General features: G+C 66.5%; 70 protein-coding genes, 1 other RNA gene and 1 pseudogene. 23 read left to right on the top strand and 49 right to left on the bottom strand.

Going from position 1 to position 95,926, the window contains the following annotated elements; all coding sequences use genetic code 11:
- Positions 1 to 202: 202 nt before the first annotated feature.
- The 3 genes from KF791_13280 to ssrA form a co-directional block, all read right to left on the bottom strand.
- On the bottom strand, positions 203 to 979 hold the full coding sequence (locus KF791_13280; GenBank protein ID MBX3733555.1) for a MarR family transcriptional regulator: 777 nt from the start codon (positions 977 to 979) through the stop codon (positions 203 to 205).
- A 617-nt stretch (positions 980 to 1,596) separates the two neighbouring features.
- Positions 1,597 to 2,877: a tyrosine-type recombinase/integrase gene (locus KF791_13275; protein MBX3733554.1), complete on the bottom strand. Its 1,281-nt coding sequence runs from the start codon at positions 2,875 to 2,877 to the stop codon at positions 1,597 to 1,599.
- A gap of 76 nt (positions 2,878 to 2,953) precedes the next feature.
- Positions 2,954 to 3,310, bottom strand: a transfer-messenger RNA (tmRNA) gene (ssrA, locus tag KF791_13270).
- A 1,156-nt stretch (positions 3,311 to 4,466) separates the two neighbouring features.
- On the opposite strand from ssrA, the gene KF791_13265 reads away from it, so the two are divergent.
- Genes KF791_13265 through KF791_13255 form a run of 3 tightly spaced genes read left to right on the top strand, consistent with a single transcriptional unit; the run spans position 4,467 to position 8,710 of the window.
- Entirely contained in the window at positions 4,467 to 5,489 is a 1,023-nt protein-coding gene (locus KF791_13265; GenBank protein ID MBX3733553.1) for a DUF4912 domain-containing protein, read from the top strand.
- Positions 5,489 to 7,087, top strand: coding sequence for a DUF1957 domain-containing protein (locus tag KF791_13260; GenBank protein ID MBX3733552.1), 1,599 nt, complete (start codon positions 5,489 to 5,491; stop codon positions 7,085 to 7,087). The genes KF791_13265 and KF791_13260 overlap by 1 nt, the downstream gene beginning before the upstream one ends.
- 42 nt (positions 7,088 to 7,129) lie before the next feature.
- Positions 7,130 to 8,710 (top strand): IMP dehydrogenase, encoded by a 1,581-nt coding sequence (locus KF791_13255; protein ID MBX3733551.1) that lies wholly within the window; start codon positions 7,130 to 7,132, stop codon positions 8,708 to 8,710.
- A 19-nt stretch (positions 8,711 to 8,729) separates the two neighbouring features.
- Here KF791_13255 and KF791_13250 read toward each other — a convergent pair whose 3' ends face one another.
- From KF791_13250 to KF791_13195, 12 genes are all read right to left on the bottom strand, one after another.
- Positions 8,730 to 9,362: a phosphoribosylglycinamide formyltransferase gene (locus KF791_13250; protein ID MBX3733550.1), complete on the bottom strand. Its 633-nt coding sequence runs from the start codon at positions 9,360 to 9,362 to the stop codon at positions 8,730 to 8,732.
- A 150-nt stretch (positions 9,363 to 9,512) separates the two neighbouring features.
- Positions 9,513 to 11,057: a beta-lactamase family protein gene (locus tag KF791_13245; protein ID MBX3733549.1), complete on the bottom strand. Its 1,545-nt coding sequence runs from the start codon at positions 11,055 to 11,057 to the stop codon at positions 9,513 to 9,515.
- Between the two features lie 194 nt (positions 11,058 to 11,251).
- Positions 11,252 to 12,082: a prepilin-type N-terminal cleavage/methylation domain-containing protein gene (locus tag KF791_13240; protein MBX3733548.1), complete on the bottom strand. Its 831-nt coding sequence runs from the start codon at positions 12,080 to 12,082 to the stop codon at positions 11,252 to 11,254.
- Positions 12,079 to 13,107 (bottom strand): zinc-binding alcohol dehydrogenase family protein, encoded by a 1,029-nt coding sequence (locus KF791_13235; GenBank protein ID MBX3733547.1) that lies wholly within the window; start codon positions 13,105 to 13,107, stop codon positions 12,079 to 12,081. The genes KF791_13240 and KF791_13235 overlap by 4 nt, the downstream gene beginning before the upstream one ends.
- A 24-nt stretch (positions 13,108 to 13,131) precedes the next feature.
- Complete coding sequence (locus KF791_13230) at positions 13,132 to 14,421, bottom strand: glutamate-5-semialdehyde dehydrogenase (GenBank protein ID MBX3733546.1); 1,290 nt, start codon at positions 14,419 to 14,421, stop codon at positions 13,132 to 13,134.
- Positions 14,422 to 14,646: 225 nt separating this feature from the next.
- Positions 14,647 to 16,098, bottom strand: a complete 1,452-nt coding sequence (locus tag KF791_13225; GenBank protein MBX3733545.1) for a DUF1501 domain-containing protein — start codon at positions 16,096 to 16,098, stop codon at positions 14,647 to 14,649.
- Positions 16,088 to 18,367, bottom strand: coding sequence for a PSD1 domain-containing protein (locus tag KF791_13220; protein ID MBX3733544.1), 2,280 nt, complete (start codon positions 18,365 to 18,367; stop codon positions 16,088 to 16,090). The genes KF791_13225 and KF791_13220 overlap by 11 nt, the downstream gene beginning before the upstream one ends.
- A gap of 671 nt (positions 18,368 to 19,038) precedes the next feature.
- Complete coding sequence (locus KF791_13215) at positions 19,039 to 20,241, bottom strand: M23 family metallopeptidase (GenBank protein ID MBX3733543.1); 1,203 nt, start codon at positions 20,239 to 20,241, stop codon at positions 19,039 to 19,041.
- A gap of 157 nt (positions 20,242 to 20,398) precedes the next feature.
- Positions 20,399 to 21,979, bottom strand: coding sequence for a DUF4173 domain-containing protein (locus KF791_13210; GenBank protein MBX3733542.1), 1,581 nt, complete (start codon positions 21,977 to 21,979; stop codon positions 20,399 to 20,401).
- Positions 21,976 to 22,881 (bottom strand): 4-hydroxy-3-methylbut-2-enyl diphosphate reductase, encoded by a 906-nt coding sequence (gene ispH / locus KF791_13205; protein MBX3733541.1) that lies wholly within the window; start codon positions 22,879 to 22,881, stop codon positions 21,976 to 21,978. Before ispH ends, KF791_13210 begins: the two co-directional genes overlap by 4 nt.
- 64 nt (positions 22,882 to 22,945) lie before the next feature.
- Positions 22,946 to 23,260: a transcriptional regulator gene (locus tag KF791_13200; protein ID MBX3733540.1), complete on the bottom strand. Its 315-nt coding sequence runs from the start codon at positions 23,258 to 23,260 to the stop codon at positions 22,946 to 22,948.
- A complete protein-coding gene (locus tag KF791_13195; GenBank protein ID MBX3733539.1) occupies positions 23,257 to 23,892 on the bottom strand; it encodes a hypothetical protein in 636 nt (211 codons plus the stop codon). Before KF791_13195 ends, KF791_13200 begins: the two co-directional genes overlap by 4 nt.
- Before the next feature lie 267 nt (positions 23,893 to 24,159).
- Here KF791_13195 and KF791_13190 point away from each other — a divergent pair, with 267 nt between their 5' ends.
- The gene (locus KF791_13190; protein MBX3733538.1) at positions 24,160 to 28,608 is read left to right on the top strand and encodes a HEAT repeat domain-containing protein; all 4,449 of its coding nucleotides are present in this window, start codon (positions 24,160 to 24,162) and stop codon (positions 28,606 to 28,608) included.
- Between the two features lie 6 nt (positions 28,609 to 28,614).
- Here KF791_13190 and lepB read toward each other — a convergent pair whose 3' ends face one another.
- The 6 genes from lepB to KF791_13160 form a co-directional block, all read right to left on the bottom strand.
- Positions 28,615 to 29,832, bottom strand: a complete 1,218-nt coding sequence (lepB, locus tag KF791_13185) for a signal peptidase I (GenBank protein MBX3733537.1) — start codon at positions 29,830 to 29,832, stop codon at positions 28,615 to 28,617.
- A gap of 63 nt (positions 29,833 to 29,895) precedes the next feature.
- Complete coding sequence (lepA, locus tag KF791_13180) at positions 29,896 to 31,689, bottom strand: translation elongation factor 4 (protein ID MBX3733536.1); 1,794 nt, start codon at positions 31,687 to 31,689, stop codon at positions 29,896 to 29,898.
- A 96-nt stretch (positions 31,690 to 31,785) separates the two neighbouring features.
- The gene (locus tag KF791_13175) at positions 31,786 to 32,229 is read right to left on the bottom strand and encodes a hypothetical protein (protein MBX3733535.1); all 444 of its coding nucleotides are present in this window, start codon (positions 32,227 to 32,229) and stop codon (positions 31,786 to 31,788) included.
- Positions 32,230 to 32,485: 256 nt separating this feature from the next.
- Positions 32,486 to 32,956, bottom strand: coding sequence for a DUF393 domain-containing protein (locus tag KF791_13170; protein MBX3733534.1), 471 nt, complete (start codon positions 32,954 to 32,956; stop codon positions 32,486 to 32,488).
- Positions 32,953 to 33,516, bottom strand: coding sequence for a GbsR/MarR family transcriptional regulator (locus KF791_13165; protein ID MBX3733533.1), 564 nt, complete (start codon positions 33,514 to 33,516; stop codon positions 32,953 to 32,955). The genes KF791_13170 and KF791_13165 overlap by 4 nt, the downstream gene beginning before the upstream one ends.
- Positions 33,517 to 33,910: 394 nt before the next feature.
- Entirely contained in the window at positions 33,911 to 34,882 is a 972-nt protein-coding gene (locus KF791_13160) for a transposase (GenBank protein ID MBX3733532.1), read from the bottom strand.
- A 180-nt stretch (positions 34,883 to 35,062) separates the two neighbouring features.
- Here KF791_13160 and KF791_13155 point away from each other — a divergent pair, with 180 nt between their 5' ends.
- Positions 35,063 to 37,573, top strand: coding sequence for a glycogen/starch/alpha-glucan phosphorylase (locus tag KF791_13155; protein ID MBX3733531.1), 2,511 nt, complete (start codon positions 35,063 to 35,065; stop codon positions 37,571 to 37,573).
- 166 nt (positions 37,574 to 37,739) lie between these two features.
- On the opposite strand, the gene KF791_13150 is transcribed toward KF791_13155, so the two are convergent.
- Positions 37,740 to 38,996, bottom strand: a complete 1,257-nt coding sequence (locus KF791_13150) for a PQQ-like beta-propeller repeat protein (protein ID MBX3733530.1) — start codon at positions 38,994 to 38,996, stop codon at positions 37,740 to 37,742.
- 141 nt (positions 38,997 to 39,137) lie between these two features.
- Here KF791_13150 and KF791_13145 point away from each other — a divergent pair, with 141 nt between their 5' ends.
- Complete coding sequence (locus tag KF791_13145; protein MBX3733529.1) at positions 39,138 to 40,415, top strand: DUF2088 domain-containing protein; 1,278 nt, start codon at positions 39,138 to 39,140, stop codon at positions 40,413 to 40,415.
- Positions 40,416 to 40,442: 27 nt separating this feature from the next.
- Here KF791_13145 and KF791_13140 read toward each other — a convergent pair whose 3' ends face one another.
- The 3 genes from KF791_13140 to KF791_13130 all read right to left on the bottom strand — a co-directional run bounded on the left by KF791_13140 (position 40,443) and on the right by KF791_13130 (position 45,909).
- Entirely contained in the window at positions 40,443 to 41,894 is a 1,452-nt protein-coding gene (locus KF791_13140) for a DUF1501 domain-containing protein (GenBank protein MBX3733528.1), read from the bottom strand.
- A 244-nt stretch (positions 41,895 to 42,138) separates the two neighbouring features.
- Entirely contained in the window at positions 42,139 to 44,637 is a 2,499-nt protein-coding gene (locus tag KF791_13135; protein MBX3733527.1) for a PSD1 domain-containing protein, read from the bottom strand.
- A gap of 177 nt (positions 44,638 to 44,814) precedes the next feature.
- Positions 44,815 to 45,909: a DNA replication/repair protein RecF gene (locus tag KF791_13130; GenBank protein MBX3733526.1), complete on the bottom strand. Its 1,095-nt coding sequence runs from the start codon at positions 45,907 to 45,909 to the stop codon at positions 44,815 to 44,817.
- Between the two features lie 93 nt (positions 45,910 to 46,002).
- Here KF791_13130 and KF791_13125 point away from each other — a divergent pair, with 93 nt between their 5' ends.
- A complete protein-coding gene (locus tag KF791_13125; protein MBX3733525.1) occupies positions 46,003 to 48,285 on the top strand; it encodes a S8 family serine peptidase in 2,283 nt (760 codons plus the stop codon).
- A gap of 23 nt (positions 48,286 to 48,308) precedes the next feature.
- On the opposite strand, the gene KF791_13120 is transcribed toward KF791_13125, so the two are convergent.
- Genes KF791_13120 through KF791_13110 form a run of 3 tightly spaced genes read right to left on the bottom strand, consistent with a single transcriptional unit; the run spans position 48,309 to position 52,278 of the window.
- Positions 48,309 to 49,940, bottom strand: a complete 1,632-nt coding sequence (locus tag KF791_13120) for an L-lactate permease (GenBank protein MBX3733524.1) — start codon at positions 49,938 to 49,940, stop codon at positions 48,309 to 48,311.
- The gene (locus KF791_13115) at positions 49,937 to 51,202 is read right to left on the bottom strand and encodes a 4Fe-4S dicluster domain-containing protein (GenBank protein ID MBX3733523.1); all 1,266 of its coding nucleotides are present in this window, start codon (positions 51,200 to 51,202) and stop codon (positions 49,937 to 49,939) included. Before KF791_13115 ends, KF791_13120 begins: the two co-directional genes overlap by 4 nt.
- Entirely contained in the window at positions 51,202 to 52,278 is a 1,077-nt protein-coding gene (locus tag KF791_13110; GenBank protein ID MBX3733522.1) for an FAD-binding protein, read from the bottom strand. The genes KF791_13115 and KF791_13110 overlap by 1 nt, the downstream gene beginning before the upstream one ends.
- Positions 52,279 to 52,742: 464 nt before the next feature.
- Between KF791_13110 and trpA the strand changes: the two genes are divergently transcribed.
- Both trpA and KF791_13100 read left to right on the top strand, forming a co-directional pair.
- Entirely contained in the window at positions 52,743 to 53,540 is a 798-nt protein-coding gene (gene trpA / locus KF791_13105) for a tryptophan synthase subunit alpha (protein MBX3733521.1), read from the top strand.
- A complete protein-coding gene (locus tag KF791_13100) occupies positions 53,537 to 54,733 on the top strand; it encodes a mannose-1-phosphate guanylyltransferase (GenBank protein ID MBX3733520.1) in 1,197 nt (398 codons plus the stop codon). Before trpA ends, KF791_13100 begins: the two co-directional genes overlap by 4 nt.
- Positions 54,734 to 54,794: 61 nt before the next feature.
- Here KF791_13100 and KF791_13095 read toward each other — a convergent pair whose 3' ends face one another.
- The 3 genes from KF791_13095 to KF791_13085 all read right to left on the bottom strand — a co-directional run bounded on the left by KF791_13095 (position 54,795) and on the right by KF791_13085 (position 56,369).
- Complete coding sequence (locus KF791_13095; protein ID MBX3733519.1) at positions 54,795 to 55,724, bottom strand: DUF4097 family beta strand repeat protein; 930 nt, start codon at positions 55,722 to 55,724, stop codon at positions 54,795 to 54,797.
- 214 nt (positions 55,725 to 55,938) lie between these two features.
- Complete coding sequence (locus tag KF791_13090) at positions 55,939 to 56,166, bottom strand: hypothetical protein (GenBank protein MBX3733518.1); 228 nt, start codon at positions 56,164 to 56,166, stop codon at positions 55,939 to 55,941.
- Complete coding sequence (locus KF791_13085; GenBank protein ID MBX3733517.1) at positions 56,166 to 56,369, bottom strand: hypothetical protein; 204 nt, start codon at positions 56,367 to 56,369, stop codon at positions 56,166 to 56,168. The genes KF791_13090 and KF791_13085 overlap by 1 nt, the downstream gene beginning before the upstream one ends.
- Before the next feature lie 225 nt (positions 56,370 to 56,594).
- On the opposite strand from KF791_13085, the gene KF791_13080 reads away from it, so the two are divergent.
- The 3 genes from KF791_13080 to KF791_13070 all read left to right on the top strand — a co-directional run bounded on the left by KF791_13080 (position 56,595) and on the right by KF791_13070 (position 58,126).
- Complete coding sequence (locus KF791_13080; GenBank protein MBX3733516.1) at positions 56,595 to 57,080, top strand: hypothetical protein; 486 nt, start codon at positions 56,595 to 56,597, stop codon at positions 57,078 to 57,080.
- A 380-nt stretch (positions 57,081 to 57,460) separates the two neighbouring features.
- Positions 57,461 to 57,802 carry a hypothetical protein gene (locus tag KF791_13075; GenBank protein MBX3733515.1) on the top strand — a complete coding sequence of 114 codons (342 nt, stop codon included), beginning with the start codon at positions 57,461 to 57,463 and terminating at the stop codon, positions 57,800 to 57,802.
- A gap of 54 nt (positions 57,803 to 57,856) precedes the next feature.
- Positions 57,857 to 58,126: a hypothetical protein gene (locus tag KF791_13070; GenBank protein ID MBX3733514.1), complete on the top strand. Its 270-nt coding sequence runs from the start codon at positions 57,857 to 57,859 to the stop codon at positions 58,124 to 58,126.
- Positions 58,127 to 58,161: 35 nt separating this feature from the next.
- On the opposite strand, the gene KF791_13065 is transcribed toward KF791_13070, so the two are convergent.
- The 3 genes from KF791_13065 to KF791_13055 all read right to left on the bottom strand — a co-directional run bounded on the left by KF791_13065 (position 58,162) and on the right by KF791_13055 (position 60,800).
- A complete protein-coding gene (locus KF791_13065; protein MBX3733513.1) occupies positions 58,162 to 58,707 on the bottom strand; it encodes a hypothetical protein in 546 nt (181 codons plus the stop codon).
- A 212-nt stretch (positions 58,708 to 58,919) separates the two neighbouring features.
- Positions 58,920 to 59,501 (bottom strand): TIGR00730 family Rossman fold protein, encoded by a 582-nt coding sequence (locus tag KF791_13060; GenBank protein MBX3733512.1) that lies wholly within the window; start codon positions 59,499 to 59,501, stop codon positions 58,920 to 58,922.
- 18 nt (positions 59,502 to 59,519) lie between these two features.
- On the bottom strand, positions 59,520 to 60,800 hold the full coding sequence (locus KF791_13055; protein ID MBX3733511.1) for a PQQ-binding-like beta-propeller repeat protein: 1,281 nt from the start codon (positions 60,798 to 60,800) through the stop codon (positions 59,520 to 59,522).
- Between the two features lie 325 nt (positions 60,801 to 61,125).
- On the opposite strand from KF791_13055, the gene KF791_13050 reads away from it, so the two are divergent.
- The gene (locus KF791_13050; GenBank protein ID MBX3733510.1) at positions 61,126 to 62,751 is read left to right on the top strand and encodes an alkaline phosphatase family protein; all 1,626 of its coding nucleotides are present in this window, start codon (positions 61,126 to 61,128) and stop codon (positions 62,749 to 62,751) included.
- The gene (locus tag KF791_13045) at positions 62,727 to 62,864 is read left to right on the top strand and encodes a hypothetical protein (GenBank protein MBX3733509.1); all 138 of its coding nucleotides are present in this window, start codon (positions 62,727 to 62,729) and stop codon (positions 62,862 to 62,864) included. The genes KF791_13050 and KF791_13045 overlap by 25 nt, the downstream gene beginning before the upstream one ends.
- Before the next feature lie 45 nt (positions 62,865 to 62,909).
- Here the strand turns inward: KF791_13045 and KF791_13040 are convergent, their stop codons facing one another.
- The 4 genes from KF791_13040 to KF791_13025 all read right to left on the bottom strand — a co-directional run bounded on the left by KF791_13040 (position 62,910) and on the right by KF791_13025 (position 69,311).
- On the bottom strand, positions 62,910 to 64,160 hold the full coding sequence (locus KF791_13040; GenBank protein ID MBX3733508.1) for a hypothetical protein: 1,251 nt from the start codon (positions 64,158 to 64,160) through the stop codon (positions 62,910 to 62,912).
- A gap of 246 nt (positions 64,161 to 64,406) precedes the next feature.
- Positions 64,407 to 66,476, bottom strand: coding sequence for a S9 family peptidase (locus KF791_13035; protein MBX3733507.1), 2,070 nt, complete (start codon positions 66,474 to 66,476; stop codon positions 64,407 to 64,409).
- 184 nt (positions 66,477 to 66,660) lie between these two features.
- Positions 66,661 to 67,575, bottom strand: coding sequence for a dihydrodipicolinate synthase family protein (locus KF791_13030; protein ID MBX3733506.1), 915 nt, complete (start codon positions 67,573 to 67,575; stop codon positions 66,661 to 66,663).
- A gap of 5 nt (positions 67,576 to 67,580) precedes the next feature.
- Positions 67,581 to 69,311 carry a dihydroxy-acid dehydratase gene (locus KF791_13025; protein ID MBX3733505.1) on the bottom strand — a complete coding sequence of 577 codons (1,731 nt, stop codon included), beginning with the start codon at positions 69,309 to 69,311 and terminating at the stop codon, positions 67,581 to 67,583.
- Between the two features lie 204 nt (positions 69,312 to 69,515).
- Between KF791_13025 and KF791_13020 the strand changes: the two genes are divergently transcribed.
- Positions 69,516 to 71,165 (top strand): GntP family permease, encoded by a 1,650-nt coding sequence (locus tag KF791_13020; GenBank protein ID MBX3733504.1) that lies wholly within the window; start codon positions 69,516 to 69,518, stop codon positions 71,163 to 71,165.
- 92 nt (positions 71,166 to 71,257) lie between these two features.
- Positions 71,258 to 73,984 (top strand): adenylate/guanylate cyclase domain-containing protein, encoded by a 2,727-nt coding sequence (locus KF791_13015; protein MBX3733503.1) that lies wholly within the window; start codon positions 71,258 to 71,260, stop codon positions 73,982 to 73,984.
- 280 nt (positions 73,985 to 74,264) lie between these two features.
- Here KF791_13015 and KF791_13010 read toward each other — a convergent pair whose 3' ends face one another.
- Positions 74,265 to 75,026 carry a hypothetical protein gene (locus tag KF791_13010; protein MBX3733502.1) on the bottom strand — a complete coding sequence of 254 codons (762 nt, stop codon included), beginning with the start codon at positions 75,024 to 75,026 and terminating at the stop codon, positions 74,265 to 74,267.
- A gap of 163 nt (positions 75,027 to 75,189) precedes the next feature.
- On the opposite strand from KF791_13010, the gene KF791_13005 reads away from it, so the two are divergent.
- Positions 75,190 to 75,486, top strand: a complete 297-nt coding sequence (locus tag KF791_13005) for a DUF4372 domain-containing protein (GenBank protein MBX3733501.1) — start codon at positions 75,190 to 75,192, stop codon at positions 75,484 to 75,486.
- 331 nt (positions 75,487 to 75,817) lie between these two features.
- A complete protein-coding gene (locus KF791_13000) occupies positions 75,818 to 76,084 on the top strand; it encodes a hypothetical protein (protein MBX3733500.1) in 267 nt (88 codons plus the stop codon).
- A gap of 456 nt (positions 76,085 to 76,540) precedes the next feature.
- Here the strand turns inward: KF791_13000 and KF791_12995 are convergent, their stop codons facing one another.
- From KF791_12995 to KF791_12980, 4 genes are read right to left on the bottom strand one after another with little or no spacing between them, the layout of a single operon-like run.
- The gene (locus KF791_12995; GenBank protein ID MBX3733499.1) at positions 76,541 to 78,838 is read right to left on the bottom strand and encodes a hypothetical protein; all 2,298 of its coding nucleotides are present in this window, start codon (positions 78,836 to 78,838) and stop codon (positions 76,541 to 76,543) included.
- Positions 78,835 to 80,097 (bottom strand): hypothetical protein, encoded by a 1,263-nt coding sequence (locus KF791_12990; protein ID MBX3733498.1) that lies wholly within the window; start codon positions 80,095 to 80,097, stop codon positions 78,835 to 78,837. The genes KF791_12995 and KF791_12990 overlap by 4 nt, the downstream gene beginning before the upstream one ends.
- 26 nt (positions 80,098 to 80,123) lie before the next feature.
- A complete protein-coding gene (locus tag KF791_12985) occupies positions 80,124 to 80,570 on the bottom strand; it encodes an HRDC domain-containing protein (protein MBX3733497.1) in 447 nt (148 codons plus the stop codon).
- A gap of 48 nt (positions 80,571 to 80,618) precedes the next feature.
- Entirely contained in the window at positions 80,619 to 81,251 is a 633-nt protein-coding gene (locus tag KF791_12980; GenBank protein ID MBX3733496.1) for a formylglycine-generating enzyme family protein, read from the bottom strand.
- Positions 81,252 to 81,534: 283 nt separating this feature from the next.
- Here KF791_12980 and KF791_12975 point away from each other — a divergent pair, with 283 nt between their 5' ends.
- Positions 81,535 to 82,290: a DUF1573 domain-containing protein gene (locus tag KF791_12975; protein MBX3733495.1), complete on the top strand. Its 756-nt coding sequence runs from the start codon at positions 81,535 to 81,537 to the stop codon at positions 82,288 to 82,290.
- A gap of 199 nt (positions 82,291 to 82,489) precedes the next feature.
- On the opposite strand, the gene KF791_12970 is transcribed toward KF791_12975, so the two are convergent.
- A complete protein-coding gene (locus KF791_12970; GenBank protein MBX3733494.1) occupies positions 82,490 to 83,545 on the bottom strand; it encodes a galactose mutarotase in 1,056 nt (351 codons plus the stop codon).
- Between the two features lie 487 nt (positions 83,546 to 84,032).
- Between KF791_12970 and rpsA the strand changes: the two genes are divergently transcribed.
- The 3 genes from rpsA (at position 84,033) to KF791_12955 (ending at position 87,455) form a co-directional block, all read left to right on the top strand.
- Positions 84,033 to 85,712 carry a 30S ribosomal protein S1 gene (rpsA, locus tag KF791_12965; protein MBX3733493.1) on the top strand — a complete coding sequence of 560 codons (1,680 nt, stop codon included), beginning with the start codon at positions 84,033 to 84,035 and terminating at the stop codon, positions 85,710 to 85,712.
- A 143-nt stretch (positions 85,713 to 85,855) separates the two neighbouring features.
- Positions 85,856 to 86,491: a peptide-methionine (S)-S-oxide reductase MsrA gene (gene msrA, locus KF791_12960; GenBank protein MBX3733492.1), complete on the top strand. Its 636-nt coding sequence runs from the start codon at positions 85,856 to 85,858 to the stop codon at positions 86,489 to 86,491.
- 28 nt (positions 86,492 to 86,519) lie between these two features.
- Positions 86,520 to 87,455, top strand: coding sequence for an endonuclease/exonuclease/phosphatase family protein (locus KF791_12955; GenBank protein ID MBX3733491.1), 936 nt, complete (start codon positions 86,520 to 86,522; stop codon positions 87,453 to 87,455).
- Positions 87,456 to 87,470: 15 nt separating this feature from the next.
- Here KF791_12955 and KF791_12950 read toward each other — a convergent pair whose 3' ends face one another.
- The 4 genes from KF791_12950 to KF791_12935 form a co-directional block, all read right to left on the bottom strand.
- On the bottom strand, positions 87,471 to 90,773 hold the full coding sequence (locus KF791_12950) for an efflux RND transporter permease subunit (GenBank protein ID MBX3733490.1): 3,303 nt from the start codon (positions 90,771 to 90,773) through the stop codon (positions 87,471 to 87,473).
- Complete coding sequence (locus KF791_12945) at positions 90,770 to 92,488, bottom strand: efflux RND transporter periplasmic adaptor subunit (protein MBX3733489.1); 1,719 nt, start codon at positions 92,486 to 92,488, stop codon at positions 90,770 to 90,772. The genes KF791_12950 and KF791_12945 overlap by 4 nt, the downstream gene beginning before the upstream one ends.
- 14 nt (positions 92,489 to 92,502) lie before the next feature.
- On the bottom strand, positions 92,503 to 93,930 hold the full coding sequence (locus KF791_12940; protein ID MBX3733488.1) for a TolC family protein: 1,428 nt from the start codon (positions 93,928 to 93,930) through the stop codon (positions 92,503 to 92,505).
- 140 nt (positions 93,931 to 94,070) lie between these two features.
- Positions 94,071 to 94,457, bottom strand: coding sequence for a hypothetical protein (locus KF791_12935; GenBank protein ID MBX3733487.1), 387 nt, complete (start codon positions 94,455 to 94,457; stop codon positions 94,071 to 94,073).
- Positions 94,458 to 94,659: 202 nt separating this feature from the next.
- On the opposite strand from KF791_12935, the gene KF791_12930 reads away from it, so the two are divergent.
- On the top strand, positions 94,660 to 95,529 hold the full coding sequence (locus KF791_12930; GenBank protein MBX3733486.1) for an SMI1/KNR4 family protein: 870 nt from the start codon (positions 94,660 to 94,662) through the stop codon (positions 95,527 to 95,529).
- A 289-nt stretch (positions 95,530 to 95,818) separates the two neighbouring features.
- On the opposite strand, the pseudogene KF791_12925 reads toward KF791_12930, so the two are convergent.
- A pseudogene (locus KF791_12925) lies at positions 95,819 to 95,926 on the bottom strand (tyrosine-type recombinase/integrase).

Here is a 95,926-nt window from a genome sequence, read left to right as displayed (position 1 = left end):
CTGTTCACCCGTTATCGTGAACGTTTTGATAGCTTTCTTTTGACGGCGTGGGGCAACCTCGTGGTTGAACCTCCAGGGTGGCCCGCAATTGAACGCATTGCCGTCTCCACTGCGTTTTGATTCGACCAGAGTCAAGCATAGCGGACCATAAAACAAGATGCCTTGCAGGACGCATTCTGCGCGATCCAAGTTTTAGCAGGTTTCATCCTATTGCTTGTTCCAGCATCCATTGCCCATGCTCCGGCGTTCCCCACTTGGGCTCCTTTTTTGCCGCGGGTGCAGGCGTTGCCTCGTCCTCCCATCGGCGGCCGTTGAGGTAGGTCGCCGGGTACGGGATAAATGCGCCGCCGTCTTTGGTCCATTGCGGGTCGTTTTCGAGTCGGTGCGCGATGTTTGCGATGATCCTCGCCAGTTCGCACGGTTTGATTTTCTTGAATGCCCTCCTGGCGGCAACCTTTGCGGTTTTCTTGGGGTACACTGCCCAGAATTCTTCAAACCCATCGTCCTCCACGACGTCAGGCGTCTCCGCAGGGTCAGCAGGAATCGAAATGGGGGTGGGGGGTCTTTTGTCTTGGAATGACTTATTCTGGAATACCTTATTCTGGAATACCTTTGTACCCCTTATTTCCGGGTGGGTGGGAACCCCTCCGTTTCCGCCACCTCTGGAGGGCAATGAGGGGTGCCCCTCATTTTCAGGCACCCCTCCGTTTCCGGTGGGTTCAGAGGTCCAGATGTCTGGATCTGCAACTGTGAAGACTGTTGTGCTCCCCTGGCGCCTCGTGCGATTTATCATCCGGCGAGCCTCCAGGACGCGTAGGGCGCGCCAGACTGTGTCTTTGTGCATCTGGCATACTTGTGAAATGGTTAAAACGCTTGCCAGGCATTTGTCGCGCCGCAGGATGTGGCAAAGCACGCGGAATTGGCCGGGATTTAGTCCCGCTTCATCCAGCCGAGAGTGAATGAATCCCACGTTGTTCATGGAAATAAAAAGGGCAGCACGGCACGGGGTTAGCGGTGCTTAGGCGTCGCACGGCGAAGGTGCTCCAAGACGTCCCCAGGAGAATAACGGATCAAGTGCCCCAGCCGGATGTGCGGCACGGCCCCCTCGGTCCTGCGGGTCACCAATGTTCTCCGGGAGATTCCCAAGAGTTCGGCCATGCACTCTTCGTCCAGCAATCGAAGGGCAGTTTCTTCTGATGTCGGGTTTGTTTTCATAAGCGTTGTGCGAACCCATTTAGCGGCTCGGCTGCAATCTACTGTGAAACTGTTGATATTAAATGCAAGCTCAGGCGCTGATATAATTTGAATTCTGTTACATTAATCAAGTTGCGGGCGGGCGCGTCGTCCGCAGAATCTGCCGGCGTGGCATTTTTGAATGTGAACGCAAGTGGCTTGTAGGCAGGCGGTAACGCGCCACACTCCCCGCCCGCATACCGACCCTGGCGGATGATTTGAATGCGCCGCCCGGGCCGGAGAATTTTCTTACCGAAAAGCGGGACTTTACCAGGGGGCCGACGGTTTTTTATGGGGCGCCCGTGAGGAAATGCCGGGTGAGTCCGCATCCTCATGCCTGCCCACCGGCCCAGCGCGGCACGCCTACTTTGGAGCCTCAGGGGGGGCGGCTGAAAACGGCCGGATGTCGAACCAGGCCTCGCCGTCTGCTTGACTCACAAGTGCTTTGTAGTGCCGGTGGACCATGTTGGGGGAGTTCCCTGCCTCCGCGGCAACCCGGGCGGCGTCGGCACAAACCGCTAGGCGGTAGCTGATCGCCGAATGGCGTAGCGCGTTGTGCCGCCACTTGACCCCAACCTTGGCGGCGGTCCGCGCGAACCGGTGATTCATCGCGCGATCATTTGGTGATGGACTCACCGGCCCGGAGTCCCGAACCAAGGGGGTCAGCCATTCGACCAGGTTGTCCGGCATCGGGACAATGCGGCGGGAGGCGGTCTTGGCCCGGTCGGCACCGACCACAATGACCCGCTCCGCCAGCTTCACGGCGTCCCATGTGATTCGCGCCAGTTCCGCGGTCCTGATCCCTGTGAACGCAGCAATGGCCAACGCGGGGCGTATGTCATCTGGCGCAGCTTCCAGGATGCGCCGCATTTCCTCGACGGAGAAGATTCCGGTCTTGGAAGGCTCGGGTTTGGGGGCATCCAACTCAGCCAGTTCATCGGCCTGGTCCCGGGTGATGTACCGTTGGCGCCGGGCGAAGTGGAACAGGCTGACGATCATTCGCTGGAAGTTGAACTTCGAACGGTTGGTCATCGGCTTACCGTCTTCCCTGGTGAGGCTTCGGATCCAATCCCGGAGCATCGCGGGCGTGATGCTGGCGATTGGGCATTGGAAGTCGGCAGCGAACCGTCTCAACCGCCGGCGAAGGTCTCGAAGGTGCTCGGCGCTCAACCGCCGGGCGTCAGCATCAGCGATCATTTCCTGCACCACCTCGTCCACCTGCTTCTTCGCCATCCCGGATGGGTGCCGGCGGAGGAAGTCGTCCACCGCTTCCAGAATCCCGATGCCAGCGGGCAGCCTGTGTGTCGCGGCAGCAAAGGTCTTGGCGGCCTCGAACAACGACGCGTTCAGACCGTCCAGGGCGGAAACCGCAGCCTGGTGCTCTCGCACCTCGTCGGAACTCAGGCTTAGGGCGTCGCCCCGGTTCAGGCGCCATGCCTCAGAAACTTGCCGCCATTTCTCAATGGCAGTCTGCCGCTCAGCGAAGTCGCGGACACGACGACGCCCGCCGGGCTCCGTGTACACCAGCCGGAAGATACCGTACTGCCGCCCGCCCACCGACTTCTTCGCCTGGTAGAGCTTGCCGGAGAATGATCCTGACTTGAGGACTTCGGGGCCTGTCTTCGAGTTCTTCGTGGCACTCATCGGGCCCCTACTGTAGCAAAACCGTGGGAAGGAACCGACCCCCTGTCTGTCAACAGTTGCAAATCAACGGTTTAGCTGGTGGAGGCGGGGGGAGTTGAACCCCCGTCCCTGATGTTCCAACTCGAAACGAACTACATGCTTAGTCGGCCAGGGATTTTCTACGGAACCGTAACGGGCCGACAGCGACCGGTTCCGCCTAGCTCGCATGAGGTTTCTCGGCCGACAGCGCGCGAACTCCGCCGCCAACCATGCCTGCTGATGGCGTCCGTTCCCCGTAGCAGGTGTTCGGAGACGAACGTCACGGCTTAATTAGGCCGCGAGAGCCAACTCTTCGTTAGCAGTTGATGTTTGACCCGATGATTTACGAGGCCAACGGATCGTCCTCGGCATGCCGTCGCGAGCGGGCTCGCCAGGTCGAAACCAGTACGCCCCCTCTGTCCAGCGCGCGCACCGTCGGGGAGGGGGTGAACGGAGTCAAGCACCCCAACGAACAACGGCCCTTCCGAAGACGATCACCCCGGCTTCCTCGCGAACGGGAACCCGTGACTTGCGCCATCGTTCGAAACCCCTGCGCAAAACCATTGCACCGCACGGTCCGGCAGACCAAATTTGGGTGAGCCGGGTTCCCCTTCCGGCGGTCCCTCCCCTCCGACGTGATGAAATCCACGAAGCGTCCGACCAACAAGGTTGTCCGCCCCAAGACCGCTGCCGTCGCACCCAGGCCACCCAAATCGTCGCCCCCCGCCGCACCGGTGACCTCTCCGACCGCCATCGGCGGACCGGGGAAAACGCGCGCAGAACAGCAACGCGGCAACGTCCCCACGCCGTCGGCCGCCACAAAGCCAGTCTCGACGGGTAGGAGTCCCAAGACACCGCGAACGTCCCAGCTCCAAACCCGTCCGGGAGCCAGCCCAAAACTTGCGACCGGAAAATCCGACACGGCCTTGCCCTCGACGGGCCGGAAGATCCCAACGCCGACGGTCTCGATCGCCGTGGATCTCCACCCAACCGCCGGCCGCCCGAAGCGCAGGACCGCTTCGAGGCGCTCCACCGGTGACGCGAACGCCACGTCGTCGAGTACGTCCACAGCCGGCAAGACCCACGCCTCATCTGCCCCATCCGCCTCAAAGGCCGTCGCACCTCGCAGGCGTCAGCGCAAGGTCGCAGCCGGGTCGGGAGCCAAGCCGCGATCTCCCGACTCCAATACCGAACGAGCAGCTGCCCCCGGCGCAATCCCCCCGCCTTCGCGGGAGGTGAAGGCGCGACAGCGAGGTACACGACCCTCTTCGCAATCGCGTCAGGCATCCTTGACGGACCGCACACGTGGCCGTCGGGGCTCCGACGCGCGGAAGTCTCAGCCCCCCCCGACCGGCGTCCCGATCGCCGCCCGCCCCCCGGCGTCCCCCTCGTTGCCATCAGCCGAGGCCGCCTTCCCGCGGATGACACCGTTCGTCCCACCTTTCGTTCATCGGGACGCACCCGCCCGTCCCCTGCCCCCGATTCCGCCCATCCTTCTCGCCGGGGATTATCCTCCGGAAAGCCTGTGGACCGTTTCGGATGCGACCACCAGGCCGGCCGTGCCGCAGGGGGTGAAACCTCCGATGGTGGAAGCGCCGTTTCCGCGGCCGGTGCCGCTCTGGATGCGGGCACGGGATCCCCTTTGCGTCGTGGTCTTCTGGCAGACGGATCCGGAAGCGCTCGACCTGTACCTCGACGCCAACACCGGCGGTTCCTGGCGGCTCCGGCTCGCGGCCGACCATCCGGGAACTCCGCTGCTGCATGACGCGGTCCTGCCCTTGGACCGCGACCACGAGTTTGTCGTCGTCGCGAACGCCGGTGAGACCTACGTCGCCGAAATCGGATTTCTCGACATCCGCGGATCTTGGAGGCCCCTGGCGCGTGCGACGGCCGTCACCACCCCTTCGGAGAAGCCGCCTCAACCCGGGACATTCCTTCCAACGCCGGCCCGTTCCCAGGAAGTGCGCCGCCCCCAATTGCCGCCGGCGCCGTCCCCCACCGATCCGCACCCGATCGCGAAGCAGGAGCAGGAGTCCGCTTCAATTCCAGCGATCGCCCGCCGGCCCTTCACGGACGCCACCGGCCCTGCAAAGGCCGTACCGGAAGTTCTGTGGTCCCTGATCCGGGAACCGGATGTGACGCACACGGGCCCCAGCTCGGAGACGGTCACGGAATGGACCGCCCGCGCGGTCGGTGTCCCGGTCCCAAAGGCACACGCGACGATCCCCTCCAGCACCGACGTGCTGCGGGGCGATCTCGCGGCACCGTCCAGCGCCGAACTCCCCACCGCGTCGGAACGCGACTTCTGGTTCGAGGTGAATGCCGAGCTGATCCTCTACGGGCGCACCCGCCCCGATGCCCGGGTCACCTTGGACGGACAGCCGGTCGTGCTGCGACGGGATGGTTCATTCCGCTTCCAGTTTTCGCTGCCGGACGGCCGGTATGCCCTCCCGGTGGTGGCGGTGAGCGCAGCCGGGGACGATTCACGCGCGGCGCATCTGGAGTTTTCCCGCGCCACCTGCCTGCAGGGTCCCGTGGGCCAGCATCCGCAGGATCCGATGCTGCATCCGCCAGGCGCCGCCCCGGTGCGCTGATGAAGCCCCCCGGGCTCATCCTGTTGCTGCACGCGCACCTCCCGTTTGTCCGGCATCCGGGGTTTTCGGTCTTCCACGAGGAGTCCTGGTTTTTCGAGGCGGTGCTGGAATGCTACCTGCCGCTCCTGGAGGTGCTCAACGGATGGGAACGCGACGGGGTTCCCGGCGCCCTGACCCTCAGCGTCTCTCCCACGCTCGCTGCGATGTGGGAGGATCCGCTGCTCCGGCGCCGGCTGCGGGCCCATCTGGACAACGTGCTCTCGCTGGCGCGCAAGGAGGAGATCCGCGCGCACCTGCTGCCCGAACGGCGCGCGGTGGCCCGCTGGCTTTTGGAACGACTGGAGCGGCGCGCCAGCGACCTCGACGGACCCGGAGCAGCACTGGCCCGGGCCTTCGGCCACCATGCGGCCGCCGGACGTCTCGAACTGATCACCTGCCCGGCGACGCATCCCACGCTGCCATTGCTCGTGGACGAACCGGGTTCGATCCGGCTCCAACTCCGGACGGCCCTCGACGCACACAACCGCCTGTTTGGATCTCCGCCCGCGGGCCTCTGGCTCCCGGAATGCGCGTGGTGTCCGGAAATCGAGCGACCGCTGCTTGCGGCGGGAATTCGCTGGACGGTCCTGGAAACCCACGGGTTGGGGCAGGCCACGCCACCGCCCCGGCGGGGAATCTTTGCCCCGGTGCTGACGGGCGGCGGGCTCGCAGTCTTTGGACGTGACCCCTGCAGTGCACGGCAGGTCTGGAGCCGCCACGGAGGCTATCCCGGGGATCCCCGGTACCGGGAGTTTCATCGGGACGTGGGGCACGAAGCAGATCGGGAGTATCTGGAACCGCATCGTCACGGCGCGCTCGAGCCCGGGTTTACCGGCCTGAAATTCCACCGCATCACCGGACCCGGACCCGTCAAGGCCCTTTACGACCGCCCGGCCGCCCTGGACGCGGTGCGGACCCATGCGGCGCACTTCATCGGACAGCGGGCGCGGATGCTGCAGGAAGCGGCCCGGCACCTGGATCGCCCGCCGGTGCTGATGGCTCCGTACGATGCCGAATTGTTCGGGCATTGGTGGTTTGAGGGCCCGGAATTCCTGGATGCCGTCGCACGATGTGCGTACCATCCGGAATCAGGGCTCCGGTTGACCACGCCGTCGCAGGTCCTCAAGGCCGGCGACCCGATGGAATGTGTGACACCTGCGGCATCCACATGGGGTGATGGTGGTCACTTCCGGGTATGGCTTCATCCGGAAAATGCCTGGATGGAGGTGCCCGTGCGGAACCTCGGACGCCGGCTGGTGGCGCTGGCCTCCCGCCGATCCGGAATGCCGGAAACCGCGCTGGGTGGGCGCCGGCTCCGGCAGGCGGCGCGCGAACTGATGCTGGCCCAGGCCAGCGACTGGCCCTTCCTCCTGGCCATGGGCACGGCGGGGGACTATCCCGCACGCCGATTTCGCGACCACGTCGCGGCCGCCGGCGCCCTGGCGGAGGCGGTGGAGGCGGATGCTCCCGACGACGGCCGCGACGGGCTGTCCGCACGCGAGACGCAGTACAACCTTTTCCCCGGGGTGCAGTGGCGTCACCTGGCTGCCCGCGGTTGATTCCCGCTTGCCAGAGATGCGGTGCGATCCTGATGCTCCGCCATGGAACCTTTGCCGCAGCCTGCGGCTGCAGACGCCGACTTTTACCTTCCCGCCGAACGCTTCTTCACGTCGCACGCCGCCGTCGCCCTGACCTACGACGACGTGACCCTGGCCACCCTCTACTCCGACATCCTCCCGCGCGACGCCCAGCTCGACACCCGGCTCGCCGACGGACTGGAACTGCACGTGCCGGTGGTTTCAGCGGACATGGACACCGTGACGGAATCCCGCATGGCCATCGCCATGGCGCTCAACGGCGGACTGGGTCTGATCCATTACAACATGACCGAGCGGGACCAGTTGTCGGAGGTCAGCCGGGTCAAAAACCATGTGCACGGCCTCATCCAGGAACCGATCAAGGTGCAGGCCGACCAGCTCATCGGAGACGTGCTGGCATTGATCGAGAAGAAGAAGTTCTCGTTCAGCACCTTCCCGGTCGTGGACGCCGGGAACCGGCTGCTGGGCCTGCTGCCGGGCCATGTGGTGCGTCCGCGCTACGCGCGTCGCCGGGTATCCGAGGCGCTGACGCCGCGTTCCGAAGTCCGGACCATCCAGGAACAGGAGCTGGGCGGGGACCCGATCGGGCGGGCTGACCGCTTCTTCACCGAAAATCCGGGCATTCACAAACTGCTGGTGGTGGATGCCTCGGACCGCCTGCGCGGCCTCTTCACCATGAGCGATGTGGAGCGCATCACGCAGGAGCGCAGCGCGCTGCTGAAGCCGGCGCGGGACGCCCAGTTCCGGCTCCTGTGCGGGGCCGCGGTGGCCACGCATCGCCGCGACGACGGCGGCCTCGATCGCGACCGGATCGTGGCCCATATCAGCGCCCTGGTGGAGCGCGGCGTGGATGTCGTGGCCGTCTCGACGGCGCATGGTCACAGCCGGGGCGTTGGGGACAGTGTGCGCCTGATCCGGGAGGCCTTCTCGCAGCTTCCAATCATCGCCGGAAACGTGACCAGCGGGGCGGGAGTCGAATATCTCGCATCCTGCGGGGCCAATATCATCAAGGTGGGCCAGGGGCCCGGATCCATCTGCACCACGCGGATTGTTGCCGGCGTGGGCGTCCCGCAATTGACCGCCCTCTATCTGGCCGCCCGCGCCGCCCGGCGCACCGGCGTCACCGTGCTGGCCGATGGCGGCATCACGAAGTCCGGAGACATGGTCAAGGCCCTGACCCTGGCCGATGCCGTGGTGTGCGGGGGCCTTTTTGCCGGCTGTCCGGAAGCTCCCGGACAGATCATCGAAATCAACGGCAAGCTGTACAAGCAGTACCGGGGCATGGGCAGCCTGGCGGCGATGAAGTCGGGCTCCGCAGCGCGATATGGACACCGTGCGGCGGACACCTCCCGGAAGGCCGCCGCTGAGGGCATCGAGGCCCTCAAGGAAGCGTCCCCGCCCGTGGACCAGGTGCTGGCCAATGCCGTGGGCGGGCTGCAATCCGGGCTGGGCTACCTGGGAGCCGCAGACCTCCGGCAGCTTCGGGACCGCGCCCGATTCATCCGGGTCACCGCGGCCGGCATGCGGGAGGCGAGCCCGCACGACGTCATCGAGGTCAAGACCCCCACCAGCGCCGCGCCGTGAGCGCTGCGACGGATCGTCGTCAGCGCCGAAAGCCCGCCGTCTGACGTCCACGCACCCGGATCTCGCCCCGGGCGATGGAGGCGACGACCGCAGGGTACAAGACCCGTTCGGCCTCCTGAATCCGGGCATGCAGCAACTCCACGCTGTCCCCATCCAGGACCGGGACGGCCTGCTGGGCGATGATGGCGCCCGTGTCCACCCCCTGATCCACAAAATGCACCGTGCACCCCGTCACCTTCACCCCGTAATCCAGCGCCTGCTTCCACGCCGCAAGGCCGGGAAACGAGGGCAGCAGGGAGGGATGGATGTTGATCACACGCCCCTCGAAGGCCCGGAGGAATTCCCCCTTCAGGATCCGCATGAAGCCCGCGAGCACGATCCAGTCCGCCCCGGAATCCCGGAGTGCGGCGATGTACTGCGCCTCCGCGGATTCGTCCAGCTTGGTGCGGAACGGTCCGGGCGGCAGGTGCCTGGAAGGAATGCCGCGCGCCGCGGCCTGATCCAGGATGCCCGCACCGGCGACGTCGCTGAGAACCAGTGCGACGACCGCGGGCAACTGGCCCGACCCGATGGCATCGGCGATGGCGGCAAAGTTGGTTCCCCGGCCGGATCCCAGAACGGCAAGGCGGCACGGCGGAGGGCTGGAGGCCACGGAGCGATCCTACGGTCCCACCCCGCGCCTGGCGAGCCTTGCCCACGGTCTGCTGCCGGCGGTGCAATGGATTGGCCCCGCATGAATCAGGGCCCGCCTTCCGCGCCCCTCGGCGCCGTCCCCTGAATCTCCGACCGATTCGCCTCACGCTCACGGCGGGCCGGCAAGAAACTCGAGCGTCACCTCCTGGATCCGGGGCGGCAACTCCGGCATGAGGGTGAACCGCACTCCGACCCGCCCGCGTTCCCCCACCAGCTCGAAGCGTCCACGAAGCTGGTTCTCGGGCTCCAGCGGTGACACCGAGCGTACCGGACCACACCGCGCCAACAGCGCCTCAACCTCCACCCTCCGGTCGGCCTCGGCGCGATCCTGAAACAGGTTCGGCGACACCGCCTCTGCCACCAACGCCGGGTCCCAGGACTGCAACAAGGCCGCCAGTTGCGCCGCCCGCTTGACCAGAATCGGAGGGGCCACCGGGCGCCGCGCCGGCAGCGCCGCGGCAACGATCAGAAGCTCCATCGCCCCGGCATTCACCGCGGTCATGGGCGCATAAGTGCGGTTCGCAAACGAAATCAGCCCGACGCCATGCGCCGGCAGAAACCGGTGCTCGCTTCCGTACCCCGGAAGGCCGCCACCGTGGCGCAGCCACGTCACACCGCGGGCATCCCGGTTCCAGCTCAGCCCGTACGAATAGCCGGCCACCCGGGGATTGTCCGAGCCGTCCAGCGTCGGGTTGTTGGTGATCACCGAAAGCACCTCGGCCGGGCGATGCATCTCCCGCAAGGTTGCCCTGCGGACCGGTCCGGCGTCCGGTCCATCCCGGGCAGGCCATGCCTCCAGGTGCAGCGACAGGTACTTTGCAAAGTCCTCAAGCGTGGTGATCAAGCCACCCATCGCCCCGAAGGCGCCGTCGTGCAGCAACGGTTCCGGGATCCACCGGCCATGCTCCCACCGATAGCCCAGCGCCATGCGGTCCGGCGGGACCTCCGTGAACTCCCAAACGGTCTGGCTCATGCCCAGCGGCCGCAGAATTTCCCGGGTGATGTATTCCTGGTACGGCCGGCGGGACGCCCGCGTCACGACCTGCCCCAACAGCGCGTATCCCAGATTGCTGTACTCCCAGGTCACTCCCGGCGGGTTGGAAAACGCCAGCCCCCCCGCGACCAGCGCCTCCAAGGCGCGAACCGGGTCGTCCAGCCGCCGGTCGCCCCAAGGATCATCCTGGGGAAACCCCGCCGTCATTTTCATCAGGTGCCGGATCGTGATCGTGGGTGAGTCTTGCGCAGGCGCCTGCACCCGCCGGAATTCCGGAATGTATCGCGACACCGGATCCTCCAGGGAAAGCTGGCCGGCGTCGCGCAGCTTGAGAATCGCCAGTGCCGTGAAGCTCTTGGTCATGGAGGCGATCCGAAACCGCGTATCGAGGGTCATCGGTCGGGAAGGCTCGAGCGCCGATTCCCCCCAGGCGAGCGAATGGATCAGACGGCCATCCAGCACGACCCCGTACACGAACCCTGGAACGTGATTGCTGACCGCATGCTGCACGTACAGCTGGTCCAGTTGTGGCAGGAGCTGCTCAATGCGTGCGCGGCGGTCGGGATCGTCGAATCGGTCGGGGGTGAATTCCAGGTCTGCGGCCCGAAGGACCAGGGCTGCTGACAGCAGAAACAAACGGGCGAGGGAGCGGACCATCATGGGGAAACCGTGACCCGGTGGCCTGCCAAGGCCAGCGAATTGAACCGGATGGGGAACCCTGGAAAGCGAGCGACGCAGACGAGTTCTGTCGCGTACCCGGGCGGGTGGTGGAGGGGTCTTGAAGCGAGCCCTGTCGGACGCAAATGGGTCCATTGCCCCGAGAACCGGACCATTCGGCCTCGTCCAGCAGGCGTTTACGGCCGCTGCACGCCGGAACGGTCCCGCAGCCAGTCCCAATCGGCGGTGTTGCGCACCGCAAAGATGCCTCCGGCGCCACCCTTCACGTTGGGCCGCACGGTTGCGTCGTCTCCGCCCGCGACCACCCATCGGCGCAGCTCCCCGTGTCCGTCTGCAAACACCAGGTTGCCGGCGCCGCCGTGAAACGAGGCCGGCAGATTGCCCCAGCGCGGTGGTTCCGAGAGCCGGTTCATGAAGAATCCGTCGTTGATGGTGTCGGGATGCTCATCCAGGAACACGAAAACCGAGGCGGGTGCAACGACCTCCGGCTCCCGAAAAAACTGCATCCACAGGGGGTTGAATTGGTTGGTCAGCTCGCCGGGATCGCCCACGAGTGAATTCATCGAGAAACTTCGGGTGCGCGGGCCAACCAGCGAACGGGTCCGGTCCCCCGGGCAACGGAATACCGCCACGCTCCCCCCGAGGTACGGACCCAGGCGCCCCCCGGTGACGTACAGCAGGTTGGTGTTCTCTTCGGAGTCCTCCCAGTTCAGCACGTGATTCACCCAGTTGTCGCGACGGCTCCGCGTCTCCCCAACCCCGTGGTTGTTGACCAGCCGGCCGCCGTGGTCGTCGGCATACATGTGCCAGCCCAGGTGCAACTGCCGGGCATTGGACTGGCAGGACGCCGCGAGTCCGCGCGCCCGCGCCCGGCCCAGGGCCGGAAGGAGCAATCCCGCCAGCACGGCAATGATGGCGATCACCACCAGCAACTCGATCAGCGAGAACCCGGTCGCGGATCCGCCCATCCCGCCCCGCGGCGCCCGCAATGACCGCGACGGATTCACTCGAGGGAGATCATGGCCTTGATGACTCCCGCCTCGGGCTTCAACCATTCTGGAAACCGTGCCGGCACGTCGGCAAACGCGGCGCGGTGGGTGATCCAGGGATCCGTCCGGATCCGCCCGTCGCCAATCAGACCAATGATGCGCGTGAATTCTCCGGGAAGTGCGTTGCGGCTCGCCAGGATCGTGAGCTCCCGCCGGTGCAGCACCGGCGCATGGGGAAAGGTCAGCGCCGCCTGCGTGATGCCGACGTACACCAGCCGCCCGCCAAAAGCGCAGAACTCAAGGGCATGGCTCATCGAACGGTTCGAGCCTGTGGCATCCACCACCACATGGGCCCCTTCCCCGTCCGTCGCCCGAAACACCGCCCCGGTGTCGGACGCCCCCCCGGTGGCCACCAGCGTGTCCGGAACTCCCAGGACCTCGCGCACAAATCCAAGACGGTGCGGATTCATGTCCATCACCAGGGTCCGCGCGCCGCTGAGCTTCGCAAACTCAATCACCGACAGACCAATCGGTCCGGCGCCGACCACCAGCACCGTCTCCGTTGCCCGTGGCGCCCCACGCTCGATGGCGTGGCAGCCAATCGCCAGCGTCTCCACCAGGGCCGCCTGTTCCCACGACAGCGCCGGGGCCGGATGCAGCTTGCGCTCCGGCAACAGCATCCGGTCGCACAGGCCGCCGTCACACATCACCCCCAAGGTCTGGTTCTGCTCGCAGCAGTTGGTGTGACCGCGACGGCAGGCGGAACAGCGCTGGCAATTGATGTAGGGTTCGACCGCACACCGGTCGCCCGGACGGACCCGTGTCACTCCCGGCCCCACGGCCTCCACTTCCACTCCGAGCTCGTGCCCCGGGATCCTCGGGTAGCTGAAAAAGGGCATCTTGCCCTGGTAGCCGGAATAGTCGGTCCCGCAGACCCCGACGCGATGAATGCGCACCCGCACCGCGCCGGGGCCGGGCGCCGGCGGTTCGGGAATGTCCACGGTCCGGAAGCTGCCAGGCTCGAGCAGTTGAAGGGCTTTCATCGAAGGAGTGTAGGATCGCGCGACTCAGCGGCGCACCTGTCCGGTCCCGGTCCCCAGCCACTTGTAGCTGCACAGCTCCTCCAGTCCCATGGGACCGCGCGCCCCGACCTTGTCCGTGCTGATCCCGATCTCCGCCCCCATGCCGAACTCCGCCCCGTCGGTGAACCGGGTGCTCGCATTCCAGTACACGGCCGCCGAATCCACCTCGTCGAGGAATCGCTGCGCCGTGACGGCATTGGCGGTCACGATGGCATCGCTGTGGGCCGAGCCATGGCGGTTGATGTGCTCGATGGCCGCGGCGACGCCGTCCACGACCCGCACATTGATGATCAGGTCGTTGTACTCGGTGTCATAATCGCCCGCCGCCACCGGACGCACCACCGACGGACGGTTGCCGACGCCGAATTTCACGAAGGGCAGCGAGGTTTCGTCGGCGTGAAACTCGACGCCCTTCGCCGCCAACCGCGAACTGACGCACGGCAGGAACCGGGGGGCCACCTCGCGGTCCACCAGCAGGGTCTCGGCGGCGTTGCAGGCCGACGGACGCTGGCACTTGGCGTTGAACACGATCTGCTCGGCCATGTCGAGGTCCGCATCCCGGTCCACGTACACATGGCACACCCCCTTGTAATGCTTGATCACCGGCACCTTCGAACAGTCGGTCACTGCGCGAATGAGCCCCTCACCACCCCGCGGCATGCACAGGTCCACGTACTGCGGCAGCGACAACAGAATCGGAATGGCCTCGCGATCGGGCACCGGCACCACCTGGATCGCCGCCGCCGGGAACCGGCTGCCCAGCGCCTCCTGTCCCGCCGCCACCAGGGTGCGCGCGATGAGCCGGTTCGAATTCAACGCCTCACGGCCCCCGCGCAGGATGGTGGCGTTGCCCGTCTTGAAACAAAGGCTCGCGGCGTCGGCGGTCACATTGGGACGCGACTCATAGATGATGACCACCACCCCGATGGGCACGCTCACCTTGCGGAGCACCAGCCCGTTCGGACGCACCCGTTCGTCCAGGACCCGGCCGACCGGATCCGGGAGCGCCGCCACTTCGCGCACTCCGGCCGCCATGGCACGAACGCGCTCCGGGGTCAGCGTCAGCCGGTCCATCATCGCTTCGCTCAGCCCGAGTTCCCGCCCGACCGTGAGGTCCCGCTGGTTGGCCGTCTCCAGATCCGGGGCGGCGGCTTCGAGGGCATCCGCCATGGCATTGAGCGCCCGGCTGCGCTCGTCGGTCGTCAGCCGGCCCAACGCGCGGGAGGCCGCCCTGGCGTCCCGCGCCAGCGCCGTGATCTGCTCGCTCAAGGTCACGGCGCAAGGCTAGAACGCCGCGCGCATCGGAACAGGAAAAACCCGGCGGACGGGTCGCCATCGAGCCGTCGTGGCGGGACCACCGGTTGAGGCCCGCAAGAATTCCGGCGCACCACGCGTGCCGCTGCGAAACCGGCAATCCACCGCAGGTTTCTCATGGGCTGGGTGCGGCTCCGTCGGGCCGGACTCCGCCTGCACTCCGGGGGCGCCTGAGCGCCGCCTGTTTCAGGCCAGCGCCTGGCGGATCAAGGTGCCCCCATTCTCCGTCAGGCGGTAATCGCGTCCGTTGAAGTAATGGGTGAGGCGGCGGTCATCCAGCCCCATGAGGTGAAGGATCGTCGCGTGGAGGTCCCGCAGGTGATACGGCGACTCCACCGCCCGATACCCGAGGGAATCCGTCGCGCCCACCACGGTCCCGGCCCGGATCCCTGCCCCAGCGAGCCACGCCGTCTGGGCTCCCGGGTTGTGGTCGCGCCCGGTGCCGCCCTGGGAGATCGGCATCCGGCCGAACTCGCTCACCCCCACCACCAGGGTCTGTTCGAGCAATCCCCGCTGCTTGAGGTCCTCGATCAGGGCGGCGATCGGGCGGTCAATCCATTTCGCGCACCTGCGGTGCCCGTCTTTCAGGCCGCTGTGCGCGTCCCAAGCGCCCCCGCATTGGGAAGAACCGCTGTAGACTTGCACCACCCGCACCCCCCGTTCCACCAACCGGCGCGCCAGCAGGCATTTCCGTCCGGTGTCCTCCGTGTCAGGATCCTCCAATCCGTAGAGCCGACGGGTGGCCTCAGTCTCCCGGGACAGATCCACCGCCTCCGGCATGCGCGCCTGCATGCGCATCGCCAGGTCGTAACTGGCCATGCGCGCCGACAGGGTCGAATCCTCCTCGCGGCCGCGCTCATGTTCGCGGTTCAGGGTGCGCAGCAGCGCGAGGCTGCCCAACTGGGCCGCCGGGGGGAAATCGTCCGGGGCTTCCAGGTGCAGGATGGGCGTGGTGCCACTGCGCAGGTACGTGCCCTGATAGGTCGCTCCAAGGAATCCGGCCCCCCAGTTCGACGGCCCCCCGTTGACCAGGGCATTCTTTTGAACCATCACGCAGAAGCCCGGCAGGTCCGGACTCCCGCTGCCCAGACCGTGCAGCAACCACGAACCCAGGGACGGAAACCCCTGCTGGATCGTGCCGGTGTTCAACTGGAACAGCGCCGGGGTGTGGCTGTTGCTGTCGCACGTCAGCGAGCGCACGAAACAGAGATCGTCCACCCGCGTCGCGATCTGCGGGAACAGCTCCGAAACATCCATGCCGCTCTGCCCATGCTTTGCAAACCGGTACGGACTGCGCATGAGCGGCGAGGCATCCTTGCCGCCGAAAAAGGTCCGCACCTCACCCACTCCCGGCAGAATCTCCGGCGTCAGCAGCTTCCCGTCGCAGCGGTCCAGCTCCGGCTTGGGGTCAAAGGTGTCCATTTGACTCATGCCGCCCTGGGTGACGATCAGGATCAGGGAGGTCGCCCGAGGAGCGTGCATTGGCGCCCTGGGCGCCAGCAGACGGTGAGGCTCCGCCCCCAGCGAAGGCCGGTACCACGGGAGCAGCGTCGCCGCCGCGGCGCCCGCGGCGACGAAACGCCGGCGCGACACCGTCGCCAGAGCCGGTCCGGAAGGGTTGAGAGGTTCAGTCCACATAAATGAGTTCATTGGCATTCCACAGCACGTGGCAAAAATCGGTCAGGGCCGCGGACGCCGGATCCGGCGCGCCGTGGCGCACCACCGACTGCTCCCGCAGAAACGCCAGCGCCGCCGCACGCTCGGAAGCCGAGGGCACCCGTTGGAATGCGAGGCGAAAGGCGAGCGGGATCTGGTCGCCGGGATCGCCACCGGCTTCCCGGAGCAATCGCCGGGCAAATTCGGCCGCAGTGGACCGGGCGAACTCCCCGTTGAACAACGCCAGTGCTTGCGGCGCAACCGTCGTCCGGGCACGAACCGCACACGACTGGTTCATCGGCGCGGCATCAAAAACGTCCATCAGCGGATAGGTGAGCGAGCGGCGCTGAAACAGGTACAGGCTGCGACGATGGTCATCCGCCGCGCTCGAATCCCCCCAGCTCAGTTCCTTGTCGTTGTTGGGAAACGCGACATTGACCCCCTGAGGCAGCCGGGCGTACACGCCGGGGCCTTCCATCGCCCGGTCCAGAGTGCCGCTGACCGACAGCAGGGTGTCACGCACCGCTTCGGCCTCCAGCCGACGACGGTCCATCCGCCACCACCATCGGTTCACCGGATCCAGCGCCATTGCGGCGGGGGTTGCCGCGCCGCTGCGACGGTAGGTGGCGGACGTCATCAGCAGCCGGTGCATGTCCTTGACGCGGTACCCCCGGCCGACCAACTCCCGGGCCAGCCAGTCCAGCAGTTCCGGATGACTGGGCTGCCCTCCGTTTCGTCCAAAGTCCGACGGCGTCCCCACCAGGCCGCGTCCGAAATGATGCTGCCACAACCGGTTCACCAGCACGCGGGCTGTGAGTGGATGCTCCGGATGGGTCAGCCATCGGGCAAGTGCGGTCCGGCCGGAACGTTCGAATTCGATGCCCAGCGCTCCGATCGCTTCGGGGAACCCGGGAGCGACGATCTCGCCCGGACGCGACAGCTCGCCGCCCCGCAGCAGCGGAACGCCTCTTGCCCCGTCTCCCCGCGCCACGACCTCGGCCACCGGCGCCACCAGCCGCAACCGGGCCTCTTCCGACTGGATGGCCTGCTGCAATTGATCCAGCCGCCCGGGATGAAGTTGTTCCACGCGCCTTCGGACCGCGTCGTCCTCCACCGGGGAGGCGCACGTCTCGGTCTCGAGGACCGCGCGGACCTCGCGCAGGGGCCTCTCACGCCCGGCATTCAGTCCCTCCAGTGAGGCTGAGCCGGATTGATGACTTCCCGCAACAGCCGGCGATTCCCGAAACCGGTCAAGGACCGGCAGATCGCGTTGCTCACGGCTCACCCCGGCGAAGAACGCCTGTACCCGGAAATAGTCCTGCTGGCGGATATCGTCATACTTGTGGTCATGACACCGCGCGCACCCCAGGGTGACCCCGAGCATTGCGGACCCGACCGCATCCGTGGCATCGTTGAGGAAGTCCTGCCGCCGCACCTCGGGCTCCTTGGACATCCCGTCCCAAGCCCCCAGCCGGGCGAACCCGGTGGCAATCCAGGCATCGGCATCCTCCGGCCACAGCTCATCCCCTGCGACCTGTTCCTCAACAAACCGATCGAAGGGCTTCCCCGCATTGAGGGAGCGGACGACGTAGTCGCGATACCGCCACGCGTGCGGACGCACTTTATCGTCCTCGTACCCATCGCTTTCGCCGTACCGGACCAGGTCCAGCCAGTGGCGCCCCCAACGTTCGCCGTAGCGGGGATCCGCCAGCAGGCGGTCCACAAGCCGGTCGAAGGCATCCGGAGAGCGGTCGGCGAGAAAGTGGGCGGCCTCCTCCGGACTCGGAGGCATACCGATCAAGTCGGCGAACGCGCGGCGTAGAAGAGTTCTGGGATCCGCCTCCGGATTCGGGGAAATACCCTCCGCCTCGAGTCGGGACAGCACGAAACGATCCACCGGATTCCGCGCAGCCTCAGTGGTGCCAATCCCGGGGGGCGCCGTGGCAACCGGCGGCTGGAACGCCCAATACGCATCCCGCTCCGGCCAGGGTGCCCCGGATTCAATCCACTGTCGCAGCTTTGCGACGGAACCGGCATCCATCGGCGCACTGCCCTCGTCTTGGGGAGGCATGCGGTATTCAGGATCCTCGGAAATTACGCGCCGGAACAGTTCACTGTCCTCCGCCAACCCGGCGATGAAGGCAGGCTTGCCGGATCGGCCGCCCCGCTGCGCGGCGGACAATTCATCCAGCCGGAGCCCCCCCTGATGCGTCTCGCCCGAGTGACAGCGAAAGCAGTGCACGGCCAACATCGGGCGAATGTCATCGTGAAAACGAACCGCGGGGGCGTCAGCCCGCGCCACGCAAGTCGTCGCCAGCAACCAGGCAACAGCCGAAACCCAGATGCGACCGCCGCGGGGATGGCTCGGTCGTTTGCAGGAGTCCTGCAGGCAGGCCCTGAAAGCAGCCACCGTCGCGAAACGGAGGCCGGGGGGGGTACGAGGTTTCACCGAGCTGTCCGCGTCCCGTCGAATCCACGCGCGCGCAATGAGGACTCGCCCGCACACCAATCGAAATGCATCCCGCACGGCCAACAGGTGGACAAGCGCCCGACCGCAGTATGGCAGAGCCCGCGTGTCATCGCGTGCAGAATGGTAGGCCAAGGTCGCCACAGTACTGCCGGGATCAGACCGGACCAAGCCCCGGCAATTCAAAGGGAACCATGCCCGCGATTCTCAGCCGCGGACCAGCGCGAATCCCACCAGAAGGACAGGTCCTTGGTGGCACCTACCGGCGCAGAGGCGCATGGACTCCCAAGCCTCAAGCCCGGTCGTCTGGCAGGGACCGGGCTGGGTTCCATCAGGAAGGCGCACGTCCATCCAGCCGTCCAAGGGCATCCGAATCCTCATCCGCCCGCCACACAGGTCGTCGGCCAGGAATCCTCACCCGGAATTGCCGGGCCGCCACGCGGGCCGGACGCGTCTCATTGTCCGAAACGAATGATCGCCCGGTCCATCGGCAGGCACCTGAACAGCTCGTGCGGCGGCTCCACGGGCAGGATGGCCAGCGGCGTGCCCCGCTCCTCCGCCTGATCGAACGCCTCGGTGCTGACTGCGTGGCCGGCGACCCAAAAGCGGTCAATCGCATAGGGCAGTCCGTTGGAGTCCAACGGCAGGGGCCCGTCCATGACATGAAAGTGCAGGTGCGGCGCCACCGAATTGCCGCTGTTGCCGACCCGGCCCAGCACCTGCCCGCGCCGCACGTCCTCTCCGCTGCGCACTTGGATGCTGCCCGGTTGCAGGTGCGCATACAGCGCGAAGCGTCCACCGCCAAGATCCAGCACCACGGAGTTGCCATCGGCCTGGTCGAGCGGGATGTCCTCCGGGTAGCGACCCGGGGTCTGCTCGGGCAGCCCGTCCGTCACGGACACCACTCGTGCATCAGCCACCGCCAGCGCCGGTTGACCAAAGATGGTGTAGCTGTGCAGATCCTCCCGCAGCCCGTTGTAGATGCGCCCCCCGGCGTCCAACTGTTCCCAGTCCACAGCGAAACGCTGCGCCACCCGGATGCGCCCGTTCACCGGCAGGGCCGCGCGGGTGTGGCGCACCGCGTCGCAGCACGAGTCGGCGGCGATGAAGCGGTCGCCGTCCAGCGGCGGCCCGATCACGACGACCTCGCGCAGGTCCACCTCCACGTCGCCGCCCACATGCCGGATCTCCTCGCGCCCTGGCGGCGCTGCGAGCACCCGGCCGCTGATGCGGTGGGTCAACCGGCGCGGCACGGCGTCGTCCGACGGGAGATTCAGATGCACCGCCGCAAAGTGCATGGTGCCCCCGCCCAGAGTGGCCCCGCGACTGGCGTCGCCACCGGGATGAATCCGGCCGGCAAGGACGTCGCCTTCCAAGGTCAGAAGCACCCGATCCGCATCCAGCACCTCGATCTTCCGAACCACCGCATCGGCGCTGGAGAAATTGTGGATCCAGAGCTCATACACCAGATGCCTGTTGCCGTCGGAGCCCAGGAACGGGACGGGCGCCGGCCACGCGGAGAGCAGCAGCGGCGTCAACTGCTCCTTCCCCCGTTCGGCCGCCCCAACGGTCGGTGCCGGCAAGGCGCCGCAGATCCGCAGCATCAGCGCAAGGGTCACCCCGCACAGCGACAGGGTCGGGAACCTCGGATGGGTCATGATCAACGAAACGCAGGAGCGCCAGATGGATCGGGGGATTTTGGCGATGCCGGCGACGGTACCGAATCCCGACCCGCAACGCGCCTCGGCCAGACCGAGTCTGTGCCCATTCGGGCAATCGGAACAGGATGATCCCTTCTTCAGGTTGCCGGCGACATCACGGCGTCCCGGGCATCAACGCGACCGCCGCCCGCGCTCGGGCCCGGGCGAGGTTCCACTGCCTCCAGTCCGGGGCCGGATGGCCCCAAAGTTGGACCAGCGACTCGCGGACCCGATCGCGGTCGGTTTCGGGGAGGGCCGACAATCCGCGGAGGAGGATGGGCGCGGCGCCGGGGCCGAGCCGGAGCAGGTGATCCACATCGCTCCGGAGTCCCTTCCTCGCCCGTTCGAGGTTGCTCCGCGCGATGAAGGCGTCCGGGTCCAACAACTGCAGGCCGCCGAGCACGACCAACCCCGCAATCACCGCGCCCACGGCAAAGCGTGGACGGCGGCCGGGCAGCACGGTCGCAATGAACCAGAGGATGACGAGGGCGACCCAGACCAGGAGCGCGGCGGCGTAAAGACGTGATTCGGTGAGACCATAGGCGCCGGCGTATAGCGAGAGGCGCTTCCACGCCGAGACCATGATGATGCCGAGCAATGCGATGAGCGCGACGGCGAGCCCCTGGAACCCCCGCCGATTCCGGGCAGCGCCCAGCAGCCAGTCGCATCCCAGGAGCAGCGGCAGCAGCAGGAGCGCCACCGCCAGGAGCTCGAAGAAGCCGCGACGGGCATACTCGGCGTAGGTCATCCCGATCGTGGCCTGGATCAGCGCATCGCTGCCAAACAGGTAGCGGAGTTGCACCACAACAAACGCCAGGAACAAAACGGCCAGGAGCCCCAACCCGATCATCACTTCAATGACGGGCGCGCGGACCGGCGGCGGGGGCGCGAGACTCCCCGCGGGAGCCTCGCCGCCGAGCAGGAACCGCCGGCCGTAGCCGGCGCAGATCCAGCCCCAAAACCCGATCAGGAGCGTGTGCCTGGCGAACGCCGCAAAATCGAGGTTCACGATCTGTTGAATCCCGTGTGCAAACACGGGATCGGCCGCGGCGAACAGGGCACCAAACAGGATCAGGACCGGAAGCGCCGCAACGACGCCACCAGCCGCCCGCACCCACGGCCGGGCCCTCCGCTCGTCCACCATGGCGCCGCGCCTCCGAGCGGCCGCCACGATCCAGGCAAATCCCCCCAGGACCGCGTGCAGGGCGGTCAGGATTCCCTGGACTACGAAATCCGTCGGGGCGGCCGCGAAGGGCGAACCGCCCCGGGCGGTCCATGCCGCCAGCGCAAGACACCCCGCTCCGGCAACAAGGGTCAACAAGGACAACGCGGGAGCGTCCCGGATCGCGACGAGCAGGGCGCAAAGCCACGCGAGAGCCATCCATCCGGGCGCGGCGCGAGGGATCACGACCGCCGGACGGTGGGGCAAACGTCCCCCGGATCCGTCCGCGCAGGGGGTCCCCGCAGGCCGTACGTCCGGCAACGCCCGCGGTTCGGCCGGAGCCTCACCCCGCCACGGAACCCCCCGGTCCCTCTCCCTGAGGGCCAGAACCACCATGCCGGCAATTCCGGCGGAGGCCCAGATGACCAGGTTCACGCCCCAGGGCACCGATCGCAGCAGCACGTCGCCGAGGATTCCCTGCATCAGCGCCAGACCGAGCAGGCCCCGTTCGAGACGGACACTCGACGCATTCATGGGACCTCCGCGGATTGGAGCTCCCGACGGTCAACATCGGCCGCGACGGACACGGGCCCCGCGCTCGCGTCCGCCCAGAGGCGCAACTGGTCCTCCACCGCACAAATCAGGGCATCCGGTGTGGACGTGCCGGCGGTCAGCCCAACCTGATCGTCCGGGCCAAACCATCCCGGCTCCAGGTCGGCGACGGTCTGGACGTGGTGGACGCGGGCGCAATGGAGCCGGCAGGTGGCGACCAATTCCAGGGTGTTGTTGCTGGCCGGGCCTCCAACGACCACCACCACGTCGCTGCCGACGGCCAGAGCCACGGCCGCCTCCTGACGCTGGCGGGTCGGCAGGCATACCGTGTCGGCCACGCGAACTTCGGCATCCGGAAAACGCTCGCGCAGCCGGCGGACGAGCCGCTGGACCCGCACGACCGGTTGTGTCGTCTGGGAGGCGACCCCGAAACGCGCCCGGGGAGCGAGCCGGTCCACATCGGCATCGTCCAAAATGACGTCGAACGCCTCCAGGTCACCGGTCAGTCCGCGAACCTCCACGTGGTCCCGAAGTCCAACAATGACCGGATGGAAGCCGTCGCGGACGAGCGCCCCAATGCGCTCGTGGGCAAAGCGTACCAGCGGGCAGGTGGCCTCAACGAGCCGGTGTCCGCGGGCGCGAACTTCGTCCTTGCTCCGCTCCGACGCGCCATGGGCGGTGATGAGCACGGTGTGCGTGCGAACCGTATCGAGGTGACGTTCCAGGCGGACACCGCGGCGGCGGAGTTCCTCGAGGACGGATGCGTTGTGGACGAGATCGCCGAGGATGGTAATGGGCCGGGAATCGGCCTCCTGGCGGGCAAGGGTGATGGCGTCGCGGACGCCGAAGCACATGCCGAGATGAGCGGCGCGATGGATGTTCATGACATTAACTTTGCATTACAAAGTTTGAGACCACCAAAGGAAGGGGATGTTCGACCGGGACGATTCAGGCATCGGGCGGGCGGGTCTGGGCGACGATCTGCCCGAGCAGATCCACGTAGTGGGCGAAGGCGCGGCGACCGGTGGCGGTGAGGGCGTAGGTGGTGGAAGCGCGTCCGCCTTCGAGCGATTTGGTGACCGAGATGTAGCCCGCCTCGAGCAGCGTCCGCAGGTGCGCCGTGGCGTTCCCGTCCGTCATGCGCAACGTGTCGCGCACTTCGGTGAACAGGAGGCTCGGGGAGGCCGCGAGCAGGGACATGATCGCCAGGCGTCCCTTCTCATGGATCACGCGATCCAGCTGGAGAAAGGGTTCCGGGTTCACGCGGGCGGGACGCTGCGCTCGGTGGCGGCCAGATAGACGCCATAGGCCAGGTGCAGTCCCCCGAAGGCCGCGCCCATGACGACATGGGCGAAGCGGAGCGCCGGCAGGTCGCCCGCGGACAGGCGGGCGTTGACGTACAGCAGCACCAGGGCCCCGGATGCGATGAACACGGCCGCGAAAACCCGGATCCCGCGGTGGAGGAAAAATCCGGCGGCGTGCGTCGCGCAGCCGTACAGCACCATCCAGACGCCTGGCAGCCACCAGGCTGCACGGGAATTCGACGCGCCCGGAAGCAGGACCATCAAACCGGCGAGCAGTCCGACGACGAGTGCCGGCATCATCGCCTGGGCGATTCTGCGGGCGGGTGGCGACCAGAATGGCTCGTCCGCCTGGAGGGCCTGTCGGCGCACAATGAACAGGGAGGCGGCCAGCGTGGCGGCGCCAACCGCCAGCCAGAAACTGGTGAAACTGCGGGCCGCGTCGAGACCGGCAAACCAACCGGATGCGGCAGCAATCCCACCGAGGACGCCGGCGGTGATGGAGATCGGCGCCAGCGCGCGCCGGTAAAGCGCCGCCCGCTCCATGATGGTGCGGATGACCTGGAGATGCTCCGCAGCCTGAGGATCGTCCATGCGCTTACTTTGCCATGCAAAGTATGGATGTCAATGCGCCGACCGGCCGCGGGTGCCGGAGCCTTCCCGGGTCTGGGGACCCTTCGGTGTAAGGTCCTCCGGCACCGCTCCTTTCCCCACACCAGGCCGCGCTCCTTCGTCAACAAGGGACACACACCGCGCACGTTCCGCCTTTTGGAAGGTCGGGATGCGCGCCACACAGCGGACGCTCATGATCGGCGAATGGCACGTTGCCGGTCGGTCAGTGCGCCGGTATCGTCCCAAAAAATGCGACGCTGTCCTCTGACCCTGCCCCCGCTCCTCGTCCTCATCGCCAGCCTGCTTCCCGCGTGCGTTGGCGGTCACGCCGCGCCCCCGGAGCGCCTGGAACTCAAGCCGGGCGACCCCATTGCACTGATCGGCAACGCCCTGGCGGACCGCATGCAGCACAGCGGCCACTTCGAGACCCTTGTGGTGGCCGGAGCGCCGGAGCGGGAGCTGGTGTTCCGAAATCTGGCCGTTGCGGGGGACGAAGTGGTCACGCGTCATCGCTCGGAGAATTTCGGCTCACCCGACGAGTGGCTTGCACGGGTCAAGGCCGACGTGGTCCTCGCGTTTTTTGGATTCAACGAGTCGTTCAAGGGACCGGAAGGCCTGCCCGGCTTCCGGAGGGACCTGGAGGCCTTCATCCGGCACACCCGGGCGCAAAACTACAGCGGGCGCGGCGCCCCGCGCCTCGTGCTGGTCTCGCCCATCGCCGCTGAAAAAGTCCCGGACCCGGACATCCAGGATCCGGCACCAATCAACGCCAATCTCCGCCTCTACACCGATGCCATGGCCGCTGTGGCCCGAGACAACGACGTTCAGTTCGTCAACCTGTTCGACCCGTCCCTGGCCCTGTATGCGGAGGCGGCGTCCGGGAATCAGGCGCTGACCTTCAACGGATTCCTTTTGACGGATGCGGGGGATCGGGCGATGGCGCCAGTGCTGTACCGGGCCCTGTTTGGGGTCGAACCTCCGGGTGGCGACCGGGAACGCCTCCGGGCGGCCATCAACGAGAAGAACGCCCAGTGGCACGCCCGGTACCGCACCGTGGACGGCTACAACGTCTACGGCGGCCGCTCGGCACTGGCGTACCAGCCTGACAAGGGTCCCTTCATCTCGGACCGCAATCCACCGCCCCCGTACATCTCCAACTACCAGGTCATGCAGGAGGAGATGACCGTTCGCGACACCCTCACCGCCAACCGCGACCGCTGGATCTGGGCGGTGGCGCGCGGCGAGAACCCCGAGATTGACGACAGCAACCTGCCCCCGGTCACCAAAGTCCCCACCAACAAGCGCGGCACCAATCCCGACGGCTCGTTCACCTTCCTCGGCGCCGAGGAGGCCATCAGCAGGATGACCGTCCATGACGGGATGAAGGTCAACCTGTTTGCCAGCGAGGAGCAGTTCCCCGAACTGAGAAATCCCGTGCAGATGGCCTGGGACACCCGGGGCCGCCTGTGGGTGGCGGTCTGGCCCAACTACCCCGAGCGCACCCCCGACAGCACCGAGGGGGACAGCCTGCTGATCTTCGAGGACACCACCGGGGACGGCCGGGCCGACCGGATGACCCGCTTTATCGGCGACCTGAACTGCCCGACCGGCTTCCAGTTCTACAAGGATGGCGTGCTGCTCATGCAGGCGCCCGACCTGTGGTTCATCCGCGACGTGGATGGCGACGGGCGGGCTGACTGGAAGGAGCGCGTGCTCATGGGCATGGATTCCGCCGATTCGCACCACACGGCGAATGCCCTCTGCCTCGACCCGGGCGGGTCGGTCTACCTCAGCGACGGCGTCTTCCACCGCACGCAGGTGGAGACGGCCCGCGGACCCGTGCGCAATGACGACGGCGCCATCTACCGGTTCGAGCCGCGGACGGGACGGTTCGAGACCTACGTGGCCTACGGGTTCGCCAATCCGCACGGACGGGTGTTCGACTACTGGGGCAACGACCTCATCACCGATGCCACCGGCAACAACACCTATTTCGGGCCCGCCTTCAGCGGCCACATAGACTACCCGGCCAAACACTCGGGGATGCGCGAATTCTGGGACCGTCCGTCGCGGCCGTGTCCCGACACCGGGATCCTGAGCAGCCGCCACTTCCCCGACGAATTTCAGGGGAACTTCCTGAACCTGAATGTCATCAGCTTCCTCGGCATTTTCCGGGTGCAGGTCAACGAGGAGGGCTCGGGATTGAAGGGCGAGACCCTGCCCCACCTGATTTCCTCAACCGATCCCAATTTCCGCCCGATCGCCATCAGCATCGGACCCGACGGGGCGATCTATTTCTCTGATTGGCACAAGCCGCTGATCGGCCACATGCAGCATCACCTCCGGGACCCCAACCGGGATTCCATTCATGGCCGCATCTACCGGATCACATACGAGGAACGGCCGCTGCTGACACCGCCCAAGATCCACGGCCAGCCGGTGCCGCATCTGCTGGACCTGCTCAAAGAACCGGAGAACGGCACCCGGCAACTGGCCAAGGTGGAGCTGGGCGCCCGCCCGACGCCCGAGGTGATCGCCGCGCTTCGCAGCTGGGTGGAGACCCTCGACCCGAAGGATCCCGCCCATGAGCACCACATGATGGAGGCCCTCTGGGTTCACCAGTGGCACAACGTGGTGGACCGCGACCTCCTGCAGCGGATGCTGAACTCCGAGGAACCACGTGCCCGCGCGGCGGCGGCCCGGGTGCTTTGCTACTGGCGTGACCGCGTGCCTGACGCCCTCGCGCTGTTCCGCAAGCTCGCCGAGGATCCGGAGCCGCGCGTCCGTCTGGAGGCCGTCCGCGCCGCCAGCTTCTACCGGGACCCCGAGGCGGTGGATGTGGCCCTCGCCATCCGGAAGCAGCCGACGGATTACTATCTGAACTACACGCTCGGCGAGACGATGCGCCAGCTCGAGCCGGTCTGGCGGGCCGCAATTGCCTCGGGCGCTCCCATCGCCCGGGACAACCCGGTCGGCTTTGCCTACCTGATTGACCGGTTGAGCACGGCCGAGTTGCTCAAGGCTCCGAGAACTCCGGAGGTGTTGGAGGCCCTGGTGTTTCGCGCGGACCTCAACGAGGCCGACCGCAGCGTGGCCCTCGACCGGCTTGCGCGGCTGCGACGCACCAACCGGCTCACCGAACTGCTGGCGGCTGTGGACGCCGCCGCGGGGACGAACTCCCCGGCGGCAGGCCCGCTCGCGCGGCTGCTGCCGCTGCAAAATGCACCGGATCTCCGGGAGGTCTCTGGACGGCTCGCCGCCCTGGCCTCCGGCTCCCCAAGCCCGGAAGTCCGCCAGGCCGCCTGGGCGGCACGCGCCCTGGCCGATGGCGGCTTCGACCGCGTGTGGGCCGAAGCGGCCGGTTCGCCGGCAGCGCTGACCGATCTGGTGAACGGCATCCCAATCCTGACCGATGCCGATTTCCGGGCCCTTGCCCTGCGCCGGGTGCTCCCGCTGCTGGGCGACCTGCCTCCGGACCTGGCGTCGGCCCTCCGCGATCATCCGGGGACCGACGCGCGATTCGTCCGCATCGAACTCCCCCGCCGCGGAACCCTCACGCTGGCCGAGGTGCAGGTGCTGAGCGGCGGCAACAACATCGCCACCCGAGGACAGGCCCGGCAGTCGAGCGTCTCCAACGGCGGCGTGGCCTCGCGGGCCATTGATGGGCGCACAGACGGCTCCTTTGGCAGCGGCACCCAGACCCATACCGTGGAGAACGAGGATCAGCCGTGGTGGGAGGTGGATCTGGGCGGGTCGCATCCGGTGGATGCCGTCGTCGTCTGGAACCGCAACGAGGGAAACCTGGGCCGGCGGCTGGACGGCTTCACGCTCACGGTGCTGGATCCACAGCGGCGCGAGGTGTTCCAGGCAAAGGGCATTGCGGCACCCACGGAGAGCGTGAGCGTCCCGGTGGGTGGCGATCCCCTGGCCGCGCTGCGCCGCGCGGCAATCCGGGCGAGTGTCAGCATGAACAGCGAGCCGGAGGCCATCTTTGCGTCGCTCACCGGCCTGATCGGGCGTGGGGAACAGGTCCCGGAGGCCACCCGTGCGCTGCGCACCCTGCCGCGGGCCACATGGCCGAAGGATCAGGCGGCCGCAGCGGCCCGTGGACTGGGGGCGTGGGCGCGGGCGGTTCCCGCGTCCGACCGGTCGTCGCAGGACTTCGTGGAGACCGTCCAGGCCGCCGGAGATCTCGCCGGCTTCCTGCCCTCACCCGAGGCCGCCGCGCTGCGCCGCGAACTGCGCGAACTCGGCGTCTCGGTTTTCGTCCTGCGCACCGTCCGCGAACAGATGCGCTACGACACCCCGCGGCTGGTGGTGGAGACCGGCAAGCCCTTCGAGGTGATCCTCGAGAACGACGACTTCATGCCGCACAACCTGGTGTTTGTGCCGCCCGGCATGCGGGAGCGGGCCGCGGTGGCTTCAGAGAACATGCGCCCCGACGAGCTCGACTCCGAGGGCCGCGCGTACATTCCTGCCGGGGTTCCGGTGCTCGCCGCGACCCGCATGCTGGATGCCGGCCGCCGCGAAACCCTCAAACTGACCGCCCCGGCGACTCCGGGCGACTATGAGTACGTCTGCACGTTCCCCGGCCACTGGACCCTGATGTGGGGCACCCTGGTCGTCACGGATGATGTGGACGCCTATCTCGCGGCACACCCGCAGGTGACCGTTTCCGGGGCGCCTCAGGCCGAATGACCCACCCTACCGGGCGCCCCATCCGGCATTCCAGCGCCCCTCGCGCACGAACGGCCAGAACACCATCCATCGCTTGCCGATGACCTGCTCCTGCGGGAAGTCGGGCACCGGCCAGGACCGGGAGTCTGCGCTGTTCATGGTGTTGTCGCCGAAGGTCACGTAATGGTTGGGGCGGATCCGGACCTCGGCGGCGCCGTTGGGGAAGTTCCGGGTCGGCCCCGAATTCCCGGCGACGGCCTGCCAGACGGTTCCGTTCACATGCCCTGAATACACGTTGGGCCGGGGCGGCGTCGCGGGATTGAAGGAGTACACCCGCTCAAATCCGGGATCGGCCGCGGTCAATTCCCGGCCGTTGATGTAGGCGTGGCGGTCGTTCCCGATCCGGATGGTCTCGCCGCCGAGGCCCACGAGCCGCTTGATGTAGTGCGTGTCGGGGGTCATGCCGGGATGATGCTCGGACCGGAAAACTATGGTCTCGCCACGTTGCGGGCGGCGGAAGTTGTAGGTCATGCGCTCCACGAACAAATGGTCGCCGGTGACCACCCGGGCAAAGACCAGGTCCTCTCCCTTGCGAAACCGCAGCTGCTTCGGCCGGCCGGAGGCGTCCAGCAGGCCCAGATGCTGCGCAAATCCTTCCGGCGGAAACCAGACCGGAATGGGTCCCGCACTGGTCAGGATTTCCTGGCGCTTCACGAACGGCACGATGGTCCTGGGCTGTTCCTGGAAGCCGCGAAGCTCCAGGTCGGCCGGTGCCGTGATATGGTAGTAACTCACACCGCCCATCACCTTTTCCCACAGGCGGACGGGCAGCGACGGGATGCGTCCGCCAGGCACCTCGCGCAGGTCCTGGGAAGTGACCCCCCACAGGGTGGGCTGGGCCGAACCGGTCGGGATCACCATCGGTTGGATGAGAAAGGCGCGGCTGCCCACGATGAGCACGGCGATCTCGAGGAGCATCACCAGGTTTTCACGCAGCGAATGCCTCGGGTAGGTCTGGAGCCACTGCCCGGCCACCTGTTCGAGGGACTTCATCTGCGCCTCGATCTCGCGGGACGACGCGCCGTCCCGCACCGCCGCCTTGAAGGTGCGCAGCGAGTCCTCGACGGCCCCGACCGCGTTGGGCGGCAGCACGTCGCGCTGGTGGTTGAGCACTTTCCGTACGGCGTCCTCGAGCTCGCCCGCCTTGCGGACGGTCCGGGAGGTCAACCAGCGAAGGAGATGCATGACAAGGTTGGGGAGAGGGACAGCGTCGGCGTGCCGGGGTTCAAGGATGGAGGCCGCGACGGGTCAACTGGTCTTCAGCACTTCGATGAACGCCTCCTGGGGAATGTCCACCGATCCCAGCGATTTCATCCGCTTCTTGCCCTCCCGCTGCTTCTCCAGGAGCTTGCGCTTTCGGGAGATGTCGCCGCCGTAGCACTTGGCCGTAACGTCCTTCCGCAGGGCGCTGACGGTCTCCCGGGCGATGATCTTCCCGCCAATGGCCGCCTGGATCGCCACCTGGAACTGCTGCCTCGGGATCACGTCCCGGAGCTTGGCGGCCAGCAGGCGGCCCCGGTGCTCCGCCTTGCTGCGGTGCACCAGGCTGGAGAAGGCCTCCATGACCTCGCCATTGACCATCATGTCGAGCTTCACCATCTCGCTGGCCTCATAACCGTCGGGCTCGTAGTCCATCGAGCCGTACCCGCGGGTGATGGATTTGATGCGGTCGTGGAAATCAATGAGGATCTCGTTCATCGGGATCCGGCATGTCATCATCACGCGCCGGGCGTCCAGCGTCTCGGTCTGGGCGATCACCCCGCGTTTCTCGGAGATCAGCCCCATCAGATCCCCGATGTTTTCGCCCGGGCAGATCACGAACGTCTTCACCATGGGCTCGAAGATGGTGTCAATATACGTCACGTCCGGCAGGAGCGCCGGATTGTCCACCTCCCGTTCCGTGCCGTCCGTCATCCGGACCCGGTACACCACGCTGGGGTACGTGGCGATGATGTCCATGTCGAACTCCCGCCGGAGCCGCTCCTGCACGATCTCCATGTGCAGCAGCCCCAGGAACCCGCACCGGAGTCCAAACCCCAGCGCCACCGAACTCTCGGTCTGAAACGTGAGCGCGGAGTCGTTGAGCTGCAGCTTGGCCATGCTCTGCTTCAGAGACTCGTAGTCCGCCGTGTTGATGGGGTAGATGCCGCTGAAAACCATCGGGTGGATCTCCTGGAATCCGGGCAGCTCGGCGGCCGGATTGCGCGAGTCGAGGATGGTGTCGCCCACTTTCACCTCCCGCGGCGACTTGATGTTGGCGGTCATGAACCCCGTCTCGCCGGTCTCCAGCCGTTCACGGGTGTAAGGCTTTGGGTTGAATGAACCGACCTCCTTGACTTCAACCGTTCTTCCCGAATGCGGCAGCCGCACCATCATGCCGGCACGCAGCTCCCCGTTGAACACCCGCACCAGGATGACCACGCCCTTGTAGGTGTCGAAGTACGAGTCGAAAATCAGGGCCTGCAGCGCCTTCCCGCCGGTGGGTTTCGGGGCCGGGATCCGGTGGACAATCGCCTCCAGGATCTCCTCGATGCCGATCCCCTCCTTCGCGCTGGCCAAGACCGCCTCCTCGGCCGGGATGGCGAGGATGTCCTCCAGTTGCTGCCGGGCCTGCGGAATGTCGGCATGCGGCAGGTCAATCTTGTTGATGACCGGGATGATGTGGAGGTTCGCCTTCATCGCCAGATGGACGTTCGCAACCGTCTGCGCCTCCACACCCTGGGCGGCGTCCACAATCAGCAGCGCGCCCTCGCAGGCGCTCAGCGATCTGGAGACCTCGTACGCGAAATCCACGTGTCCCGGGGTGTCAATCAGGTTGAGCTCGTATTCCTCCCCGTTGAGGGCGCGGTACAGCATGGTCACCGGATGCGCCTTGATGGTGATTCCCCGCTCTCGCTCCAGGTCCATCGCGTCGAGCAACTGGTCCTCCATGTCCCGGGTGGCCACGGTGCCGGTGCGGTGCAACAGCCGGTCAGAAAGGGTCGTCTTCCCGTGGTCAATGTGCGCGATGATGCTGAAATTGCGGATGTGTGCGGCGTCCATGGAGTCCGTGGCGGCGGCGGGTCCTGCGCCCCGGCGCCGCGGCAAGGCGCGCAAGATACTGTCGGAACGCGGTCTGGGAAGTGGAAATCCGGGGCGTCACCGCCGCCGGGCGGTCGCCGGGCGCGGTGTGGTGGCCGCAATTACGGCCAGGGCCTGACGGGCCCGGACATCGCCGGCATCCGCAAGGGCCTGAAGCGCGGGCGGCACGCCGGCCGGGGCCACAGTCCGCGGCCCGGTGGTGGCCACGAGCACCGGACCACCGGCTGCTCCCGGGGCCACGGGAGCCACGATGCCCTGGAGGCCTCCGGCGGCGAAGAACGAGGCCCCGGCCCGGATGGACACCGCGGGTGATCCCGGACGGGTCACATGACTGATGCCACCGATCGCGCCCGCACCGGCCGCACCCCCTGCCCCGCCCGCACCACCGGCCTGAACGGGCGCCGCCTCCACCCGAACGAGGTTCACAACGGGCGGAGCCGCCTGCTGAGCCTTGGACACGGACGTCAACATCATCAATGCGAGGAGCAGCCAAGGCTTCATTCCCCATTGCGTACCGCCAGACGCCCCATTCTGCAAGAAGTCTGGCACTCCGACGGAGGTTGAACCTCACCCGATGGGACCTCCGACGAGCCGTCCGCGTGGGGACTCGCCACAGATCCAACCTGCGGCTGGCCGTTCGGTTCGGCGGAGCCTCATCGCACCAGAACCGCCCATCCGCACCCCTGGAGGTGAGGCTCCCCCCGGGCCGCGCGTCAAAGCCGATGCCAGTCCTGCGGCCGCGGGGGGCGCACCCGATTCAGGGCAGTTCGAGGGCGGCACTGCTGCGGCGCATCGGATGCCGCGATGGACCCTCCGGTCCGGGACAAACGCCGCCCAGGCAATAGCGGTTGGCCGCAATCCAGCGGTAGGCGGCGTCGGCAAGAGGACGGAGGACAGGCCAGCCCGCCAGGGCGACCAACGGGCGAATCCAGGGCAGCGAACGCCCCAACTCCCTCCACGCCTCGATCCCGCCGATCACCACGCCGTCCCGGCGCCGAAGCTTCATTTCGCGGCGCAACTCCTCCGAGCTCACCCCAAGGACCGGCGACACCCAGGGCTCCTGCAGCGGCACAAACACGTACCCGTGACGCCGGAAGAGCCCCCCCCACCGGTTCACAATGCCGATGCAGACCGGGCAGATGGCGTCAAAAAACACCCACCCCGAAGCCGCCCCGGGAAAACCGTCCGGAGGGGCGGGTACCGGACCCGACGCGCTGACAGTCTTCATCGGGCTTCCCTTCCGCCCACGCCGGCGGCGCCGGGCAGTTTGAGCAACTGGAAGGCCTTGTCCCCAAGCCGCGCCAGGCGATTCACGGCCGCCACGGGCCATCCTCGAAACTGCGAGTACCACCGGTTGGTGGTGTCGAAAAAGTCGTGCAGCTCCCGGAGGCGCGTCTCGCTGTATTCGCTGGTGCCCCGGTCGGCCTCCGCCTCGGCCAGACATTCCCGCAGCACCGCGAGCGTCGGATCCACCTCCCGTTTCTTGCGCTCCTCCAGCACGGTCCGGAACAGATCCCACACATCCTTCTTGGTCTCGAAATGGTCGCGTCGGTCCCCCGGGAGATGGACCAGCCGCACCAGGCCCCACCCCTGAAGTTCCCGCAGGCTGCTGCTCACATTGGACCGGGCCACCCCGAGAATCTCCTGCACCTCCTCGGCCGGCATCGGGCGCGGCGAGAGGAAGAGCAACGCCTGCACCTGCGCCACCGTGCGGTTGATGCCCCACCGTGCCCCCATCTCACCCCAGTGGAGGACAAATTTCTGTTCGGGTGCCGTCAACGTTTCCATACCGATAGTTCTGTCACTACAGAAATTCCTGTCAAGCCGGCACCTCTTGGTTTCAGGACGCTCGAAGCGCCTTGGAGCACGCGCGGCGCCTCGCTGCTTTTCGACCAGACCGACGCGCCATGGCAATGCGACCGGTCGAACCGGGCCCTTCCTGAACCCAGCAGCGCCTGGCGCGGTCCTGTGAAATTGCGGCCGACAGCACCCCCGAATCCGGGTGTGGAAGCAATGGATTCACTGAGGGCGTCTGGCAGCGCAAACGGGGACGCTGACGCCACAGGGTCAATGCCGACGTTGATCCTGTCGCCAGGACAAGGTGGGAAGCGCCGGTGAATGGGACCCGGCGGCGGCGGCGACCCGTTCGACTCTCGCATACGCGAGACGGAAACTCCGCAATTTAGGCGACCGTGCGCACCTGCAGATCCCTGAGCACACAGATTTCAGGCAAGGGTACGCCGCGAATCCGCCGCGCCCCGTCCTTGCGTTTGGCACCGAAGCGTTCCCGGTGTTGGACAAACACCTCGTTTACGAACGCCTTGGATCCCAGCACCACCCCATCGGTCAGGTGCCGCACGCGCAGTCGCAGCACCTGCGGGAGGCTCAATGCGCCGCCGCGCCGCAATTCCTCCAGAATCGTCTCCCGATCCAAGGCCACCGTGTCACTGCGCCCCGGACTTCCAGCCGTCACGAAGAGGCTCCGCCGATATTCCGCGGCCGCCTCCCCCCAGGCTGCCGGCGACAAGCAGCTCATCAACCCGCTGCGCAGCCTGCGGTTGCCCGCCAAGGCCGCGGCATAGCCACAAAACCGGTAGTCTTTGGGATCCTGCACGATTCCGGCCCGGACCGGATTGAGGTCAATGTACGTGGCCACCATGCGGACCGTCCCCGGGTTGTCCTCGATCAATACGCTCTTGAAACGTTCGGCCCACAGCGTGCCAAAGCGTCCGCTCTGGCGGTTGTACCAACGGCTGAAGCGCTGTTTGAACTCCTTCATGAAGGCGGACACATCGCCCATCCGTTCCAGCAGCGACTGGCGCAAGATGGGATCCAAAGCCCCGCGTTTCGCCACATCCTCCCGGGCCACGACGCTTAGGACGCCATTCTTTCCGTAGAACTCCTCCAATCGTTGCAGCAATTCCGCATCCGGGACTTCCCCGGCTGCCGGGACACGCAGGAGCAGGTGGAAGTGGTTGCCCATCATGCAGTAGGTGATGATCTCGATCCCGCAGAACCGGGCGAGTTTGATGAGGATTTCGGCGAGCTTCTCCTTGCACAGATCATCGAGCAACCGCTCGCCACCCACGACCCGGGAGATGCAATGATACACCCCCGTCTGTCCTGCTTCGGCCCTCGCCTTGATCCGTGCCATGCGCATGAGGGCGACACTGTCCGCTTCAGTCGCTGCCGTCAATCGTTATTGAACCTGTCACTATATTTGTATTGCCTGAACCGCAGAGCCGGGAAAATGTCGGGTTGGAAATTCGAGAATTTCATGGCGGGATCCCGGGGCGCGGCGCAGCCATTCACGTTCAGGCCCCAGGAAACTCTCATGCCTCCCAAAGCGAAGAACTCCACGAAAACCGAATCGCCGCCCTCGACGGTCGCCGCCCTGCTGGACCAGTACGGCTGCGGCCCGATCCGGTTTCACGGCAATGAAAATGCCCTCTACGAACGGCATGTGCTGTTCGACCATGTGGTGGCCCCCGAGGCGGCCAGCGAGCGCACCCGCTTCGAGGCCGTAGCGGCTTCCATCCGCGACGTGCTCGCCCAGCGCTGGGTGCGCACCGAGGAAACCTACCGGCGCGAGGATCCCAAACGGATCTACTACCTGTCGCTCGAGTTCCTGATCGGACGCTCCCTGGCCAACAACATCACCAACCTCCAACTCGATCCCGTGGTGGCCCATGCGGCGCGGCAAAAGGGACTCGACGCGATTGCCCTGCTGGAGCAGGAGCCGGATGCCGGCCTTGGCAACGGCGGCCTGGGCCGGCTGGCTGCGTGTTTCCTCGATTCAATGGCCAGCCTGCAACTTCCGGCCATGGGCTACGGGCTGCGGTATGAATACGGGATTTTCCGCCAGACGCTCCAGGACGGTTGGCAGCGGGAAACCGCTGACAACTGGCTGCGGCGTCCCGACCCGTGGGAAGTGGCGCGGCCGGAGGAATCGGTGGAGGTGCGCCTGGGCTGCAGCTTCGAACTCCGGGGGGGCTCGTTGCGCGCCATCCCGGGAAAGCCCTCCAGCCTGATCGGCATCCCCTATGACCGCCCCGTGGTCGGCTATGGCGGGCGGACCATCAACACCCTGCGCCTCTGGGGTGCGGCCGCCCATGACTTCTTCAACTTTCAGGAATTCAGCAGCGGCGACTTCGTCGGCGCCCTCTCGGAAACCCTGGAAGCGGAGTCCCTCACCCGGGTGCTCTACCCCGACGACTCGACGCTGCAGGGCCAGGGCCTGCGGTTCCTTCAGGAATACTTCCTGGTCGCCTGCTCACTGGCCGACCTGATCCGACGGTTCCGCGCGTCCGGGGCCCCCTGGAGCGCCCTGCCCGAAAAGGCGGCCATCCAGCTCAACGACACCCACCCGACCCTCGCGGTGCCGGAGTTGATGCGCATCCTGCTCGATGAGGCAACGCTGGCCTGGGACACCGCCTGGGATCTCACAGTCCGTACCCTCGGCTACACCAACCACACCCTGCTTCCCGAGGCGCTTGAACAGTGGCCGGTGGTCTGGTTCGAGCGCCTCCTGCCGAGACACCTGGAGATCATCTACGAGATCAACCGACGATTTCTGGAGGATGTCCGGTCGCGTTTCCCCGGCGACGAGCCGCTGGTTCAGCGGGTCAGTCTGATCGGCGGGGGTGCGTCCCAAAAGGTGCGGATGGCCCACCTGGCGATCGTGGGCTGCCACAGCACCAACGGCGTGGCCGCCATCCATTCGGGTCTGTTGCGGACCCAGACCGTCCCCGATTTCGCCGCCCTGTTTCCGGAACGCTTCAACAACAAAACCAATGGCGTCACCCCACGCCGATGGCTCCGCCTCTGCAACCCCGAACTGTCCGCGGTCGTTTCCGGGGCCATCGGCGACGGCTGGATCGCAGACCTGTCGCAACTCGCCCGACTGCGGCCCCTGGCGGAGGACGCTGGATTTCGCGACGCGGTCCGGGACGCCAAACGGGCCGCCAAGGTCCGGTTTGCCAGCTGGCTGAAGACATCCCTTGGACAGTCCGTGGATCCCGACTCCCTATTCGACTGCCAGGTCAAACGCATCCACGAGTACAAGCGGCAGTTGCTCAACGCCCTGCGCATCGTTGTGCTCTACCACCGGCTCCGTGCGAATCCCGGCCTGGATCTGGCGCCACGGACCTTCTTCTTCGCGGGCAAGGCCGCGCCCGCCTACCACCTCGCGAAGGTCATCATCAAGTTCATCAACAACCTGGCCGGCACCATCGCGGGAGACCCCGCGGTGCGGGACCGGATCCGGGTGATCTTCCTCCCTGAATACTGTGCGACGCTTGCCGAGCGGCTGATCCCGGCCGCCGATGTCTCCAACCAGATCTCAACCGCCGGATACGAGGCCAGTGGCACCAGCAACATGAAGTTCATGATGAATGGCGCCCTCACCCTCGGAACCCGCGACGGCGCCACCATCGAGATGGCGCAGGCGGCGGGGGAGGAGAATTTCTTCTTTTTCGGACTGACCGCAGAGCAGGTGAGTGCCAGTGCCGGCTGGTACAGTCCTTGGTGGCATCGGGACCATGAACCCGAGACCCGCGACGCGCTTGAGGCGATCGCATCCAACGGATTCAGCGCGTACGAACCCGGGGTGTTCGGACCCATCCTCGATGCCCTCCTCACGCACGGCGACCACTTCCGGCACCTTGCGGACTTGTCCTCGTACCTGGAGGCGGACGCGCGACTGCTGGCGCTGCGCGCGGATCCCCATAACTGGTGGCGGCGCGTGGTGCTCAACGTCGCCGCCTCCGGCTGGTTTTCCAGCGACCGGACCATCTCCGAATACGCCGCAGAGATCTGGAAGGCGGCTCCCTGCCCCGTGCCCTGATGCGTGCAGGGCCCGCAGTGACGGCGCGGCCATGGGGTGGTGCGGCATCGCGACGAGGTGGCGTGCCACGGGGCTTGCGTGGATCCCGGAGCGAACCGGCGGGAGCCGGATTCGCCGTTCGGGGCGCGGAGCGGCCTTGGCGGCCAACTCCCCCGATCTTGTTTCGTCAAGGGCCGAAATCGAGGCAGACTGCCTCTTGGGTACTCCGGGCGTAGACGCGCCCTTGGCTCAGTGCCGGGGTGGTCCAACATTTGCCCGCAAGCACCTTGGCCCGCGCCAGCTCCCGATACCGCAATGGCTCGGCGGCGATCAGCACCAGATGTCCATCGTCGCTCAGCGCCAGAATCTGGCCGTCGGCAAGAATCACGTTGCCTGGCCCAAACCCGGGCTGTTCCCAGGTGACCTTCCCCGTGGCCGCGTTGACGCACTTGACCGGGCCGCTCCCATATTCCTTGAACTGGAACATCCCGTAGAGGTGGCCCTCCCGCAGCACCGGCGTGGACCAATGATTGGCGAGTGGGTTGTTGCCTTCAAACCGGTAGACCGGCGACGCCGTCCAGCGGTCGCCCTCCCGCGTCACCCGGCACGCACCCGCGCCAACTCCATAGCCGGCCGAGCAATACACCAGATCCCCGGCGACCACCGGCGAGGCGGCGGTCGAAGTCCGGAACGGGAATGCAAAGCGCCACAGCTCGACTCCGGTGCCCGGGTCCACCGACAACAGCCCGGATTTCAGGAAGTAGATCACCTGGCGTTGCCCATGGAGCGTTGCCGGCGTTGGCGTCGCGTGGGTCATGGTCTCGTCAAACCCCTTCCAAACCACCGATCCATCCGATTTTCGAAACGCGATGAGCGATTGTCCCGCGCCCCCTCCGGCCACCAACACCAGATCGCCTTCCACGACGGGCGAGGCCGCGTTCTGCCAGGTGATGTTCCGTCCGGCAAAATCCTTCATGAGATCGCGCTCCCAAACCGGCGCCCCCGTTCCGGCGTCAAGGCAGCTCACCACCAGCTTTCCGGAAGTCACGAACACATGATCGCCATCCAGGGTGGGTGTCGAACGGGGACCATCGCCCCCCTTGTTGCTCCCCGCACCGGAATCGCCGCCGCCGTCGTACTTCACGGGGCCCAGCGGACGGGTCCACAACTCCGCCCCAGTATCCGCAGAACGCGCCACCACCACCTCCTGGGGCGCCCCGTCCACCGTCCGGAGCTCCAGCGTGATGGCGCGGCCGTTGCCCACCGCGAAGGAACTGAACCCGTTGGAACTCGGCACGCGCCAAAGCACGCGGGGCCCTCCCGGCGGCCAGGGAGACGGCACCGACTCCACGGTGGAACCATCGCCGTGCGGGCCGCGGATGAAGGCCCAGTCCGAGGCGGTTGCAGGCATCGCACAGGCGGCGGCGATGAGGAGAAATTTCAGGGGACGACTCATGGCGCAGTTTCCCCGCGAGTGTCGTCGCGACGCCTGAGGATTCAAGCGAACCTTGCGCACGAATCCGGTTCATTCCGCTCCCGGGCTCTTTTGATGGCGCGGCGGCGGAATCCGCGGTACGCAACATCCATGGACGGCTTCATTGGCGGCGAAACCGCGCTTCCCGGCAGCCTGGTCACCGACGTCCAGGTGGCGCGCCTCGTCTCGCGGACGTGCCCGCAGGAGGCCTATCGAGGCCGCCGCATCCTGCTCATCATCCCCGATGGCACCCGCACGGCCCCAATCGGCCTGATGTTCAAGACCCTGTTTTCCCAACTGGGCGGCATCACCCGCGCCTTCGACATCCTCATCGCCCTGGGGACCCATCCCCCGATGTCCGAGGAGGCGATCTGTGATCGCCTGGAAATCGGCATCGAGGAGCGGCGGACCACCTTCGCAAGCGTCCAATTCTTCAACCACGAATGGGACAATCCGGCCGCGCTAAAGCCACTCGGGGTGCTGGCCGCGGATGAAATCCGGGAGCTGTCGGGGGGGCGGTTCGCCATGGACGTTCCGGTGGCGGTCAACCGCCGCGTTTTCGACTACGACGAGGTGATCATTGTTGGCCCCGTCTTTCCGCACGAGGTGGTGGGAATGAGCGGCGGCAACAAGTACCTGTTCCCGGGAGTCGGCGGCCCGGACATCCTGAATTTTTTTCACTGGCTTGGCGCGGTCGTCACCAACGCCGCCATCATCGGAAATGCCCGAACCCCCGTCCGCGCGGTCGTGGACCGCGCAGGGGCGCTCGTGAAGGTGCCCAAGAAGTGCTTTGCCCTGGTGGCCAAGGGGGACGGTGCCGTCGGGATCTTTGCCGGCACGCCAGAGGCAGCCTGGGAACGCGCCGCCGAAATGTCCGCGCAACATCACATCGTCTGGAAGGACCGCGACTATCACACGATCCTCTCCTGCGCGGCGCCGATGTACGACGAGTTGTGGGTGGGAGCGAAGGCGATGTACAAGCTGGAGCCAGTCCTGGCGGACGGCGGCGAGCTGATCATCTTTGCGCCTCACCTGAAGCAGGTCAGCGTCGTTCACGGCCAGTTGATTCGCGAGGTCGGCTACCACTGCCGCGACTATTTCCTCAAGCAATGGGACCGATTCCGCCACCTGCCCTGGGGTACGCTGGCGCACTGCACACATGTGTTCGGCTCCGGGACCTACGAGAACGGCGTGGAGACCCCGCGCGCGCGGGTGACCCTGGCCACGGGGATCCCGGAGGCCGTCTGCCGCGAAATCAACCTGGGCTACCGCGACTGGCGCGCGCTACGACCGGAAGCCTTTGCGAATCGCGAGGACGAGGGCGTGCTGCTGGTGCCCAAGGCCGGGGAGCAGCTCTATCGGAAGCGGGAATCGCCGAAGCCCATGTGACTGCCGGACCGGACCCACAACCGCCGATCACGCCAGGATGCCGCGGATCACCGCGCCATGCACGTCGGTCAGGCGGAATTCGCGGCCCTGGAACCGGTAGGTCAGGCGCTCGTGATGGATGCCCATCAGATGCAGCAGGGTCGCCTGCAGGTCGTGCACGTGCACGGGATCCTGCACCACGTTCATCCCGAGTTCATCGGTCTCCCCGTAGCTGAGGCCCGGTTTCACGCCGCCGCCCGCCATCCAGGTGGTGAATGCATAGGGGTGATGGTCGCGACCCCACCGCTTCCGGTCCTCCAGCTTGCCCTGGATGAACGGCGTCCGGCCGAATTCTCCGCCCCAGACCACCAGGGTGTCCTCCAGCAGTCCGCGCTGCTTCAGGTCGCGAACCAGGCCGGCTGAGGGCTGGTCGGTGTCGCGGCACTGCGTGTAAAGCTCGGTGGTGAGACTGCTGTGTTGATCCCAGCCCGCGTGCATGACCTGGACGCAACGCACCCCCCGCTCGATGAGGCGCCGCGCCATCAGGCAGTTGTAGGCAAAGGTGCCCTGTTCGCGGACCGACGGTCCATAAAGGTTCAGCACGGACTCCGGTTCCCGTGACAGGTCGGCGAGCTCCGGGACGCTGGCCTGCATGCGGAAGGCCATTTCGTACTGCGCAATGCGCGTCGCGATCTCCGGGTCCCCGTGCGCTTGAAGTTTCAGGGCGTTGAGGGCGGCGACATCGTCGAGCATCGCCCGGCGGGTCATCCGGCTCATGCCCGGCGGATCGCCCAGATACAACACGGGCTCGCCGCTGCCGCGGAACTTCACGCCCTGGTAGCGGGAGGGCAGGAATCCCGATCCCCAGTAGAAGTCATAGAAGATCTGTCCGCAGGTCGTGCCCTTGCTCACCGAGGTCATCACGACGTAGGCCGGCAGGTTTTCAGCGACGCTGCCCAGCCCGTAGGCCAGCCACGCCCCCAGCGTCGGACGCCCGGGAATCTGCGCCCCGCTGAGGAGGAGCGAAATGCCGGGGGCATGGTTCACCGCGTCGGTGTGCAGGCCCTTCACGAAACACAGGTCATCCGCAATCGCCGCCGTGTGCGGCAAAAGATCGCTCACCCACGCGCCGCTCTCCCCACGCCGGTGGAACGGTTCGATCGGGGCCAGCAACAGTTTCCCGTCGGCCTGGCCCGTCATCGTGCTGAAACGTTTGCCGGCAATGGACTCCACCGGAACTGGCTGCCCGTGCAACTCCTGGAGGCGCGGCTTGTAATCAAAGAGGTCCACATGGGTTGGCGCCCCGTTCTGGAACAGGTAGATCACCCGCTTCGCGCTTGGCGCGCGGTGCGGCAGGTCGGGCAGGCCGCCGGACGGTGTCGCAAGGACGCCGTCACGCGCGAACAGCGCCGCGAGCGCCCCCAGACCGATTCCGGCACCCGAGCGTCCGAGAAATTCACGACGGGACCACAGGAAACGGGACGCCGCGCCCGCCGTCATGTCCTCCGGGTGGGTGGAGCCTCCCGGTGAGCCGTGCGCAAAAGTCGTCACCTCCGGGCCTGCTGGCCGTTGCGCCCGCACCTCATCCTTCATGGTTCCTCCCTCCCCCGGTGGAGGGATTCCGTCAAGGAGTCCCGCAGGATCCCGAAGAACGCCCCGCCGGGTCGCCCCACTGGTTGCTCAAACGGCCGCGCGCCCGGATTCCTCCACGGCCGGCGCCGGGCCATCCCTCGTGTGTGGGTTCTCATTCCTTGGTCAAGGCCTCGTCCAGGTTGAGCAGGGTGCTGCAAAGCAGCATCCAGGCGGCGTGCTCCGGCGCCTCGAGGCCGGGGACGCCCGGAGCCTCGCCCGCGGCCACCAGGGCAGCCGCGGCTTCCGGATCCCTGCGAAATGTTCCGCGATGGCGATCGAGTCCGCGCTGGAGCACGTCGAGTTCCTCCGTCGTTGGATCCCGCCCCAGCACCCTCCGGCACGCCGCCGCAAGGCGCCCGGAATCGTCGGGATCGTCGCCTTCAAGCAGCACGCTGGCGAGCACTCGGGCCGCCTCGAGATGGGCCGTGTCATTGAGGGTCAGCAACGCATGCAGCGGCACATTGGTCCGCGGCGTCCTCACCGTGCAGGTCTGGCGGCTCGCCACGTCAAAAAACATCGTGGGACCGACAATCCGGCGCCAGAAGACATAGACGCTGCGCCGGTACAACGCAGCGCCATGATCCTGATCATAGCGCTTGTTCCCAAAGGTGGCTTCCTCCCAGATCCCGGGTGGCTGGTAAGGCTTCACCGCGGGCCCGCCCGCCGTCTCCGCGAGAAGGCCGGAGGCGGCCAGCGCCGCGTCGCGAATCATCCACGAGGGCATTCGAAAGCGCGGTCCGCGCGCCAGAAGCCGGTTTTCGGGGTCCTGAGCCGCCAGGTCAGGCGGGACCACGGACGACTGGCGGTAGGTCCCGCTGGTGACCAGCAGGCGCAACAGTCGCTTCACATCCCAGCCAGACTCCATGAATTCACAGGCCAGCCAGTCGAGGAGTTCCGGATGCGACGGGTGCTCGCCCTGCACGCCAAAATCTTCCGAAGTCTTCACCAACCCGGTACCGAACAACGCCTGCCACCAGCGGTTGACCGCCACCCGCGCGGTCAACGGGTTGCCGGGCGACACCAGCCATCGCGCAAGCCCGAGACGGTTGGAGACCGACAGCGTCCCCGTCGTAGCCAGTGCGGACGGCAGGGCCACGTCCACCTCGGTGGTCGGCTCCAGGTAGCTCCCGCGGTTCAGGACAAAAGTGGGCCGTGGGCTGGCGACGTCGGCCATCACCATGACGCGCGGGATGGATCGGGCCAGTGCGTCCAGGGCCGCCTGCGCTTCACGCTGCCGCTCGATGACGGAGGCATAGCCGGGATCAGACTCCCGGAAATGGGTGGCGAGCTTCTCCAATTTCGAGACATCGCGCCCGCCCGGCAACGCCTTGAGCACTTCCAGAATTTCGCGTGGCAACTCCGCAGAGTCGGGGCCTTCGGACCCGTCCGGTCCCGACTCGCCGGCAAACTTCAGGGCCTCGGCCGCCGTCGTGGCCGCTACGGCCGCACTCCGTTCCGCCTCCAGCAACTCACCTCGGGCGACCTGAACGTCATCCGGCATCTCCAGCACCGGGGGAGTCTGCGGATTACCGCCGCTGCCATCCACGGCCGTGCGATTAAAGAACGCCACGAGACTGAAGTAATCGCGCTGGGTGTGCGGGTCATACTTGTGGTCGTGGCAGCGGGTGCAGTTGTAGGTCGCCGCCAGCCACACCGTGGCAACCGTCTCCGCCTGGTCAAAGAGGTAGTCCACACGGTTCTCCTCGGGGATCCGACCGCCCTCGCCGTTGATCATGTGGTTCCGCAAAAAGCCGGTGGCCAGCGTCGCCTCCCGTGGCGCCTCCGGCATCAAATCACCCGCGATCTGCCAGAGGGTGAAGGTGTCGAATGGGAGATTCCGGTTGAACGCCGAGATCACCCAGTCGCGCCAGGGCCACATCGTCCGCTCGGAGTCGCCCTGATACCCATTGGAATCAGCGTAGCGCGCCGCCTCCAGCCAGTCCCAGGCGAGCCGTTCCCCAAGGCGGGGCGAGGCAAGCAACCGGTCCACCTGCCGTTCGTAGGCCGCGGGGTCGGGATCCCGGACGAACGCCGCGACCTCTTCAGGCGTCGGCGGCAGCCCGGACAGGTCCAAACTCACCCGACGGAGCAGGGTTTCCCGCGACGCCTCCGGAGCGGCCACCCATCCCTCGTCGCGCAGGCGGGTCGCGACGAAGGCATCCAAAGCATTCCGGACGCCCGCCATCCCGCCCTCCGAAACCGGGGGGACCGGTCGTTGGGGCGGCTCGTACGCCCAGTGGCGCCCCCACGGGGCGCCCTCCTCGATCCACGCCCGGATCCGGTCCCGCTGCGCGGCGGACAGCCGGCGGTTGGACTCCGGTGGCGGCATGACGTCATCGGGGTCGCCTGCGTTGATGCGCCGCCAGAGTTCACTCCGCTCCGCATGGCCCGGGACGATGGCCCGCTCCCCGCTGCGTCCCGCACCCCGGGCCCCGTCCGGAGTGTCGAGTCTCAACCCCGCCTTTCGGGCCCCGGAATCGGGTCCGTGGCAGGCAAAGCAGGCATCCGACAGCACCGGCAGAATCTCGCGCGCGAAGTCCACCGCCGCGCCCGCGCCGCCGCCACTCACGAGCAATCCCGCGGCAACTCCAATGACCTGATGGCAGCGCATGATTCCGGCAGACGCAGAGACGATGACATCGCCGCAAACCCGCCGAAAGTCCCGAGCCGGGGTTTGTCGTGCTGCCCGACGGGCCGCTTCGGACGCCGCCATCTTCGGGCCCGGACGGGATCCGGGAGGACGACACGCCATCGCTTTCCGCCTTTGAGGCTCCTTGATCCCTCCCGGTCAGCATTCCGATCCTTCATCGCGCCTCTCCAAACCGCCCCCTTCGACCCGCCAGCGGACCCGTTCGGCCCCCAGATCCCGCGGCCACGCCTCGGTGGTGCAGGTCATGAACACCTGCCCGCCCGCTCGACGACATTGGGTGAGCAACGGCAGAAATCCGGTGCGCCGGGCGGCATCCAATTCCCCCAGTACGTCATCAATCAGCAGGACGGGCGCCGTGCCATGGAGTTCGGTCAGGAACTCCGCCTGCGCCATCTTGAGCGCCAGCGCCAGCGAACGCTTTTGTCCCTCGCTGGTGTACGGACCCGCCGCCTGTCCATTCACCGTGAGTGACAGGTCATCGCGGTGGGGGCCGACCAGCGTCGTCCGCTGGATCCGTTCGCGCGACCGGCTGTTGGCCATCGCCACCGCCAGGTCGCCGCGCACCGACGGGTGATAGGCAAGCCCCAAAGCATCCGCGCCCGTGGAGATGTCCCGGAACGCGCGCTCCACACCGGGGGCAATCCCGGGCACCAGCTCGCTTCGGGCCGCCATGAGGGCCTCGCCGCAGCGCACCAGTTCGCCTGAGAACGCCATCAGCTGGTCCTCGTCAGGCTGCGGCCGTTTCAGCAGCGCGTTGCGCAGGCGAAGCGCCTGGGTGTAGCGGAGCAACAGCGGCAGGTACTCCGGACGCGACTGCACGAGCAGAAGGTCCAGAAAACGGCGCCGGACCCGGGCCAGACCCTTGATCAACTGCACATCCTCGGCGCAGAACACCACCGCCCTCAGGGTGCCCATGTAGTCGGCAACCCGACGCACCGGCGCCCCATTGAGTGTCAGGCGCCGCTCCCCGGGAGACCAGTAGGTCCTCACCTCCGCCGTCCCGGTGCCGACGATCCTGCCGCCGACAAAGTAACCCTTGGCCCCGTGCCGGACCATCTGGCCCCCCCCTGCCCCGCGAAAGGAACGCAGCGTCGCGAGCAGGTAGATCGCTTCAAGCAAGTTCGTCTTGCCCTGGGCGTTCCGACCCGACAGCAGATGAAACCCGGGGCCGAAACTGGCATCCAGCCGCTCGTAGTTCCGAAAGTCCCGGAGTCGCAGATCCGCCAGATGCACGCGGCCATGGTGCGGTGAAAGCCCGGCGCGGGAAAGTCAGGTGCCACTTCACGCCCACTCGCGACGGGAGCAATGGTTCGCTAGGATGTCCCGGTGCAGGGGTTGTGGGCATGGCTTGGAAGGACTGCGCTCAGGGTCGCCGCCGGCGTCTGGGCGCTGGTTGCGGCCGCCGAAACCGTCGAATTCCGGGAGCCGCGGCTGGTGGCCTACGAGCTGACGGAGGCTCCCATCATGACACGATCGCTGGCCGCAGGTGCGCCGGGACCTGAATGGATTCCGGCGCGGCGCACCGGCCGTCCAGACGCTGTCGCCCTGGGACGCCGCATCGTGCTCCGGTTGCAACCTGGGAGCCGTTTCGATGAATTCCCGGAACTGAACCGGATGGCGCTGTGGCGTCAGGTGGATGAGCGGACCCGGGTCCTCGAGGCGGCGGACGCGACCGCCGCGGTCGCCAGCGCGGCGGCGCTTTCACGGAGGTCCGGGGTGGAAGTGGCCGTTCCCACGGTCCGGCGCGCTTCCCTGCGCCGCCATTTCCCGTACGCGCCCCGCCCCGACGATCGGTACTTTCCGCTGCAGGTGGCCCTTCAGTCGCCGGCATCACCCGGGGCGTTCCTCGCGGACGGCCCGGATCTCAATGTGCGCGGGGCCTGGCCCCTGGGCCGGGGTGCAGGGGTGACCGTGGCGGTGGCGGATGACGGCATGGAACTGACCCACGCGGACCTGGCGGCCAATGCCACCGGACCGCACCGAAATTTCCACAATGACCGCACCGACGGAACCCACTGGACGGATGCCCTATACCACGGCACGGCGGTCGCCGGCCTGATCGCGGCAACCGCCAACAATGGCATCGGCCTCGCCGGGATTGCTCCGGAGTCCCGGCTCGCCAGCTGGGTCATCTTCGATGCGGACGGCGAACTCCCCGACGATGCCGCCATGGCGGAAATGTTCCAGGCCGGGGGGGACGTCGTGGCGGTTCAGAATCATTCCTGGGGCAATTCCGACTTCCTGTTCGTGGAACAGCGCCTGCTGGAGAACGAGGCCATCCGGGATGCCGTGGGACATGGACGGCACGGGCTGGGCACCATCCTGGTGCGCTCCGCCGGCAACACCCGAGAAACCGACTACAACTTCCGCCGCGGCTCCGGGGACGCGAACCTCGACGGGTATGCCAACGACCCGCGCCAGATCACCGTTGCGTCTGTGCGGGCCGACGGACGGTACGCCTCCTACAGCACCCCGGGTGCCTGCGTGCTGGTCGCCGCACTCAGCGGCGACAGTCGGGCGGGACAGGCGGGTCTCGTCACGACCGACCGAACGGGAGCGGCCGGACTCAACCGCTTCAACGTTGCTGGAGATCCGACCGCGGCAGACTACCTGGCTGGCGCCCAACGGTTCAGCGGCACATCGGCATCCGCGCCCCTGGTGAGCGGCTGTGTGGCCCTGATTCTTTCCGTCAACCCGCGCCTGACCTGGCGGGATGTGCCGCAGATTCTGGCGTTGTCCGCGCGCCAGACCGATCCCTCGGCGTCCGACCTCCAGACCAACGGCGCCGGGTTCCTGGTGAGCCACGACACCGGATTCGGAGTACCCAATGCGGCGACCGCGGTCCGACTTGCCAGGAACTGGGTCCCGCAGCCCGCAGCGAACAGCGTGCGGCTTTCCCGGATCACCGGCAGCCCAATCCCGGACGGTGCCTCCGAAGCGGGCCTTCGCCTGGAGTTCGCGGTCACCCATCCCCTCTCAGTCCAGCACGCACAGGTGAGGGTTCAGTGGAGCCACGACCGGGGACAGGACCTGGAAGTCCGGCTCATCGCTCCGGCAGAGACCCGTTCGCAATTGCTGCGTCCCGGCTCCGCGGACGCCCCGGTGCCGCCGGAGTGGACCTTTCTCTCGGTGCTCCACCTCGGCGAGAGCAGCCTGGGCTCCTGGTTTCTCGAAATCGTGGATCACCAGCCCGGCATCGCCGGCCGGCTTCATTCGGCGGAACTGATCCTGACCGGCCGCACGATCCGGGATTCCGATGCGGATGGTCTGGATGACGACTGGGAACGCGACCGGCTGAAAACCCTCGCCTGGGGGCCACGGGACGACCCGGACCGCGATGGATGGTCCAACGCTGCGGAGGCCCTCGCCGGAAGTGATCCCGACCTCAACGAGACGCCGTGGGTCGCCACCCTCGATCTCAACCCCGAGGAACCCCCACGCCTCGCCTGGCCCTCGACTCCGGAGCAGCCGGCGGAAATCTGGGGCACACCGCAAGCCGGCCTGCCGTGGAGGTTGTTGACCAACGCCCCCGGGCGTGTTCAGGAGGCCGGTTGGTGGGTTCCGGAGGGGCTGACCGAACGTCTGTTTCAGATTCGGGCCCCGTTCTGAGCCGTCCGGAGCCCGCGGCACCGCTATTTGGGAATCCAGCCCGTCAGCCAATAGGCCTGGATCATGACCAGGATCCCCATCAACACCGCAAGCACGACGCTGTGCCAGAACACGGACCGGAGCACGGTGCCGGCATCCGGACTGTCGGCGTGTCCCCCGGTCGCCACGCTGGCCACCACGATGCTTTGGGCATCAATCATTTTTCCCATGACGCCTCCGGAACTGTTGGACGCCGCCATCAGCACCGGGGACAGATTGAGCTGCTGTGCCGTCACCTGCTGCAGATTGCCAAACAGAACATTGGACGACGTGTCGCTCCCGGTCAGGGCGACCCCGAGCCATCCGATCAGCGGCGAGAAGAAGGGAAACAGGATCCCGGTACCGGCCATGGCCAGCCCCAGGGTGGTGTCGGTGCCGCTGTAACGGGTGGTAAAGCCCAGGGCCAACATGAGCGCAATCGTCAGCAACGAAACCCGGAGGCTCCACAGGGTGCGGCCGTAAATCGCCGCCAGTCGCCGGGGCCCCACGCCAAGGGCCATCCCCGACAGCAGTCCGGCCAGGAGCAACGCCGTCCCCGTCGCCGACAGGAGATTCCCCTGAAAAATCGCGGGCTCCGGCTCCGGTTGCGGCACTGCCGGGGGCACGCGCACCACAGCCCGGTGCAGCCAGGGAACCTCCAGCGACGGCGCGAACCAGCCGTTGAGTGTGGACTTGACCGATGGCAGACCCCACACAAACACCAGCACCGTCAGGAACACCCAGGGGATCCAGGCACGCCATGGACGTCCGGACGCCGCCACCGGCTGCCGCTCCGGCGCGGGCGCCGGGGATTCCCTCCGGTCGCGGGGCCGCCACCAGCGCATGAAGACGACCAGCGATCCCATGGAACCGACGGATGCCACGATGTCCACCAGCCACGGTCCGTGGAAATTGCTGACCACAAACTGCAGGATGCCAAAGCTGAGACCGGTCACCAGGCACGCAGGCCAGACCGCCAGCATCCCCCGCCACCCCACCTGCGCCGCCACCAACCAAAAGGGGACGATCAGCGAAAAAATGGGCAACTGGCGTCCGACCATCGCACTCAGGTCCATGACGTCGAGATTCGTGATTCGCGCCAGGGTCAGCAGCGGCGTGCCCAGGGCGCCGAACGCCACGGGCGCCGTGTTGCCGATCAGGGCCAGTCGGGCGGCCTCCAGCGGACGAAACCCAAGTCCGATCATCAGCGCCCCGGTGATGGCCACGGGAGCTCCGAATCCCGCCGCCCCCTCGATGAAGGCGCCGAATCCGAACGCAATGAGCAGCGCCTGGATGCGACGGTCCCCGGACACCCCGGCCACCTGCTGCTGCAGCACCGCAAACTGACCGGTGCGTACTGAGAGGTTGTAGATGAAGATGGCGTTGAGAATGATCCATCCGATCGGAAACAGGCCGAAGGCGGCCCCGTAGGCCATGGCGGCCCCCGCCAGCCGGGACGGCATTTCGTACACCCCGATCGCCAGCGCGAATGCCACCGCCAGACCTGCCAGGGCCGCGAGCTGCGCCCGCACGTGCCAGAAGGCGAGCAACCCCAGGAGGGTCACCACCGGCAGCGTGGCGACCAATGCGGACACTCCCAGACCGCCCAGCGGCGCGTAGTTGTGCGACCACGTCATGACGCGCCGTTCCCCGTCATGGAGTCCCGGATCACCTGGACCGTGTGCCGCACCGGCACCGCACGCCCCAGCGCCTTCAGATGCACCTCAAGCTGGTTCAGACACCCGATGTTCCCGGATACCACGAGGTCCGCACCGGAATCCACCACCGCCTGCGCCTTGCGCCGACCCAGCGAGGACGCGAGCTCAGGCTGGTCGAGGTTGTAGCTGCCGGCACTGCCACAGCAGAACTCGGGATCCGACAACTCCACCAGCTCGACCCCGGAGATGGATCGCAGGAGATTCCTTGGGGCCTGACGGACCCCCTGCGCGTGCACGAGGTGACAGGCGTCGTGGTACGCGACCCGCAGTCGTGGGGTTCGGAGGGGCGTGCGCAGGCCAAGACGCGCAAGGAACACGCTCACATCCTCAACCCGCCCGGCGAGCTCCCGGGCCCGACCTTCATCATCCGTTCCCCGCAGCATCAACGGGTATTCGTGGAGGGCCGACCCGCAACCGGCTGCCGTGGTAAGGATGGCATCCACGTCCGACGGAAACGCCGCCAGATTCACACGCGCAAAATGGCGGGCGGCGTCCTGGTCCCCGGTGTGCCAGGAAAGGCCTCCGCAGCACCCCTGCCCGGACGGCACCCGGACCTCCACGCCGTTTCGGGTCAGGACGGCAACCGTCGCGGACAGGATGTCCGGCGCGAGCACCTGCTGCGCACAACCTGCCAGCAGGGCCACTCGGGCGCGCCGGGGCGGGACGGCTTGGACACGTTCCGGCCAGGATTGGGCCGGCGGCAGCGCGGCGGGCAGCAGGTCGGTCATGGGCTGGAGAGGCCCGGGCACCGGCAGCCAGAGCCGCCGCGCCCAGGTGCCCAGGCGGACGGCCCAGCGGAACCGACGCGGGTGGGGCAGCGTCTGGGCGACCACATACCGTCGGAATCGTTCACCCCACGGACGACGCACCCTGGATGCCGCCAGGGCACGAAACGGGCTGATGAGGTCGCGGTACGGCACGCCGCTCGGACAGGCCGGCTCGCAGGCGAGGCAACCCAGGCAGCGCTCCACATGCGGCTGCGCCGCCGTCCACGGCATGGCCCCCTCCAACACCGACTTCATCAACACGATGCGGCCCCTCGGGGAATCCATTTCCTGGCCAAGCTCCCGGTACGTCGGACACGCCGCGAGGCAAAAGCCGCAATGGACACACCGCGACACGGCCTCGGCCATGGGATCACCGAAGGCACCGAACTGGCGGACGGGAATGGCGTGGAGCATCAGGAATCGAGTGGAGGAAACCGATGCGCGGGATCCAATGCGAGCTTCACCGCGGATTCAACCGCCGCGCGAGGTGATCGGGACCACCACAGCGGTGCATCGCCCCGCAGGGTCAGGCCCTCCAACCCGAGGCGCGCCAGCGTGGACCCCACCGCTGTCATCGTCCCGGGATCCTCCCAGGCCACCCAAGCCACCGTACCACCGGCACCCACCTGATGCCGGACCCCCTCAATCGCATTCAGAGCCGGCGTCAATGCCTCCGTGTCCACCGGCGTCAGCGGCACCTTGACCAGGACTCCTCGCTGCGGCGCCCAGTCAAACTCGCGCAGGGAATCCATCACATCCGTCCCCGGCGACTCGCGCTCCCCGGGGAGTTCCGCAAGAACGTCCGCGGCCAATGAGGACATTGCGGATTCCGGTCCCGCCAATCGGACCCAGACATCGCAGCATCCGGGAACCCCCTCCACGGCCACCGGTTCCCATCGGGAGCGACCAACGACACGAAACACGCGCAACCGGTCCGCGGGGGTGGCCGCCCGCAATCGAAGGGTGACCGCCGCGTCGGGACGCGGAAACACCTTGAACGTCAGCTCCCCCAGCATCCCGAAGCGTCCCAGGCTCCCGCAAAAGAACTTCGGCAGATCAAAGCCCGCCGCGTTTTTCACCACCTTGCCCCCCAGCTGAAGCAGACGGCCCGCTCCGTCCACAAACCGGACTCCCAGAATGAAGTCGCGCACGCCGCCAAAGCGAACCCGGCCCGGCCCGCTCAGGCCTGCCGCAACCGTACCCCCGAGCGTGGCCCCGGCCCGGACCAGCGGCGGATCGAATGGCAGGTACTGGCCGCACGCCGCAAGCGTGTTCATCAACCGCTCCAGCGGAATGCCGGCCTGTGCGGTGAACGTGAACTCCTGCGGCTCGTATTCGACCATGGCGGACAAGGCCGCCGTCGAGATGCGCACCCCTTCGGCCGTGGTCAGTCGCGGCTTGGTCCCGGCGCCGACCGGAACGACCCGTGGTACGGACCGGATCGCCTCAGCCAGCTCCTTCAATGACGCGGGCTGGTGCATGGGGTTCATCAAGGCAATGCCGGCAGTCGAAGCGCCATGGTGCGGGAAATTCAGACGACCCGCCTACGGTACGGGCCCCCGCTCACCGACTCCAACCCCTTAAACATTGGGCCATGAACTTCGGGAGGCCCTTCGCCTTGGCGCCCGATTGGTTCCGTCAATGGCGGCTCCATCCCGGTAGGGCGAGCCTCTCGGCGAACCGTGTGGTCATCTTGACTTTTGGCGCGTGTGGACTCCACAGGCGCACGGTTCGGCGGAGCCTCACCCCACCGGAGCCTCACCCCACCGGAGCCTCACCCCACCGGAGCCTCACCCCACCGGAGCCTCACCCCACCAGATCATCACCCAACCAGATCATCACCCAACCAGATCATCACCCAACCGGATCTCGAACTCACCAGCCCGCCCGTCGCCTCCGGCCGGCACGCCCTGAACTTGCCATCCCCGCGAGCGGCGCGGCAGTGTCCGCCCTCGTGAACCGCATCGTGGAATGTTTCGATTCGCTCCGGGCCCGCGGACGCAAGGGCCTGGTGGTGTACATCGGCGCGGGCGATCCAGACCTCCAGACCACGCTGCGGCTTTCCTTGGCGCTCGAGCGGGCCGGTGTGGACATCCTCGAACTTGGAGTGCCCTTCAGCGACCCGCTGGCCGACGGGCTGGTGAACCAGCTGGCCGCCCAGCGGGGGCTCGACAGCGGCACCACCCCCCCCGCAGTCCTCGACACGGTCCGGGCCATCCGGAGGGAATCCTCCGTCCCGATCGTGCTCTACCTTTACTACAACCTGCTCCACCGGGTCGGACCCGAGACGTTCATCCGCGACTGCGCGGCCGCCGGAGTGGACGGGCTGCTGGTGCTGGATCTGCCGCCGGAGGAGTCCGGCAGCCACGGGAAGTTGATGGACGCCTCCGGCCTGTGCCCGATCTACCTGGTCGCCCCGACCACGCCCGCCGAACGGATGGCGCTCATCGGCCCGCTGGCACGCGGCTTCATCTACTACGTGAGCCGCGAGGGGGTCACGGGCATGCAGACGACCGTGAGCGACACGATCGGGGCAATGACGGCGCGGATTCGCGCCCACAGTTCCCTGCCCATCGCCGTGGGGTTCGGGATTTCCAATGCGGATCAGGCCCGGGAGGTCGCCCGCCACGCAGACGCCATCGTTGTGGGCAGTGCCGTGGTGAACCGCATCGCAGAACTGGGCCGTTCCCCACGGTTGATTCCCGAAGTCACCGCCTTCGTCACCTCGCTCTCGCAAGCCATCCAGTCATGATCCCCCCCTCCAGTTCCCGGTCAAAATCCCGGCCAAAGGCTCAATCCAAAACCCGTCCAACCGCCGCAGGTAGCCGCGCCGACCAGTATGTGATCATCATGGCCGGGGGTCGTGGCGAGCGGTTCTGGCCCGTCAGCCGTGAGGCGACGCCGAAACAACTCATCACGCTGCTGGGCCGGCGCTCGTTCCTTCAACAGGCCGTGGATCGCGTGAAGCCGGTCGTGCCCCTGAACAACATTCTGGTCATCACCAACCGGGTCCAGGCAGCCGCCGTCCGGAAACAACTGCCGGAACTGCCTGCCGAAAACGTCGTGGCCGAACCGGTGGGTCGCGACACCTGCGCCGCGGTGACCCTGGGCGCCGCGCTCGTCGGCGCGCGGTCCACGACCGCCACCATGGCCGTCCTGCCCGCCGACCATGTGATCCCCGATGCGAAGGCCTTCCAGCAGGTCCTCGCCGACGCCCTGGATCTGGCTTCGCACGGACAGGTGATCGTCACCATCGGCATCCGGCCGTCCGGTCCGGAAACCGGTTACGGCTACATTCGACACGATCTCACGCCGCTGCCGCCTCCCACCGGTGTGAAGCGCTACCGGACCCGGTTTTTCCGCGCCGAGCAGTTTGTCGAGAAGCCGGCGCTTGAAAAGGCCGTGGAGTATCTCGCCGCCGGCAATTACCGCTGGAACGCGGGCATGTTCGTCTGGTCGTTCGTCACGATCACCAACGCCCTCGAGAAGCATCAGCCGGACATGAACGCCGCCTGTCACCGGTGGTTCGACGCCGCGGGGCGTGGCGCCCGGAGTCTCGACCGCGTGCTGGCGCGGGAATACCCGGAACTCCGGAAGGTCAGCGTGGACTACGCGCTGATGGAGAAGGCGCACAATGTCGTGGTCGCCGACGGGACGTTCGACTGGGACGACCTCGGGGCGTGGCCCGCGCTGGCCCGGCACCTGCGCCGGGATCCGGAGGGCAATGCCGTCGTCGGCGACGTGGTCCATGTGGATGCCGCCCGCAACGTGGTTTGCGATGCCCGGACGACCGGGCGCTCCCCCATCGCCCTGGTCGGGGTGAAGGACAGCATCATCGTGCTGACCAACGACGCCACCCTGATTGCTGCGAAGTCGGAGGCGCAGAAGATCAAGGACCTCGTGCGCAAACTGGCCGCCAACAAGGCGACGTCCCGTCTGGTCTGACCCCGCCCGCGTCGCCGGCTGCCGGAACCGGGACGGAGCGACGAGGAGACCACGCGGGCCTTCAGCGCTTCGCAACGTGGATGCTCCCGCCGGAGGTGTTCAATGACACCTCCGGCCCCCCTCCGTTCACCTGGCCCACCACGGAGGAACCCTTGATGGTCCCCTGCACCGGCAAATCACAGGAGACACGCCCGCCCGAGGTGGCGGCACGAAGGTCCGCCTTGAAATCGCCCGGCACCGTGAGCCGGATGCTGCCGCCGGATGTGCTCAGGACCACCGGACCGGAAGCCCCATCTGAAAGCCCGGCGTTGATCGAGCCGCCCGCCGTCTGGGCACGGATGGTCCCGTGAATCGCGTTCAGCTTGATGCTGCCGCCCGAAGTGGTCCCCGTGAGGTCGCCGTCCACATGGTCGGCCTGGATGGTCCCGCCCGACGTGGTCATTTTCACGCGACCGCGAATGGCGTCCACGGTGATGTTGCCGCCGCTGGTCTGGGCCTCAAGGTCACCCTCGACCCGTTGCCACTGGATGCTCCCGCCGGAGGTCTGTGCAACGACGCGCCCCTGGAGGTCCGAGCCCCGGATCCCCCCGCCGGCAGTTCGCACATCCACATGATATCGTGCCGGAACCCAAACGGTGTGGCTTGCCTGCAGGTTGGCGTTCTTTGGCGACTTTCCGTCCTTCCATCGCATGCCGATTCGGACGTTCCCATCGGATTCCGTGTAGTCGAACTCGAGGAGATCCACGACCTTGTCCCCGAAGCTCAACCGGCCCGGCTTCAACACAGCTTCGTAGGCGACCACGTCCCGGTCGTGCGTCTTGACCTCCACGGAACCGCTCACCGCCTTGAAGGTCAGCGTGCCGCCGGCGGCGGCCGTCAGCTCCCGGGATTCAATGCGCTCCGAATCGGCCGCGAGGACCGAACCGGAGCCGAGGACGGAGAGTACGGCCACCAGGGCCGTCGCTGAAATGGGGGCGGGATTGCGTTTCATGAGAAGCGTTACGTTCCAAGGGAGCACCCGGGGATGGCTGCGGTAGTTTCACCTTTTACCCGGCACGCAGCACATTGGCCGGATTCAGGAGTGTGATAATGCAGGCGCTGCGCGTGGCGGCGAACTCGCCGGATCGAATTGGCGGCGTGGACGTTCGTTGAGGGGGCGCCGCATGGAGTCGGACCAATGACGGGTTTCGGCGTTGGGGGCGACTTCAATTCGCTCCATGCCGTTTCAGGATTTCGGCGATGTCCCGATGCCCGCACCGTGTCGCCCAGGCCAATGGTGTGGCCCACGGCGGGTCGTCGGGCACGTCGCGCCAACCTCGGAAATGAGAATCGCCGTTGGTCAGATGAATCGGCCGCCCACCGTCGGAACGGCGCGCATTGATGTCCGCGCCGCGCTTCAGCCACTCGCCGATGAAATCAATCTGCCGCGTCATCACCGCCCAATGGATCGGGTGTCACCCGCGTGAAGCAGATCCGGCGTGGCATCCAGCAACGCGCGCACCTTGGCCAGCGTCCGCTCGCGGATCGCGGCGGCGACTGGTTCACCATTTGGCGAAGCGCCGTGGCGTTCAGCGAACCTTGTTTCCAACAGCCGCTGTACTTCGGTGTAACCACGGTCGCGGGCGATTTCGATCAAACTGTCGTTGACCGCCGGCCCGTAAGGGTCGGGATCGCGTTCCAGAGCGCATCAATCAGAAGGGACAGGACAACGATCTGTAGATCTGGCGATGGCGGGTGGCTGATGAAGCCGGGATGCTATCGTCATGCGCCAGCGTCGTCTGAAGGCTCCCGCCTCATTTCCGGTCGCCCATGATCACTGCATGTCGCGGGTGGTGAAGCGGCACACATTGACCTCAATCCGGTGCGGGCCGGATTGGTGGAGGATCCCAAGGACGATCGCTGGTGCGGGTACGGGGCGGCGGCCGCCGGGGATGCCACGGCCCGTGAAGCCCTGGCCGCGGTGGTGGCGATGGCCCAACGACGGCCGGAGGTCGCTCAAGAACCCGGGCAGGCGTTGGCGACGTACCGGATGTGGCTCTTCGGACAGGGGGAGGAGCGGGAAGGAACAGCTCCGGACGGTGGATCGGCGCGGAAGGGATTTTCGCGGGAGGCGGTGCTGACGGTGTTGGCGGCGCGGAGGAAGGTCTCGTTGCCGGAGTACCTGCAACTGCGGGTGCGGTACTTCGCCGACGGGGCGGTGTTGGGAACGCGGGAGTATGTGGACGGGGTGTTTCACGCCCTGCAGGGGCGCTGGGGCCTCCGGCGTCGCGACGGCGCCCGGCCGATGCAGGGTCTGGCCGGCAACCTGTGCGTGCTGCGGGATCTGCGAAAGCAGGTCTTTGGCTGAGGGGCGATCGGGTGCGGACTGAACACCCCATCAAGTCGCAGGGTGAGCTGACTCTGGAGATGGCTCAAGCACTCCAGCCGTGCTGCCGACTGCCGCCTCGGGTCCGGCAGAAATTCAGCAGAATGTGATTCCAGTTCGCCCCTGAGCCTGGAAGCCCCATCGGTCGCTCGTCCCGTTCGTTTCCTCGGAAAGTGCCGGACGGACTCCAATACGCGCACCAATAGTTGTCCTGTCCCCTGGCGCTACCGCCAAAGGCGCCATCCAGATTCCGTGGGACCGCCACCTGCCCTCGGCCCTGATCCCGAAAACTTGTCCGTGACCGATTGCCCGTGACCCGGTCCAATGATGCAACTTTCGCGCTTCGATCCGTTAATCCACGAATGCAAAACCGGACTCAAATTGGGTTGGCCTTTGGTGCCGGTGCCGTGCTGGCCACGCTATGCACCGCCTTTCCGCTGCTCCGCTGGCACAACCAGCAATCCCAGCTCTTCTGGACGAAATCCGTCGATGACCAACTGCGGACCATGTCCCAGCTTCAGCGGGGCCAACCGGCCGAAGCCCTGCGGCGACTCGAACAACGTCTGCCTGGCATGGTGATTTCCGTGCATAGCTTCGGGCGGAACGCTCAAACCGATCCAATGCTGCGTTCGGCCAAGGAATTCTACCGGGAAACCGGCAAACCAATCCCACCCGAAATCGCATCGATCCTGTCGGCGTTTTGAAACTCGCTCTCCGCTTTGCACTTTCCGCGCCGGCCCATTCTCTTACAGCCATCAATGAAGCTGCTGGTCCTTCGTTCGGGCGGCCGTGAACACGACCTCGTCTGGAAGCTCGCGCAGTCGCGCCTCGTAACGCAGTTGTTCGTCGCACCCGGCAATGCGGGCACCGAGCTGGAGCGGCTCGCCAACGGTGCCGCAGTCGAGAACGACCCCATCGGTGCCGAGGACATCCCGGCGCTCGTCGTATGGGCGCAGGCCAGCCGGCCCGACTTCACGGTGGTCGGTCCAGACGGCGTGGAAGCAATGGGGTCGCACCTAGACTGTTGACATTTAGAGGCGAAAGACGCGGGACCATCGGCGCCTTAGGCGAGCGCCATCCACGGCGCCGTGAGTACGGCCGCCCGGCGGGGCGGATTTCCGCGCCGGGACGTCACCCGCGCGGGAGGCGCCGGTGCGTCGCCAAACCGCCGGATGATCGCCTCCGCGATGCCCGCGGTCAGGCCGCGGCGCGGATCACAAGGGAAGACCGCATCTTCAGGAAGGTGCCTCAGCACCGGTTCCGCCACGTCATCGAGAACGGCAATGCGCTGGATCCGGTGATCCGGATGACGGACGGACGCGTCCTCAAGCCACTGCTCGATTTCCACACCGCGGTCGGCGTTCCGCAGAATGGGCGTGCGCCCAAGAACCCGGTCGGATGGCAGGCCATGCCGCTGCCACAGGCCGCCGAGCACAAAGAACGGAAATCCGATCCGCCAGGCGGTCGAGAAGACCACGTGGTTCCGGGGATTGTGATCCAGGATCCGCCGCAACTCCCGGACGCAGCCCGGAGCGAAGACGTCCGGGTGCCGGCTGCCTTCAAGATTCAACACGCCGTCAATGTCCAAAAAGAGGATGTTCAGGTGCATCGCCGCGTGTGTACCACGGGTGTCAAGCCCGGACCCCGGCCGCCGATTGGTGACGGTGAGCCGGCGATACCGGTCCCCCGCAGCGATGGAATCAGTGAAACGTCCACCGGTGGTTATGGGCCTTGGCCGACGGGCACCGGGGTTCGTCGAGAACGACAGGGTGCCGGACGCGCAACGGCACGGATGGATGCCTGGAGTTTCCGAACCCGGTCTCAGATCCGTTCCGCGACATCGTGTGCCGGGACCGGGCCGGGCGACGCCGCCTCGAGGAGGCTGAACAATTCCCCCACCGAGTCGGCAAACAGCAGGGCGTCCATGTCACCGGCCCGCACGAAGCCCTCCGCCGCGGCCCGGCGCAGAAATTCCCGGAGGGGATCGTAATACCCGGCGACATTCAGGAAGGCGCACGGGGATTCATGAAGCCGCAATTGCCCCCAGGTGATGGACTCGAAGATCTCCTCGAACGTGCCGAAACCGCCGGGCATCGCCACGAACCCGTCGCTCATCCGGGCCATGATCTGCTTCCGCTCGTGCATGGTGTCCACCAGGTGCAGCTCGGACAGCCCGGGATGCGCCAGCTCCCGGTCCGCCATGAACCGCGGCAACACGCCGGTCACGGTTCCACCCCGGGCGAGCACCGCGTCGGCCAAGAGCCCCATCAGGCCGAGGTGCGCCCCGCCGTACACCAGCCCGATGCCACGGGAGGCGATCGCTGTCCCCAGCTCCCAGGCGGCGTCGGCATACTTCGGGGACGCCCCCGGACTCGAGCCGCAAAACACGCAAAGTCGCTTCATCATGCAACCTCGGAGATCCTACGGCGGAGTCGTCGCCCCCAGTTGGAGGCACACCCAATGCCGGGAATCCCGTGCAAACAGCGCACCCTCGGCGATGGCAAAGGGAGCCCGGGCTACCCGGCCCAACACCTGCGCTCTTGCGGCCGGCCGGAATCCATCTGGAACCGCCGGAGCCACCACCAGTTCTCCGGTTTCGAGGAGCACCACCAACCGGTCCCCCGCCAGCGCCAGTGTCCCGCCTCCGGGCGCCTCGTGACGCCAGCGGACGCGTCCGGTCGCCCACTCAACGCATCGCAGCTCGGCCCCGCGTTCCTGGCGGCCATGAAAACCATACAGGTGCCCGGCGTGCAGGACCGGCGTGGCAAAGTGCGCCGACAGCGAGTCGTCGCCGGTCCAAACCGTCGTCCAGTCACCACCCCGGCGCCGCAGCAACACGGCGCCGGTGCCATAGCTGGAAGTGACGAACACCTCGTTGGTAGTCACCACCGGGCTGGCCGCGTTGACCGAGGCGCTCATGCGGGACCGCCACGGAAACTGGAACCGGACTTCGCCCGACGGTTGGGCCACCCCCGCCAGTCCGTCGCGATGGAAAAACCAGACCAGATCCGCGTCGCCGCCAGGCACCGGCACCGGGGAGGCGTATCCCGCCTCGCTGTCCGTGCACTTCCAGGCCGGCTTGCCGGTCTCGAGTTCGAACGCTGCCAGTCCGGCACCACGGCGACCGCCCAGGTTGAGCATCACCAACCGCCCGACCACGAGCGGCGAACACGCAAACCCAAAGAATCCCGGGTCCGCGTCCCACTCGCGGCGGGCCTCCACCGTCCAGAGCCTCCGGCCATCCGCGACGGCGAAGCAGCTCAGCCGCCCGTCGGCCCCGAACGTCACCACCCGGTTGCCGGCAACGCACGGCGTGGAGCGCGGGCCATCCCCGGAACCCATCGTGTCCACAAACGCCGTTGGCTGGCGCTGCGCCCAGAGGTTGCGTCCGGATCCGGCCTCCACCGCGGTCAAAATGTCGTCGCCGCCCTGGCGCTCGAAGAGAAAGACCCGGGATCCGGACACCACCGGTCCGGCAAAACCCTCTCCGGCGTCCAATCGCCAGCGCCGCGTCGGACCTTCAGCCGGCCATGAGGAGCCAACAATTTCCGGGGTGGACCCATTGCGATTGGGTCCGAGAAATTGCGGCCAGTCTGCTGCAGACAACCCCACGATCCCCCGCACCGCCACCCACAGGACGGTCATCCAGCGCCGCCAGGCCCGTGCGGACTTCCAACGCCATCCTGCATCCTCGCGCGACACCTGCGGAGAATAGCGGCGAAATGCCGCTGCGGAGAAGCGCCAACCACCTCTGCATTTCAACCACCGCCGGCGCCTGCAATCCCTCTCGAGCCAACGCCCCTGCCCTGATTCAGGTCCGCACAAACCCACCGAGGACTTCAGGAGCGGGGCCTGGATGATCGCAACGTCAAAACCCGGTCGCCACCCGGGGCCCGGGTACGCATCCTTTCCCCGTGATGCCAGCGACTGGCAACGACCTTTCATGAATGGGATCCTTTTCTGTGCGTCGCACATCGGTGCCCAGCGCCCGGTCCTTTCGACCCGGGTGCCGGCGTCCCCACAAACAATGCGCGTTGTCCATTGGATCTACTGGATCATCTCTGCTTGGCTTGGCTTCGGTGCCCTTACCGCGGGCGTAGGTGCCGGCGCGCCGAAACTGGTGATCGCCATCACGGTGGACCAGTTGCGCGGCGACTACCTTGACCGGTTTGAGCCCCACTTTTCCACCAACGGATTCCGACTCCTGACCGAACGCGGGGCGTTCATGACGTTCGCCCGGTACAATTACGCCCCCACGGTCACCGGACCCGGACACGCGAGCTTCCTGAGCGGCTGCGGCCCCGCGGTCCACGGCATCCTGGGCAACAGCTGGTTTGACCGCAGGACCCGCAAGGAGGTCGGATGCGTCGCCGACACCTCCGTCCAGGGCGTCGGCACCACCAATGCCGCCGGGCAGGCCTCTCCCCATCGCCTCATTGGCGGCACCCTGGCGGACGAGATGCGTCTGCAGTTCGAATCGAAGGTCATCAGCCTCGCGTTGAAGGATCGCGGGGCCATTTTGCCGGCCGGCAAGAAGCCTGCGGGGGCCTACTGGTATGACTCCGGCACCGCCCGGTTCGTCTCCAGCACGCACTACATGACGAACCTGCCCGCATGGGTCGAACAGTTCAACGAGCGGCAGCTGCCGCAGAGCTACGACGGCCGGGTCTGGGACCGGCTGCTGCCGGAGGACCAATACGCCTTTGCCGACATTGGCATCGGGGAGGCCCACCTGGAGGGGGAGACGAACAGCGTTTTCCCCCACGTGATTCGCAGCACCACCAATGGGGTCGTCCAGTTCTTCCCCACGCCGTTTGGGGACGAATTCACGACGGAGTTCGCCCTGGCGGCCCTCGATGCCGAGGGCTTGGGACAGCGGGGACGTCCGGACCTGCTCTGCCTTTCCTTCTCGTCGCTGGACGGTTGCGGCCACAAGTTCGGACCCTACTCGCAGGAGGTCCAGGACCACGTCCTGAGACTCGATCGGCAACTGGAGCGGCTCTTCAACCATCTCGATCAGCGCCTCGGCCTGGAGCAGGTGATGATCGTGCTGACCGCGGATCACGGCGTGGCCCCCACTGTCGAGTACTCGAAGGCGATGGGACTGGACGGGACGACCGAGGGCGGGTCGTTCATGACCGACCTGATGACGCGGCTGGATCAGCAGTACGGGTCCGGGAAGTACTTCCTGACGCCCGCCCTTTCCAACGGCAACCTCCATCTCAACCACGAGACCCTGCGCGACAAACAGCTTTCCCTCGCAGCCGTCACCTCGTTCATCCGGGAGTACGCGCTGGGCACGGGGCTCTTCCAGGCCTGTTTCACGAGGGATCAGTTGCTCGCCGGAACCGCCCCCGGATGGATCGGCCAGTGCGTGCTCAACGGGTACAACCCGGAACGAAGCGGCGATCTGGTGCTCGTCCACAAGCCCTTTGCGATTCCCGGCGGTTCGGCAACCGGCACCACCCACGGATCGCCGTATGCCTACGACACGCGCGTCCCGGTTCTTTTCTTCGGGAGCGGTTTCAGGCCCGGACGCTACGCCGATGACTTCCACATCACGGACATCGCCGCCACCCTGGCCTCGGCCCTGCGGTGCCTGGAACCCGCGGGATCGTTTGGAACGCCGTGCGTCCGGATCCTGACCCCCTGACCGGTCACCACACCCATCGCGCATCGCTGGGTGGGGTCCGGGGCATCCCGCAGTTCGTCACCGACGCCAATGCCAACGCAGCCTGCCTCCAACTGGAGGTGTCCCCCGCGTAGGAGGACTGGTCGGGACCAAGGGAAAGGTCAGGAGATTCTCCGACATCATGGGCGCCGGGTCCGGCGGGCGAAGTAGGCCGCACTGACGACCAGGCAGACGAGCCCGAGGGCGCTCATGAACCACGTGAACCCAACGAAGAAATTCAGGCGCGACACCGCCCCGGCCGCGAGATCCTTGTACAACTGCACGCCCACCGATCCGGTGTAGCCGATGGCGTCCGCCAGGTAGATGGCAAACACCGCGGTGCCCACCACCCGGGTCGAGGCGATCAACCGGTCGAACAGCACCGAGCCGTAAGGCACATAGGCCAGGTAGGAACCGAGTCCGGTCAGGGTCATCCACCAGAAGCCGTCCAGCATCCCGGCCTGGAGCAGCGCGGTCGAAACGCCGAGGAGCAGCACCCCGCCGGACATGATCGCCAGCGCGGCGAGCAGTCCGTGCCGGTTGTCCTTCACCAGGTTGAGCAGCGCCAGCACGCCGAGCACCCCAAACATGACGATCGTCTCCGCCTTGGAGATGACGGTCTTGTTGTTCGCATACGGGTAGCCAAGCCCGTCAAAGATCTCCACCTGGTAGTTGTCGCGAAAATCGCGGTAGGCGGTCAGGAAGAAATAGGCCAGGCACAGGAAGCCAAGACCCAGGGCGAATTGCCGGATGAAGGCCAGGCGGTCCGCCCCGCCCATCGGCTCCCGCTCGACGCGGGCGAGGATGTCGGCATCCGAAGGGCGCGGCAGCTGGTTCAGGAGCCACACGGAACCGAGGAACACCGGCAGGAAATGAAAGCCGGCCACCGCCGGCATCCAGCCCTCGCTGACGCGCCCGAGAAGCCGGCCCAGCGGCGGCCCCACCAACGGAACCGCCTGCCACCAGCCCGCAACGACGCCCTCCATCAGGGCGCGTCCGAAATCCTTCACGACCCCGCTGGCGATGATGAAAGACAGGCTGAGGCCGGCGAGCAGGATCTCGGAGGTGCGACGCCCTTCGAGGTACCAGACCACGAGCCCCCAGATCATGCCGAGCGGCAGCCCGTTCAGGAAGATGGCGACCACCTTCCAGTCGTCGGGCAGGAACCCATAGAGCACGAGCGCCCCCTGGGCCCAGACCACCAGTCCGACGAGGAGCCCCGCCCGGCGCGAGGGGACGACCTCGGAACAGACCTTGATCCCCACGTATTTCGAGAGCGCGTAGCCGAGGATCTGGCTGATCACCAGCGCCGTCTTGAGCGCCACCTGGGTGCCCAGGAAGAACTGGCCCTCGAAGGTCGCCGCGGCGAACGGCTTCCGGAAGGCGTACATGGCAAAGTAGGTGGTGAACGCCGCCGCGATGGCGACGGCCACGAACACCGGCGTCGGCGCCCGGGCCAGCCACCCGGTCAGCCACGACACCGGAGGTCTTGCAGGGGAGTCCGCGGACATGCCGGCACCCAGCAGACCGGTTCGGCCCGCGCCCCGGCAAGCCGCCAGTGGAACATTGCGGTGAATTCGGCCGGACGGGGACCCGCGACGCCGGCCGCGCTCGTTCAGGACCGGAGGGCTCCGGACTCAATGGCCCGGCACACCCAGCTCATGGGCGATGAAGGCGATCCGGTCGCTGCCCTCCTCGATGATCTTGGAGGTCGGCTTCCCGGCCCCGTGACCGGCACGGGTCTCGATGCGGATGAGCACCGGCCGGTCACACGCCTGAACCGCCTGCAGCCGTGCGGCGAACTTGAAGCTGTGGGCCGGCACCACCCGGTCGTCGTGATCGGCGGTCGTGACGAGTGTGGCCGGATAACAGGTGCCCGGCCGGAGGTTGTGGTACGGGGAGTAGGCCAGCAGCGCCCGGAACTCCTCCGCATTGGCACTGCTGCCGAAGTCACTGACCCAGGCCCAGCCGATGGTGAACAGATGGAACCGCAGCATGTCCATCACCCCGACCGCGGGCAGTGCCGCGCCGAACAGCTCCGGACGCTGCGTCATGGCCGCGCCGACCAGCAGCCCGCCGTTCGACCCGCCGGCGATCGCGAGCTGGTGCGGGGTGGTCCAGCCCTGTGCCGTCAGCCATTCCGCCGCCGCGATGAAGTCGTCGAAGACATTCTGCTTCTGCAGCTTTGTTCCGGCCTGATGCCACGATTCCCCAAACTCGCCGCCACCCCGCAGGTTTGGCACACAATACCACCCGCCCAGTTCCATCCAGAGGAGGTTCGCCGGGGAAAAGGACGGGGTGATCGAGATGTTGAATCCTCCGTAGCCGTAGAGGAGGGCCGGATGCGGCCGCGTCGTGTCCAGATCCCGGCGGCCGGTGATGAACATCGGAACCCGGGTGCCATCACGGCTGGTGATCCAGACCTGGCGGGTCTCGTAGTCGGCCGGTGAGAAATCCACCTTCGGCTCCTTCCACAGCGAGGTTTCCGCCGTCGCAAAGTCGTACCGATGGATGCTCGAGGGGGTGTTGAAGCTCGTGTAGCTGAAGAAGGTCTCGGTCGCGTCCTGCCGGCCCGAGAACCCGGAGACCGACCCGATTCCCGGCAGGGCCAGCGAGCGCTCGAATCGCCCGTCCAGGGCAAAGAGCTTCACCTCACTGTACGCATTCCGCAGATACACCGTGACGAACCGCCCGCCGACCAGGCCTGCGGAGACGAGGGTGGCATCGGATTCCGGCACCACCTCCTGCCATTGGCTGCGTTCCGGACGCCCCAGGTCCACGGCCAGGATGCGGCTGCGGGGGGCGTCGAGGTCGGTGAGAAAGTAGAAGCGCGATCCCTCGTTGCCGATGAACTGGTAGCTCGCGTCAAAGTCGTTGAGCAACTCGACCACCGGGGCGTCGTCCCGCCCCAACTCCTGATAGAAGACCCGGTTCCGCGTGTCCGTGCCCTCGCTCACCGAAATCACCAGGTACCGTCCGTCCTCCGTCGTTTCACCGCCGAACCCCCACTTCGGATGGTCCCGCCGTTCGTAAACCAGGCGGTCCTCGGACTGGGGCGTGCCGACGCGGTGAAAGAACAGCTTCTGGTACTCGTTGATCTGGCTCAGCACACCCGATTCCGCAGGCGCATCGAACCGCGAATAGAAGAACCCGGAACCCTCGCGGTTCCAAGCGCAGCCCGAGAACTTGACCCATTGGAGCACGTCCCCGGTGTCCTGCGCGGTGGCGACATCGCGGACGCGCCATTCCTCCCAGTCCGAGCCGGCCACCGACAGCGCGCAGACCACCAGCGTCCCCTGGTCGTTCGGCGTGTAACTCTTCAGGGCGATGGTGCCCTCGGCGGAAAGCTGATTGGGGTCGAGCAGCACCGACGGCTCGGCGTCCAGCGCGGTCGTGGTCAGCAGGGTGGGCTGGTTTTCGAGGCCCCGGTTGCGGGTGTAAAAGTAGCGGCCGCCGGATTTGCGGGGGACGCCAAACCGGTCGTACTGGTAGAGCTGCGTCAGCCGCTGCCTCAACGCCTCCCGCCGCGGCAACGCCTCCAGAAAGGCGAAGGTCACTGCATTTTCCGCCTCGATCCACGCACGGGTGCCCGGCGCGTTTTCATCCTCCAGCCAGCGATACGGGTCGGCGACCGACACCCCATGGTAGTCTTCGACGACATTGGTGGTGGCGGTGGACGGATAATCGGGGCGCGGGGAGGACTTCATGGGACGTTCGGTGCGACAGCCCGCGGCGATGGCCGGCACCAGGAGGGCGGCCACCAGCAAAACCGGGATCGGAAACGGCTTCATGCGGCCGCCAGTAGTCCGCACAAACCGCTCCCGCGGCAAGTTCCCGATGCGGACGGACCGTCTTCAGCCGCCGCAGCATCCGCCTCCGCGCCTCCACGCCTCACCCGTTCGCATCCAACAATTCGCGACCCACCCGGCCCACCATCGCCGCCTGTTCTTCGGACAACCCGCTCAACAACGGCAAGATCGGTCCGGTGTCCGCAATCCCGGTGGACCGCACCGCCTCGTGAAGGACGCGGACCGGGTTGATGGCGTTGCGCAGGTCCTCCAGGGGCTTGAAGCGTGAGCGGATCTGGTCCGCCGCGACCCAGTCCCCGGCCTTCGCGGCGGCGAGGAACTGCATGGACAATCGCGGGGCGACGCAGACACAACCACTGGTGAAGCCGTTCACCTTAAAATCGCGCAGATGCACGACGGCGGGCTGCTCGCCAATGCCGCTGACGACCATGGACGCGGGCACCTCCTGGAGCAGATCCCTGAGAAATGGATCCTCGGCCGGATCCGGTCGCACGATGGCGTATTTGATCCACGAGACGCAGCCGTCCCGGACCAGGCGGGCGACCTCCTTCGGGGTCACATAGCCCTCCTGCTTCACGTACACGACAATCGGACGACCATATTTCTCCGCGAAGCGGCGCAGCCCTGTCTCCACCCCGGCGAACGTGTTCAATCCCTGATGCGGGAGAACCATCACCGTCGGGAAGGGGAAATCCCGGGCGACGCCCGCCTGGTCCATCGAAAGACCGTAGGACGGGCCCGCGGACGGGATCACCAGGGTGTCCGGCCCGGTGATCTCCGCGAGCATCTCAAGCACCGAGCCGTATTCGCTCGGGCGGATGTGGTAGAAGTTGGCGTTGCCGCCGTAGAGCAGGATGCTGACCCCTCCCGCCTCGATGTGGCGGACGAGTCGGGTGTTCTCGGCCTTGACGACCCGCTCGTTGGCGTCCCGGGCCATGGGCGGCACGGCAATGACGGAGGAAGCGAGGCGGGCCGGGGTGAGGGTTCGGGTGTCCATGGAGACTAGAAGATATCCGGTTCCGGCGTGGGCGGTCCGTGGTGGAGAAATTTGAAATCGCAGCCTTCGTTCGACTGCGTGATCTCCTCGGTGAACAGCCGGCCATACCCCCGGGCAAACCGCGGCCCGGCCGGCTGCCAACCGGCCCGGCGCCGGGCGATCTCGGCGTCGGTCACATGCCAGTGGAGTCGCCGTTCCGACACATCCAGTTCAATGACGTCGCCGTCGCGCACCAACGCGAGCGGGCCGCCGATCGCGGACTCGGGGGCGATGTGGAGCACACAGGCGCCGTAGCCCGTGCCGCTCATGCGCGCATCGGAGATCCGGAGCAGGTCCCGCACGCCGGCCTGGAGGAGCTTCCTCGGAATCGGCAGCATCCCCCACTCGGGCATCCCCGGAGCCCCGACCGGGCCCGCGTGCTGGAGGACGACGACGCTATCCGGCGTGACCGGCAGGTCCTCCGCATCAATGCGGGCCTTGAGATCCGGATAGTCCCGGAACACCAGTGCGGGACCCGTGTGTTGGAGAAAGCGCGGATCCATCGCCGTATGTTTGATCACGCAACCGTCGGGGGACAGGTTCCCGCGCAACACGGCCAGGCCGCCTTCCGCACACAGGGGCTGATCACGGGGAACAATGACGTCGTCCCCGAAGACCTCTCCCTCGGCGGCGATTTCGTCGAGGGTCATCCCGGAGACCGTGGGACAATCCCCGTGCATGAGGTCGCGCAGGCGGCCCAGCAGTGCGGGAACGCCTCCCGCGTCATGGAAGTCCTCCATGAGGTACTTCCCGGCCGGCCGGAGGTTGACCAGCACGGGTGTGCGGCGGGAGATCGCGTCAAAATCGTCCAGCGTGATCCGGATTCCGGCGCGTCCGGCCATGGCGATGAGATGGACGAGGGCGTTCGTTGAGCCGCTGATGGCCATCAGCGTGGTGATCGCGTTGAGGAAGGATTCGCGGGAGAGCAGCCGGGACGGTTTCAAGTCCTGCCAGACCATCTCGACAATCCGGCGTCCGCATTGGGCGGCGAGCCGGGCGTGGGCGGAGTGGACGGCAGGCACGGTGGCGCCCCCGGGAAGGATGAACCCGAGCGCCTCGACCGCGGCCGCCATCGTGGACGCGGTGCCCATGGTCATGCACGTGCCCGGGGAACGGGCGATGCCGTCCTCCAACTCGCGCCAGGCATCACAGCCCAGCCTGCCCGCGCAGCGTTCGGCCCAGTACTTCCAGACGTCGCTGCCGCTGCCGAGCGTCTCGGTCCGCCAGCGTCCCTTGAGCATCGGACCCGCCGGCAGGAAGAGGCACGGCAGGTCCATGGAGAACGCGCCCATCAACAGGGCGGGCACCGTCTTGTCACAGCCCCCCATCAACACCGCGCCGTCGAGGGGATGACAGCGAAGCGTTTCCTCGACCTCCATCGCCGTCAGGTTGCGATAAAACATCGAGGTCGGTTTCATGAACTGCTCGCTCAGCGAGAGCACCGGCAGTTCCACGGGAAATCCGCCGGCCTGGTACACGCCGCGTTTCACCTGTTCCGCACGCTCCCGGAAATGCGTGTGGCAGGTGTTGAGATCGCTCCAGGTGTTCAGGATCCCGATGACCGGCCGGCCCGCGAAATCCTCGGTGTCAAACCCCATCTGCTTCGTTCGCGACCGGTGCCCGAACGAGCGGAGATCGTCGGGGCCGAACCAGCGATGGCTGCGGAGTTCCTCGGGGCGTTTGCGCGCAGTGGCCATCGTCGGTGTGCGACGAGCGTAGGAGACCGTTCGCACCGGATGCAACCTTGGTGGAGCTGGTGGAGGTGGCGCGCGAGACTTCCGCGGATCGCCGGCAATGCCCCGGCCCGGCGCGGGGACCTTGCCGTGCCGTTCCTTCCGTCGAACTGCGGTCCGCCCAACCGGGGACTTTAAAGTGGGGCGGCCTTCCGCTGTCATCGCCGGGTGTCCCCGCTTCTCATCGTGCTCACGGGCACGGTCGTCATGGTTGGCTGCCTCCTGCTGCTGCGGTTGCACGCGTTTCTTTCCCTCATCGTCGCCGCGTTCGTCGTGTGCCTCCTCACCCCGCCCTCCGTCCGCCAATGGCAGTCGCTGCGGCCGTCCGCCGTCCAGGTGCAACTCACGCATTCCGATGGACGGATTTCGGCCACCCCAACCGGGGGCCAACCGGTTCCGTCGGGGGCCGTGATCGCGTTCGAGCGGACTGCATCGGAACCGCGCTTGCTCGCGGAAGGCATCCTCAGCCCACCCGCCATCGCACGGGGGCCGCAGGAGTTGACGGGGGGCGATGCCGAACTGGCGGCGCATCCAACGGTCTGGCTCGCCCCGGCGTCGGCGTGGAACCGGGCCGTGGCCCAAGGTCAGGCGCATCCTCTGGAACTGGTCGGTGAAGGTTTTGGAGCCACCTGCGCCGCCATCGGTCTGATGATCCTCCTCGCGTCGGTCATCGGAGCCGGCCTGACCCAGAGCGGCGCGGCGGACCGCATCGTCGGTTGGATCCTCGAAATGTTCGGGGAACGTCGGGCGCCCCCGGCCTTTGCCGCCGGTTCGTTCCTGCTCGGGATCCCGGTATTCTTCGACACGATCTTCTATCTCATGCTGCCGCTGGGTCGCGGGCTCGCGGCCAGGACAGGCCGGAATTTCCTGCTCTACACCCTGTCCATTGTTGCCGGGGCGACGATGGCCCATTCGCTCGTCCCGCCGACCCCGGGACCGCTCTTCGCCGCGAAGGAATTCGGGGTTTCCCTCGGCGCGATGATGATCGGCGGGATGCTCGTGGGCGGGTTCTCGGTCACGACGGGCTGGTGGTATGCCCGCTGGGCGAACCGCCGCTGGCCCATCCCTGTGCGGTCCGTCGCGGGAACGACCGCCGGCAGCGATACGGCGGCCATCACCCCGGTGGCGGATGGTACCCAACCGCCGCCGCTGCTGCTGGCGCTCCTGCCCATCGTGCTGCCGGTCTTGTTGATCGGACTCGCGGAGACGTGGAAGGTGGTGGCTCCCGAACCGACTGCCGCCCTTCGTGCGGTCCAGTTCCTCGGTCAGGGGACCATGGCCCTGCTCCTGGGGACCGGGGCCGCCATCGGGTTGCTGGTGCGACGGTTCGAGTGGCGTTGGCAACCCTTGAAGGAGGCCCTGGGCCCCGCAGTGACCGGCGGCGGCGTCATCCTCCTGATCACGGCGGCGGGTGGGGCGTTCGGTGCGGCCCTGCGCCAGACCGACGTGGCGTCCCAACTGACGCCGTCGTCGGGCGGGACGGGCCTTGGCCTCCTGACGGCGACCTTTGTCGTGACCGCACTGGTCCGCAGTGCCCAGGGATCGGCGACCGTCGCCATGTTGACGGCGTCCGGTGTCATGGCCCCGGTCGCGCTCGCCATGGAGCTGCCGTTCCATCCCGTGTATCTGGCATTGGCCGTGGGATGCGGCTCGAAACCGGTGCCGTGGATGAATGACAGCGGTTTCTGGATCATCGGGCGCATGTCCGGGATGTCGGAGGTGGAGACCCTGAAGACGGCGAGCGTGATGATGAGCCTGATGGGTTGCACGGGTTTCCTGCTCGTGCTCCTGGGCGCGTGGTTGCTGCCGTTGAAATGAGTCCACACACGCCCCTCAATCTGCTCTGAACTGGGTACACGATGCCAGGGTCGCCCAACAATCGGCTGGCGGTGTGGGCGGCGGCGGCGAAAATGACCACCCGAAGCGCCCGCGTCGTTCGGACGCAGGCAGGCCGGTCACCGGACTGCCGCGAAGCGCCAATCCCCGTCATGTCACCCCCGTCAAAGTGCGTCACCTTCCTGTTCACCGACATCGAGCGGAGTTCCATCCTGTGGGAAATGCATCCCCAGGCGATGGGGCGTGCCCTGGCGCAGCATGACGCCCTGATGCGCGCGGTGTTCGTCGAGCACCGCGGCCACGTGTTCAAGACCATGGGCGACGCCTTCTGCGTGGCCTTCGAGAGCACGCTGGACGGACTCCTGTCGGCCACGCTGGCCCAGCGGCATCTGGCCGCGGCCGCCTGGGAGGAGACCGGACCGCTGCGGGTCCGGATGGCGCTGCATGTCGGCGAGGCGGAGCAACGCGACAACGACTACTTCGGGCCCACGCTCAACCGGGTGGCGCGACTGCTGTCCACCGCCCACGGCGGCCAGACCCTGCTGTCCTCCGTGGCCGCCGAGCGCACCCGCGCGGCCCTGCCACCGGAAATCTCCCTCCGCGACCTGGGGGAACGTCGCCTCAAGGACCTCAGCCGTCCCGAGCGCATTTTCCAGGTGGTGGCGCGCGATCTGCCCGCGGATTTCCCCCCGCTGCGGTCCCTGGAGGTGCTGCCGAACAACCTGCCGGCGCAGGTCACCACCTTCATCGGACGCGCCCGCGAGATGGCCGAGGTCAAGCGGCTGCTGGGGAGCTCGCGGGCGGTGACGCTGACGGGGCCCGGCGGCACCGGAAAGACCCGCCTGTCCCTGCAGGTGGCGGCCGAGGTTCTTGACACCCTTCCCCATGGAGTCTGGCTCGTGGAACTGGCGACGATCACCGATCCCGGCCTGGTGCCGGAGGCAGTGGCGACGGCGCTGGAGATCCGGACCGAGGCGGGACGTTCGGCGCTCGACACCCTGCTCGACGCGCTGCGTCCCCGGCACCTTCTGCTCGTGCTCGACAACTGCGAGCACCTCATTGCGGCGGTCGCGCGCCTGGCGTCCACACTCCTGGCACGGTGTCCGCAGGTCCGGATTCTGGCGAGCAGCCGTGAGCCCCTGAACATCGCCGGTGAGTCGCTCTGGCCCGTGCCGGCGCTGACCGCGGCGGCGTTCGATGGGGACGTCACCGGACTGGAGTTCGCCGACCTGGCGCAACTGGAATCGGTCCAGTTGTTTGTGGATCGGGCGGCGGCGGTCCATCCGGGCTTCGCCCTCACTCCCGGGAACGCGCGCGAACTGGCGGAAATCTGCTGGCGCCTCGACGGCATCCCCCTGGCCATCGAGCTGGCGGCCGCGCGGGCGAAGCAGCTTCCGTTGCGCCAGATTCTGGAACGTCTGGATGACCGGTTCCGGTTCCTGACCGGAGGCAACCGGACCGCGCTGCCCCGGCAGCAGACGCTCGGCGCCCTGATCGAGTGGAGCCATGACCTCCTCCGCCCGCAGGAACGGGTTCTCCTGCGGCGCCTGACGGTGTTTGTCGCCGGACGCACGCTGGAAATGGCCGAGGAGGTTTGTTCGGGCGACGGTCTGGAGCGGACGGAGATCTTCGACCTCCTGTCGTCGCTTGCGGACAAGTCGCTGCTCATGGTGGAACGGGGGGCAACAGGAGATCCGCGCTACACCCTGCTGGAATCCATCTGGAGCTTCGCCGACGAGCAGCTCAGCCGGCACGGAGAGAGGGACCGCTTCCGCCGGCGCCATCTGGAATACTTCGTCCGCTTCGCCGGGCGGGTCGAACCCGAGCTGTACGGCGGACGACAGAAGGAGTGGCTCGACCGGCTGGGTGTGGAGCACCACAACTTGAACCACGCCCTGCGCTTCAGTCTCGAGAGTCCGGAAACGATCCCGTCCGGCCTGGCGCTCGCGGCGGCGCTCGTCCGCTACTGGGAGGTCCGCAACTATTTTGTGGAGGGCTATGAGCATCTGTTGCAGCTCCTCCAGGCAACCCCGGCCGAAGAATCCGTGATCCGGGCCCGGGCCATCCAGGGGGCCGGCCGGCTGGCCTGGTGCCAGGATCGCGACCCCGACGCCCGGCGCCACTACCGGGAGGCGCTGCGCCTGTACCAGGCATGGGGCCTGGCCTCCGAGGCCGGGTTTGCGCATGCCTTTCTCGGCTTCATTGAACGGAATGAAGGCCGCACCGGGGAAGCCCTCGCCCACTTCAAGCAGGCGCAGGCGGTGGGCGAGACGCTGCACTCGGACCGGCTGCTGGCGCTGGTGAGCAACGGACGCGGGAGCCTGTCCGCCGACGCCGGCGACTTCGCCACGGCGCGGGAGTTGAAGGAAGCGGCGCTGCGCACCTATCAGGCGCTGGGCGACCCGTGGATCATCGGCCTGCTGCACGGCGGCCTGGGACGCGTCTGCCTCGCCCTGGGCGACGCCGCAGCGGCACAAGGCCACCTTCAGCAGGCGCTGACGATCGCCCGGGACTTGGGAAACAAATGGGCCGTCCCCCACGTTTTGGAGACCATTGGCGACCTGCTGGCGGGCCGGGGGAAGCCCGAACGGGCGGTGCTCCTCTACGGTGCGGCCGCGGTGCAGCGGGAGATGCTGGCCCAGTCGTTTTCCCGTGTGGAACAGTCGGCCCACGACCGCGCGCTGCGGGATCTCCGACAGCGGGTCTCCGCCGATCGCTTCGACGCGGAGTGGCAGCGGGGCCAGGCCCTGTCCGTGGAGGCCGCGGTGCAGATCGTCCTCGAGGAACCGTGGATCCGGTGAGCGCCCGGCGCGACTTCAGTAGCCCGGCGTCAACTGCCGTCCCAATTGGGTGATGCCAGGAGTGCCCACGTGTTGGTGGACAAGTAGCACCATCAGCTCCTGCCCTGTCGGGACTCCGATCTGATGCAGGCCATTCGCTGGCTTGCGAACCCCACGCTGGACGCTTCATCTGGGTGCACCCGGCGGCCACCAAAGGCTGCAGAGAGTCTTGACCCCAACCTCGGAAGACGAACCCGGCCGGGCACCCATAAGATCGGTGGACGCCCTGAAGGTTGCTTTCTCAGCATTCGGCGTAGAGCGACTCGAACTGCGGGTGGACCCAAAGAAAGCGGCTGTTGTTCCGATCCCAGACCCGGACCAATCCAATGCGGCGGGAGTGCTCGTGCAGTTCGGCGGCCGGGTCGAGACCGAGTTTTTCGCGAATGATTTCATGCATGTCCGCCAGCCACCTGGGATCGGCGCACCACGGCTTGCGAGGGTCCCAGGTGTCCCCCCCTGGATTCATGTCAGGTGGGAGCACCGGGCCCTTGGAAAAAAGCTCGGCCGGGACCGTCTTGAACGCCTCGAGAACGGGTTGGGCAATCGAGTCGGAACCTCCGAAGGCGACAGACAGGACACTGCCGGCCCCCAACAGCCGCCCCAAGCCCAGGAAAAATGGCCCAAGCCTTCGGACCCACTCGACCGATGATTCGATCTCAAAACGCCCAGGAGAATCCACGCCATTCTTGAGCCAGGAGACCGGAAGCAACGAATGCTCACAATGGACATGCAGGATAACTTTCTTGGCGAGGCGCGGCCCGATGTCCGTCCAGAAACTGTAGGACTCGGCTGGCTGAAAACTGAACAGACTCGGTCCCCGGCGGCTGGTGTCCTCATCATTCGCCCGAAGGACCTCGAACATGACAGTTTTCAGTTCAGGCAGGTATTTCTTGATGGCCGCTTCGACCACCCCGTCCAACCGCCCGCCTGATTGATGGAGGCTCTCAACCACTTGGACCAGCAGCCCGTCCAGATTTCGGGCTGAGCTCAGGAGCGTCCTCATCCCATCGCGGATCTCGTCAACCCCCTCTCGAAGTATTTTCAGTTCGCTCAACACCTTGTCCTCGGTGGCACGGCCAAAATGCAATCACAGCCATCCCATAGGAAATGGGGTGGAAAAAGGCTGAGTTGACGTTTTGCGGGCGGGCGACGCAGCCTGTCCGTGAATGAAAAAACATCTCAACTCAGCCCGCAGCAAGTTCACGATTCTCGGCCAGCTTTGCAAACTGATTCCGCCGCACTTGGTGGCGTCCTTGGCCAGGGAGCACCGGGCGGAGAGCAAGGCCCGAACCTTTAGTCACTGGAGCCATGTGGTGGCCCTGATCTATGGAAAGCTAAGCCATGCATTCGGTCTCAATGACCTGTGCGATGCGCTGCTCTACTCCGGCCTTGTCCGCCATCCGCGGGGCCACCCTCCACACACCGCAACGCCCCACCCTCTCGCGCCAATCAAGGCGGCTTAACAAGATGGCGGAGGATCTGTTTGCAGCGCACCCTGGAGAGCATTTGCGAGCAGAGTCCGGGTTTCGGGGACGGCGGCTGTCAGGGCGCCTGAGGCTGATTCAAGGCGACGATCCGTGGTGGACTCGACCACGATTGAACTGGTGGCCAACTGCATGCCCTGAGGCTCCAGCACCGGCGGCGACCGCCGCCAAAGTATGTGCGCCTCAATTTTCAGTCGCTGTTGCCGGGTTACGTGGTGGTGGACACCGCCCGGGAATCGGATGCCGGCCGGGCTCGGAAACATTGCGCGGGCTGAAAACAGGGAAGTGGTGGTTTTCGACCCGTGCGTACATGTCGATCGGAAGCACCTCAAAGGACCTTTCCGATCGGGAGGTGGTCTGGGTGACGCGCGCTGGAAGGAAGGGATGGTGTGCGACGTCCTGGAGCGGCGGGAGAGGTGCCCCCAAGGGGGAAAAGATCCTGGCCGACGAATGGGTGGCCCTGAGCAACGGCAGCTTTCCGCACGCCGGATCCGCGCGCTGGTGGAGGTGGACGGGCCGGGAGCAGGAGATGGTCTTTCTGACCAACGAACTGAGGTGGGCCGCGAGCACGAGGTGATAGCGTTGGCCACAAAGCACAGTGGGAGATCAGGGGTGTTCATTCAAACAACTGAAACAGACGCTCAGCTCTGAGCTCTGATCGGAGTATAAGCGCCAATGCAATCCGCTGGCAGGTCTGGACGGCATTCACTGGTTCATTTGTTGTTGAGATACAACCCCGGGCGCATGAATGGACGCTTACAACACTGGCGGCTTTGCCTTGGTGCGCTCTCAAATATGGCAAACGCTGGATCTGCCGGGATTTTTAAGGGCGCTATGGGACGAAAAGCAGGGCAGTTACCGCAACTTGGCGCGGCCGGAACAAGGCTTTTTCCCACAATTCTGTTGAAGCTGTGGGACAGCACGACGCCGGAAATGCCCCGCTGGATTGACTGATGTAATCCTTAAAGTCATTTTCCTCTGCCGTAACGGAATTCCAATGGATTCCGAACCTATCCCATTTGTAAACGCCTCCCTATGGGATGGCTGTGAAATGCAATCCGCCCAAGGTTCGTCGCACATCAATTTGGAAATCGCACGTGCCCTGTCCGCATTCGAGGACCGTGACCTGCCGTCCTTGAGGGCCAGGTTCAAGCCAGCGACGCAGCCGTTCGGGCGAAAAATACCGGCGGCAATCCAACCCTTGAGCACATTCGATTTGCGTACCAGCCTCCTCGGAACTCACCGGCTGGCAGGCCAGTTCCTCGTCATAGTGCACCTGCGTCTTGAACCGCTGGTTTACGTCGGCCAGGAGTTGATCAAGGGCGCTGAGCACCCAGCCGCTCAAATGGGTGGATCCTTCGAAATAGATGCAGTGCCTTTCCAGGTGGACACGGGCGTCTCCCCAAGACCGGTCCCGCAGTCGGAGCCCGCGGCGCCAGTGGGCGGCGTTAGCCAGCGACTGCCGTCCCTGGGCCTGGGGATGCAGCCGAACAATCAACCGCCAGAAGATCCCCTGGGCAATCCACGGGTTGAGGTCCGCTTCTGAAGCCTCCGGCTTCCACCCGCGGCTCTTGAGCGCCAGGCGCAAGGCAATCGTTCCCCGGGAAGACCAGTCCCGATCCCAAGTTTCCGGCTTTCCTGCGAGACGCGCGGGAACCAGATACCATTGCGGCTCCCCACCCTGGCCGTCGCGGGCAGCCGTCGCGACCGCGGGTCCGAGGGGCTGGATCATATCAAATTTCCGCATCAACCTTCGGAAGATGGGAAACAGGTACGCGGGATATCCGGGCTCCGGATTCCCCGACTCATCCCGCGTTCCAGGTGCGGTCCAGATCTTGTCCATGGCCGACGTCGGTACCAACCCGGCACCCAAAGGCGTTTCCCGGGTTTCTACTTCGGGAACGGAGGAGGCCTTTTCGAAGACATAGGAGATGGCCTTGCCCAGCCAGGCAGGTTGTAGGACGACGTAGTCGCGGAGGACGGACTCGTCTTCGAACCAGACGAGCCGCCCCAGCGCATTCATGGTCCGCCCCAGCGCCTCCACGGGAAGTTCCCGGCCATGGCTCCGGCAGATCCCCACGAATTCCTCCCACCTAAGAATCGGGGTGCGACCGCCCAGGCATTCCCCGACTGCCTCCTCCCAACGGGCGGGAACGGACTGGGTGAAGGTGGCGTCCTCTACAATCTGGTTTCGGACCCACTTCGACACTTCCGAAATGCCGTACCGTCCCCCACCCGCAGAATCATCATCGCTGTCCACGCTGACAAACCCGTGGAGGATTCCCGCCCCATCCGGCCCAAAATCTCTGAGGAGGTCGAATTTGTTGTCCGGTTCATGCCGGTCGCGGCTCCGGTGAAACGTCGCCACCACCAGCACCCGGGCGCGTGCCCCTTCGCGCTGGCATTGATGGATCAGCCAGAGCCACTCGAACAACTGGCGCTCCGACTCGGATTGGCCGCGGTTGGGATCCCACACCAGGAGGTACAACGCGGGAGCAGTGAAGAACATCTGATGGGTCTCCCGCATCTCCTGCTGGCCACTGAAGTCCCAGCAGTTCAGCTGCACCGGATTGCCGTGGCCGCCGGCTCCCGCCAGTTCCCAGCGTTCAATCTTCAATCCATGGGTGGTGGACAACGCGGCGTCATGAGGGAGGCCTAGGAGCGCACGCAGAAGCGAGCTCTTGCCCACCCGCCCCTCTCCGACGAGGAGCAGCTTTCCCTGAGGTTTCCCGGATTCCTGCTGCAACGCCCGCAAGTAGGCCAGCAAGGTCTCGCGGCCGGCTCCGGCCGCCGCTTCCGCCTGGAGCGGATTCCCGCCCAACTCCAAATGAACGGCAGAATCGCCCGGGGTCCCTTCCCGCTCTAGCAACTTGATGAACGTTGATGGCAACGCCTCCAGCGCGTTCCCGTGCAGATCGAGTTCCAGCAATCGCGGCAAGAGGCCGATGGACTCGGGCAGGTGCCGGAGCCGGTTTCCGCGCACGTACAGCCGCTGCAGGCCGCTGAGCACCCCCAGGCCGTCCGGCAGGGACTCGAGGGCGTTGAAGTTGAGACCCAGCCATCGCAGTTCCGCCATGGACGTCACACCGACCGGCAGCCGGGTCAGCCGGTTGCCCGACAGGTCGAGGTACCTCAATCGCTTCAGGTTCTGCAGCCCGATCTCCGGCAGTTGCCGTTCCCCGGGATTGAATCGCCCCTCCAAATCTTCATCGGTGAGCCCGAGTCCGGCGAGGTTGAGCCCTTCCTTCCGCTGAATCAGAACTCCGGACCCGTCCAACTGGACACAATCGGCAATGCGCTGGCGGGCCAAGTGAAGGCCATCTGTGTTCATTCAGCTTCCTTGGGGTGGTCCCCGGCGCCCGCCTTGGCAGAGCGGGCCGTCGGCCTCTCCGCTACCAACCGGCGCCGGGGCGCGTGGGTTTTGTCCAGGCCCGGAGGGCCTGGAGCCGGAAGACGGGCCTGTTCCATCGGGGCATCCCCGCATTCCGCCGGAGCTGGGGCAGGGCCGGAAGCCGATGTTGTCGTTCCGGTTGCCGGGCGCGTTGCCGTTGCGGTTGCCGGACGCGGCGTTCTCGCCGTTGTTGTTCCAGCTGCCGCCGCGCAGCGCGCGGTCCCTGCCTGCGGCCCGTCTCCCAAATCCCGGACGACACGCCGACGCCACTCCAGGCATCGGGCATGCCCAATAAATGCCCCCAGCGCCGTTCCGCGATCCTGCGCCTCCCTCTCACAAACCTCCCCTGCCAACCAAGCAGTATGGAGCCGGCGGATGTTCCGAGAGTACCGGCGACGGCTTCGGCGCCCCAAACCCGCCCAATGGGGATGAATCCGGTGGCCGAGAAAATCCATTCCTTGATTCGACCGCTGAATCGCGACCGTTTTGAACGTCAATTCAAGGGGCGCGGTCGCGAAGCGGATAATGCGGTCGCGCGCACTGAGGGCGGCGTCGCGCGTGCCAAACCAAAGCGCCATATCGTCCATATATCGCACGTAACCGCCGGGGCGGATTTCCTGAAGGACCAAGGTGTCCAATGCGGTGAGGTAAAAGTTGGCCAGATGCTGAGACACTAAGGTTCCGATGGCCAATCCATAGTTCGAGCCCTGCCGGTAGGCTTTGACCAGGTTTATCAGGAGCCTCACGGCTTGCCGCTCCCGAAAAACCCGGTCCAAGAACGACTCGAGCCTGTGATGAGGCACGCTGTCAAAATACTTCCTCACATCAAGCTTCAGAAACCAAGGCTGCCTGCCCGCAGCCCGGCAGGCAGCCTCCACCGCGGCAAAGGTCCCCAGTCCCATCCGGCAGGCGTACGTGTGAGAGGTCAACCGTCGGTCAAGCACTGGTCCGCACACGTTCATCGCAGCGTGATGCAACACCCGCTCCCGAAACACTGGGGCCGTGATCCAGCGTTCCTTCGGGTCGAAAATTCGAAACTCGTGACAATCGCCGCAGTCTGCCGCTCCCGTCATCAACTGCTCCCTCAACCACTCCATCTCGTCCTCGAACCCTTCCAGATAACGGATGACTTCCGGACGCAACCGCCGGCCCCGCAATGCGCGACGGACTGCGAGGAGCACGTTGTCCCTCCCAATCATCCTCTCCAGCAACCCGCCCACCGACCTCATTTCTCTCCTCCTTCGGCGAGGGACGCCAACACCTCGGCTCCGTACCTGGCAATCCGCGCCTCTCCCAAGCCGTCTATGCCCTTCAAATCGTCCACCGTTCGACACTCCCGGCGAACGATCTCAGCCAGTTGCGCGTTTGTGAATACGGCGAACGGAGGCTGGCCCTCCCGATCCGAAAGGGTCTTCCGCAGCGCCCGCAGTCGCGCATACACCTCAAACTGTTTTGGAGGCAGGATCTCGCGATAGTCCACCCGGGTCGCCGCGCCGCCGACTTCTGTCGCCGCGCCCGTGTATTCGATGCAAAAGGCCCAGGAGCCCACGCTTCCCGAGCCGCACCACTCCCGAGTGACCCGGACCACAGTGTGAGTGGCGAGAAAGGTGTTGAGCGCCCTCGCCGCTTCCGCGCTGGCATCAGCGGAAACCAAAAAAAACGCAAATGGCATAGTCTTGCTCTCGCGGCCCGGCCGGGCCGTCGCTCGGTCGTCCCTCCCTCACTCCTTGCCCTGCCTCCTGCTCCTTTCCTTCACCGCTTTCCCGGTGGAACTGGGGCAGGGCCGGAAGCCGATGATGCCGTCCCGGAAGCCGGGCGCGAGGCCGACGCGGGCGCCGGACGCGGCGTACCCGCCGAGGTCGTTCCAGCTGCCGCCGCGCAGCGCGCGGGCCCCGCCTTCGACCTTGTCGTCACACCACTCCCACAATTGGCCGTGCATGTCGTGAAATCCCCATACGTTCGGTGGGAAGGATCCCGCTTCAGTGGTCCTCGTTCGAAACAACCATTTAAAGGCCCCCGCGCCACTACCTCCTGGGAAATCCCCGTTGAAATTGGCCATTTGGGAGTTCAGGTACGCGCCCTCTCCCAAGGCGAACGGGCTGGCCGTGCCTGCCCGGCAGGCGTGCTCCCACTCCGCCTCCAAGGGAAGGCGCAATCCGGCCTTTCGACAAAACGCCGAGGCGTCTTCCCAAGACACGCTGTCCACCGGATGCGAATTCCCGCGTCCTCGCTGGCTGGGATTGTTCCCCATGACCGCCTGCCACTGGGCCTGGGAGACGGGATGTTTGGCGAGCCAAAATCCTGGAAGCCCAGTCGTTCCTGGCCCGGTGATCGCCCCGACCTCGTTGCCCATTGCGGAACGTTTTCGTGGTGCGGCCGCTCCATGCGGACACCAACAGAAAACCATCGGAACTTTACGCTCACCCAAGGTGATGAAGCACTCCTGTCCTGGAAACTTTCCCGTGAGGTCAGCGCTCAAAGGAACGGGTTCCAAGAGCGGCATCGCGTCGGAGGCCATCGCCAAAGGCAACCAAGGCTCCCCGATGTCGTCGAGGCCATTCCGGGAATTCATCGCCCGCCGTCAGGATTTCTTGTCCTTGACCCCGCGGACGCGTCGTCACTTGCTGCCCTCACCAATGGCGAAGATGCTGCACGCGATGCGCATGGCCGCGGCGATGCTCCTGGCCACGGGATCCCTCGTCGGTGACCCGGAGCCCCCGCAACTCCCGCAACTCCTGGAGGTCCTCGAGCCGCTGCAGGACTTCGGACGCGTCCGCGCCGGCACGCGGATGCTTCACGAGTTTCGAGTCACCAACCAGGGCAACGAAACGGTCGAGATCACTGCGGTCGAAACCTCCTGCGCGTGCCTGGCACCCGGAGTGTGGCCCGCAAAGCTGAAGCCGGGCGAAAGCGCCACCCTGCCCGTCGAGTTGCACACGGAGCCCTACAGCGGCGCCGTCGCCGAGCACCTGACCGTCCGCACTCGTGTCGGGCCGGGGGATGGGGCGGTGCTGACCCTGGACGTTCGGGCGGTGGTGTGGCGTCCGCTGGAAGCAACGCCGGCATCCGCAGTGTTCGAGGCGCGTCCGGACGCCCCGGAGTCCGCCACCTGCACGATCCGCATTGTCAATCAGCTTTCGGAACCCGTGGAACTGAAGGCGCCGGAAAGCAGCCATCGCGGAATTGAGGCGACGCTGCGGTCCGTGGTGCCGGGACGCGAGTACGAACTCATCGTGCGGGCCGTGCCGCCGATGGGACGGGGCAACGTCTTTGGGCGCGTCTCGATGGCAACGTCGTCCCCGGAAATGCCCGTCCTGGAAATCCCGGTCCACGCGCTGGTGCCCGCCCCGCGCAAACGCACGGTGGAGGCGGCAGCGCCTGGAAAACCGTGAGTACGTGCGGCCCTCCGCCGTTTTCGGTGCGGGCCAACGCGTCACCGGCAAGCGACCGGTGGACACTTGCCTTTGGCTCAATCGCGGGGCGTCTCGGAGCGTCGCATCGTTCCAAAACGGCGCGGGGGCGCCGTACTCCACAGCGCCCGCGCAGCACCTCCACCCGCGGCGGGCGCGAACCACCCCGCGGGGCCATTCCTCAGCCGCCGGCGATGCCCAGTCGGAAGATCGTCGTGGTGTCGTAGGTTTCCCCCGGACGCAGGACCGCCTTGGGAAAGTTGGGCTTGTTGATGGCGTCAGGAAAATTCTGGGTCTCGAGGCAGAACGCGCCGAGCGGCGGAAATCGGAGACCGCCGTTGCACTCGTAGCCGTCAGCCGGGAAATGGTTCGCCGTGTACAACTGCACCCCGGGCTGATCGGTGAAGACCTCCAGCATCCGTCCCGAGGCCGGATCCGTCACCCGTGCCGCCAGCGCGAGCGAACCGCCGCCCGCATCCAGCACGAAGTTGTGGTCATATCCCGGGGGCTGCAGGCCGGTGGACCGGATGCGGTCGCCGAGCCGCCGCGGCCGGGTGAAGTCGAGCGCGGTGCCCTCCACCGGCGCGAGGACGCCCGTGGGGATCAGCCCTTCGTCGGTGGGCGTATACCGGCTGGCAAACACTTCGAGCACCTGATCGTCCACGGTGCCGCGTCCAGCGAGGTTGAAGTAGCTGTGGTTCGTGAGGTTGACCGGGGTCGCGCGATCGGTGGTGGCCTGATAGTGGATGCGGAGGTCGCCGGTCTGCGTGAGCGTGTAGGTCACGGTCATCCGCAGGGTTCCCGGATACCCCTCATCGCCGTCCGGACTGACATGGCTGAAGCGGACCGAGGCCTGCCCGGGTGTGAGTTCGTAGCCTTCGATCTTCCAGAGCTTTTTGTCGAAGCCGACCCGTCCGCCGTGCAGGTGGTTGGGACCGTTGTTCGTGGCCAGGCGATAGGTCGTGCCGTCGAGCGTGAATTCGCCGCGCGCAATGCGGTTGGCCACCCTTCCGGCGATCGCACCGAAGTGGGGGTGTCCCTGCAGGTAGCGCGGGAGATTGTCGAACCCGAGCACCACGTTGGTGGTCTGGCCGTCGCGGTCCGGCACCAGGAGTTCGGTGAGGATGAGCCCGTAGTTGGTGAAGCGGGCGGTGATGCCGGAGGCGGTGGACGCCGTGAAGCGCATCGCCTCGGAGCCATCGGGGAGGTGGCCGAAGGAATTCTGATCGAGTTTCATGAGGGAGCGTCCGGACCCCGCCGATTTCGAGAACGACCCCGACGGGACCGGGTTCCAATCGGCTGCGGCGAGCCGGCGGCACGGTACCCCCAAAATGGCGGTCGCCCCAAGGGAACCCAGCAGGGCACGGCGGGAAATCAGGACGGAATTCACGGGAATGGTGTCCGGAGTGACGCAAATCGGGGTGCCGAAGGCAATGGGATTGGTGCCGGTGGGATCCGAGCCGGCGGGGGAATTGCCTTGATCCGACCCGCCGTCTGCCTAGCCTCCCTCCGCCTGCCGTCACGTGTGTGGCGGCGTCAGAGGCTGAGAAACACCGATAAACGCATCACCTGAACTTTAAACCTCCGTTGCCAACCGCAACGCGGCAGAGTTGGGCACGGAGCCTTCGCGCCGGGCGGCGCTTCTTCTCATCGCCCACGCCAAGCTCCCGTTTACCGGCGACACGATCCCATTGTTGAGTTCATTCGTTCGCCCCGTCATTCCCATGGCAGTCACCACGCAGCAATTCGCAGAAATGCTGAAGCAGTTCGAAAAGCCGCTTCAGACCGGTCAAATCGTCAAAGGCACCGTCATCGAGATCCGCCCCAAGGAGGTCATCATTGACGTCGGCGGCAAGTCCGAGGGCGTCGTGCCCGGCTCCGAGATCCCCGACTTCGACTCCCTCAAGGTGGGCGACACCTTTGAGGTGCTGGTCGAACGGTCCGAGGACAAGGACGGCAACATCCTCGTCTCCCGAGAGAAGGCGGAGTTCAAGCAGAACTGGGACCGCATCCAGACCATCTGCAACGAGGGCGGGACCGTTCAGGGCAAGGTCAAGGCGGTCGTCAAGGGCGGCCTCGTGGTGAACATCGGGGTCGAGGCGTTCTGCCCGTCGTCCCAGATTGACATCTCCCCGCCCAAGAACCTGCAGATCTACGTGGGCAACGCCTACGAGTTCAAGGTCGTCAAGCTGAACCCCGAGCGGCAGAACGTCGTGCTCAGCCGCCGCGAACTGGTCGAGGCCGAGCGCAACAGCCGGCGGGCCACCCTGCTCCAGGAACTGGTGCCGGGCGACATCCGCAAGGGCGTCGTCAAGAACATCACCGACTTCGGCGCCTTCATTGACCTCAACGGTCTCGACGGCCTGCTGCATATCACCGACATGTCCTGGGGCCGCATCTCCCATCCGAGCGAGCTGCTCCGTGTGGGCCAGGAACTCGACGTCGTCATCCTCGACATCAACCGGGAAAAAGAGCGCGTCTCCCTCGGCCTCAAGCAGAAGGAGGCCAACCCCTGGGACAGCATCGAGTCAAAGTTCCCGCTGGGCGCCAAGGTCAAGGGCAAGGTGGTCAATCTCGTACCGTACGGCGCCTTCATCGAGCTCGAGCCGGGCGTCGAGGGCCTCGTGCACGTCACCGAACTGTCCTGGACCAAACGCATCGCCAAGCCGTCCGACGTGCTCAAGGTCGGCCAGGAGATCGAGGCCGTCGTCCTCGGCATCAACCGCGAGGAGCAGAAGATCAGCCTCGGCATCCGCCAGCTCGAGGCCAACCCCTGGGACGTCGCCCACGAGAAGTATCCGTCCGGCACCCAGGTCAAGGGCACCATCCGCAACCTCACCAGCTACGGGGCCTTCCTGGAGCTGGAAGAGGGGCTCGATGGGATGATCCACGTGTCCGACATGTCGTGGACCCGCAAGATCAACCATCCGAGCGAGGTCGTGAAGAAGGGCGATGTCGTCGAGGCGGTGGTCCTGGAGGTGGACAAGGCCAACCAGCGGATTTCGCTTGGCATGAAGCAGCTCTCCACGGATCCGTGGGAGGGCATTGACCGGTTCTTCAAGGTCGGCGACCTGGTCCAGGGCAAGGTCTCCAAGCTCGCCAGCTTCGGCGCCTTCGTCGGCCTCGATCACGACATTGACGGCTTGGTCCACATCTCGCAGGTGAGCGAGGAGCGCGTGGACAAGATCAAGAACGTGCTCAAGGTGGGTGACGACGTGACCGCGCGGGTCATCAAGATTGACCGTGTGGAGCGGCGCATCGGCCTCTCGATCAAGGCCGCCAACTACACCCAGGAACAGATCAAGGAGGAGCAGAAGCTCCTGGAGCAGCTCAAGCCGGGCGAAGACCTCGTGGCCCTGGAGCACGCGTTTGCGGCGGCCGAGGAGAAGTTCAGCAAGCAGTAGGCGCTGGTTCCGTTCCGTGCCTCCCCTGGGGCGCGACCCGGCCGGGTCGCGCCCTCTTCTTTTTCCGGAGGTCCCTCCCCACTCCTCGCGATTGTCGGACGGGAGTTGCCGTGCGAGTCTCGCACCCTGAAACTGCTCCTGACATGAAACGGATCCTCCAACTGGCCCTGCTTCCATGGATGGGTTTGATGCTCTGCCTGAGCCAGCCCGCCCCGTCGGTTCCCCCTTCCCCGAAAAGCCCTGCAAAACAGCCCGAGGTCCCGGCGGGCGCCGAGACGATCACGCTCGGCGCGGGATGCTTCTGGTGCACCGAGGCGGTCTATCAGCAGATCCCCGGGGTCCTTTCGGTGACCTCCGGCTACATGGGCGGCACGGTTCCCGATCCGACCTACGAGCAGGTCTGCACCGGCGAAACCGGGCACGCCGAGGTGGCCCTTCTGGTGTTCGATCCCCAGGTCACGTCCCTGGAGAAGATCCTCACCAAATTCTGGCAGATCCACGACCCGACCAGTCTGAACCGCCAGGGCGCTGATGTGGGGACCCATTACCGTTCGGCCATCTTCTACAACAGCGATGCCCAGCGGCAGGTCGCCGAGAAATCACGGGACGAAGCCGCCAGGGACTTTGCCAAGCCCATCGTCACCGAGATCACCCGGGCCACCGCGTTCTACCCTGCGGAAAACTACCACCAGAACTACTACCGCCTGAACAAGGACCGGAATCCCTACTGCCAGCGGGTCATCGCGCCCAAGCTGAAGAAGGCCGGCCTGAAGGAGTGATCGCCGCCGGTCGCAAGCCCTCCATTCCATGTCCCGCATTGCCCCGCTCCGCCGGGCCGCACTGACCGCAGCGCTGCTGATCGCGCTGACGCTTGCGGCGACGGGCCAGACGACCGCTCCACCGTCATTCCGCGTCGCGACGTTCAACCTGGAGAACTACCACCTGAAGGCCACGGGAACCCGGCCCGTCAAGTCGCTGGAAAGCCGCCGCCAGGTCGTCGCCCAGATCACCGCCATCCAGCCCGACGTGCTGGCCCTTCAGGAGATCGGCCAGAGGGAAGCCCTCGAGGAACTGCAGGGGCGCCTGCGGGAGGCCGGTCTGGACCTGCCCCATCTCGAACACGTCGGCGGCTGGGACACCAACATCTTCGTTGCCGTTCTCAGCCGCTTCCCCATCACCGCCCGCCGCCCCCACTCGCGGGAGTCCTTTCTGCTCAACGGACGGCGCCTGTTCACCAACCGCGGGATCGCCGAGGTCGAGATCGAGGTCACACCCCGGTATCGCTTCACGCTCCTGACGACCCACCTCAAGTCGCGTCGTCCATCGTCCGTGGCCGACGAATCCGACCTGCGCGCCGCGGAGGCCCGCATCCTGCGGGACAAGGTGGATGCCCTCCTTGCCGCGTCGCCCAATGCCAATGTGCTGGTGTGCGGCGACTTCAACGACACGCGGGACAGCCCGCCGATCCGCACACTGCTCGGACGCGGCAAGACCGCGCTGACGGACACCCGCCCCTACGAACGCAATGGGGATTCGAAGAAGGAGGACGGATTCCGCACCGTGACCTGGACGCATTTTTACGGCAAGGAGGACACCTACAGCCGGATTGACTACGTGCTCCTCAGCAAGGGCATGGCGCGCGAGTGGCGGGCCGAAGGGAGTTATGTCTATTCCGGGCCCAACTGGGGCCTGGCCTCCGACCACCGCCCGGTGGTCTGCGAATTCCACGCGGTCAACCGTTGAGCGGACGCCACGCGTTCAGCGGTTGGCCAGCGCGCGCTCGCGCAGCCAGGCGACGAGCACCGGGGTCACGATCAGAATGTGCAGCAGCGAGCTGACGCTGCCGCCGATGACCGGGGCGGCCAGCGGCTTCATCACCTCCGCGCCCGCACGGGAACTCCACATGATGGGCAGCAGGCTGGCGATGGTCGTGGCCACGGTCATGATCTTCGGCCGCAAGCGCAGCCGTGCCCCCGAACGGATGGCGTCCAGCAAATCCTCCCGGTTGAACGCCGCGCCGCGCTCGGCCCGCTTCCGCTCCAGCGCCTCCTCCAAGTACACGACCATCACCACCCCGGTCTGGATGGCGATGCCAAACAGGGCGATGTACCCGATCCAGACGGCGACGCTGAAGTTGTAGCCGAGGAGGTACTGGAGAAAGACGCTGCCGCTCAGGGCAAACGGCACGGCAAGGATGACATGCGCCGCCTCCCCGGCGGATTGATAGACCGCGTACAGCAGCAGGAAGATGATCAACAGGGACATGGGGATGACGATCCGCAGCGTGCGCTCCGCCCGGAGCAATTCCTCGTACTGTCCGCTGTACTCGATCGTCATGCCCGCGGGCAACCCAGGCAGGATCTCCGCCGCCACGCGGCGCTTCACCTCGTCCACAAACCCTCCCAGATCGCGTCCCTGAACATTTGCCTGCACAAACACCCGCAGCCGCCCGTTCTCGCTGGCAATCTCGTTGGGTCCCGTCACCCGGCGCAGGGTGGCCACCTGGCCCAGGGGGATCTGCAGCCCGGACGGCGCCGTGATCAGAATGGAACCCAGCCGGTCGAGGTCGTCCCGTTCATCGCGCTGCAGCCGAACCTGGATGGGGAACCGTTCGCGTCCCTCGATGGTGGTGGTGACATTCCGTCCGCCGATCCCCACCTCCACGGCATCCAGGACCCGCCGGACGTCGAGCCCGTGTCGGGCCATCGCTGGACGGTCCACCTCTACCTCCAGGTAGGGCTTTCCCTGCACGCGGCTGGGGGACACCCCGGTGGCTCCGGGGATGGATTCCACCACGCGCTGCACCGCAAAGGCTTGCTGCTGCAGGGCGTCGAGGTCGTCTCCCAGGACCTTGACCCCAAGCTGGGCCCGGATCCCGGTGGCGATCATCAGCACGCGATTCTCAATCGGTTGAAGAAACCCGGGCACATACCCCGGCACGGCGGTCAGCGTCCTCGTGAGCTCCGCCACCAGGCCCTCGCGCGTCATGCCGTGGCGCCACGCGGGGTTCCGCACCGTCCAGGGGATGGAGAACAGCCCAAGCACTGAACGGCGTGTGGTCAGGTACTCCGGCTTGAGCACGATCGTGGTCTCGATCATTTCCACCGGGGCCGGATCGGTCGCGGTATCCGCGCGCCCGAGCTTGCCCGCGGCGCTCGCCACCTCCGGGAGCTCGCGGATGACGCGGTCCTGCCACGCCATGATGCGGTTGACCTCGGACAGCGAGGTCGCCGGCAGCAGCACGGGCATGAACAGCAGGGAACCTTCGTTCAATGGCGGCATGAACTCCTTCCCCATGCCGCCGAGCGCCCGCAGCAGCGGCGTGGGCAGGCCGGCATCGCGCAAACGCTGCCACACGGGACGCGGCAGTCCGAACGCCAGCACCAGCGCGACCCCCAGCAGCAGGGCCGCAAGGCCCAGAACCGCGCGACGGTGATCCAGCGCCCATCGGAGCGCCGGATCATACAGACGCAGCAGCCATCGCATCACCCGGTTGTCCTCCTCGGAGCGGAACGGCCCCCGAACCAGCAATGAGCACAGCACCGGCACGACGGTCACTGCCAGGATCGTGGCCCCGACACAGGCGAAGGTCTTGGTGAAGGCCAGCGGACGGAACAGCTTGCCCTCCTGTCCGCCCAGCACGAAGACCGGGAGAAACGCAAAGATGATGATGGCCATCGCAAAGAAGATCGGACGTCCCACCTGTCGGGCCGCGGCCAGGGTGCATTCCCAGGTCTCGGCTGACGACAACCGGACGGGACCCGTGGCCCCGCCACGCGCCGCTTCGCGCAGCTCGCAATGCCGGATCACATTCTCGGTCATGACGATGCCCGCATCCACCAGCACCCCGATCGCGATGGCGATCCCGGAGAGCGACATGATGTTGGACGAGATGCCGAACTCCCGCATGAGGATGAAGGAGATCAGGATCGAGAGCGGCAGCGGGATGGTGACGATCAGGATGCTCCGGAAGTGGAACAGGAAAATCACATGCGCCAGGGTCACGAGCAGCATTTCCTCCCACAGGGCGTCTTTGAGAGTGGCGATGGTTCGTTCGATCAAGTCGCTGCGGTCGTAGAACGGCTCAATGGAGACTCCCGGAGGCAGCGCCGGACGGATCTGTTCCAGCCGCTCCTTCACCGCCCGGATCACCGCCATCGCGTTCTCCCCGGTCCGCATCACGACAATGCCTCCGACCACCTCGCGGCCGTCCACGTCGAGGGCGCCGCGGCGGAAATCACCGCCCAACTGCACCGTGGCAACCTGCGCCAGCGTCACCGGAGTCCCGTCGGCCCCCGTCCGCAGGACGATCTGCTCCAGATCTCCAACTCCCCGCACGAGGCCCACGCCGCGAATGACAAACTCCATGCCGTTCTCATCAACGGTCTTGCCCCCCACGTTGAGGTTGTTCGCCGCCACCGCCTCCAGCACCTCCTGAAGGGAGATGCCCAGGGCACGCATCCGCAACGAGCTGACCTCGATTTGATACTGCTGGACGAACCCGCCCAGGCTTGCGACCTCCGCCACCCCGGGCACGGCGTTCAACTGATACCGGACAAACCAGTCCTGGACCGCACGCAGGCGCCCGAGGTCATACCCACCGTCCGGTGCCACCCGGGGATCCACCTGCAGGTAATACTGGTAGATCCATCCGAGTCCGGTGGCATCCGGGCCCAACTGCGGAATCACGCCCGATGGCATGAGCGTGGTCAGGTAGTTCAGACGTTCCAGCACCCGGGACCGGGCGAAGTAGTTGTCCACGTCGTCGCGAAAAATCACCGTGATCAGGGAGAACCCGAACATGGAGGTGGCCCGCACGGTCTTCACACCGGCGAGACCCTGGAGGTTCACCGACAGGGGATAGGTGACCTGATCCTCGACTTCCTGGGGACTGCGCCCGGCCCAGTCTGCAAAGACAATCACCTGGTTTTCGCTCAGGTCCGGAATGGCATCCACAGGCGTCGAGTACACCGCCTTGATCCCCCAGACGGCCACCAGCAGGGCGGCGCACAGGACCAGGAAGCGGTTGCGCAGCGACCCGGTGATGATGGCGTTGATCACGGGGCGACCTCCGTGCCGCAGTCCGGCATCTCATCGCCGAAATACGGGTTGCGCAGCGGTCCGGAGAGCTGCAGCCATTCCGCACGCGGCGGGGCGCCCGGAAACGACCGCCGGGTCATCGGACACCGGTAAATCTTCACCTCTCGGAACGCCGGGTCCGAGGCGCGCACGCGCTGGGCGACGGGAACCAACACCCCCATCAGCCCGTGGAACTCCCGGCGCGCCGACTCGAGATCCGGCGCGGCCTCCAGATGCCCGGCCCGCGCGAGGGCCGCGCCGGTGGGTTGCCATTCTGGCGAGGCCTTCAGGGCACCCGCCAGCGATTCCGTAGTGCGATGCATCAGCTCCACCGCGGCGTTGAAAGCCCCCAGATCATCCGCCGCCAGCGCCCGGGCGAGGGCATCCGCGCCGGTCAGTGCCGCCTGAAGAGCGAGACGCTGCGGTGCCTCCAGCGGCACGGCCGGCAGCCCGGGTTCCTCGAGCGGGGACTCCGCCGCCCCGACGGCCACCGCGTTCAACTGGGCCTGCGCGTCCAGCATGAGGGCCCCGCGCGTGACCACCCGCTCCCCGACGGATACGCCTTCCAGCACTTCAATGTCCTCGTCACCCCGCAGTCCCAGCCGTACCGGCCGCGGTTCGTAGTGGCCCGGGGCCAGTTCCACAAACACCATCGGACGTCCCCCGGGGTCCAGAACGGCACTGCGGGGAACGGTCAGGACCTCCGGCGCGTCGGTCCGGACCCACCCCGTTCCGTAGAGCATCCGCTGCAGGAGCCGCCTCGCGCGATTCTCCCCGGGATCCACCAGCGGATTTTCGATGGGCACCCGGGCGCGGGTGCTGCGCGTGGCCTCATCCAGACTCGGCGCCACAAAGGCAATGGTGTTGGTGAACACACGGCCTGGCACCGACGGAAAGGTCACCTCCACGGATTGCCCGGGCCGAATCCAGGGCAGGTCCTGTTCGTATACAATGAGCTCGAACCACAGGGTGCTGTCGTCCACGAGCTCAAAGAGGGCCTGTCCCTGCGCGACCGTCTGACCGGCGACCACCAACCGCTTGACGACGGTGCCGGTCATCGGCGCCGGGATTTCCACGTGCAGGTTCGTCTCCGTGAAGGTGGACGGCAGGCGGGCAATCTGTTCCTCCATCATCCCGAACTGCTGCAGTCGCAAGGCCGCCGAACGCGGCAGCGGGGCTGCCGGGCCGAAGTCCCGCACCAGGGAGAGATACTCGCGGAGGGTTCCGAGCAGCATCGGACTGTAGAGCAGCGCCAGGGGCTCCCCCGCCACCACCTCGGCGCCGTCGTAGTTCACAAACAACTGGTCGAGACGCCCCTCGACATAGGCCGAGATCACCCGCTGGCGGGTGGCATCCTGCTGCAACGTTCCAGCACCCCGGATCGTGCGGCGCAGGGCCTGACGAACGGCGGGCGCGGTCTGCACATCCACCACATGCAGGCTGTTCGAGCCCAGAGTGACCCGGTCGCCCGACATCTCGACCCCGCTCTCACCCTCGTAAACGGGCGTCAGCTCCATGCCACAAATCGTGCAGCGCCCCGGCTGGTCGGAGCGGATCCATGGATGCATGGAGGACTGGTAAAAGAGGATGCGTCGTTCGGGCGGTGACGCCGGAGTTCCCCCACGGGAACCGCGACCGGTCCACCAGCCGGCAGCAGCCGCGGCGATCAGGGCGATGAGGATCAGGATTGGCTTCATCGGAGGAGGACGGTTCAGCGGCCGGTGACAGGGATCGCTTGGGCGGCGGCGGTTTCCGCTTTTGAGCCGGATTCCCAGAGGGCATCCAGATCCTCCAGGCCGCAACACAGGAGGAGTTCACCCAGCGCGATCCACTGGCCGGCGATCGCCCGGGCCTCTTCGAGCTCCGCCTCCAGCCGGGCCCTCCGGGTGTCGAAGACCTCCGACAGGGTGCCGCGCCCCGAGGTCCAGGCCGCCACGGCGGCGGCATCCGCAGCGCGCGCGCGCGGCACGATGTCGTCGCGATACGCCAGCGCGGTCCGGCGCTCGGCGGCGATGCGGGTGGTCAGGCGGTACAGCTCCTCCTCCAGCTCCAGCTCGCGGTCGCGGGCGTCGAGCCCGGAGGCCCGTACCCGCGCCGCATCCCGCTCGATGTCCCGGCGATAACGGTCCTGGTTCAGCCAAGGCAGGTTGAGGGACAGCGTGAACATCCCCTGGCGAAAGCCCCCGTCGCCACCGTACTGCCATCCCTCGACTCCCAGACCGAGATCCGGACGCCGCCGCCGCCGGCTCACCACCAACTCGGCCTCGGCGACTTCACGTTCGCGATCCAGGATCCGCAACTGGGGCTCCGCCAGCCTCGCAAGACGCAGGAGCTGCGGCGAATAGGGGATCAATGGCGCCGGGTCCGGAAGTCCAAACGCCGGCAACGGGGCGTCGGGCCCTCGTCCGAGCCAGCGGTTCACCGAGGCCCGCGCCGCCCGGAGATCATCCTCCGCCGAGGCCAGGTCGGTGGTGCGCCGCGCCGCCTCACTCTGCAGCCGCAGGACCTCCACCGAAGTGCCCTCGCCGGCGCCGTACCGCGCCTCGGCCACCGTCCGGCCCGCCTCCAGCGCCACCAGATCCTCCTGCGCCAGCGCCGCACGGCGCCCGGTCAGGGCGGCATTGAACAGGGCGATGGAGAGATCCCTGCGAAACACCTGCAACAGGGCGGAGGTCCGCGCCGCCTCGACCGCCGCCTGGGCCTCGGCGCGCCGGCGGTTCGCCGTTTCCTTGCCCAGCACGGGAAGCTTCTGTTCAACCCCGTAGACGAGGTTGCCGAATTCGGACGGATTCATGCCCTCCGGACTGAAGATCGCACCACCCACACGGACTTCCGGGTCCTCGAAACGACGGATCCCTTCGGCGTTCAATGCTGCGGCCCGCGAGCGTTCCCCGGAGGCGGCGAGCGCCGGCTGATGGGCCCGCATGATTTGAACCCACCGCTCGACCACTTCAGGAGTCAAAACCTCGGGCGGGTCCGCTGCAGCCATCCGGACCGCGCCGCCGAGCGCCAGCGCAGTGGCAACGGCAGCGAGCGGCGGCACCCGCAGGCAGGGGCGGCCATGGCGGCGGGTGAGTGAAGCCTGAGGATGGCTCCGGGATACGATCCGGAGCCCTGGGAAAAGTCGGGAATGAAGCATGACCAGGGAGCACAAGAGTTACGGGACGGGAGGGCGGCGCGACTGGGGAGCCCACAGCCGTGCCACCGGCGGTATCCGGGCACGCGTGAGCGGGTCCTGCACCCGCGCCGGGCACACGACCTCCCCGTTGCAGGGTCAACTCAGATCAGCAGGGCGGCCTGCCGGAGGAACAAGGGCAGGCCCGGGGGGAGATCCCCGAATTGAGCCGTCCCGCGCCCCAAGGGCGGGGCATCGGGAGCTTTTGGCAACAGCCGGAGGACGCGCAGCAGGACCACAGGCGACAGATGCGATGGGCCATCGCCTGGAAGCACTGCCTGCAGGGGCCGTGAAGCCGGTGCATTCTCCGGAGACTGGACGCAGCAATGCGACGGACAGCAGGCAGCCGCACCCGACCGGCAGCACGAATCCCCGCCGACGGCAGCCCCCACCGAGGACCCATTCACACACCCGGCGCCGGCCGTCCGCAACGACGCCAGCGACACCAGCACCAGCAGCACGAGGCTGAGGAGCCGGAGGCCCGCCGGCATGCGGATCCTGTTGCATGCTCTGTCCACGATCGTGGAACCAAGGAAGCCGGATCCCCCAAACACATCAAGAGTTTTCTCCGAACCGATCTTCGGCCCCAACGGTTCAAGCGGCGCCGAACGCATTACCGCCACCGGAGAAGGAAGCTCGGAACCGAGGCCACCCAGGACCTGTCCCCTGGCCCCGCTCACTCGGGGGCGGCTGGTGGACGGCCAGGTCGGCGAGGAACTCGCTGGCGAGGACGTCCATGGGCCCCTCGACCTGGTGGGTCCGGATGAATTCGAGGAAACGCAGGACATGAACGCTCCACCAGTGGAGTTTTTCGCGGTTCAGTGGGACGCGCTGGCGGCTCCAGAGGCGCTGGAGCCAGGGCGGGTCGTCGCGAACGGCGCCAGCGGTGCGGCGTCCGCGTGGTGCTGGGGATTCGCGGGGACTGCGGTTCGTGGGATGGTCCACGGGGCCAACCATTCCGCAGCCTACGCAGACATTCCATTCCAGATTGACAAGGTGTCACATCCGGGCTGCGATTGGGGCAGTCTAAACAATGTTAGCCGGCCATTGTGTCGCACGCTTAAAATGACGCTCGATGAAGCTATCGAAGCTACCCTCCAGAAATGGCGCTCTCAGGGCGTTAACTTCAGACCGGGAGCGTCAGCCGAGACCATCCAGTTCTTCGAGCAGACTCATGGCCTGGTCATGCCGACAGACCTCAAGACATATTTCCAAATTGCCGACGGCATGGGCGGCACTGAGATGTGGGAGGAGGATTCCGACATGCTCGCTTTCTGGCCCCTGCCAACACCGGCTGACCTCGCTCTACCAGACGCTACAATTACTCACGTCGCCCCACTCCCGCTCGTCTGGTCGTCTGCACCCGAGACTCTTCGCGATCTATTCGTCATCGGCGACTGGTGCATCATGTGTTTCGCGTTCTGCGCCCGCATCACATCTACACGATCAGACACGACAGAGATCTACTACTACAACGGCGATCCGCCTTTTCGCATCGCTTCTAGCCTCGGAGAGTTTCTGCAGCGATACGTCGAGCATGGATTCGATGCTATTTTGCCGTGATGCCCAAAATCAGGGACAGGGCCGTTGCGGGCCGGGGTGCGGCGTCGGGGTGCTGACTCCGTCGGTGGCCTGTCCCCAGCGTCACTCTGCGATCCAAACCGCCAGCGGTGGCTCAACAGAGAGCCGTTCGGTCAACGACAACAATCGCTCCTCAGGCCTCCTCCGTCTCCACCCGGTAAGCCACATCGTCCACCACCGGAGGGACGCGCGCCGGCGAGGATGACAACGGATCGGGCACCGGGACCCGGTACGGCGCCACGTCCTCCTTCAAGCCCACCGGCAACCCCTCGTCGAGTGGACTGACCACCCCGATGCCGGGCCGGGTCATGACATGGGTGTAGATCTGGGTGGTCTCCACTCTGTTGTGTCCCAGCAGCTCCTGGACGGAACGCAGGTC

The sequence above is a fragment of the Verrucomicrobiia bacterium genome, from assembly GCA_019634635.1.
In the GTDB taxonomy this organism is placed as follows: domain Bacteria; phylum Verrucomicrobiota; class Verrucomicrobiia; order Limisphaerales; family UBA9464; genus UBA9464.
This window is presented reverse-complemented; position numbering and strand designations above follow the sequence as displayed.

Excerpts from the sequence above, each read along its gene's own strand:
- KF791_13280 (MBX3733555.1), bottom strand. The coding sequence starts at position 979 with ATGAACAACGTGGGATTCATTCACTCTCGGCTGGATGAAGCGGGACTA.
- KF791_13275 (MBX3733554.1), bottom strand. The coding sequence starts at position 2,877 with ATGAGTGCCACGAAGAACTCGAAGACAGGCCCCGAAGTCCTCAAGTCA.
- KF791_13260 (MBX3733552.1), top strand. The coding sequence starts at position 5,489 with ATGAAGCCCCCCGGGCTCATCCTGTTGCTGCACGCGCACCTCCCGTTT.
- KF791_13255 (MBX3733551.1), top strand. The coding sequence starts at position 7,130 with ATGGAACCTTTGCCGCAGCCTGCGGCTGCAGACGCCGACTTTTACCTT.
- KF791_13245 (MBX3733549.1), bottom strand. The coding sequence starts at position 11,057 with ATGATGGTCCGCTCCCTCGCCCGTTTGTTTCTGCTGTCAGCAGCCCTG.
- KF791_13235 (MBX3733547.1), bottom strand. The coding sequence starts at position 13,107 with ATGAAAGCCCTTCAACTGCTCGAGCCTGGCAGCTTCCGGACCGTGGAC.
- KF791_13225 (MBX3733545.1), bottom strand. The coding sequence starts at position 16,098 with ATGTGGACTGAACCTCTCAACCCTTCCGGACCGGCTCTGGCGACGGTG.
- KF791_13220 (MBX3733544.1), bottom strand. The coding sequence starts at position 18,367 with ATGTTGGCCGTGCACTGCTTTCGCTGTCACTCGGGCGAGACGCATCAG.
- KF791_13215 (MBX3733543.1), bottom strand. The coding sequence starts at position 20,241 with ATGACCCATCCGAGGTTCCCGACCCTGTCGCTGTGCGGGGTGACCCTT.
- KF791_13210 (MBX3733542.1), bottom strand. The coding sequence starts at position 21,979 with ATGAATGCGTCGAGTGTCCGTCTCGAACGGGGCCTGCTCGGTCTGGCG.
- ispH (MBX3733541.1), bottom strand. The coding sequence starts at position 22,881 with ATGAACATCCATCGCGCCGCTCATCTCGGCATGTGCTTCGGCGTCCGC.
- KF791_13195 (MBX3733539.1), bottom strand. The coding sequence starts at position 23,892 with ATGGACGATCCTCAGGCTGCGGAGCATCTCCAGGTCATCCGCACCATC.
- KF791_13190 (MBX3733538.1), top strand. The coding sequence starts at position 24,160 with ATGCGACGCTGTCCTCTGACCCTGCCCCCGCTCCTCGTCCTCATCGCC.
- lepB (MBX3733537.1), bottom strand. The coding sequence starts at position 29,832 with ATGCATCTCCTTCGCTGGTTGACCTCCCGGACCGTCCGCAAGGCGGGC.
- lepA (MBX3733536.1), bottom strand. The coding sequence starts at position 31,689 with ATGGACGCCGCACACATCCGCAATTTCAGCATCATCGCGCACATTGAC.
- KF791_13175 (MBX3733535.1), bottom strand. The coding sequence starts at position 32,229 with ATGAAGCCTTGGCTGCTCCTCGCATTGATGATGTTGACGTCCGTGTCC.
- KF791_13170 (MBX3733534.1), bottom strand. The coding sequence starts at position 32,956 with ATGAAGACTGTCAGCGCGTCGGGTCCGGTACCCGCCCCTCCGGACGGT.
- KF791_13165 (MBX3733533.1), bottom strand. The coding sequence starts at position 33,516 with ATGGAAACGTTGACGGCACCCGAACAGAAATTTGTCCTCCACTGGGGT.
- KF791_13160 (MBX3733532.1), bottom strand. The coding sequence starts at position 34,882 with ATGGCACGGATCAAGGCGAGGGCCGAAGCAGGACAGACGGGGGTGTAT.
- KF791_13155 (MBX3733531.1), top strand. The coding sequence starts at position 35,063 with ATGCCTCCCAAAGCGAAGAACTCCACGAAAACCGAATCGCCGCCCTCG.
- KF791_13145 (MBX3733529.1), top strand. The coding sequence starts at position 39,138 with ATGGACGGCTTCATTGGCGGCGAAACCGCGCTTCCCGGCAGCCTGGTC.
- KF791_13140 (MBX3733528.1), bottom strand. The coding sequence starts at position 41,894 with ATGACGGCGGGCGCGGCGTCCCGTTTCCTGTGGTCCCGTCGTGAATTT.
- KF791_13135 (MBX3733527.1), bottom strand. The coding sequence starts at position 44,637 with ATGCGCTGCCATCAGGTCATTGGAGTTGCCGCGGGATTGCTCGTGAGT.
- KF791_13120 (MBX3733524.1), bottom strand. The coding sequence starts at position 49,940 with ATGACGTGGTCGCACAACTACGCGCCGCTGGGCGGTCTGGGAGTGTCC.
- KF791_13115 (MBX3733523.1), bottom strand. The coding sequence starts at position 51,202 with ATGCTCCACGCCATTCCCGTCCGCCAGTTCGGTGCCTTCGGTGATCCC.
- KF791_13110 (MBX3733522.1), bottom strand. The coding sequence starts at position 52,278 with ATGAACCCCATGCACCAGCCCGCGTCATTGAAGGAGCTGGCTGAGGCG.
- KF791_13100 (MBX3733520.1), top strand. The coding sequence starts at position 53,537 with ATGATCCCCCCCTCCAGTTCCCGGTCAAAATCCCGGCCAAAGGCTCAA.
- KF791_13095 (MBX3733519.1), bottom strand. The coding sequence starts at position 55,724 with ATGAAACGCAATCCCGCCCCCATTTCAGCGACGGCCCTGGTGGCCGTA.
- KF791_13090 (MBX3733518.1), bottom strand. The coding sequence starts at position 56,166 with ATGACGCGGCAGATTGATTTCATCGGCGAGTGGCTGAAGCGCGGCGCG.
- KF791_13075 (MBX3733515.1), top strand. The coding sequence starts at position 57,461 with ATGCAAAACCGGACTCAAATTGGGTTGGCCTTTGGTGCCGGTGCCGTG.
- KF791_13070 (MBX3733514.1), top strand. The coding sequence starts at position 57,857 with ATGAAGCTGCTGGTCCTTCGTTCGGGCGGCCGTGAACACGACCTCGTC.
- KF791_13065 (MBX3733513.1), bottom strand. The coding sequence starts at position 58,707 with ATGCACCTGAACATCCTCTTTTTGGACATTGACGGCGTGTTGAATCTT.
- KF791_13060 (MBX3733512.1), bottom strand. The coding sequence starts at position 59,501 with ATGAAGCGACTTTGCGTGTTTTGCGGCTCGAGTCCGGGGGCGTCCCCG.
- KF791_13050 (MBX3733510.1), top strand. The coding sequence starts at position 61,126 with ATGCGCGTTGTCCATTGGATCTACTGGATCATCTCTGCTTGGCTTGGC.
- KF791_13040 (MBX3733508.1), bottom strand. The coding sequence starts at position 64,160 with ATGTACGCCTTCCGGAAGCCGTTCGCCGCGGCGACCTTCGAGGGCCAG.
- KF791_13035 (MBX3733507.1), bottom strand. The coding sequence starts at position 66,476 with ATGAAGTCCTCCCCGCGCCCCGATTATCCGTCCACCGCCACCACCAAT.
- KF791_13030 (MBX3733506.1), bottom strand. The coding sequence starts at position 67,575 with ATGGACACCCGAACCCTCACCCCGGCCCGCCTCGCTTCCTCCGTCATT.
- KF791_13025 (MBX3733505.1), bottom strand. The coding sequence starts at position 69,311 with ATGGCCACTGCGCGCAAACGCCCCGAGGAACTCCGCAGCCATCGCTGG.
- KF791_13015 (MBX3733503.1), top strand. The coding sequence starts at position 71,258 with ATGACCACCCGAAGCGCCCGCGTCGTTCGGACGCAGGCAGGCCGGTCA.
- KF791_13010 (MBX3733502.1), bottom strand. The coding sequence starts at position 75,026 with ATGAGGACGCTCCTGAGCTCAGCCCGAAATCTGGACGGGCTGCTGGTC.
- KF791_13005 (MBX3733501.1), top strand. The coding sequence starts at position 75,190 with ATGAAAAAACATCTCAACTCAGCCCGCAGCAAGTTCACGATTCTCGGC.
- KF791_13000 (MBX3733500.1), top strand. The coding sequence starts at position 75,818 with ATGTCGATCGGAAGCACCTCAAAGGACCTTTCCGATCGGGAGGTGGTC.
- KF791_12995 (MBX3733499.1), bottom strand. The coding sequence starts at position 78,838 with ATGAACACAGATGGCCTTCACTTGGCCCGCCAGCGCATTGCCGATTGT.
- KF791_12990 (MBX3733498.1), bottom strand. The coding sequence starts at position 80,097 with ATGATTGGGAGGGACAACGTGCTCCTCGCAGTCCGTCGCGCATTGCGG.
- KF791_12985 (MBX3733497.1), bottom strand. The coding sequence starts at position 80,570 with ATGCCATTTGCGTTTTTTTTGGTTTCCGCTGATGCCAGCGCGGAAGCG.
- KF791_12980 (MBX3733496.1), bottom strand. The coding sequence starts at position 81,251 with ATGGGCAACGAGGTCGGGGCGATCACCGGGCCAGGAACGACTGGGCTT.
- KF791_12975 (MBX3733495.1), top strand. The coding sequence starts at position 81,535 with ATGGCGAAGATGCTGCACGCGATGCGCATGGCCGCGGCGATGCTCCTG.
- KF791_12970 (MBX3733494.1), bottom strand. The coding sequence starts at position 83,545 with ATGAAACTCGATCAGAATTCCTTCGGCCACCTCCCCGATGGCTCCGAG.
- rpsA (MBX3733493.1), top strand. The coding sequence starts at position 84,033 with ATGGCAGTCACCACGCAGCAATTCGCAGAAATGCTGAAGCAGTTCGAA.
- msrA (MBX3733492.1), top strand. The coding sequence starts at position 85,856 with ATGAAACGGATCCTCCAACTGGCCCTGCTTCCATGGATGGGTTTGATG.
- KF791_12955 (MBX3733491.1), top strand. The coding sequence starts at position 86,520 with ATGTCCCGCATTGCCCCGCTCCGCCGGGCCGCACTGACCGCAGCGCTG.
- KF791_12945 (MBX3733489.1), bottom strand. The coding sequence starts at position 92,488 with ATGAAGCCAATCCTGATCCTCATCGCCCTGATCGCCGCGGCTGCTGCC.
- KF791_12940 (MBX3733488.1), bottom strand. The coding sequence starts at position 93,930 with ATGCTTCATTCCCGACTTTTCCCAGGGCTCCGGATCGTATCCCGGAGC.
- KF791_12935 (MBX3733487.1), bottom strand. The coding sequence starts at position 94,457 with ATGCCGGCGGGCCTCCGGCTCCTCAGCCTCGTGCTGCTGGTGCTGGTG.